This is a genomic window from Stenotrophomonas sp. WZN-1, assembly GCF_002192255.1.
Taxonomy (GTDB): domain Bacteria; phylum Pseudomonadota; class Gammaproteobacteria; order Xanthomonadales; family Xanthomonadaceae; genus Stenotrophomonas.
Genome location: NZ_CP021768.1, coordinates 56,421 through 170,596 on the forward strand (window position 1 = coordinate 56,421; position 114,176 = coordinate 170,596).

Genomic DNA, 114,176 nt, shown 5'->3' on the forward strand with positions numbered 1-114,176 from the left:
ACTTCGGTGTGCAGTACCTGCGCCATCAGAAGGGCTACACACCCGGCCAGCAGGCCCATTACATCGCCCTGGTGGAAACCCTTGCCGTTTGGGCGCAGGGTGCGCCGATCAGTGACCGCGCCCGTGCACGCAGCACCATCGCCGCGCTGGTCGGCGCGGCCGGCAAGGTCGGTTTCGATGACGAGGCTGGCCTGCAGGCCGCGGGCATGGAAGGCAGCCTGCAGCAGCTGGCGCCGTTCATCCATACCCTCAAGGCGGTGCTGGGCAGCTACGGGCTGGGCGTGGACGATGCGCTGCGCAGCGTGCGCGGTGAACTGCTCTCGGTGGAGGGCGACAATGCGCTGGTGCGCCTGCACTACGACCTGGCGGGGCGTGAGATGACCCTGCAGCTGCCGCTGAGCCGCCGCGAGGGCCACTGGTACCTGACCCGCACCCTGGCCGACACCGACGCGCTGCTGCGCAAGGCCGACGCGGCCCGCGCGGCTACGTCGCCTGCACCGGCTGAAGACCCCGCCGAGGGTGGGGAAGCGGCAACGCCGCCGCCTAAGCCATAATGGCGCCGATGTCGAAACAGAACCCGCTGCCGTTCCCCGGCGAAGAATCCCAGTCGACGCCCGCCGATACGGTGCCGGCGTCCCCCTCGACCGGTACCGGCCCGAACCCGGTACCGCCGCCCGCGCACGCGCGTCCGGCGGGCCGCCGCCCGCTGTGGGCTCGCCTGCTCGGCCGCCTGGTCGAGCCGTGGCTGTCGCTGAAGATCGAACCGGAAGACCCGGGCCAGTACAACGATGGCCGCCCCGTCATGTACGTGCTGGAGGACTACGGCCTGTCCAATGCGCTGATCCTGGACAAGGCCTGCCGCCAGGCCGGCCTGCCGTCGCCGCTGGTGCCGCTGGCCGGTGACCCGACCGGCCGCAAGCGTGCCTACCTGGCGCTGTCGCGGCGCAGCTCCAGCAACTCGCTGATTCCCGAGCAGCGCGGCGCCAAGACCCACTCCGATTCGCTGGCCAAGGTGCTGCAGGCCCATCGCGTGCGCGATGACCTGGACGTGCACCTGGTGCCGGTGTCGATCTTCGTCGGCCGCGCCCCGGACAAGCAGAGCGGCTGGTTCGCGGTACTGTTCTCGGAAAACTGGGCGCTGGTCGGCCGCTTCCGCCGCCTGCTGGCGGTGCTGCTCAACGGCCGCAGCACCATCGTCCGCTTCGCCCCGCCGATCTCGCTGCGCAGCACCGTGGACGAAGGCCTGGAGCCGGAGCGCACGGTGCGCAAGCTGCAGCGCGTGCTGCGTACCCATTTCCGCCGCATCCGTGAATCGGTGATCGGCCCCGACCTGTCGACGCGGCGCCTGCTGGTGGACCAGGTGTTGGCCGCCGAACCGGTGCGCGAAGCGATCGCCGCACAGGCCAAGCGCGACAATTCGAAGCCGGCCGATGCCTGGAAGAAGGCACACGCCTACGCCTGGGAAATCGCCGCGGATTACTCCAGCCCGGTGGTGCGCTCGGCCAGCTTCATGCTCAGCCACGTGTGGAACCGCATCTATGCGGGCGTGCTGGTGCACCACCTGGACAAGTTCAAGGCCGCCGCGCCGGGCCACGAAGTGGTCTACGTGCCCAGCCACCGCAGCCACATGGACTACCTGCTGCTGTCGTACCTGCTGTACGACCGTGGCATCGTGCCGCCGCACATCGTGGCCGGCATCAACCTGAACCTGCCGGTGGTCGGCACCCTGCTGCGCAAGGGCGGTGCGTTCTTCATCCGCCGCTCGATCCGTGGCAACGCGTTGTATTCGGCGGTGCTCAGCGAATACGTCGCGCAGCTGGTGGCCGGTGGGTATTCTCTGGAGTACTTCGTCGAAGGTGGCCGCTCGCGTACCGGCCGCCTGCTGCAGCCCAAGGGCGGCATGATCTCGATGACGCTGCGCGCGTTCCTGCGCCAGCCGCGCAAGCCGGTGCTGTTCCAGCCCATCTACATCGGCTACGAGAAGCTGATGGAAGGCGGCAGCTACCTGGACGAACTGTCCGGCCGGCCGAAGGAAAAGGAATCGATCTGGTCGCTGTTGTGGGGCATCCCCAAGGTGCTCAAGCAGAACTACGGCCAGGTGGTGGTGAACTTCGGTGAGCCGATCGCGCTGAACGACGTGCTGGCCGAGAAGGCGCCGGAGTGGGGCGGCGAAGCGGTGCCGGAGGACGAGAAGCCGTCGTGGCTGTCGACCACCGTCGATACGCTGGCCGAGCGCATCCAGGTACGCGTCAACGGTGCCGCCGACGTCAATCCGATCAACCTGCTGGCGCTGGCCCTGCTGTCCACGCCGAAGCACGCGATGGGCGAGGCCGACCTGATCGCGCAGATCGAACTGTGCAAGACCCTGCTGGTCGAGATGCCGTACTCGGACCGGGTGACGGTGACCCCGCACTCGCCGGAGCGGATCATCGCCCACGCCGAGGAAATCAACGTCCTCACCCGCATCAAGCACCCGCTGGGCGATGTGCTCAGCGTCAGCGGCGACACCGCGGTGCTGCTCAGCTACTTCCGCAACAATGTGGTGCACCTGTTCACCGCATCGTCGTGGGTGGCCTGCTGCTTCCAGAACAACCGCCGCATGAGCCGTACCGGCCTGGTCCAGCTGGGCCGCACGGTGTATCCGTTCCTGCAGGCCGAACTTTTCCTGCCGTGGAGCGAGGACGAGTTCGCCCAGCGCATCGACCAGACCATCGACGTGTTCGTGCGCGAAGGGCTGCTGCAGAACGTCAACGAAGACGACGGCGGCATCCTCGCGCGCAATACGGGGCAGACCGACGAGGTGTTCCGCCTGCGTGCGATCGGCCATTCGCTGCAGCAGGCCTTCGAGCGCTATTACATCGCCATCTCGGTGCTGGTGAAGAACGGCCCCGGCGTGCTCGGTACCGCCGAACTGGAAAGCCTGTGCCAGCAGGCCGCGCAGCGGCTGAGCCTGCTCTACGCACCGGCCGCGCCGGAGTTCTTCGACAAGTCGCTGTTCCGGGGCTTCATCCAGAAGCTGCGCGAGCTGCGCCTGGTGTGGCCGGACGAGAACAGCAAGCTGCTGTTCGACGATCGCCTGGATGCGTGGGCCAAGGATGCCAAGTTCATCCTCGGCCGTGAACTGCGCCACACCATCGAACGGGTCAGCCCGGAAGCGGCACGCCCGGACGAGCCTGCGCCGCAGGATTGAGGGTAGCGCCGGGCCCTGCCCGGCGAACGGCATGCAAACCAAGGTTGGCATCTACCTGGTCCACACCTGCCAGCCGTGCCGACCACGGTTGGCCCCCACCCGAATCCGGCGTCAGGCCGGCTCGTCGGGAATCTGCAGGCTTTCCAGCCTGGCGATGCAGTCCTTCAGCTGCAGCTTGCGCCGCTTCAGGCGCTTGGACTCCAGCTCGTCCTCGCCGTTGGCGGCCATGCGGGTGATCTGTTCATCCAGCAGGCGGTGCTCGGCGCGCAGGGCGGCGAGGTGCTCGACGATCTCGGCGGGGCTGTAGGTGTCCACAGCCTCCGAGCATACACAGCGATGATGACCGCCGGGAGAGGGGGCCCCGACACCGGGTCCAGGCTGCCGCAAGCCGTTAGAATGGGCCGATGACCGCCGTGATTTCCCTTCCCGATCCCCCGCAGCGCGCGTTGCGTGGTCCGCGCGTGCCCGGGCCCGGGCAGGACAGGCTGGGCAAGCGGCTGCGTCGCCAGGTCGGCCAGGCCATCGCCGACTTCGGCATGATCGAAGCAGGCGACAAGGTCATGGTGTGCCTGTCCGGTGGCAAGGACAGCTACACCCTGCTGGACCTGCTGCTGCAGCTGCAGAAAAAGGCGCCGGTGCCGTTCGAACTGGTCGCGGTGAACCTTGACCAGAAGCAGCCCGGCTTCCCCGGGCATGTCCTGCCGGAGTACCTGGCCGCGCTGGGCGTGCCGTACCAGATCATCGAGCAGGATACCTACTCGGTGGTCAGCCGGGTCATCCCGGAAGGCCGGACGATGTGTTCGCTGTGCTCGCGCCTGCGCCGCGGTGCGCTGTACAACCACGCCAAGGCGCATGGCTTCACCCGGATCGCGCTGGGCCATCATTGCGACGACATGGTGGCTACGTTGTTCATGAACCTGTTCCACCATGCCAAGCTGGCGGCCATGCCACCGAAGCTGCTCAGCGACGATGGCCAGCACGTGGTGATCCGACCGCTGGCCTACGTGCGCGAGCACGACATCGCCGAGTATGCGCAGGCCCGCCGTTTCCCGATCATTCCCTGCACCCTGTGTGGCAGCCAGGAAAACCTGCAGCGTCGGCAGGTCGGCCTGATGCTCAAGCAGTGGGACCAGGACCATCCGGGCCGTATCGAACAGATCGCACGCGCCATGGCCGATGTACGGCCCGCACAACTGGCCGATGCCACCCTGTTCGATTTCAGGGCCCTGGGCCACAGCGGGCATGCAGCGCATGCCGATGCCTGGCTGGCCGACGCAGTCCCCGAGACGCCTGCCGATTAAGGTCGGGCGCCCTTCTCCTTCAGACACCGGAATTCCATGTTCTTTCGCAACCTGACGTTCTTCCGTTTCCCGACCACCACCGATTTTTCCGAAGTCGACACCCTGCTGCCGCACGCCCTGCTGAAGCCGGTCGGCGCGCTGGAAATGAACTCGCGCGGCTTCATCTCGCCGTTCGGCCGCGAGGAGAAGGAACTGCTGTCCCACCGCATCGCCGAGCACCTGTGGCTGACCGTGGGCGGCGAGGACAAGATCCTGCCGGCGGCGGTGGTCAACGACCTGCTCGAACGCAAGCTGGAGGAGATCGAGGAGAAGGAAGGCCGTCGCCCGGGTGGCCGCGAGCGCAAGCGCATGAAGGACGACCTGCTGCATGAACTGCTGCCGCGCGCCTTCGTGAAGTCCTCGCGCAACGACGCCTTCATCGACCTGCAGCACGGCTACGTCGCGGTGGATACCTCCAGCCGCAAGACCGGCGAGTACTTCATGTCCGACATCCGCGGGCTGCTCGGCAGCTTCCCGGCGATGCCGTTGAACGCCGAAGTCGCGCCGCGCTCGATCCTGACCGGCTGGATCGCCGGCGAGCCGCTGCCGACCGGGCTGAGCCTGGGCGAAGAGTGCGAGATGAAGGATCCGGTGGAAGGCGGCGCCGTGGTCAAGTGCCAGCACCAGGAACTGCGCTGCGACGAGATCGACAAGCACCTGGACGCCGGCAAGCAGGTGACCAAGCTGGCGCTGATCTTCGAGGACAACCTGTCGTTCGTGATCGGCGACGACCTGATCGTGCGCAAGCTGAAGTTCCTCGATGGTGCCCTGGACCAGCTGGAGCATGCCGACGAAGACGGCCGCCGCGCCGAGTTCGACGCCCGCTTCGCCCTGCAGAGCGCCGAGATCCGCCGCCTGTTCCTGTTGCTGGAAGAAGCCTTCAAGCTCAGCAAGGCTGACTGAACAGGCAGCCCGACGGCCGCCGGTCATCCGGCGGCCCGAAGCGGCGCTATGCTGGGCGCATGAGCCGTCTGCTGCGCCGCCTGATCAGCCCGACCCCGCCCGCCACCGTACAGCGCGACACCGTTCGCCTGCGCCTGGAGGATGCCGAGATCGAGGTGCTGCGCGTGCGCGATCCACGTGCGCGCCGCATCAAGCTGAGCGTGGACGAGCGCGGCGCACGATTGACCCTGCCGCCGCGGGCCAGCCTGGTGATGGGCGAGCGTTTCCTGGAACAGCACCGCGACTGGTTGGCGCTGCAGCTGCGCCAGTACCAGAGCCAGGGCCTGCCCGCCCCATTGCAGCCAGGCGAGGACGGCGTGCTGCCACTGCGCGGCGAACTGTTGCCGCTGCGCTGGCAGGAAGGCCGCTATGCGCGGCTGGAGATCGACGCACACGGCGCCTGCGTGCAGTGGCCGACCCGTGCCGGCGATGCCACCCTGCGCCGCCTGCTGCGCGAGTTCTACGAAGCACAGACCCGCGCCGATGTCGGCCGCTGGCTGCCGAAGTACCTGCCTACCCTGCCACGTGCACCCAGCCGCCTGCGGCTGAAGGTGATGTCCTCGCAGTGGGGCTCGTTGGCTCCCGACGGCAGCATGGCACTGGACCTGGCACTGGTGCTGGGGCGCCCTGAAGCATTCGAGTACGTGCTGGTGCACGAACTCTGCCACCTGATCCAGCCGAATCATTCGCCCGCGTTCTGGAATGAAGTGGAACAGCGCTTCCCCGCGTGGCGCGAACAGCGCGACTACTTCCAGCTGGAAGGGCGCCGCTTGAAAGCTATGCTCCGGCAACTGCTGTAGCGCCAGCGCTACAGCAGTTGCCCACGCATTGTTCCTCTACCCCCGCCTTCGGCGCGCCCCTTCAACAGAAGGGGCTTCACTCCAGAGCGTGTGCTGAGCAGTCGAGCAAGCCCGATGCTGCGCAAAGAATGGGCATTCCCCGCCATGGCAACGAGCCATGGTGCGCGCGCAGCGCGCGACCCGCTCCTGCTCTTCCTTCTTTCTTCCGTGGTGGGCACACCGGAAACTGTCCGTGGCCGGGCGGGGTGGGTTGCGCAGGGGCGTGAGCCGCATGGATGCGGCGACCGAGCTTACAGGGGTGAAGGCGCTTTGCTTGCGAAGCACTGCTTCGCAAGCGCCTGAACGCACAGCCGCCAGCGGCTGGGCCGGGCCCCGGAGGGGGACTTGCAGCGACCCCTGCGCAATCCACCCCGCCCGGCCGAGCACGGCTTCTGATTTGAACGACCCACCACGAGGGGCTCAGCCGTTGGCCGAAACCCTCACCCCGCCCGCAACGCCGCCGCCGTTGCCCAGCGTGCCGCCACCCGCGGCGCCGTGATGCACACCGCCTGGTCGGTCACCGTCGTCACCGCGCGCTCCAGCAGCTGGATATCCGCCTCGTGCTGGCGTGCCACATGCGGGTCCTCGAAGAAGATCGCGCGCTGGCAACGCCCCTCCAGCACCCGGTCGGCAATCTGCGCATCACCGCCCATCGGGCCGCTCTGGTAGCGCGTCACCCACGGCGTATCACGCGGCCAGCCCCGGCTCCAGGCCAGCTCGTTCAAACGCTGGCCGGTGGTGCCGGTCGCCACCCGCTCGCCGAACCGGGCCAGTACATCGAAGTGCTCATCGGCGAAGGCCAGCATCGCCGGCTTCATCGCATCGTGCGCGATCAGTGCCAGCGTCTGGCTTTCGAACGCATGCAGGTCGTCGGCACCGGTATCGGCCGCCAGCCCGGCGTGGATGCGCTCGACCTCGATCCAGTCGCGTGCAGTGGCCACGGTTGAAATGAACGGCTTGCCGTGGATCACGCACTGCCGTTTGAGCGCGGTTGCTTCCGGAAACACCGAGGACGGATCGACCGGGTCGATCAGGTAGATCGCACCGTCCAGCGTCCGCTCCGGCCCCATGCCGACCACCTCGGCCACCAGCTTCATCAGGCCACCCTCGCGCCCGTAGGGGTACCGGCGCAGGCCGCCGTAGCCGGTCAGGAATCCCTGCCGTTCGATCGCATCGTGCGTGCGCCCGACCGCATGCAGCGACACCCCCAGTTCACGCAGGCCAGCCTCGCTGGCACGCAGCCAACGGAACAGCGCGGCGCGCGCATCGTGGTGATGGAGACGGTTGGCGGCCAGGCCGATACGCATCGAGCGCTCCGTAGGGACGGGTAGAAGCGGCAGTGTATGTCGGCATTCGCCGATGCGGATGCTTTTCCAATTTTTCTCATTGTCGCGGAAGCCTGCCTCGCTAGCGTGGCTGCAGCGGTACCGCTGCGCGGCCGTGGTTCCTGCCCGCGAAATGAGGACGTCCATCGTGAATGTCGCCGGCCGCCGCGCCGTCGCCGCTGTCATGGCATCGCTGTTGCTGCCCGGTATCGCCGCTGCATCCGGGTGTGCGAGCCCCCTGCAGGTGGCATGGCGCTCCGACCGGCCGCCACTGTCATACAGCCAACAGGGCGAGGTTACGGGACTGGCCGCGGACTACCTGCCGCTGCTGGGCACGCAGGCGGTGCAGCATGCGAAGCCGTTGCCTGCGGCGGTGCTTACCGAGGGATCACTGCCGGCCGGCACCCAGGTGCTGCTGGGCTGGCCGCGCGCACAGCTGCCGACCGGCTGGGTGGCCAGCAGCCCCTACCTGGAAGTGCCACAGGTGATCGTGCGGCGCGAGGGCGCCGCTGCGGTGCTGGGACTGGAGGGCCTGCGTGGCCGCAGCGTGGCCAGCCCGGACCGGCTGCCGCTGGAGGCACTGCTGGCCGAGCAGGCCCCGGGGGCGCAGCTGCTGGCACCTGCGCCGCTGGACCACGCGCTGTCACTGCTGCGCGCCGGCCTGGTCGACGCCGTGGTCGCCAATCTCGCTGAAGTGGAAGCCGCGCTCCGCGCGGAGCCGGGCGACGCCGTGGTGATCGCGGCGCCAGCGGGCTTCGGCGATGCACTGGTACTCGCAGCCGCGCCGGCCTGTGCCGACGTGGTCGCCGCTTTCGACCAGCGGCTGATGCGGGAGGGCGATGCACGTCGCGCGTCGAACCGCAGCGCCTGGCTGCCGGATCGGCCACGCGCGCAGCTCTCCGGTTCGGCACTGCGCTGGCTGGTGCCGGCGTCGCTGATCCTGCTCGCGCTCGCGCTGCTGCATGCGTTCGGCTACTGGCGCGTGCATCGCGAGAGCGTGCGTCGTCGCGTGCTGGAGCAGCGGTTGCACGATGTCACCGCGAACCTGCCGGCGGTGGTCTACCAGGCCCGCCGTTCGGCAACCGGCCACTACAGCCTGGCGCAGATCGCCGGCGATGTGCAGGCGCTGTTCGGGGTAAGCGTGGAGACCGCGCGGATTGACCATCTGCAGCTGCTGGCCGCAGTACATGCCGACGACCGCAGCCGGGTGATGGCGTGCATTGAAGCGGCCGCGCTGGTGCGCGGTCCCATCGATGTGACCTTCCGCACGCGGTCGGCGCAGGGCTGGCGCTGGGTCCGTTCGCAGGGACGGCCGCTGCAATGCGATGACAGCAGCGTGGAGTGGAGCGGCTACTGGTTGGATGTCAGCGAAGCACAGGCGCGTGCCGTAGCGCTGGCCGAGGCGCGCCACGCGGCCGAGCAGGCGGCGCAGGCCAAGAGCCATTTCCTGGCGACCATGAGCCACCAGATCCGCACGCCGATGAGTACCCTGCTGGGCATGCTGGAGCGGCTGGCGGGCAGTGACCTGGATGCGGGCCAGCGGCAGGTGCTGACCACCGTGGGTGACGCCGCGCAGATGCTGCGGCAGATCCTCGACGATGTGCTGCACAGCCAGCGCCTGCAGCCAGCGCCACTGCAGCTGCGGCCGACCGACCTTGCGGCGCTGGTGCGCGCGGTGCAGCAGCTGTTGATGCCCGTTGCGGCCAGCCGCGGCCTGCACCTGCACAGCGAGATCGACCCCGCGTTGCAGCGGTGGTCGCTGGCCGATGGGCTGCGCCTGCGCCAGGTCCTGTTCAACCTGGCCGGCAATGCACTCAAGTTCACCCTGCAGGGAAGCGTGGTGTTGCAGGTCCACGTGCTGCAGCGGCGCGACGGCGGGCAGCGGTTGCGCCTGCAGGTGACCGATACCGGCGTGGGCATCAGCGTGGAGCGGCAGCAGGCGGTGTTCGCTGCCTACGAGCAGGCCGAGACCTCGACCACGCGCCGCTTTGGTGGCAGTGGGCTGGGCCTGTCGATCTGCCGCGAGCTGGCGGCATCAATGGGCGGGCAGCTGCACCTGCGCAGCGCGCCCGGCAAAGGCACCACCGTATGGCTGGAACTGGCTCTGGCGGCCTGTGCGGCACCGACGGCGGTAGCGGTGCTCACGGCGGCCGCGCAACGGCCGCTGCCGCCGGCGCGGGTACTGGTTGTCGAAGACCATCCGACCAACCTGCAGTTGCTGGAGCAGCGCCTGCGCGAACTGGGGCTGCAGGTGCATGCCTGCGACGACGGGTTGCAGGCATGGGAGGCCTGGCAGGCACAGTCGTTCGACCTGGTGATCACCGACTGCCATATGCCGCACATGGATGGCTTCGCGCTGGCACGGGCGATCCGTGGCGATACCTGCGCCATCCGCGCGCAGGTGCCGATCATCGCGCTGACCGCCAGTGTGCTGGAGCGCACGCGTGAGGCCTGCCGTGATGCGGGCATCGACCATTTCCTGGCCAAGCCGGTGGAGCCGTGCGAACTGCGCGCGCTGCTGGAAGTGCTGCTGTTGCCGGACTCAGTGCGCCAGTAGGCGGACGATGCTGGCAGCGGCATCGCGGCCTTCGGCCACGGCGGTCACCACCAGGTCTGCACCGCGTACCGCGTCGCCACCGGCGAACAGGCGTGGATGCGCGGTCTGGAACGGCAGGCGGTCCTTGCCCCCGGCGACGATGCGGCCGTTGGACTGGCCTTCCACGCCCAGCTCGGCCAGCCACGCCGGCACGCTCGGCGAGAAGCCGAATGCGATGATCACCACGTCCGCTTCCAGCAGCGATTCACTGCCTTCGATCGGCACGGCGTTCTGGCGGCCATTGGCATCGGGCTCGCCCAGGCGGGTTTCGACCACGGTCACGCCGATCACTTCGTCGTCGGCACCGGCTTCGATCGACAGCGGCTGGCGGTTGAACAGGAAGCGCACGCCTTCTTCGCGCGCATTGGCCACTTCGCGCGCGCTGCCGGGCATGTTGGCTTCGTCGCGGCGGTAGGCGCAGGTGACCTTGGCCGCGCCCAGGCGCACGGCACTGCGCACGCAGTCCATGCCGGTATCGCCACCACCGAGCACCACCACGCGCTTGCCGTTGAGGTCGGGCAGGGCGATGGTGTCTTCCCAGCCGGCAATCGGCCGGCCCTTCGGATCATCACCCCCGACGATGCGGCTGTTCTGCACCAGGAACGGCAGTGCCGGCAGCACGCCCTTCAGGTCCTGGCCGTCGAGGCCACCGTCGGTGTAGCGGTAGGCGCCGGTGCCGACGAACACCGCATCATGGGTATCCAGCAGCTGCTGCACGCTGAGGTCGCGTCCGATCTCCACGCCGAGGCGGAACTGCACGCCCATGCCCTCCAGCACTTCGCGGCGGCGATGGATCACGTCCTTGTCCAGCTTGAAGCTGGGAATGCCGAACTGCAGCAGGCCGCCGATCTGCTCGTAGCGGTCATAGACCACGGCGGCAATGCCGGCGCGGGCGAGGCGATCGGCGCAGGCCAGGCCGGCCGGACCAGCGCCGATCACCGCCACGCTGTGGCCGGTCGGCTGTACCGCACCCAGGTCTGGGCGCCAGCCACTGGCCAGTGCGGTATCGACGATGTACTTCTCCACCGCACCGATGGTGACCGCACCGAACTCTTCCAGCGTGCAGCTGCCCTCGCACAGGCGATCCTGCGGGCAGACCCGGCCGCACACCTCCGGCAGCGGGTTGGTGCTGTGGCACAGCGTGGCCGCTTCGTGGATGCGGTTCTCCTGCACCAGTTGCAGCCACTGCGGAATGGCGTTGTGCACCGGGCACTTCCAACTGCAGTACGGGTTGCCGCAATCCAGGCAGCGACCGGCCTGGTACTGGGCATCTTCCTTGCCGAACTTTCCGTACAGCTCGCCCCAATCGCCGGACGTGCGCAGTTCCACCGGGATGCGCTGCGGCATGGTGCGGGGCAGGTCGAGGAACTGGAAGGCGTGCTTGCGGCTCATGGCGGGCTCTGGAATGCGAGGGGGAACGTTGCCGGCCAGCGGCCGGCACAACCGGAAAACATCACGCAGCGCGGCGCAGGGTTTCGGTCAGCGACTCGATGCTGGCGGCCTTGGGTTTGACCAGCCAGAACCTGCCGATGTAATCGCGGAACTCGTCCAGGATCTGCTGCGCCCAGATGCTGCCGGTCAGTTCGCGATGGCGGCCGATCAGGCGGTGCAGGTGCTGGCGGTAGTTCTCGAAGCCTTCGGCGGACACGCGATGGATGTCGATCAGCTCGTGGTTGTAGCGGTCGACGAAATCGCGGTCCACGTCCAGCACGTAGGCCAGGCCGCCGGTGAAACCGGCGCCGAAGTTCAGGCCGACCTTGCCCAGCACCAGTACCACGCCATCGGTCATGTACTCGCAGCAGTGATCACCGGCACCTTCCACCACCGCCAGCGCGCCGGAATTGCGCACCGCGAAGCGCTCGCCGGCACGACCGGCAGCGAACAGTTCACCACCGGTGGCACCGTACAGGCAGGTGTTGCCGATGATCGCGGTGCTGCGCGCCTCGAAGCGGGCACCACGCGGCGGGCGCACCACCAGCCGGCCGCCGGCCATGCCCTTGCCGACGTAATCGTTGGCTTCGCCTTCCACTTCCAGGTGCAGGCCGCCGACGTTGAAGGCGCCGAAGCTCTGCCCGGCGCTGCCACGGAAGCGCAGTTCCAGCGGCGCCTCGGCCATGCCCTGGTTGCCGTGCGCGCGCGCCACAGCACCGGCCAGGCGGGTGCCGATGCTGCGGTCGGTGTTGTGGATCAGGAAGCGATGCTCGCCACCACGCTTGTGCTCGATGGCCGGCGCCAGCAGGCCATCCATCTGCGTGGCCAGGCTGTCCGGCGATTCGTACAGGCGCTGCGCGGCGCAGTGGCTGCCCTCGTAGCGGCTGTCGGCCAGCAGGCGTGACAGGTCCACGCGAACGCCATCGCGCGGCGCGGCGTCGATCTGCCGCAGCAGGTCGGTACGGCCGACGATCTCTTCCAGCGAACGCGCGCCCAAGTACGACAGCCAGCCACGCACTTCCTCGGCCAGCAGGCGGAAGAAGTTCTCCACGCGCTCGGGCTGGCCGGTGAAGTGGTTCTCGCGCAGGCGGTCATCCTGGGTGGCCACGCCGGTGGCGCAGTTGTTGAGGTGGCAGATGCGCAGGTACTTGCAGCCCAGCACGATCATCGGTGCGGTGCCGAAGCCGAAGCTGTCCGCGCCCAGCAACGCCGCCTTGACCACGTCCAGGCCGGTCTTCAGGCCGCCATCGGTCTGCAGCAGGGTACGCCCGCGCAGGTCGTTGGCCAGCAGCGCCTGGTGCGCCTCGGCCACGCCCAGCTCCCACGGCACGCCGGCATAGCGGATCGAGCTGACCGGCGACGCACCGGTGCCGCCGTCATGGCCGGAGATGGTGATCAGGTCCGCACCGGCCTTGACCACGCCGGCGGCAATCGTGCCGACGCCGGCATGGCTGACCAGCTTCACCGACACCAGCGCGGTCGGATTGACCTGCTTCAGGTCGTAGATCAGCTGCGCCAAGTCTTCAATCGAATAGATGTCGTGGTGCGGCGGCGGCGAGATCAGGCCGATGCCCGGGCGCGCGTAGCGCAGCCGCGCGATCAGCTCGTTGACCTTGTGCCCGGGCAGCTGGCCGCCTTCGCCGGGCTTGGCGCCCTGCGCGACCTTGATCTGCAGCACCTCGGCATTGACCAGGTATTCGGCGGTGACGCCGAAGCGGCCCGAGGCCACCTGCTTGATCTTGCTGCGCTTGGCGGTGCCATAGCGGGCGGGGTCTTCGCCGCCTTCGCCGGAATTGCTTCGGCCACCCAGGCGATTCATCGCAATCGCCAGCGCCTCGTGCGCCTCCGGCGACAGCGCACCGAGGCTGATCGCAGCGGTGTCAAAACGCGGGAACAGTTCGCTGGCCGGGGCCACCTCGTCCAGCGGTACCGGCGTAGCGGCCGGCACCAGTTCCAGCAGGTCGCGCAGTGCCGACGGCGGACGCGCGTGCACCGCATCGCAGTACTGCTGCCACGCACGCGGGTCGCCGCTGCGCGCCGCGCGCTGCAGGGTGGTGACCACGTCCGGGTTGTACATGTGGTACTCGCCGCCGTGCACGTACTTCAGCAGGCCGCCGACATCGACGTCCTGCTGCGCGTCCCAGGCCTGCGCGCACAGCTCGCGTGCGTCGGTATCCAGGCGCGCGAAACCTGCGCCACCGATGCGCGAGGCGGTATCCGGGAAGCACAGGTCCACGACCTCCGGTTGCAGGCCGATGATCTCGAACAGCTGCGCGCCGCGGTAGCTGGCGACGGTACAGATGCCCATCTTCGAGATGATCTTCGACAGTCCCTTGTAGACGCCCTTGCGGTAGCGGCGACCGATCTGCGACTGCTCACCGCCCTTGCTGAGCTTGAGAATGCCGCGGCGGCCAAGGTCGAACAGGGTCTGGTAGGCCAGGTACGGATACACCGCCGTGGCGCCGAAGCCGAGCAGGCAGGCCATGTGGTGCGGGTCGCGCGCGGTGCCGGTTTCCACGATCAGGTTGACGTCGCAGCGCAGGCCCAGCCGCGAGAGGTGGTGGTGGATGGCGCTGGTGGCCAGCAGCGCATGCACCATCGGCCGCCCGGCCACCGGGTAGCGGTCGGACAGCAGCAGCATCACCATGCCCTCGCGCGCGGCCTGTTCGGCTTCGGCGCAGATGCGCTCGATGCCGGCGCGCAGGCCCTCGTCTTCGCTGTAGGACAGGTCGAGCAGGCGGTTGGCCTGCACGTACTGGTCCATCTTCAGCAGCTGGCGCAGCTTGCGCTGGCTGAGCACCGGCGAGTTGAGGATGACGTGGTTCACCGTCTCCGGACCGGCATGGAAGATATTGGTCTCCTTGCCGAGCTGGGTGGACAGGGACATCGCGCAGTCTTCGCGCAGCGGGTCGATCGGCGGGTTGGTGACCTGCGCGAAGGCCTGGCGGAAATAGTCGTACAGCGGACGGCTGCGCTGGCTCAGCACCGCCATCGGCGTGTCGTCGCCCATCGAGCCGGTGGCTTCCTGTTCGGTCTCGGCCAGCGGCCGCAGCACCTGTTCCACTTCCTCGCTGCTGAGCTGGTACAGCTTGTGGTAGCTGCGCAGGGTGCCTTCGTCGAACGGCTCTTCCACCAGCGAAGGGTCGATCAGTTCGGTCTGAAGGTAGGTCACGCCCTGCTGCAGCCACTGCTTGTACGGTGCGCGGCCGCGGTTGATGCGGTCCACCGCATCGGAGTCGAGCAGGTCGCCGCGCTTGAGGTCGATGGCCACCATTTCGCCGGGGCCGAGCTTGCCCTTGCGCACCACGCGCTCGGTCGGCACTTCCCACACACCGGCTTCGGAGGCGACCAGGAAGTGGCGGTCGGCGGTCAGCATCCAGCGCGCCGGGCGCAGGCCATTGCGGTCGAGGGTACATACGGCGTAGCGGCTGTCGCAGGCGACGATGCCGGCCGGGCCATCCCACGGCTCGCTGTTGAGGCCATGGAATTCGTAGAACGCGGCCAGGTCCGGATCCTTGAACTCCAGCGACTGGGTGGCCGGCGGCACCAGGATGCGCAGCGCCTGGATCAACTCCATGCCGCCGGCGACCATCAGCTCCAGCATGTTGTCCAGGCTCTGCGAATCCGAACCGTGCATGGAGATCACCGGGTCGAACTCGGCGATGTCGAAGCGCGGCGTCTTCCACACCTTGCTGCGCGCCTGCGCCCAGCGACGGTTGCCTTCGATGGTGTTGATCTCGCCGTTGTGGGCAAGCATGCGGAACGGGTGGGCCAGCGGCCAGCGCGGCAGCGTGTTGGTGGAGAAGCGCTGGTGGAACACGATCGCGCTGGAGGCCAGCTCGCGCCGCTGCAGGTCCGGATAGAAGCGGCTGAGCTTGTCCGGCAGCACCATGCCCTTGTAGCTGATCGCATCCGGGGTGAGGGTGGTGACGTAGAAGTCGGCGTGTTCGCGCAGCTGCTGTTCGCTGCGGCGGCGGGCCAGGAACAGCGCCAGCGCGAAGCCGGCATCATCCTGGCCGACGCCGGCATCGACGAATACCTGTTCGATGCGCGGCAGGGTATCGCGCGCCAGCTGGCCGCAGACGCTGTCGTCGGTGGGTACCTCGCGCCAGCCGGCGACCTTGCAGCCGACCGCTTCCACCTGCGCCTGCAGCTGCGTGCGGCAGGCGTCGGCGGCGTCGGCGTCGTGCGGCAGGAACACCAGGCCGGCAGCGAAGCGCGCGGCGGTGGTGATGCCGGCTTCGCCGGCCAGCAGTTTCAGGAAGGCATCGGGGCGGCGCAGCAGCAGGCCGCAGCCATCGCCGGTCAGGCCATCGGCGGCGACACCGCCACGGTGGGTCATGCGCGAAAGCGCGGCGATGGCGGTATCCACCAACAGGCGCGAAGGTTGATCGTCGAGCTGGGCGACCATGCCAAATCCACAGGCATCGCGCTCGGAGCGCGGGTCGTAAAGCCCTTGGCGGTTGCGGGGGGCCATCTCTACCTCGATGCGTATAGGGTTGGCGGCGACACTCGTCCCCGCCCAATCCCTGGAGCGCATCGTGAGGCCACCGGATGCCTCGACTAGATCACAGGTTGCTGCAGCGCCGCAATACACGGTTGCAGGTGCAACAGAACGCGCCGGCAACCCAGTGCCGGCGCGGGGTCGAACTCAGCCGCAGCGCACGCCGCTGACCAGGCCCTTGTCGTCCACTTCGATGTTCAGGCGGTCGCCGAGGAACTCCATCGTGGCCACGTCATTGGGCTTCATGACGCGCAGCTGGTGGGCACCGGCATCTTCCTGCGCCTGCTTGCCCAGCGCGTCGGCGTAGGCCTGGCCGACCAGGCTCTGCACCTGGCTGGCATCGCAGGTGCCGACCGGCGGTGCCTCGGTGGCCTTGCCGGCTTCGTCGGCCGGCGCCTTGGCGGCTTCGGCAGCCTGCTGGGCATGGGCCGTGGCCGAATCCTGTTCATCCAGCGCCGGTGCCTGGCAGGCGGTCAGGGCCAGCACGGCCGGCAGCAGCAGGGCGGAGAGCGAACGGGCGCGAATCGGGAACGACATCATGACTCCGGAAGGGATTGTGAAACCCCGAGCATAGCGGCGAACCGATCCTCACGTGTTTGTCTTGTGTTATCGACAGGATCGCGGCAGCACAGCAGCGACACTGCGCGCATGCCAACCCCCTCCACCCCCGAACGACAGGCCGCACGTGCTGCCGGCCTGCGCTATGTCGATGACACCCAGCCGGGCATCAGCCGGCGCCGCGCCGGCAAGGGTTTCAGCTACCGCGATGCTGATGGCCACGCGATACGCGACGCCACCACCCTGCAGCGGATCCGCGCGCTGGCGATTCCGCCGGCCTATACCGCCGTGTGGATCTGCGCCCACGCCAACGGCCACCTGCAGGCCACCGGCCGCGATGCCCGCGGGCGCAAGCAGTACCGCTACCACGCCGACTGGGCGAAGGAGCGCGACGCCGGCAAGTTCGACCGCATCATTGCGTTTGGCGAGGCCCTGCCTACGTTGCGGCGGCGGTTGTCACGGGATCTCAAACGACCCGGGTTTCCGCAGGAGAAGGTGCTGGCCATGGTGGTCGCGCTGCTGGCGGACACGCTGGTGCGGGTGGGCAATGAAACCTACGCCCAGCAGAACCGTTCGTTCGGGTTGACCACACTGCGCAACCGTCACCTGGAACTGCTGCGCGGTGGCCGGGTACGCATGCGCTTCCGCGGCAAGTCCGGGCAGCTGCAGGAGGTGACCGTAGGCGATCGCAGGCTGGGGATGCTGGTGCGGCGCCTGCAGCAGCTGCCCGGGCAGGCGCTGTTCCAGTACCGCGATGACGACGGTGCGCTGCAGCCGGTCGACTCCGGCGCGGTGAACGACTACCTGCGCGGGGTGATGGGCGAGGACTTCACCGCCAAGGACTTCCGCACCTGGGGCGGGACCGTGGCGGCGGTGCAGGCGTTCGCGGCTACCGAGCTGCCGGAACCGGCCAGCCAGCGCGCGTTGGCCCAGGCGCAGCGCGCGGTGGTGTGCGAGGTGGCGTCGCTGTTGGGAAATACCCCGGCGGTGTGCCGCAAGGCCTACATCGACCCGTGCGTGTTCGCCGGCTGGGAGCGCGGCGAACTGGCGAAGCTGGCCGGCCTGCGCGGGCCGCGGCAGTGGGAACAGGCCACCCTGCGCGTGCTGCGCAGGGCGCGCAGGCTCAGCCGAAGAGGTCAGCCGCAGTAGATCGCGGTGATGTTGTTGGTGCGGCCTTTTTCGATGGTCAGGCGGTCACCGCCTTCGCTGGCCGGCGGCACCCGCGGGCCGTCGTGACGCAGCACCCGTACGTGCAGGCTGTCGCTGTCCACGCGTGCGCGGGCCACGGTGGCGTCCGAGGCGGCCAGGCCGACTGCGCCGCGCACCATGTCGCTGTGGCACTGGCCGGAGATCACGCCGTCGATCGGCTGCACCTGGGCCATCGGCGTGCTGCTGCAGGCGGCGAGGACGAGACAGACGGCGGCGGTGGCGATGGCATGTTTCATGGAGGCGTTCCTTGTGTGGTTGGGTGCAGCGTGCGACGGCGCACGTGGTGGCGGAATGAATACCGTGCACATCGTGGACACGGTGCGCTCACCGCCGCCGACAGCCTGGGTGGAGACACTGAAGGCGCGGCGGATGCCGCCCCCGGTAGTGCCGGCCGCTGGCCGGCAGCCCCTTTCCCTCCCGAGGAGACCTGCATGGCCACCAGCAAGACGACCCCCGCCCGCCGCAAGGCCTCGCCCAAGGTGCGCAAAGGCAGCACCGCGGCGAAGACCGCTGCCGACTCCGCTCGCCCGCGTGTGGTGAAGACCGCAACCCGCAAGGCGGCGGCCAGCGATCCCCGCGCTGCCCGCGTTGCGGCCCGGCAGCGGCGCCTGCAGGACCAGGAGAAAGCCAAGGACGTGCGCGCAGCGAAAAAGGCCACAAGGAAGACCGCTACCCAGGCCGGTGCACGCCGGCAACCGGAAGCGATGCCGGCGCAGCAGCTGGCCAAGCCCGGGCATGAACACGAACTGGAGCTGGCGCCGCGTTTCCTTGCACCGGACTACGCCGGCAGCGGCAAGCTGCAGGGCATGCGCGCGATCGTCACCGGTGGCGATTCCGGCATTGGCCGTGCGGTGGCGGTGCTGTTCGCACGCGAAGGCGCCGATGTGGCAGTGCTGCACCTGGACGAGGCCGAAGATGCGGACATCACCCGCCAGCACGTGGAGCGCGAAGGCGGCCGCTGCGTGGTGATCGCTGGTGATGTGCGCGATCCGCGCTTCTGCAACAAGGCGGTCAAGCAGGTGGCCAAGGCGTTCGGCGGCATCGACATCCTGGTCAACAACGCCGCGTTCCAACTGCATTGCGATCGGCTGGAAGACCTGGAAGACGCGCATCTGCAGGAAACCCTGCAGACCAACATCGGCGGCTACATCCAGATGGCGCGCGCGGTACTGCCGCATCTGGGCGAGGGCGCCAGCATCATCAACACCGGTTCGGAAACCGGCATCTTCGGCAGCAAGGCACTGATCGATTACTCGGCCACCAAGGGCGCGATCCATGCATTCACCAAGGCGTTGGCCAGCCAGCTGCTGCCGCGGGGCATCCGGGTCAACTGCGTGGCGCCGGGGCCAGTGTGGACGCCGCTGAACCCGGCCGACAAGCAGGCCGAGGACGTCGCCGAGTTCGGCAGGGACAGCGACATGGGCCGGCCTGCACAGCCCGAAGAGCTGTCACCGGCGTATGTGTTCCTGGCCTCGCCGGTCTGTGCCAGTTACATCAGCGGGGTGATCCTGCCGGTGATGGGCGGGCCGCGGGGCTGAGCGATGGCGTGATCTGCCTGAATGCGGCGTGGCGGCGAAGGTGTGCGATGTGTCAAAAGCCCCAGCACGCGGCTGGGGTAGGCTGACCCCGTACTGATCACGTCCAAGGAACGACCATGCCCGAGATGGATATCGATGCGGCGGCCAACGAGGTCGTCGCCCTGCTGCGGCAGAACGACGCGCGCGCTGCCGCCACCCGCCTGGAGGCCCTGTACGACGGCCAGAGCGCCGTGGTGCAGGAATCGCTGGATCGCTACATCTCGGCGCGTGCCGCCACCGAGCTCGAGGCGTTGCGCCGGAATGGTGGTGTTGCCGCAGTGGATGCGGCCGCGGTGAACCCGATGCTGGATCGCCTGGCCGAGGCGACGCGGCCACCGCGGATGCCCGATGCGGCAGAGACCGCAGCCCTGAGCCAGGCCCAGCAGTACGATGTGTATGGCAGCATCGTGGCCCAGCGCGGCAACACTGCGGCGAATGACGCCATGGCAACACAGGACCGCGTGGTGCTGGGGTTGCGCGACGAAAACCGCACCACCGAGGCACGTGGGCGTGGCGTCTATGACGATCGCATCGTAGTGCTGTGGAAGGATGCGCAGGGCCATGGTCATGTGCGCGAGTTCAACCAGGCCACGACCGAGCCCACCGCGCAGTACGACGGTCATGCCAAGACCACGCCGCGCAGCCCGGGGTTCGGCGACGTGGCGCCGCGCACCAAGACCGAGGGTGAGGATGTCAACGGCGACCGCGTCAAGGACCTCGGGCGCCTGGGCGAGGGCACCACCGAGATGCGCGCAACGACCCATCCGCGCAATGGCCATCCCGATGAGTTTGCGCTGCGCCCCTCGCAGGACGCGATCACCGCAGGCGCCGGCCGGCTGGAGCGTGACAGCAATGGCGACGGCTGGTTCGATGCGCGCGATACCCAGGGCGTGCAGGACCTCAACGACACCTTCAAGATCCATCGTGGCAGCCGCTCCAACACCGATTCGGCGGGCTGCCAGACCATCGGCGGCGGTGAGTACGATGACTTCGTGTCGGCGGTGCGCGGCACGCCTGGGCAGAACCGTTGGCAGTACGTGCTGACCTCGGTTGCACCTGGCCAGGCGCGCGAGCTGGGGCAGGACGTGCCGCTCGCGGCCAATGACGATCCCCGTCAGCCGCAGCATCGCGATCATGCCCTGCAGCAGCAGATCAGCACGCGCCTGCAGGCCCTGGGCGGACGCTACGCCGAGCATGCCGATGACTACAGTCTGGTGATGCTGCGCGAAGCGAAGGCCGCGGGCATCACCCGGGTCGACCAGATCGTGGCCAGCAATCCCAGTGCTGGACGTGCGGCGGGCGAGACACTGTTCCTGGTGCAGGGTAGTCCGGGCGATCCTGCGGCGCTGCGCGCAGGGGTCAATGCAGCCGAGGTGCGTGACACTGCGGTGGAATCCAGCCTGCGCCAGCTGCAGCAGCAATCGCGCGAACAGGCGGCACCCACGCCCGCGCCTGCACAACTGCAGGAAGCGCCGGCGATGGGAGGGCGTTGAGCGATGATCCGATCACACCCGATGCCGGGCGTATCGTTGTTGCTGTTGCTGTTGCTGTTGCTGGCCTGCAGCGCCTGCGCACCCGCTGGAGAGCGCGTCGCGCCGGTTGCGCCCGCCGCCAGCCCGGCGGCGAAACCGGAGGCCGTGCCTGCGCAGGCAAGGCCCACTGATCGCGGATTGCCCGCACTGCCGGAAGCCTCCGGCAGCGCCCACCCCGGCGGCCGCTACGAAGCACTGCCGGAACCGGCCAGGCAGGTGCTGGTGCAGTTGAAGTGCAATGTGGAGGGTGCCAGCAAGGTACAGGTGCTTTCCATTCCCGTGCAGGGTGGCCAGAAGGATTTCATGGTCACCGACAGCAGCGGGCCGCGTTTCCGCTACTGGATGCGGTCGTTCTCCGGCCGTGGCGGTACCACCGGGTATCTGGTGCAGCTGCAGGGCTGCCCGGCAACCACCACGGGCATGCGCGCCTACATCGCACAGGGAGCGGCACCGCTGCAGGATGTCACCGCGTCGTTGCTGGCGCAGGCCGAGCTGCCCGGCGCGGCGGCGATGGCGGCCTATCAGGGCAAGGGCGCGGGCGATCTGTTCGCCTTCATCGGGCAGCTGGACAAGGTGCCGGTGCTGCGCTGGGTGGCCGAAGCCGACCCCGAACAGCCACTGGCCGCCGATGCGCGCAGCTTCGACGATGGCAATGCCATCCACGGCGGTTTCCTGCGCTGGAACCAGGATCACTTCGAAGTGGCCAGGACCGTGCCGGCCGGGCTATGGCCCTGCGATGGCAGCCCGCTGCTGCCGTGCAAGGGCGACCCGTTCGTGACGGGGCGTTGAGGAATCGCGTGCATAGCAGTCGGCGATGCGTGGAATGAACTGCTGCGGATTGGCACCGACAAGATTGGTCAGCACCACCACCGCCACGCCGCGCTCGGGATAGACCACGAAGGCCGAGCGTGCACCGCCGATACCGGCCACCTGCAGGTCGGGCGATGCGCGCAGTACCGGCCAGCCACCCGCCCACGGGCCGGCACGGCCATCGGGCAGACGCTCTGCCGACCACATGCGTGCGCGCGCGGCGTCGCCCAGCAGGCGGCCCTCGGTCAGCGCGACCAGCCAGTGCGCGGTGTCGTCGGCGGTGGTGAGGATGCCGCCACCGGCCCACAGCAAAGGCGGTATGTCGTAGAACCAATGCGACAGGCGGGACGGTGCATCCGCAGCGTCGGTGGCACGCGGGGCCAGGCTGTACATCGTCGCCACATCCGGAACCAGGTCATAGCTGTCGCCGAAGGTGGTGCGGGCCATGCGCGCGCTGCTGAACTGGCCGGTGGCGAGGAAGCGTTCGTAGGACATGCCGGATTGCTGCGCGATGATCCGTGCCAGCAGCACATAGTTGGTCTGGTTGTAGGCGAAGCGCTGCCCGGGCGCCGCTTCAAGCGGCCGAGCTGTGACTGCCGTCCATGCCTGTGCTTCGGAGCCACCGCCCAGCAGTCCGTTCGCATCAAGGATGTCCGGAAGGCCTGAGGTGTGGGCCAGCAGCTGGCGCACGCGCACCTCGCGCCATGCCGCCGGAAGATCGTCCAGGTAGCGCGAGGCGGATGCATCCAGATCCAGTCGCCCCTGCTCTGCCAGCTGTGCGATGGCGACCCCGGTGAAGGCCTTGGTGGCCGAGTTGAGCGGGAAGCGGGTATCACGCGATGCACGCACGCCGTTTTCGACATTGGCCAGGCCGTAGGCCTCGGACAGCACGATCTGCCCGTCCTTGACCACCGTGATCTGTAATCCAGGGATGCGCAGCTCCTGCATGATCTGGCGGATCAGGCGGCGCGCCTGTTCGTTGGCTGGCGCCTGGCTGGCAGAGGCGGCGGCGAAGGGCAGGGCACCGATGAGCATGATCATGGCTCGAAGCAATGGGCGGAACATGCGGAATTCCAGCGGGGCGTTGGGAATCGGATGCAGACGGCGCGTCAAAGGTTTAAGTGCTCGGTGGTGACTACCGTTCGTCGGCCCATGACTTCCGGGGGGTTGACTACAACTGTCGTCACGCAGACAGTGGCGACACGTGTAGTCAAGGGAGTGGTGTCATGCGTGGCAAGACGATCGGGGACCAGGAACTGGCCCTGCTGCAGTACATCGATGAACATGCGCCGGCCACGGTCGGCGAGGTCGCCAGTGGCTATGGGGAGGCCCGTGGCCTGGCCCGCTCCACCGTGCTGACGATGATGGAGCGGCTGCGGGCGAAGGGGTATCTTCAGCGCCAGCAGCAGGACGGTGTCTACCGCTACCAGGCCACCCGTGGCCCGGAGAGCGTGCTGCAGGGCGCGGTGGCGCAGTTCGTCGACAACACCCTGCAGGGCTCGGTGTCGCCGTTCGTGGCCTACCTGTCGAAGCGCCAGCAGGTCAGCGACAACGAACTGGCCGAGCTGGAAGCGCTGGTCGCCCAGCTCCAATCGCGCCGCCACGAGGGCTGAGCCATGGACACCACGATGCTGATCCCGATGTTGGAACGCCTGGGCTGGACCAGCCTGCAGACCGTGCTGCTGGTGGCCCTGGTGTACGGCGTGTGCCGCGCACTGCCGTCGTTGTCGGCGGCGACCCGCTGCCGCCTGTGGTGGCTGGTGTCGCTGCAGGCCGTGCTCGGCCTGTTCTGGAGCCAGCCGCTGCAGCTGGCCTGGCTGCCGGCGCCGCAGGCGGTGGCGATGAGCGCGACCGATGTGGCCGCCGATATGGTCTACCCGCTGGCCCCGGAGGCCTCGGCACAGCTGCTGGCGGCAATGCCGATGCCGGCGCCGGACGTGCCGGCGGTGGCATGGTGGGCCGTCGCACTGGCCGCGCTGTGGGCATCCGGCGTGTTGCTGATGGCCCTGCGCACCTTCAGTGAGTGGCGTCGCTGCCGTGCGCTGCTGGCAGCGGCCTATCCCTGTGAGGACCAGGCGCTGGTGCAGGCCCTGCAGCTGGCTTCCGATGCACATGGCGTGCGTCCTGCGCCGCGGTTGTGGATGAGCACGCAGGTGGACGCACCGCAGCTGGTCGGTCCGTTCCGCCCGGTGCTGCTGCTGCCGGCCGGCGACAACGCCCTGCAGGGCGATGCGCTGGATCTGGCCCTGACCCATGAACTGCAGCACCTGCAGCGGCGTGACCTGCAGTGGGGCCTGCTGCCGGCGCTGGCCCAGCATCTGTTCTTCTTCCACCCACTGCTGCGCCTGTCGGTGCGCGAATACGCACAGGCCCGCGAAGAAGCGGTGGATGCAGCGGTGGTTGGCCAGCACGGTGCCAGCCGCCAGGCCTATGGCCGCCTGCTGCTGCAGCTGGGTGTGGCACCGCAGCCACACCTGGGCGTGGCCAGTGCTGCACCGGATACCACCAGCCTCAAGCGCCGCCTGCTTTCGTTGCAGCCACGCCGGGCCTGCCCGCGCATCCTGGCGATGGCATTGACCGCTGTGGTGCTGGTGGTGGGCGTGGCGCCGATGCGGCTGGTTGCTGCGCCGGTGCCGCCGGCCCCGCCCGCGCCTCCTGCGGCGCCGAAGGCTGTTGTGCCGCCGCCGCCGAAGGCTCCGAAAGCACCGCCCGCACCGCCGTCGTCCGCGCGCGTTCCGGCCGTGCCGGTGGCGCCCGCGCCGCCTGCCGAGCCGGCTGATGTCGAGGCGTTGTCAGGTCCGGACGATGCGGATGTGGCGGTCGACGTGGATGCGGATGTCGATGTCGATACCGGCATGCACAGTCAACATTCGACCTCCCGCACTACCTCCATCACCACCTACGGCCGCCTGGACCTGGGCAAATCGCCGCCGGAGGCCTTCGTGCTGGTCGATGGCGATTCGACCTTCGCCAATGGCGGCATGGACGACGTGACGGTCGCCCGCAGGCAGCTCGGCAAGGGCCCGGCGCTGTGGTTCCGCACGGGCGACAAGCGCTACGTGGTGCGAGACCCGATGATGATCCAGGCCCTGCAGCGTGCCTACAGCGGCGCGGCGGATCTGGGCCGCCAGCAGAGCGAACTGGGCCGCCAGCAGAGTGCGCTGGGTCGCCAGCAGGGCGAACTCGGCAAGCAGATGGGCGAGATGGGCCGCCTGCAGGGCGAGGAGGCGCGCCGCATGGCACTGGCTGCCGCCGAGGCCGCGCGCAGCGCGATGGCCGCGCATGACATCAACCGCGAAGCGGCGGCGGAAGCGGCGAAGGTGGCGCGGGGCGCGACCAACGATGCGGCCGTTGCACGTGAGGCCGCACGTGAGGCCGCTGCAGAGGCCCGTCGTGCGATGCAGGAAGTGGACAACGAAACCGCGCGGGCCACTCACACCCGCGACATGCAGCGCCTGGCCAGCCAGCAGTCTGAACTGGCCCGCCGCCAGGCGTCGCTGGGCAGCCAGCAGGCCGCGTTGGGCGAGCGCCAGGCACGCGTGCATGAGCAGGCGTCGCGGCAGGCGCAGCAGGTGATCGCGCGCGCATTGGCCAGCGGCAAGGCCGAGCGGCTCTGATCGGTAGTGCCGGCCGTTGGCCGGCAATGTGGGGTGCCGGCCAGCGGCCGGCACTACCCTGGGGCAATCAGTGCTGCAGCCAGCGTATCGGGAACGCGTCAGCCATCGCTGCATAGCCGGCATCACTGGGATGCAGATGATCCCCGCTGTCATAGCTGGGACGCAGATGGGTCGGGCGTTGTGGATCGCGCATGATGCGATCGAAGTCGATGACACCATCGACGCCCTGTGCGGACCTGATCCAGTCGTTCACGGCTTGCCGCTTGGCTTCTCCGGCGGCGTCGAAGTAGCCTGATCCTCCGTAGGGCAGCAACGTTCCAAGCATCACCCTGATCCCACGTTGCCGGGCTCGCTGAACCGAGATGCGCAGGGCGTCGATCAGCTGTGCGGCAGACACCGCCTGTGGCGGATGCAGCTGGCCGATACCGATATCGTTGATGCCCAGCAGCAGCACGGCATGGCTTGCACCGGACACCGCCAGCACATCGTGCCCGAAGCGCGACACGCCTGCTGGCCCGACACCATCATGCAGCCAGCGATTGCCGGCAATGCCGGCATTGACCACGCTGACCCTGCGCAGGCCTGCACTGCGGACACGGTCATCGAGCAGGTTGGGCCAGCGGAAATTGCGATCCACTGTAGAGCCGGCACCATCGGTGATCGAGTCACCGAAGGCGACCATGACCACAGGCTTGCCGCCAGCTGCTGGTACCGCCGGTGGCAGGTTTCCGGCGACGTCAATGGCATCCAGCCAATAATAGGCCCGCATGGGGTCGGCGGAGCGCAGCAGGGCCGCGCCGACCTGGTTGCCGGGCGCGCGGTAGTTGGTCTGCAGGCCGACCGAATGGGTGGTGACCACCGGCGTCGGTGCCATGACGTACAGGCTGACGGACAGTTCGGTCTGGTCAGCCACACGCAGGTTGATCCGATCACTCCAGCGTTCTTCGCCGGGGGCGAGCGTCAAGCGCGCTGCACCACTGAAACGCAATGAACGCTGCTTGTGAAGGACGACACCATCGGCGCCCATGCTTGGCGCAATACGGAGGTGTTCCAAAGTGACCGGGGCCTTGCCGAAGCGGTTGGAGAAGCGAACGCGCAGTGTTTCCCCGCCGCGCGAAAGGCGTACGGTCATGCGCACGGTCTGGTCGGCCAGGGTGATGGGTGGAGGCGGGGAAACGATGTTGTCCGGAAAGGTGACGCCGTAGTCCTGCTGGGCGGCGAACCAGGTGGCGGACCATGGGTGCCGGCCTTCATGCGCCGCCAGCGGGAAGCTGGTTGCCAGGCACAGCAGCGTGGCGAACAGACAGCCCAACCACCGTCGATGCGGTGTCCTGTTGTGGAATCCCGACATGCAGCACTCCTTGGCAGTGTGGCCGGAAACCTGTCCCGCTGGCGCAGGTGGATGCCTGGCGCCAGCGGGACCGATAGGGAACATCAACCGCAGCTGGCGCGTTCGATCCGGTTCTGCGCATCCACCTGCACGGTCACGCGGTCCTGGCGGAAGTCCATGGTTACCGCCATGCCCGGCTTGACCACGCGCGCGTTGCGGGCGCCGCTGTCGGCCACCAGCTTCCTGATCGTGGCCTCGTCGGCGATCTTGCCGGTGAAGGCTTCCAGCGCCTCCGGCCTGCATTCGTGCGTGGCGTCGGCCACGGGCGCTGGCGCGGCATCGTGGGTGGTGCTGCTGCCGGCGTGGCTGCAGGCGGCCAAGGGCAGGATGGCGAGCAGGGCAAGGGGATTGAGGTGCATCGTCGGGCTCCAGGCATGGATGGTGGCGGCAGTGTCACCGCTGCCACCGTCAGGCCGCGTCAACGCCTACTGCCCGACCAGCGCCAGGGATTCGCGTTCGCGTCGTTCTTCCCGTACCAGCCGCTGCAGCAGCAGGGCCAGGGTCACCACGTCCTGGTGGTTGTGGTCGGCCACCCGGCGCAGGTTCACCGCGTCGCCTCCGCGCAGGAAGCGCAGCCAGGCGCCCGGGGCTTCGGAGCCAGGCAGGTCGTCCTCGCGCACCACGCGCAGCAGCTGGCGTTCGATGGTGGACAGCTTGCAGTTCTCCCACGTGCCGCGATAGCGACGGCGGGTCGGATAGAGCAGGTCGACATGATCCAGCGCGGTGATCGGGTCCGGCTGCCGGGCCAGCCGGTAGCGTGCCTTCAGTAGTGGCGCATCGTAGCTGCGGCCGTTGTAGCTGCAGAACACGGTGGACGGCTGCAGCCAGCGGGCGAAGGTGGCCAGCATCGCGTCCTCGGCGGCCATCGTCGACATCAGCAACTGGCGGATGCGCAGGCCCTCGCCGTGTTGCGGGCACACATGCCAGTCGGCGGCACCGATCATGAAGGCACGGGTGCCGGTGCCGCCGGCCAGGCCGGTGGTCTCGGTATCGAAGAACAGCAGGTCGCGCGCGGCGACGTGCTCGTGCTCGCGCTTGGCAAAAGCCAGGGAAAGCGGTTCTGCGGGAATCGGCTGCGGCAGCAGCGATTCGATCAGGAACAGGCCCGGTGCGATTTCCTCGCCGGGAAGCTGGCGATCCTGCGCACTGGCGCGTGCCGGTGCGGCTCCACCCCGCGAGCGCAGGCCGAGCAGGCGGTGCAGGCTGCCCACTTCCGGTCGACGCAACGGTGCGGGGGCCGCCAAAGGCGCGGCAGCGCCGGTCGGCTTGTGGCGGATTTCCTGTTCGACCCAGGCGAACACCGATCGCTCCGCTGGTGGCTGCTGTGCATCGTTGGCGGCTACCGGGGCAGGCGCCGCGGTCGGCGGCTCCGGTGCCGCCGGCGTGACTGCTTTCGGGTCGCCGGCCTGCTTCCGCAGCAGGCGCAGCTTGTCCAGGCTCAGGCTCACGGGGCCAGCAGCTCCATCGGGTCGCGCGCGGTCACCACCACGTCGGGTACGTGCTGGCAGGCCTCGGCATCGAACAGGTCCAGTACACGCAGCGCCAGCGCGCGCGGCGAGGTCTCATCCTCTTCCTGTGCGGCCAGCACCGGGCCGACACAGGCCGGGCAACCGGCCTTGCAGTCGCAGCGCTGCACCAGTTCGCGCGCGCGCTGCACCAGCTCGGCCTGGCGCTGCCACAACGGCTCGCTCAGGCCGACGCCGCCAGGGAAGTTGTCGTACAGATAGACGGTCGGCACGAACTCCTGCAGCAGCTCCACCACGCCGGGGTCGCCATTGCTGCCACGCAGCTGGCCACGACCGCTCTGGTCGGCGATCGCGAACCAGGCACCATCGCCGTTGCCGACCGATTTCTGCAGGTCGCGCGCATCGGCCATCACCGCCACGGTGGCGACGATGTGCAGCGCATACGCCGCGCCGAGGAAACCATCGAGTGCATCCTGCCTGCTGGCGAACGCGCGCAGCAACAGCGCCTGCGGCAACTGCCACCACACCGCAGTGGTGTGCAGTTCCTGGTCGGGCAGGTTCACTGGCCCATAGCCGATGTTCTCGTGAGTGTAGTAGCGGATCTTCTTGTAGCCGGCCACGCGCCGCACCACGTGCACTTCGCCATGGTGCGAATCGCCGCGGCCGGCCACGCCGCCATCGAAGCGGTCCAGCACCTTGAGCTTGGTGAAGTCGATGCTGTCGGTGTAGTAATCCACATGCGTGCGGGTGACGTAGGCCTTGCGGCCGTCCCAATCGAGCGTTTCCACCTGGTACGGGGTGGACTGCACCATGTGGATGGCACCCTCGTACAGGGTCAGCGCGGCGGCGGAATAGTCGACCTCGGCGATGATCTGCTGGCGGCCGTCGCTGCGGTCGACCACCACGAAGTTGCCATCGGCCACGGCACGCAGGCTGACCGCGTTGGCCGGATAGCTGTCGGCAATCCATTCCCAGCGCTCGCCTTCGCGATGGATCACCTCGGTTTCGGCCAGCGCTTCCAGGAACACTTCCGGGTCGATCGGGCCGAAGCCATCACCGACCCGGAACGGCAGCTCGAACGCCGCGCAGCGGATATGGTCGAACAGGATCAACGGCTGGTCCGGCGCAATGCGCGCGTGTTCGGGCGAGGCCTCGGCAAAGAAATCCGGATGCCGGACCACGTACTGGTCCAGCGGTTGCGAGCTGGCCACCATCACCCCCAGCGCCGGTTGCTGGCGGCGGCCGGCGCGGCCGAAGCGCTGCCAGGTGGCGGCCACGCTGCCGGGGTAGCCGTTGAGGATGACCACGTCCAGGCTGCCGATATCCACGCCCAGTTCCAGCGCCGAGGTGCTGACGATGCCGTCGATGTTGCCGGCACGCATTGCACGCTCGGTCTCGCGGCGTTCGGTGGGCAGGTAACCGCCGCGGTAGGCGCGGATGCGCGGCGGTTTGCGCGGGTCGTGGTCGAAGATGTCCTTCAGGTACTTGGTCAGCACCTCGACCATCAAGCGGGTCTGCGCGAACACCAGGGTCTTCAGCCCGGACTTGATCGCGATGCGCGCAATGCGGTTGCTCTGCGAGCGCGCCGAGGCGCGCAGGCCCAGGTCTGGATTGATCACCGGTGGGTTCCACAGCAGCACCTGTTTCGGTCCGCTGGGCGCGCCGGATTCAGTGATGGCGGTGACCGGTGCCTCGATCAGCGCTTCGGCATGCGCCTGCGGGTTGCCGATGGTGGCCGAGCACAGGATGAACTGCGGTTGCACGCCGTAGAACGCGCAGATGCGCTTGAGCCGGCGCAGCACGTTGGTGACGTGGCTGCCGAACACGCCGCGGTAGGTGTGCACTTCGTCGATGACGATGTAGCGCAGGTTCTCGAAGAACTGTGCCCATTTGGTGTGATGCGGCAGGATGGCCTGGTGCAGCATGTCCGGGTTGGACACCACGATGTCGCCATGCAGGCGGATGGCCTGCCGCGCGTCGCCGGGGGTGTCGCCGTCAAAGGTGAAGGCCTTTACGCCGAGGTCGCCGGCACGGTTGAGCTCCAGCAGTTCGGCCACCTGGTCCTGGGCCAGCGCCTTGGTCGGGAACAGGTACAGCGCCTTGGCCTTGTCCTGCATCGCCGCGCTGACCACCGGCAGGGTGTAGCACAGCGACTTGCCGCTGGCGGTGGGGGTGACGATGGCCACGTGCTTGCCGCGCTGGCTGGCCTCCCAGGCCTCGGCCTGGTGGCTGTAGAGCTGCTCGATGCCACGTGCCTTCAGGGCGGCGGCCAGGGCCGGCGGAACCGAATCGGGAATGGGCGCATAGCGGCCTTCGCGGCCGGGAATGGCGAAGCTGCCGGTGATGCGGTCCTGGTAGCGGCGCTGCAGTCGCGCGCTGAGCAGGGCGCCGTCGCGGGCGGGCAGGCCATCGCGGGTGGCGAGCTTCTGCTCGGCATCGGCGGTGCGCTTGGCGAGTTCGTAGGCCATGGAAGAGGGAGCCGGGACGGATTGCGAGGGGTCACATGGCACCACATCCACGTCTCAGGATGTGAGACATCGGCATGGGACGGAGTGAACCGTTCAGAGCCCCTGCCCCGCAGCATTGCCGAATCTCCCCCGGCTGAACAGCCGCCGGTGCAGCAACGAAATCTGAAGCCGGCATCCGTATCCTTGATCGCTGGACGCAACCAACAGGGTGGATGGCTGTGGCACGACGTGGAACGCAGGGAGCACTCCTGGCCGGCTTGCTGCTGGCGGGTCTCGCGCAGGCGCAGCAGGCCGCACCGGTAGCGGCGCCTGATCCAGCGCCCACTCCCCCGGTGGATGCGCCAGCTGCAAGCACCACGCCGATCCCCGCGGCTCCGCCGCAGGACAACGTCACCACCCTCGGCGAAGTGCGTGCACTCAAGCCCGATGACGAACCGCTGGACCTGTATCGCTTCAAGAACCCGGTGAAGTTCGGCGACAACCGCTTCAGCCGCGACTGGAGCGAGCCACCGTCACCGGAGCAGGTCAGCATGGGCGGCGGCTACATCATGATGGGCGTGGTCAAGGGCGTGTTGGCGGCGGGCCGGGGCCTGAACAAGCTCACCGGCGGCCCCGACCAGATCCAGTCCGCCATTGCCCGGCCACCGCCGGAGCTCAGTGCCGAACAGCAGCAGCGTGCGCTGCGTTTCTGCCAGCAGCAGGATGGCTGTGATCCGCCGGCGGTGAAGTAGGCCGGTATATCCTGCCGGTTCCTCAACCGGTGGCGCTGCCATGTCTCTGCGTTCGTTCTGCCTGCTGGCTGCATTGCTGCCCGCGTCCGCCTTTGCTTCCGGCATCGCCGGTGATGGCGCCTGCCGCAATGGCGCGTTCCCCTCTGAACAAAGCCGGTTCGCGCTGGCACGCGTGGTCGATGCGCCGCGCCTGTACCTGCTCGGCGACATGGACGGCTGCCCCGCCAAGGGTGAACCGGCCTGCCGCCAGCGCAGCTACGTGGTCACCGGCGATACGGTGGTGACCGGTCGCGACCTGGGCCGCTACCGCTGCGCGTTCTTCCCGAACAAGGTGGGCGGCAGCGCCGGCTGGGTCGACCGCAGCAAGCTGCAGCCGTTGCCGGCGGCCGCGCCAACGCTGCAGGACTGGGCGGGCGATTGGAAGGATGGCGACAACGGCCTGCGCATCACCGTGCAGGGTGGACAACTGCATGTGGATGGCGACGCCTACTGGCCCTCTGCCAACCCCACGCCGGCACAGCGCCCGTATGGGCCGAACCTGGGCCAGGTGGAAGCACGCGCGACGCCGCGTGGCGCTGATGTCGAGTTCGTCGAGGACACGTGCCGGGTGCGCGTGCACTCGCTGGGCGACGTGCTGATCGTGGCGGACAACAGCGAATGCGGCGGCATGAACGTGCGCTTCAATGGCGTGTACCGGCGCGCTGGCACGCGTTGACCCCGTGCAAAGGCGCCAACCAAGGTTGGCATCTACCCGGGCAACCGGCCAGTAGATCCACGCCACGCGTGGATGCCTTCTGCGATCCAATCGGTGGGGTCAGCGCCGCCGCTCCAGCCACCACAGCAGCGATGCGCAGAGCACGAACGCCAGCCACCACGGCCAGCGCGAGCCCGGCACGGGTTTCATCACCGACGTGTTTGCCGGCGTGCTGGATGCCAGCGTACGCGTGGTCGCATCGATCATCGCCTGCCAATGCAGTGCAGGTGCGTCTTTCGGGTCGAACACATAGCGCCAGACCGCGATGTCGCCGTGCTGCAGGCGCTGCCAGCCCGCCTCGCGCGGCCACCAGCCGGCGCAGCGCAGGGCCGACGTCGCGCCGTCGACAATCAGGGGCACGCTGTCGCCGCGCGCGTTGAACACCTGCAGTGGCGCCTGCACGCCGCACAGCGCCTGCCGTTCGCCCGCCCAGCTGAGCGTCTGCGGCGACCACAGCGCATCACCGCTGCCCTGCGCGCGCGCCAGCGTGGCGACCACGCTGCTCCAGAGTTCACCGTGGCGGTCATCGCGCCCGGCCAGCACCCAGCGCCAGCTGTCGGTGATGGGCAGCAGGCCGATGCGGCCCTTGCCGGCAGTGCGCCAGCCGCCGACAGCCTTGCCCGTGACATCCTGCAGCAGGGCGTTGCTGCCCGGCGCCTGCAGTGCGAGTGCTTCCAGCGCAGGCAGGGGAGCATTGTGCGAACTGCGGTCAGCCTCCTCGCCGTAGCCGGTCGGCAGCGTACTCGCGGCGAGCGGGCCACGCCGTGCGGCGAGGACTGCGCTGTCGCCGTCGCCGGGAAGTTCGAGGGCGTGGCTGCTGCCGTCGCCTTGCACCGGTAGACCCAGATCCTGCAGGCGCTGGCGCGCGCTGGCTGCAGGTGTGCCCGCACTACGCACCAGAACGCCGAGGCCGTCGCGCAACGCCTGCCGCACGGCAGCCAGCTGGCCGGCACTCAACGCGGCCAGGCTGCGCTCGTCCAGCAGCAGTAGATCGCTGCGCGCGAGTGACGCTGCCTCCAGCGTGACCGCGCCATCTCCCACGCTGACGCCTGCCCCGGTATCGGCCTGCACCTGCACGCGGATGCCGGTATCGGCCGCCCAGCGGCGCAGGTACTTCAGCTCCGGGCCCGGTGCACTGGCACGCACCAGCACGCGCAGCGGTGCCGCTGGCAGGGTCTGCTGCGGTACCGGCGTGCTGTCCACCACATGACCCTCGGCATCGAGCAGGCGCAGCTGGAACACGCTGCGCCCTTCAGCACGGGCGATGCCGCTGAGCTGCACGCGACCGTCCTCGGCAACGTCCGCGCGATCCACCACACTGTCCGCGGGGTCAAGCAGTTCCGCCCTGGCCTTGGCGACGCCGCGCGCCTGTGCATGCACGTCGAAGCGTGCGCCGGGCGCGGTGTCGGCCGGTGGCTGCAGTGCGATCCACCCGCGCGGCGGTGCTGCCAGTTGCCAACGCACGTCGCGTGGCAGTACCGCGTCGCGGTCGCGCGCAACCAGACCGGCACCGACCAGCGTCAGCGTGGACGCCGGATGCTGGCGCAGCGCTGTGGCCAGATCCGGCACGCGCTGGCCACCGGGCATATCGGCAGCTTCCGGCAACAGCAGCAGCGGGCCTGCGCTGGCCGGCAGCGCGCCGGCCTTGCCGGCATCGATTCCCAGCACGACCAGGCCGACCGCGGGTTGCTGGCGGGTTGGGGGGGCCAGGCAGAAGTACAGCAGTGCGGCGGCGATCAGCTGCAGCGCGATCACGATCCACTGGCGGCCACGACGGGTGGCATTGCCACGCAGCTGGCGCACGCTGGCGATGACCACGATCAGGGCGAGGGCCAGCGCGATCCACAGGGTCACGGCCGAGGCGTTCATGGCTGCGCCTCCAGCGCGTCGAGGTAGCGCTGGCCCATCGCATCGTCGGCACTGCGCCGCATCGCCTGCGGCAGGGGTCGCTGCAGTGCCCGCCACAGCTGCGCGCGCAGGCGCTGGCGGCAGTCGCGGCAACCGGGCTCGATGCGTAGCTGCTCGATGGCGGCAGCCAGATCGAGTGCGTCGGGCAGGTAGGCGGCGTTGCGCTGCTGCCAGCTGGCGAGTGCATCGAGATCGGGCGTTGCCGTGCCATCGCCGAGGCGTTGCCAGGCTTCGACGATGGCTGGATCGGGTGGCGTGCGAGCGGCCAACGGCAGTTCGCGGCTGGCCAGCCCGGCGCGATCGCCGCCCAGCCGGCGGCCTTCATCGATCGGTGGCAGCTCCGGCCCGACCCGGGCCAGGTAGATGCGTTCGGCCTGCTGCACCTGCTTGATGAAACCCAGCGCCTTGTAGGCGAACGGCAGCGCCTGCTCCGGACGGCCCTGGCGCAGCTCGCCTTCGGCCGACCACATCTGGTCCAGCGCGGCCTTCAGCGTGGCACGGGTCTGCGGGTCGAGCAGGGTCGCGGCCTCGGCGTGGTCATGGGTGTGGCCGTATTCGGATAGCACATCGGTGGCGCTGCCGAATACCGGCGGTGTATCGGCATCGGCCGCCTTGCCGCCGTGATCGTGGCCATGCGCGTCGTGCGCGCCGGCCTCGGCGCCATGGTCGTGATCGTCGTCATGGTGGTGGTCGTCTGCGGCGGGCGTATCGCTGGTGGGCAGGTCGCTGGTCGGCGGTGGTTTCGGCGCACCTTCGCTTTCCTCACCCAGGAACTGGCCATAGCGCAGGCGCAGGATGCGCTGGTCGACGCCGATCGCATCGCTGCGCTTCACGAAGTCCTCGGCGGCGAGGCTGCGTCGCTGCCGGATCAGTGCTTCGGCATCGATGATGATCTGGCGCTGGCTGCGGAAGTAGGCCGGCAGGGTCTTCTTGATGCGGCCTTCCAGTTCGGCACCGAGTGCAACCTCGGCACTGGGCAGGCGCAGGATCACGCTGCTGCTGCGCCCGGTCTGCGGTATTGGCGCGTGGTTGTCGCGCACTTCCAGCTGGGCGATGACATCGTTGCCGGGCTGCGCGCCCAGCGCGGCCAGGTCGAGCGTATGCGCGAAACGACGTGCAGTTGGTTCGCCGCTGCCGGCGAGGCTGACGCTGCGCTTCACAAAGGTGATGTTCTCGCCACTGCCCTGCGTGGTGGTGATCGACAACGTCGCCTGCGCGGCCACGCCGTAGTCGTCACTGGCTTCGAAGCGCAGCGACCACTGGCGCTGCCCGGGCGTGCCCAGCACCAGGCTGGCGGCAGGCTCCAGCACGCGTACGCTGGGCGCGCGGTCGGCCACCACATCCAGCCGATGCAGGCGGGTTCCGGCCAATGCCGGTTCGCTCACCACGCGGTACAGCACCGGCATGCGCGCCACGTCCTGCGCCTGCCACTGGCCATCGTGTTCGCTCAGCGCCAGCCGCCGACCATCGTGGAACTGCAGCCATGCCTTGTCCGGTGTGCGATCGAAACGCAACGACCACGACAGCCGGCTGTCGGCGGCGACCTTGGCATCCAGTGCGTTCTGGGTGAGCGTGGCCTGGCCGGTATAGGCTGGCGCGTCGATGCGCAGGCGGGTGGACTGCAAGTGTAGTAGGCCCGCGACAGCCGTGCTGCCAGGCGTCGTCGTACGGGGCGGCGCGGAGCCGGGGCTGGAGCGCGGCCAGCCGAATGCCAGCGCGGCGATCGCCAGGCCTGCGACCCAGCTCAGGGCCAACGGCCTGCGCGGCCAGCGCGGACGCAGGTCCGGGGCCGCGCGCTCCAGCGTGGCCAGCACATGCGCGCGCTGGCGCTGCTGCAGCGGATTGAGCGTTGCGATATCGGCGAACAGCAGGTCGGCACTGTCCTCGCTGGCACCGCCGGCATCGAGCTGGCGCTGCACCCACTGCGGATCCAGCTGGCGGGAACGCGCCGTGGCGAGCGCTGCGCAGGCGAGCAGGCTGACCGTGCCGACCACGCAGGCGATATCGAAGCCCGCCAGGCGCAGCGCCAGCACCGTTGCGGCCAGCGCCCACGGCAGGCCCAGCAGCAGGGTAATGAGTGCACGGCGGCGGCGCGCGCGTTGCCAGGCGTGCTGCAGGGTGTTCATGCGGCCGCCCTGCGTCGGCTACTGCTGGCCATCCAGCGCTCCAGCGCGAACAGCAGCACGATGGCCAGCAGCAACCACGGGGTGAGCTCGCGCAGCGGCGGCGTTGCCGCAGGCAGGGCTGCCTGGCGGGGTGCCTGATCCTGGGCATCGCCGAGGCGTGGCGGCGGAGGCGGCTGCAGGGCCAGCAGCAGGGCACGCGGCAAATGCGGATCGCGCAGCGCGGCGTTGCCTGAGGCATCCCAGTCGCCGGGCAGAGACAGCAGGACACCGTGGCCGATGCGTTGCTGCCACAGCAGCGGGGTGCCCTCGGCGTTGCGCAGCAGGATGTTGGCCTCGGCGGCAGGCTTGCCCGCAGTCACTACACGACCGCCGGCGCGCAGCCACGCCTGCCAGTTCGCTGGCGGTGCGTCGTCGCGGCTCCATACGCCGATCTCGCCGCGTTCGGGCAGGGCATCGGCCAACAGAGGAGCGAGCGGCGCCTGCATGCCCCACGCGCGCTGCAATGCATTCAACCAATGCTGGGCGGAGGCCGAAGCATCGCTGTGCACGCGCAGGCGCGGCGACGTTGCGGCACTCGGTTGCGCAGTGACCGGCATCGGCTGCGGGCGCCACTGCACCTCGCGCGACAGCTGCAGCCGTGCGCCCTCCAGGCCGGGCAGGGGATCGGGAACGTGCACGGTCACTGCGGTGCCGGCGGGCAGCTGTGCGTCCAGTTCGCGCAGCAGGCTGGGCAGGGAGGCCGTGGACGCAGGTGGCACTTGATCAATGGCCGGGAAGCCGGGCGCCAGCCAATGCCAGTTACCCGCTTCGGCGGCGCCGCGTAGTGCGGTCGCGTCCAGCCCTGGAGCAACGACCGTCCACGCAGTGGGGGCTGGCGCAGGTCCGGTCAATGCCGGTCGTGCCAGCAGCAGGGCCAGCGCGGCAAGCAACAGCAGGCGCACCAGCAGCAATGGCCAGTCATCGAAGCGGATGCGCTGGCGCGGCCGGATCTGCGCACGCAGCCAGCGCAGGGCGGCGAAATCCAGCGGTGTGTACGGATGGCGGCGGGCGAGGTGGATCAGCAGCGGCAGCAACCCTGCAGCGAGCGCGGCCAGGCCCAACGGGAACAGCAGGTTCATGCGCCGCCCCCACGGCCGAACAGGGCCTGCAGTGCCTGGTCCAGCGGCTGGTCGAGCCAGCCGGTGGCACTGGCGATGCCACTGGCCTGCAGGCGCGCCTGCAATGCGTTGCGTGCGTCGGCGAAGCGCTGCAGGTAGTCGGTGCGGATCGCCGCCCCATCGCCCAGGAGTTCCTCGCCGGTCTCCGGATCGCGGAAGCGATGGCCGGCGTCGAACGGGAAGTCGCGCTCGTCGGCGGTGAGGATCTGCAGAAGTGCCACTTCACGGCGCGCGCTGGCCAGTTGCTCCAGCAGCACGATGCCGGCCTCGTCGAAGCCATCACCGATCGCCAGCAGCAGGTCACCCGGGCGCACGCGCTCCCACAGAGGACGCAGGCGATCGGCCGCAGGCCAGCCGCCGCGCGCCCGCAGGGCATGCAGTTGCAGATGCACGCGGTCACGCTGGCGTGCGCCGTTCGCTGCGGGCACCAGTTGCAGTCCATCGCCATCGATGGCCAGCAGACCGAAACGGTCGCCCTGCTGCAGGGCAAGTTCCACCACGCAGGCGGCAACGCCGCGCATGTGGTCCAGGCGCGTGCGCTGTGGTGCCGCGCGATCAGCCTGGCCGGCCGAGGCGGTGGCATCGAGCAGCAGCCAGACCGTGATCGGGCTTTCGCGTTCGGATTCGCGCACGAAGAAGCGGTCCGAGCGGGCATACAGCTTCCAGTCGATCTGGCGCAGCTCGTCGCCCGGTTCGTAGGCCCGGTACTGGGCGAATTCGAGGCCGGCACCGCGGCTGCGGCTGGCGTGCTGGCCGATGCCACTGGCACCGCTGGCCAGGCGCGGCCGCAGCCGCAGCATGCGCAGGCGCGCACGCAGTTCCGGTGGCAACGTCAGCGGGGCACCTGCGTTCACGCGTGGCTCAACCCGGGAACGGCACGGCCTGCAGCAGGGCGGCGACCACGTCGTCGGCACGCTTCTGCTCGGCCTCGGCGGCGAACGACAGCAGCAGGCGATGACGCATCACCGGCGCGGCCAGTGCCTGCACATCCTCGCGGGTGGCGGCAAAGCGGCCCTGCAACAATGCACGTGCCTTCGCCGCCAGCACCAGCGACTGCCCGGCGCGCGGGCCGGCGCCCCACTTCACCCACTGGTTGATCGCCGCCGATGCGCCTTCGCCGGGACGGCTGGCGCGCACCAGGCGGGTGATCCAGGCCAGCACATCAGGGCTGACATGCACCTGGCGCACCGCGGCCTGCAGGGCGATCACCGCTTCGGCATCCATCACCTTCGGTACCACGTCGGTGGCACCGCCGGTGGTCTGTTCCAGGATCTGCCGTTCCTCGTCCTCGCTGGGGTAATCCACCAGCACGTGCAGCAGGAAGCGGTCCAGCTGTGCTTCCGGCAGCGGGTAGGTACCGGCCTGCTCGATCGGGTTCTGCGTGGCCAGCACGAAGAACGGCGCGGGCAATGCGTAGGTGGTGCCGGCATAGCTGACCGTGCGCTCCTGCATCGCTTCCAGCAGCGCGGCCTGGGTCTTGGGCGGGGTGCGGTTGAGTTCGTCGGCCAGCAACAGGTGGGTGAAGATCGGGCCCTGCTGGAAGCGGAAATGGCGATGGCCGGTGCCGTGGTCCTCCTCCAGCAGCTCGGTGCCGAGGATGTCGCTGGGCATCAGGTCGGGGGTGAACTGCACGCGCCGGAACTGCAGCTCCAGTGCCTGCCCGAGCGAGCGCACCAGCAGGGTCTTGCCGAGCCCGGGCGCGCCTTCCAGCAGGCAATGGCCGCCGGCCAGCAGGCCGATCAGCAGCTGCTCGACCACGGTGTGCTGGCCCACCACGGCGCGTGCAAGCGCGGCGCGCAGCGCATCCAGGCGCGGCAACAGGGAGTCGAGGTCGGGGGAAGTCATGAGCGTGCAGGTCCTATCAATTGTTCAACGCGTACATCACGATGTTGACGCCGAAGCGGGTGTTGTCTTCGGCCAGGAAACGCTTGTTGCGCCAGTCGTAGTCCCACTCGCAGCCGTAGTCCTTGTTGCTGTACAGCAGGCCGAGGCGGCCATCGACCTCGATGCCCTTCAGGTAGTCGTGCACCAGGTCGTCGCCCCAGCCGTTGAGTTCGAAGCTGGTGGCGGGTGGGCCATCCGGGAAGCGGAAGAAACTGCGGTACAGCGCGTGGCTGTTGGGCAGCTTCTGCAATGCCTTCGGGCCGAACAGGCGGCCCATCTGCGCCTCGAACGAGGTGGCGAACAGGCCGTCGATGTCATGGTTGCAGTCGTCGACGAAGACGAAGCCGCCATTGCGCACGTAGCGCACGAAGTTCTGCCGTTCGGCGGCGTTGAACTCCACCAGTGTGTGCCCGGCCAGGTAGCAGAACGGTGCTTCCAGCATGCGCGGGTCGGCCAGCGCCACCACGTGTTCCTGCGGGTCCACGCGCAGCGAGGTGTAGTCGATCAATGAGGTGATCAGGTTGGACGGCATGCGCGCGTCCACGTCCCAGTCACCGGAGTCGTATTGCAGCCGGGTGAACCAGAAGTCGTAGCGCGAACTGCGCGGGCCTGACTGCGCCCAGGCTGGCAGCGCCGCCGCCGAAGCGGCAGCGGCCAACCAGCGCAGGCAGGCCCGGCGATCCATCAGACGGCGTCGGACAGCGAGGTGAAGGTGAAATCGCGCAGCTTCATCGGCGGGATCATCATCACGTAGCTGGATTCATCACCGGCCACGCGCACCGGCTTGCCCAGCTCTTCGATGTTGTTGAGCATGATCACCGGCGACTCGTTGAAGCGGAAGTTCTTCACCGGGTGCTTGATCTGGCCGTTCTCGATGTAGAAGGTGCCGTCGCGGGTGAGGCCGGTCAGCAGCACGGTCTGCGGATCGACCATGCGGATGTACCAGGTACGCGTGACCAGGATGCCCTTCTGGGTGCCACGCACCAGCTCGGCGGTGCTCTTGTCGCCACCGCTCATCAGCAGGTTGCCTGGCGAGGCCTTGGCGGTCTTGCCCTGCTTCTGTGCCCAGAAGCGCGAGTAGTCCAGGTTGGCGATCTTGCCGTTCTCGATGATGGCCATGCGCTCGCGCGGCATGCCTTCGTTGTCCCACGGCAGCACCGGTGCGTCCGGGTGCCAGGGGTCGGCGATCATGGTCACGCGCGGATCGTAGACCTGCTCGCCCAGCTTGTTGCCACCACCCTTCTTCGACAGGAAGCTGCGGCCTTCATCGGCCGAGCGTGCGCTGAAGAAGTTCATCATGAAGCTGATCAGGCCCGCGGCCGCAGCCGGTTCCAGAATCACCGTGTACTTGCCCGGTTCCAGCGCCTTGGCTTCGGCCGATTCGGTGGCCTTGCGCATGGCGATGCGGATGTCCTGGTCGGCCTTGAAGTCGGCGGCATCCTTCAGGTTGCGGCCGACCCAGCCCGAACCGCGGCCATCTTCGGTGCGCACGGTGCAGGTGTAATCGAAGTTGGTGGTGCGCTGGTAGGCGAAGTTGCCGTTGCTGTTGGCGGTGGCCTGGAAACCCTGGCCGTCCTCGAGGAAGCCGGCGGCGATCAGGCCGTGGCCACGGCACGGGGCGATCGAATCGGCGGCGACCTTGGCACGGAACGCCGGATCGATCGCAGCGGTGGATTCGCTGAAGGTCGGGCTGGCACGGTAGCTCTGCTTGCCGATGGCCGGCATGAACTCCGGGTTCTCCGGGGCCAGGCGGGCCAGGTCTTCGGCACGGCGCACCACGCGTTCCAGCGCGGCATCGTCGAACTCGTTGATCGAGGCCGTGCCGACGCGCTTGCCGAAGGCGACGGTGACCGCCAGCTCGGTGTTGTCGACGATGCCGCTGGTGGAGACATTGTTCAGTGCGAAACGGATGTTGCCGCTGATCGCGCCGGCCAGCACGGCGGTGCACTCGTCGGCCTTGGACAGGGCGATGACCTTGTCGAGGATGGCCTTGGCCTGGGCTTCGGTGAAGATACTCATGGTGTAAGGGCTCCTGACCGGTCAGCCGAGGCTGCGTGCGGTGTTGATGACATTGATGCCGTTGAAGCGCGCGGTCGACGAACCGTGCGAGACCGCCGAGACCTGGCCGGGCTGGCCCTTGCCGTCGAAGAACGAACCGCCCAGGCGGTAGTCGCGCTCGTCGGCCACGGCGGTGCAGGCGTTCCAGAACTCCGGCGTGCGGATCTGGTAGGCCACGTCTTCCAGCATGCGGGTGATCTGGCCGTTCTTGATCTCGTAGAACAGCTGGCCGCCGAACTGCGCGTTGTAGCGCTGCTGGTCGATCGAGAACGAACCATCACCGATGATGTAGATGCCGTTCTCCACGTCCTTGATCAGGTCCGGCACGCTCAGCGGCTTCTTGCCCGGTGCCATCGACACGTTGGCCATGCGCTGGAACTGCACGCTGGACCACGAGTCGGCATAGCAGCAGCCGTCGGACTCGGTCTTGCCGAGGATGTGGGCCTGGTCGCGGATGGTCTGGTAGTCCACCAGCTTGCCATTGCTGATCAGGTCCCAGCGCTTGCACTTCACGCCTTCATCGTCGTACGCCACCGCACCGAGGCTGCCCGGCTGGGTCTTGTCGGCGAAGATGTTGACCAGCTCGCTGCCGTACTGGAAATGCTGTTCGCGCTTGTCCAGGGTGGCGAAGCTGGTGCCGGCGTAGTTGGCTTCGTAGCCGAGCACGCGGTCCAGTTCCAGCGGGTGGCCGATCGATTCGTGGATCGTCAGCCAGGTGTGCGACGGATCGAGCACCAGGTCGTACTTGCCCGGCTTCACCGACGGTGCCTTCAGCTTTTCCTGCGCCTGCTTGGCGGCGGCGATGGCGTCTTCCTTCATGTCGTAGGACGAGCTGTAGTTGACTACGCCGTTGGGGCTGACCACCTTGCCGGCGGCGGCACCATCGAGGTACTCGTAGCCCAGGCCCATCGGCGAGGACAGGCCCGAGCGGGTGCGGAACTTGCCGCTGGTCTTGTCGATGGCGGTGACCGTCATCGGTGCCCAGATGCGGTGCACGTCCTGGTCGATGTAGGAACCATCGGTGGAGGCGAAGTACTTCTGCTCGTTGACCAGGAACAGCATCGAATTGACGAAGCTGGCACCGGCACCCATCGCGGCGGCGTTGACGTCCAGCAGCAGGCCGACCTTGTCCTTGATCGGCACTTCCATCGCATTCTTGCGGATCGGCGTGCGCCAGCTCACTTCACCCACGCCCGGCGCCTTGGCCAGCTGCACGGGGGCGGTCTGCACGCCGGCATTGGCCTTGGCGATCGCCGCGGCCTGCTGCGCGGCCTTGGCGACGTCGGCGGTGCCCAGCGCATTGGTGGCGGCGAAGCCCCAGGCACCGTTGACGATCACGCGGATGCCCACGCCGGTGGACTCGGTGTTCACCACGTTCTGCACCTTGTCCTCGCGGGTGATCACGAACTGCCGCAGGTAGCGGCCGATGCGCACGTCGCAGTAGGTGGCACCGGCGCTGCGCGCAGCCTGCAGGGCGGCGTCGGCCAGGCGCTTCTTCAGCGCCGGGTCGAGGCTGGACTGCAGCTGTTCAGCGGCGATCACCTTGCCGAAGAAGGAGGGCACGATCAGCCCGCCCGCGGTAAGCCCGGTCAGGGCCAGGAAGTCACGTCTTTGCAAGGCTGCTCTCCATGTCGAAGGATGGGTGGCTTAAGCGCCGAGACTGCGCGCGGTGTTGATGATGTTGATGCCGTTGAAGCGGGTGGTGGACGATCCGTGCGATACCGCCGAGACCTGGCCGGGCTGGCCCTTGCCGTCGAAGAACGAACCGCCCAGGCGGAAGTCGCGTTCATCGCAGATGGCGGTGCAGGCATTCCAGAATTCCGGCGTGCGGATCTGGTAGGCCGCATCCTCGACCATGCCGGCGATCTTGCCGTCCTTGATCTGGTAGTACAGCTGGCCGCCGAACTGCGCGTTGTAGCGCTGCTGGTCGATCGAATACGAACCGCGACCGTGGATGTAGATGCCGTTCTCCACGTCCTTGATCATGTCCTCGACGCTGAGCGGCTGCTTGCCCGGCGCCAGCGAGACATTGGCCATGCGCTGGAACTGCACGCTGGACCAGGAATCGGCATAACTGCAGCCATGCGAGGCATCGCGGCCGAGGATGTGGGCTTCATCACGGGTGGCCTGGTAGTCGACCAGGATGCCGTCGCGCACCAGGTCCCAGCGCTGGGTCTTCACGCCTTCGTCGTCGTAGCCGACCGCACCGAGGCTGCCGGGCTGGGTCTTGTCGGCGAAGAAGGTGACGATGTCGCTGCCCCAGCGGAAACCCGCATCGCGCTTGTCCAGCGTGGCGAAGCTGGTGCCGGCGTAGTTGGCTTCGTAGCCGAGCACGCGGTCCAGTTCCAGCGGGTGGCCGACGTTCTCGTGGATGGTCAGGAACAGGTTGGACGGGTCCAACACCAGGTCGTACTTGCCCGGCTTCACCGACGGCGCCTTCAGTTTCTCGCGCGCGTGGCGGGCGGCCGCAATCGCGTCCTCGACCGGGTCGTAGGAATCGCGGTAGGCGGTGATGCCAGCGGGCAGGTGCACCTTGCCGCGCGCATCGCCATCAAGGAACTCATAGCCCATGCCCATCGGCGACGACAGGCCGGCGCGGGTGCGGAACCTGCCGCTGGCCTTGTCGATGGCGGTGGCGGTGAACGGCAGCCAGATGCGATGGATGTCCTGGTCGATGAACGAGCCATCGCTGGACGCGAAGTACTTCTGTTCGTTGACCAGGAACAGAGTGGAATTGATGTAGTCGGCACCCGCATTCAGCGCGGCGGCGTTGAGCGCCAGCAGCAGCTCGACCTTGTCCTGGATCGGCACCGCCATCGCGTTCCTGCGGAGCGGGGTCTGCCAGCGCACCTCACCCACCGAGGGCGTCGGCGCCAGCTGCACCGGCCGGGTCTGGATGCTGGCGTTGGCGCGCGCGATTGCCGCGGCCTGCTCGACCGCCGCGCGCACGGCGGCCTCGGTCTGCTGATGGGTAGCAGCGAAGCCCCAGGCACCGTTGACGATCACCCGCACGCCCACGCCGGACGATTCGCGGTTGGTCACATTGCCGACCTGGTGCTCGCGGGTGATGACCGACTGGTTGAGGTAGCGGCCGATGCGCACATCGCAGTAGCTGGCCTTGGCCGTGCGTGCAGTGGCCAGCGCCACGTCCGCCAGGCGCCTGCGCTGGAGGGTGTCGACCGGGGCGAGCAGTTGCTCGGCGGCGATGGCACGGGAATGCGGCAGCAGCAGGCCCGCCAGGCCCAGACCGGAAAAAGCCAGGAACTCACGTCGTTGCACAGCGTTTCTCTCTCTCGCTTGCGTGCGGCCGGCAACAGGCCGAGCCGATCACGTCAACCACTCGACTTTCGCCAGCGCAGCGCGTCCGGGCAAGTGACTGCAGTCATGGTTGGGGAGGGTTTCGGCAGGGCTTGCAGCCCTGCACCAGCTCAATGCAACGGCAACGGCCAAAGCCAGAGCCAGAGCCAAAGCCAGAGCCAAAGCCAGAGCCAGAGCCAGAGCCAGAGCGGCATTCCGTGGGTTGGCGGGGCGGTGTCGGATTGCGGGGACGCCGTGAACCCGTCCATGGGGGCTTGGCCGCGGCATCCATGCCGCGGACACCCCGCAATCCGACACCGCCCCACCTCTGACAGATCTCCGCGGCTGTTGGTAGGTGTCGACCTTGGTCGGCACATCTGTCAGATATCGAAATGAATCCGGGGTCAGATCCGTTTTCCTACGGAAAACGGATCTGACCCCAAGAGCCGTTCCAACAGACCGCAGAAAACTGTCGAAGGCGGGGTGGGTCCGGTTGCGGGGGCGTGAGCGCCATGGATGGCGCGACCGAGCGTCCATGGACGGATTCACGGCGTCTACCGCAACCGGATCCATCCCGCCATCCCCAGGAAGCCCGCTGTTGCTGTTGCTTTGGTTGTTGCCGTTGCTCCGGCTCCTGCGGGTGCAGGGCGCAGCCCTGCCGAGCAACACCCCCTCGTGCACAATGGGGCCGACCCCGCCTGGACGCCGCCCTGATGTCGAGCAAGCCGTATTCAGAAGCCTGCGAGCGCAACCGCGAACCGATCGCCGCCGCACTCGACCCGTGGATGGGCGACCGCCATCGGCTGCTGGAAATCGGCAGCGGTACCGGCCAGCACGCGGCCTTCTTCGCCGAGCGTTGGCCGTGGTTGCGCTGGCAGCCCAGCGACCATCCGGACCATCTTCCGGGCATCGAGGCCTGGCGCGCCGAGGCGGCGCTGCTGAACCTGCTGCCGCCGATGGCACTGCAGGTGGAGCTGCCGCCAGCGACCGGCCTGAGCCTGCCGGAAGGCAGCATGTTCGACGCCGCATTCAGTGCCAACACACTGCACATCATGAGCTGGGAGCACGTGCAGGCGCTGTTCGCCGCGCTGCCACCGGTGCTGCGGCATGGTGCGCTGCTGGCGGTGTACGGCCCGTTCAACTACGGTGGCCGCTACACCAGCGACAGCAACGCGCAGTTCGATGCCTGGCTGACGGCGCGCGATCCGCGCAGCGGCATCCGCGATAGCGAAGCGGTGCAGGCGCTGGCCGCCGACAGCGGGTTTACCCGCCTGGGGGATCTGGCCATGCCGGCCAACAACCGGTTGCTGCTGTGGCGGCTGGGGTGATCAGGCGTCCGGTGCCATGCTGGAAAGGCGTGCCGCCGCATCACGCAGTCCCTGGAAAATAGGTCCGGACACGTTGGAAGGGAAATCATCCGGGAGCTGACGCGTGACCTGTTCGATGGCAGGTTCTACGGTCTCCAGCAGTGTCTCGATCCATGGTTCTGCGCCATCGCTTACACCGCAGGCGCGAGCTGTTTCGTTCCAATGCCGTCGTCGAATGTCCAGCAGCCTGCGGTGTCGATTCCGTCCATTGATACTCATTGCGAGCTTCGCATCACGAGGCTCCAGTTGGCCGGGGCCGCGGCCGAGAATGGGGTAGACCGAAATCACGTCATAGATAGGAGTCAATCTGAAGCGGCCGCCAGCTTCAATGTGAACGCTGAAGTTCTTGGCATGGCCATCGGTTGCAGCCAACATCCAGAAAAGAATCTGCGTCTTGAAGAAGGTCGCGCGATCCTCGGAATGCTCGGATTGTCGAAGCAGATCCATGATGGCCACGATCCCTGGGCCACCATCGGATTCATATTTCTTGGCAGCGGGCAGACCAAAGACCTGGCACATGTCTTCCTGCGGCAGCCGCAGCCACCATCGGCGGTCCGCAGAAAGACGGCGGTCGAATCGCTCGACAATGAGCGCGCGTTGGTCCTGGAAACGTCCCATCTGCGTCTCTGCAACGGGAATTCCGCAGGCGGAAAGCAGATGCATGCACAGCCACTCGTTCTCGACTGACTGGTGCATGTCTGCCCTCATGTTACCGACCAGGCCTAGGGGCAACTTGAAGATATGAGTAGAGGGCGTGCTGCCGATTGGAATGCACCACTGACCCTCGTGCAGAAGTAGCCCTGTCTTCTCCTGCGCACCGGCGATAGAGATTCGAAACTCGTCACTCGGATGGTGTCTTGATCCTGGCAGGGCGGGTGCAGTAACTCCTCGCAGGATGGCCGCAACTTCGCCCTCATCCAATGGTTGGAATTGGATGCTCTGCAGATCGTTGGGTGTGGCTGCATCGGGTAGCAGCTGCACTGCGCCAACGCAATCCCGACCGATGGCCTCAAGAAGGTCAAAGGTTCCCGCTGAGCGGGTTGAAAAGCGATCACGTAGCCTGCTTCTGATCTCGCTATTGTCAGGAAGAAGGTTGTCGAAGTAGTCGACAACTTTCTGTCCACGGTGACTTTCACCAAGTGGCAGCAATGGGAGTGAGAGGGAAAGAGGGCGTGGCGAACCAGACTCAAGCCAGTTCTGGGTATAGGTAAGGCGCGGAGAGCTGTTCCAGTTCTGCTGCCATTTCGCTACCTCTACACCATTCATCCAGATCGTTAGCTCACTCATCGCTACCATTCCATATCTTGAGTGTTCGAGCGCTCCGCCCCCTGTTGTAGAGTCACCTCGATCCCTAGTACCGCCCACACCTTCATCAGGCGCCCAAACGAAGCTGTTTCTGGTTCGTGCTCGAGAGCTGTCACTGCTTGGCGGCTGATACCAAGTTGTTTGCCAAGTTCTGTTTGCGTCAGGCCCGCCTGCTTGCGAAACGCTTTCATGAGGGAGCCCAACTGTTGGGGAGTTCGGACAACAAACTTGACGGCCACAGAGCTTTCTCCTTCATCGGCGATCCGCTGGTTGGGCGAGCGCGGATGGTATGCGCCCCGATACAAGCCCTTCCGCTGCAAACGAGTCAGTTACCCTGCGCTCGACGATAGCAACCCATAGGTTGCTTTTTTTGTAAGGCAACCTATAGGTTTCTTACTTAAAATGCAACCCATAGGTTTCTTATTTAAAATGCAACCTATAGGTTTCCTATCTGAAATGCAATCTATAGGTTTCTTATTTGAAATGCAACTTATAAGTTGCACTCCCACTTCTTGTGTCCTTTCTCAAGCCACCTGCACGATATGCAGCGCCTTCGGGTTGCGCCACTGCGCCAGCAGGGCGGCTTCGCGCGCCTTGGCCTGCTCGACATGCGCTTCCTTGACGTGGCCGAAGCCGCGGATGTGCTCGGGTACGCTGGCGATTTCCACCGCCAGCGCCAGGCGGTCGTCATCCAGGCCGTCCAGCAGCACCTGCACGGTGGCCTCGTAATCGCCGATCAGCTTGCGCTCCATGCGGCGTTCCGCGGTGCGCCCGAACGCGTCGAAGCGGCCGCCACGCAGGAACTTCAGCCTGGCCAGCAGGCCGAAGGCCTTGAACATCCACGGGCCGTATTCCTTCTTCAGCAGCCGGCCCTGCTCGTCCTTCCTGGCGAACAGCGGCGGCGCCAGGTGGAAGCGCAGCTGGTAATCGCCCTCGAACTGCTGCTGCAGGCGGCGCTGGAAGTCGCCGCTGGTATACAGGCGGGCCACTTCGTACTCGTCCTTGTACGCCATCAGCTTGAACAGGTAACGGGCCACGGTCTCGGTCAGCGCGGTGGAACCGCCGATGCGGTCGGCTTCGGCGGCGCGCACGCGCTCGACCAGGCTGCGGTAGCGGTTGGCGTAGGCAGCGTCCTGGTACTCGACCAGGAAGGCGGCGCGGCGCTCGATCATTTCATCCAGCGAGCGCGACAGGCGGGCGTCGTCCAACGGCAGGAACGCAACATCGCCACCGTGCGAAGGCAGGCCACGCAGTTCGCGTTCGTCGCCGGTGTTGCGCGGCGCCGCAGTGGCGCCCCATTCGTTGCCCTCCCACTCGCCCGGCGGCAGCGGATGCAGCGGGCCCGGGGTGGATTCGGTATCGGTATGGCGGTTGCGCACCAGGCCGGCGGCCTGCTGCACGGCCTGCGGGTCGACCACGGCCAGGCGGCCCCAGGCGAAGGCCTGCTGGTTCATCGCCACGGCGGCGCCGTTGAGCTCGATGGCGCGCATCAGTGAATCGAACGACAGCGGCACCAGGCCCTGCTGCCAGGCGTAGCCGAGGATGAACAGGTTGGCGGCGATCGCATCGCCCAGCAGCGCGGTGGCCAGCTGGGTGGCATCCAGCAGCAGCGGTTCCTGGCCGCCCAGTGCCACGCGCACACCGGCCACGATGTCGGCGGCGGGGAACTGCATGTCCGGGCGGGTGGTGAAGGTGCCGGGCATCGCTTCATAGGTGTTCAGTACCACCTGCGAACGGCCGGCGCGCACCTTCGACAGCGCCCAGTAATCGTTGACCACCACCATGTCGCAGCCCAGCACCAGGTCGGCCTCGCCGGCGGCGATGCGCACGGCGTGGATGTCTTCGGGACGACGGGCAATGCGGATGTGGGTGGTCACCGCGCCGCCCTTCTGTGCCAGGCCGGTCTGGTCGAGCACGGTCGCGCCCTTGCCTTCCAGGTGGCCGGCCATGCCCAGCAGCGCACCGATGGTCACCACGCCGGTACCGCCGACGCCGGTGATCAGGATGTTCCAGGGCTGCTCCAGGGTGCCGCGGAGGGTCGGTGCCGGCAGGTTGTCCAGCAGCGTGGACGCATCGCGCTTGCTGCCCTTGCGCGGCTGTCCACCGTGCACGGTGACGAAGCTCGGGCAGAAGCCGTTCACGCAGGAGTAGTCCTTGTTGCAGTTGGACTGGTCGATCTCGCGCTTGCGCCCGAACTCGGTTTCCTTCGGCAGCACCGACACGCAGAAGCTCTTCTTGCCGCAGTCGCCGCAGCCTTCGCAGACCAGTGAGTTGATCAGCACGCGCTTCTGCGGATCTTCCAGCTTGCCGCGCTTGCGGCGGCGGCGCTTCTCGGTGGCACAGGTCTGTTCGTAGATCAGGATCGAAACACCCTTCACCTCGCGCAGGCGCTTCTGCACCGCATCCAGTTCGCTGCGGTCATGGAACTCGACATCGCTGGGGAAGTGCTCGCGCTGGCCGGTCCACTTGCTGATGTTGTCCGACAGCACCACGATGGTGTGGATGCCCTCGGCACGCATCTGCTTTGCGATATCCGGCACGCTCAGCGGGCCGTCCACCGGCTGGCCGCCGGTCATCGCCACCGCATCGTTGTAGAGGATCTTGTAGGTGATGTTGACACCGGCCGCGACTGCCTGGCGGATCGCCAGCGAACCGCTGTGGAAGTAGGTGCCGTCGCCGAGGTTCTGGAACACGTGCGGGGTATCGGTGAACGGCGCCTGCCCGGCCCAGGTCACGCCTTCGCCGCCCATGTGGGTGAAGGTGTCGGTGCTGCGGTCCATCCAGGTCACCATGTAATGGCAACCGATGCCAGCCAGCGCACGCGAGCCCTCCGGCACGTTGGTGGAGGTGTTGTGCGGGCAGCCGGAGCAGTAGTGCGGCACGCGCGGGAAGCTGGCGCGCGGCAACGCAAGCTCGGCTTCCTTCTCCTGCATCCACTGCAGGCGCTGCTCGATCGATTCGTTGTTGAAGAACTTCTGGATGCGGCGGCCGATCACACCGGCAATGGTGGCCGGGGTCAGTTCGCCGGTGGACGGCAGGATCCACTCGCCGCTCTCGTCGTACTTGCCGACGATCGACGGACGCTGGCCCCAGCTGGCCGGCCAGTTGAAGAACTGTTCCTTCATCTGGCGCTCGATGAAGGCACGCTTCTCCTCCACCACGATGATGTCTTCCAGGCCCTGCGCGAAGCGCGCGATGCCCTGCGGCTCCAGCGGCCAGGTCATGCCGACCTTGTACACGCGGATGCCGATGTCGGCGCACGCCGCTTCATCCAGGCCCAGGTATTCCAGCGCCTGCAGCACGTCCAGGTAGCTCTTGCCGGTGGTGACGATGCCCAGCCGCGCGCGCGGCGCGTCCATCACCACCTTGTCGATGCCGTTGGCGCGGGCGAATGCCTGTGCGGCCTTCACCGCATAGCGGTGCAGGCGCATTTCCTGGTCCAGCGGCGGGTCCGGCCAGCGGATGTTGAGGCCGCCCGAGGGCATTTCGAAGTCTTCCGGCAGCACGATGCGGCGCGCCATCGGGTCGACCTCGACCGAGGCCGACGATTCCACCGTCTCGGCGATGGTCTTGAAGCCGACCCAGCGGCCGGTATAGCGGCTCATTGCCCAGCCCAGCAGGCCCATGTCGAGGATGTCCTGCACGCCGGCCGGATTCAGCACCGGCATCATCGCGCTGACGAACTCGTCCTCGCTGCCATGCGGCAGGGTTGAACTGCGGCAGGCGTGGTCATCGGCGGCCAGCGCCAGCACGCCGCCGTAGCGCGAGGTGCCGGCGGCATTGGCGTGCTTGAACACGTCGCCGCAGCGGTCCACGCCCGGGCCCTTGCCGTACCACATGCCGAACACGCCCTGCACGTTGGCGCCGGGGAACAGGTTGGTCTGCTGGGTGCCCCACACCATGGTGGCGCCCAGGTCCTCGTTCAGGCCGGGGGTGAACTTCACCTTGGCCGCGTCCAGGTGCTTGCGCGCGCGCCACAGTTCCAGATCGAAGCCGCCCAGCGGGCTGCCACGGTAGCCACTGACGAAGCCGGCGCTGTCGATGCCTTCGTGCGCGTCGCGCAGCCGCTGCATCAACGGCAGTTTCACCAGCGCCTGCACGCCACTCAGGTAGATCCGCCCCTCGTTGCGGGTGTACTTGTGGTCGAGCGTGTAGTCACGGTCGATCAGGTCGGCGGAAGAGGGCGAAGTGAGTTGCGCGGTACTGGTCATGGCTGGCCCGGTCAGGATCGGCTGGCACCGGCCGCGTGCGGGCACGCGGCGGGAAAGGCGCGAATTGTAGCAGTGGGGCCCTTCCGCCCCGGCACTCGCGCGGGCGGCCATGCTGCGGTTAGGATCAGGGAGAGAGAGGGAGGCTGCGGTTGCGGCCTGGGGAGAAGGGATGTCAGTTGCAGGAAAGATCCTGGGCAGCATGTTGCTGGTCTCGGGAACGGCCCCGGTGTGGGCCGCGCCGGCGGTGCCGGCACCACAGGAGTTCTACTTCGACAGCGATGCGGCCGCCGTGCCCATGATCGTGGTCCAGTCCGACGGGGATGCGCTGGTGGCGCAGCTGCTCAAGCAGCGCGAGCGCGGCCGGCGTACCGTGGAGGCCACCGTGCAGCTGGCGTCGGTGGCCATTGCCCAGGGCCGCACCGAACTGGGCGAACAGCTGTATCGCGAAGCGCTGAAGGATGCGCCGGTGCAGGGCAGCCTGGGCCGTGGCGTGCGCTGGAACTACGGCTGGGACCTGCTGCGTCAGGGCCAGCCCGAGGCAGCGCTGGAGCAATGGCAGGCCGCCGCCGGCGGTTCGCTGAGCAAGCCGGGCTGGTTGCCACCCACCTATGCGCTGGCGTTGTGGCGGGCCGGGCAGAAGCAGGAGGCGGTGCAGTGGTATGCCGCAGCGGTGCGTACCGAGCCGACGCAATGGAGCGACAGCAGCCGTTATGCGGAATTGTTGCCGTTGTGGCGTGACGACGAGCGGGCCTCGCTGGCGGAAGTGCAGCAGGCCTGGGCGGCCGCCCCGCCGGCCTGGCCCTGAGGGAAGGGGTTCGGCCGGGTTGCACCCGGCACCCGCAGAGGCAACAGCCGAAGCAACAGCCGAAGCAACAGCCGAAGCAACAGCCGAAGCAACAGCAACAGCGGGCAATCCGCGGGATGGCGGGGCGGTGTGGGTTGGCAGGACACGCCGTAAACCCGTCCCTGGGGGCTCGATGGCGCCATCCATGGCGCCAACGGTCCTGCCAACCCACACCGCCCCACTTCTGACGGTTCGACGCTGCTGTTGGTAGGTGTCGACCTTGCTCGACACGGTAGATCCACGCCATGCGTGGATGAATCTGCATCGGAATCGATTTTTCGATATCTGAGCGAAGCGCAGTCGAGCGTGGGCTCGGCTCTACAAAGAGCGGCCAGCCAAGCGCTTTTGCTTTTGCTTCTGCTTTTCTTCTTTCTTTTCCGTGGCGGACGCACTCGGAAATTGTCAGAGGCCGGGCGGGGTGGGTTCGCGGGGGTGTCCGCGGCATGGATGCCGCGGCCAAGCCCCCATGGACGGGTTCACGGCGTCCCCTGCGAATCCACCCCGCCCGGCCAAGCGCGGCGTCTGATGTTCGCGGCCAACCAACAGCCACGAGGGGCTGCGCCGTTCGCTGGAAACCCCTCAATCGTCCGCGGACACCGTGCGCCCCGACGCCCATGCCCGCAGTGCCTCCACCTGCTCGGCCATCAGCACCGACAGCGGCCGCGTCGCACGGATCTCGTTCATCAGCAGCTCGGTATCCAGCGGCCGGCCTTCGGCGTGTGCCGCATACAGCCCGGCCACGATCGCCTGCTCGATCTCGGCGCCGGAAAAACCATTCGCCGCCGCCGCCAGCGCCGGCAGCGCGAAGTCGTCGCCATTGAGCTGGCGTCGCCCCAGGTGCAGCCGCAGCAGTTCCACGCGTACCTCCGGGGTGGGCAGGTCGACGAAGAAGATCTCGTCGAAGCGGCCCTTGCGCAGCAGTTCGGCGGGCAGCTCGTGCACCTGGTTGGCCGTGGCGACGATGAAGACCGGCGCCTTGCGCTCGGCCATCCAGGTCAGCAGGTAGCCGAGCACGCGGCGCGATACGCCACCGTCCTCGCCACCGCTGGCCAGGCCCTTCTCGATCTCGTCCATCCACAACACGCAGGGCGCCAGCTGCTCGGCCGAGGCCAGCGCCTGGCGCAGGTTGGCCTCGGTCTCGCCGTGGTACTTGTTGTACAGCGCGCCCACGTCCAGGCGCAGCAGCGGTACGCCGAAGCCGGCGGCGGTGGCCTTGGCCAGCATCGATTTGCCGCAGCCCTGCACGCCCAGCAGCAGCATGCCGCGCGGCGGGTCCAGGCCGGCCGGTGCCGAGCCGGCGATGAACGCCACCCGGCGCTGGCTGATCCAGCGCTTGAGCCGGTTGGCACCGGCCACGTCGCCGAAGCGCGCACTGTCATGCTCGAAGAACAGGTGGCCGCTGCGGTTGAGCAGCTCGAACTTCAGCCGTGCCAGCTGCGGCAGGTCGTCGTCGCGCAGCGCGCCGTCGGCGTAGATCAGCTGGCGGGCGATGCGGCGGGCATCGACCAGGCTCAGGCCCTGCAGGTTCTTCAGGATCTTCTTCACTGCCTCGCTGTCGACCTCGACGCGGCGGCCGCCGTGTTCGCGCGCATAGGCGTCGGCCTCCTCGCGCAGCATCTTCAGCAGGGCGTTGGCATCGGGCAGGCGCGGGTTGAAGCGCACCGCCAGTGCTTCCAGCTCGGCTGGCAGCTCGACCTTGGCGCCGATCAGCACCAGCACGTGCGGCTCGCTGTGGCGGCGCTGGATCAGGTCGCGCAGCGCGCGCTGGTGGCTGGCGTAGCCCAGGTAGGGGTGGAAATCGAGCAGCAGGTAGACGCCACGCTGGTCGGCCTGGCGGATCATCTGCAGCGCGGCGCTGGCATCGGGCGGGCCGACCGGCGGATCCTCGCGGTCCAGGTCGATGCGACGCAGGCCCTCGGTGATGGACCAGCGGTGCAGGGCCCGCCACACGTGCATCAGCGTCTGCCGGAACAGCTCGACGATGCGACCCTCATCCTGGGTCTCGATCACGATCAGGGGGGTGTTGGCGCGGATCAGTGCGCTCAGGTCCTGCAGTTCGCTCATGCCGGTTCGATCCTTCGGGGGCGCCACGATAGCAAAGGCGATGGCCACTGGTTCAGCACGGCGCTACCTCCCGTCACCACCGCCGGTGTACGCTCGGGGCACGTACCCGGAAGCGAGGCTGGCATGAAGACGATCCTGGTGGCCGGTTCCAAGGGCGGGGTGGGCAAGACCACCGTCGCCACCCACCTGGCCGCGTACGCGGCATTGCAGGGCAAGGCCACGGTGATCGCCGATGCCGACCCGCAGGGTTCCAGCACCCGCTGGGCGCAACGGCGTGCCGGGCTGGAAAGCGCGGTGCTCCCCATCGATGTGTATCGGAAGAAGCAGTGGGCGCAGAAGCTGCCCGACGGTACCGATACCGTCATCATCGATGCACCAGCCGGTGCGCTGGCCGACGATATCCCCCATTTCCTGGACGCAGCCGATGCCGTGGTGGTGCCGGTGCTGCCCTCGGCGCTGGATATCGAAGCCATTGTCGGCTTCCTCAACAGCCTGGCCCAGAACCCGCGCGTGCACAGCCGCAAGCTGCCGGTGGGGCTGGTCCTCAACCGCACCAAACCCTGGACCCAGACCTCGCAGCAGGCGCTGCAGATGCTGGGCGAGTGGCCGTACCCGGTGGTCGCGCAGCTGCGTGACAGCCAGAGCTACGTGGTCATGACCGGCCTGGGCCGCAGCCTGTTCGACTACCGCTCGGCGCAGGTGCGCGAGCACCAGGCCGACTGGGAGCCGCTGCTGTCCTGGTTGAAGCTGTAACGCTGCACGTCTCCACCCTCTTTTCATGGAAAACCGCGATGCGTGAATTGATCCTGCTGCGCCATGCCCATGCCGAACCCGCCGTTTCCGGCCAGGCCGACCTCGACCGGCCGCTGTCGCCGGTAGGGCTCGCCGAGGCCGAAGCCGCCGGCAAGTGGTTGAAGGAAAACAACCTGTTGCCCGACTGCGTGCTGTGCTCGCCGTCGCGACGCACCCGCGAGACCCTGGAAGCGGTGATGACGGCCATCGGCTATGTCGAAAAGCGCCTGGAAGACCGTATCTACGAAGCCACCCCGGGCACCCTGGCGGCGCTGGTGGACGAGCGCCGTGACCTGGACCGGGTGTTGATCGTCGGCCACAACCCGGGGCTGGAGCAGCTGGTGGCCCTGATGACCGACGGCACCAGCAGTGACTATCGCGGCATGCCGCCGGGCGGCGTGGCTGTCCTCGGTTTCCCGCGCGAGTCCTTGATCGAACCGGGCGTGGCCAGCCTGAACGCGTTCTGGTGGCCGTGATCCGATGAGCCTGGCGCGGCGCAGCCGCTTCCTGCTGCCCGCGTTGCTGGCGCTCGGCCCGGCCTGGGCCGCGGCGCCCCCACCGACCCCGTTGCCGCCCGTGTCCGCCGAAGCGCCACGGGTATTGCGCCTGGATACCCAGCGCTCGCGGATCGGCTTCGAGGTGCGCACCCGCTTCGGCCAGCGCATCGAAGGCGTGTTCCCGCACTTCGAGGGGCGCATCGAGATCCTGTCCGATGGTCGCCACCAGGTGCACCTGAAGATGTTCACCCGTTCGGTGGAGATCCCCGGCAAGCCGCGCTATACCGGCTGGATGCGTGGCGAGGAGTTCTTCGATGCCGGGCGCCATCCGGTGGTCGAGTTCGACTCGCTGCCGTACTGGCCGGAGACCGTGGAACAGGGCGGCGACATCAATGGCCGGCTGACCCTGCGCGGCGTCAGCCATCCCGAGTCGCTGCGGGTCGAGAAAGCGGAGTGCGCCCGACCCGGCTATGATTGCGACGTCGTCAGCCGCGGTACCGTGCAGCGAGGCCGGTATGGAATGGACAGCTGGCAGCTTGCCTTGAGTGACCGAGTGACTTTCGTATTGCGTGCGCGCCTGAGCGAGGCGCCGAAACCGTGAACCTCCTGCTGCGTGTACTGGCGCTGGCAACCGTGTTGCTGGGCAGCGGTTGTGCATCGCTCTCGCATGCCGAGCGTGACCGTGCCGAAGCGATCGCCGTGCAGGCGCGCTCGACCGACGTCGACTGCCAGCGCGCCGACCGCTGCGCGCAGGACTCGCCGCTGCGTGCGCTGGCCGGGCGGGCGTTCACCGAATCCACCCCGGAACAGCCGCGCCACTACGCCACCCTGCTCGACGAGGGCGAGGGCGCCCTGGTGGCGCGCCTGAACCTGCTGCGCAGCGCCACCCGCAGCATCGACCTGCAGACCTACATCTTCGACAAGGACGACAGCGCCCGGCTGGTCATCGACGAGCTGCTGGCCGCCTCGCGGCGCGGGGTGAAGGTGCGGGTGCTGATCGACCAGCTCTCGGCGATCTCCGACCTGCAGATCCTCGGCGCGCTGTCCGGCGCGCACCAGAACTTCCAGCTGCGGGTCTACAATCCGACCTTCGGCAAGGCCAGGCTGAACTACTTCGACTACGCCGGCAGCGTGCTGTGCTGCTTCCGCCGCTTCAACCAGCGCATGCACAACAAGCTGCTGGTGATCGACGATGCGATCGGCGTGGTCGGTGGCCGCAACTACCAGGACGACTATTACGACTGGGATCGCGAGTACAACTTCCGCGACCGCGACGTGATGATCGCCGGCCCGGAGGCGCGGGCGATGGCGGCCAACTTCGATGCCTTCTGGCGCGCCAGGCGCAGCGTGCCGGCCGAGCGCCTGAACGATGTCGGCCGCACCCTGCTGCGCGAGGGCGTGCCGACCCTGCCGCCGGCCAGCTTCCGCCGCCCCGAACGGGTGCAGCGGGTCAGTGCCGAAGCCAACGACATGGACTTCGTCAGCCGTTCCTTCGTCGATACCGCGTTGCCGGTGGCCTCGGTGCGCTATGTCGCCGACCTGCCGCGCAAGCACCGGCGCGAGAAGGCCGATGCGCCGCTGGCCGGACAGCACGTGACCGAGCCGCAGCTGGATGCACTGATCGCCGGCGCGCAGAAGGAAGTGATCCTGCAGACGCCATACCTGGTGCTGTCCAAGCCGGCGCAGAAGCTGTTCCGCGAGCTGCGCAAGCGCCCGCAGCCGCCGCGCGTGGTGGTGTCCAGCAACAGCCTGGCGGCTACCGACAACCCGATCGTCTATGCGCTGTCGTACAAGTACAAGCGGCGCAACATGCGCGAACTGGGCTTCAACATCTTCGAATACAAGCCGTTCCCGCTGGATGCACCGGTCGATTACCGCAACCTGCTGCCCGACCCGATCGCCGCGCCCGAAGGCGATGATGACAGCGGGCGTAACCCGCTGATCGGCGGCAGCGCTGCCGGCAGCAATGCCGGCGACGGCCGCGATGAGCCGCCGGCACCCACCGGCAAGCAGGGCCCGGTGAATCCGCGCACCGGCAGCGCCTACCAGAACGCGCGCGAGCGCCGCCGCGCGGCCGGCAGCGAGGTCGAAACGCGCCTGCTGCGCACCGAGACCCGGCCTTCGTTCCTGGGCAGCAAGGCGGTCAACAAGCCGTTGCCGGTCACCCGCAAGGGCGCGCGCATGGGCCTGCACGCCAAGTCGCTGGTGGTCGATCGCCGTATCGGCGTGGTCGGTACCCACAACTTCGATCCGCGCAGCGAGAACTACAACACCGAAGGCGCGGTGATCATCGACGACCCGGCCTTCGCCGAGCAGCTGGCCGAGAGCATCCTGCGCGACACCCATCCGCAGAACTCGTGGACGGTGGCGCCGCGGGCCAAGCCGCCGGTGCTGTCCGGGCTCAACTACAGCGTCGGCAAAGCCTCCGAAGCATTGCCGATCCTCGACTTCTGGCCGTGGCGCTATGCCACCGACTACGAGTTCAAGCCTGGCCCGGACTGCCCGCAGCCGCTGCCACGGCAGGACCCGGGCTTCCACCGCTGCTATGTCGCCGTGGGCGACTTCCCCGAGGTCAATGTCGGCCCGAAGTGGCTGCTGGTACGCATGCTGACCGCATTCGGCGCTGGCCTCGTTCCCATCCTCTGAAGGTGCCCGCATGACCCAGGTGTTCCGCGAAGCCGTTTCCCTCGAGCAGCTCAACACGCTCAGCCGCAACACCGCGATCGAGTCGCTGGGCATCGTCTTCAGCGCGGCCGGTGACGACTGGCTGCAGGCCACCATGCCGGTGGACGAGCGCACCCGCCAGCCCTACGGCATCCTGCATGGCGGCGCGTCGGTGGTGCTGGCCGAGACCCTGGGCAGCAGCGCCGGCAACCTGTGCGTGGATACGGCAAAGCAGATCTGCGTGGGCCTGGAAATCAACGCCAACCACGTGCGTGCGGTGCGTTCGGGCACGGTGACCGGCACCGCCCGCGCGCTGCACGTGGGCCGCAGCACCCAGCTGTGGGAGATCCGCATCGAGGACGAGCAGGGCCGGCTGGTGTGCATCTCGCGGCTGACCCTGGCGGTGGTGGCGGCCGGCCACGGCTGAGCCCCGGACGGACGGCGACGGCAGCGGAACCCAGCGTTCCCCGCCGATTGCCCCGGTCGATGGGTGTTATGGCCTAAATCGGCTGGCAGCGATGACGGCCCTCCGGTATCGTGCGCGGATGACTTCCCCCACTCCGGCCCCCCGCGGCGGCGTGGCGCGTGTGTGCCGTTACCTGTACCGCGTACCGCTGCTGTTGGTCCACATCGTCGTGTTCCTGCCGCTCATCCTGATTGGCATGCTTCGGCCGTGGGGCGAACTGCGCGTGGGCGAAGCGACCTTCGGTGCCAAGGTGGTCAACTGGTGGCAGGGCGGGCTGATGTGGATCTTCGGCTTCCGCCTGGTGCAGATCGGCAGGCCGTTGTCCGGTGCCGTGCTGTTCGTCGCCAACCACGTCAGCTGGGTCGACATCTGCATCCTGCACAGCCAGCGCATGATGGGCTTCGTCGCCAAGCGCGAGATCGCCAGCTGGCCGCTGGTTGGTTGGCTCGCTGCGCGCGGGCAGACCATCTTCCACCAGCGCGGCAACACCGAATCGCTCGGTGGCGTGATGCAGGTGATGGCCGATCGCCTGCGCGAAGGCAAGGCGGTGGGCGTGTTCCCGGAAGGGCGTACCCGCGGAGGCCATGAAGTGGGCCCGTTCCATGCCCGCATCTTCCAGGCCGCGGTTGAAACCGGCGTGCCGGTGCAGCCGGTGGCCCTGGTGTACGGCGTCAAGGGCGATGCGCAGACCATTGTCGCGTTCGGCCCCGGCGAGAGTTTCTTCGCCAATTTCCTGCGCCTGCTCGGTGAGCCGGCGCGGCGTGCGGAAGTGCATTTCCTGGCACCGATCGGTGCACAGGACCTGGAAGGCCGTCGGCGCATCGCGGAGACTTCGCGCGCGCGCATCGTGGCGGCCATGAGCACGCAGTGAGGCTGCGGTGGCCCTGATCCCGCCACCCGTCCCGGACGCCGGCACGCCGACGCTGCATGCGGCTGACTACCAGCCGCCGCGCTGGCTGCGCAATCCGCACCTGCAATCGATGCTCAGCTCCAGCCGCATGCGCCTGCAGCGCGGCCTGCTGCTGCTGGCCGCGACCGGCGCGATCAGTGAAGAACTGATCCTCGACGGCGGCGATGGCGTGCGCCTGCAGGGCTGGCACAGCCACGTCGAAGGCCGCGAACCCAAGGGCATGGCTCTGCTGCTGCACGGCTGGGAAGGCAGCGCCGAATCCAGCTACATGCGCATGGCGGCCGCGCGCATGCTCGAACAGGGTTTCGACGTGGTGCGGCTGAATTTCCGCGACCACGGCAATACCCATCATCTCAACCCCGGCATCTTCCACTCCAACCTGATCGACGAAGTGGTGCATGCCGCAGGCGATATCGCACAGCGCTGGCCGCAGCTGCCGCTGGTGGCGGCCGGTTATTCGCTGGGCGGCAACTTCGTGCTGCGCCTGGCCCTGCGTGCGCCGGCCGCCGGCGTGCCGCTGCTGCGCGTGGCCTCGGTATGCCCGGTGCTGGACCCGGCGCTGACCATGGAAAGCATCGAGAATGGCCCGGCGATGTACGACTGGTACTTCCGCCGCAAGTGGGCCGGTTCGCTGCGGCGCAAGCGTGATCTGTTCCCCGAACTGAGCGACTGCGACGACCGCGTGCTGAAGCTGGATATCCGCGCGTTGACCGCCTGGCTGGTCGAGCGCCACACCAGCTTCGGCTCGTTGCAGGCCTATTTCGATGGCTACTCGATTGCCGGCGATCGCCTGTCCACGCTGCAGGTGCCGGCCGACATCCTGATGGCGCAGGACGATCCGGTGATCCCGTACGCGACTTTCAGCGACTGGCAGCTGCCGCGCCAGGCGCACCTGGAAACCGCCTGCTGGGGTGGCCACTGTGGCTTCCTGGAAAACTGGCGCGGCGACGGCTTCTCCGAGCGCTGGGTGGCGCAGCGCCTGCAGCGCGTGCTGCAAGGCTGAACCGGCACGGGCGCGCAGGCCGCTACAATGCGGGTTTGCCCTTGAACCGGACCGCCATGCAAGACCAGATCATCCAAGCGTTGCGCCAGAACGAGGCCGACCAGGCCGTGCAGCTGGCCCAGGCGTGGACCCGTGATGAACCCGGCCAGGCCGAGGCCCACCGCTGGCTGGCGCTTGCGCTGCAGCAGCAGGGCAACGCCGAGGACGCGATGCAGGCCCTGCAGCAGGCGCTGCAGCTGGCCCCGGACAATGCCCAGCTGCACCTGCAGCACGCCGGCCTGCTACTGGCCCTGCGCCAGTTCGACGGCGCTGGCGAGGCACTGACGCGCACCACCGGGCTGGACCCGAACGCATTCGCCGCCTACCTGATGCAGGCCCACCTGGCGATCGGCCGCAACGATTTCGATGAAGCGCAGCGCCTGTCCACCCTGGCCTCGCGTGTCGAACCGGACCACCCGGAACTGCTGACCATCGACGGCATGATCGCGCTGCGCCGCGATGATCCCGATCGCGCGCTGACGCTGCTGTCGGCCGCCAACCAGGCCCAGCCCAACGACATTCGCGTGCTCTACGCACTGGGTTTCGCCTACCTGGGCAAGAACATGCTGGCCTTCGCCGAGCAGGCGTTCCGCCGCGTGCTGGAGCTGAACCCGACCATTGCCTCGTTGCATGGCCTGGTGGTGCAGCTGGCCATGCGCCAGGGCAACCTGGAAGCCGCCGCCGAAGCGATGCAGATCGCGCTGCAGCAGCAGGGCCTGGATACGCCGTCGATGCGCCGCCTGGCCGGCGAACTGGCACTGCGCAGCGGCCAGCCGCTGCAGGCGCTGGAGCACCTGCTGCCGTTGCTGGAGTCGCTGCCTGACGACCGCGACGTGCTGCAGCTGCTGCTGATGTCCTGGCAGCGCCTGGGCCGCGAAGACGAGGCCCGCGCCCGCCTGGATGCCGCCCTGGAGCAGCACCCGCAGCTGCACGACCTGTGGCTGGCACGCCTGGCGGTGGAAGAGGTCGGCAGTGCCACCGCCGCCGCCACGGTCGAGCGCTGGATGGACGCGATGCCGGGCCACCTGCCGGCGCTGGAAGCGCGCCTGCGCCTGCACGACATGGTGGGCGAACACACCCAGGCCGAAGCGATCGCCGAGCGCATCGTCAGCCTCGAACCGGGCCGCGTCAGCGGCGAAACCCGCCTGGTCGAAGGCCTGCTGCAGCGCGATCCGGCCGCCGCGGTCGCCCGCGTGCAGGCGCTGATCGACATGGCACCGGAAGGCCACCGCGCCGACCTGCGCACCTGGCTGGGTGAGATCCAGGATCGCGCCGGGCAGCACGAAGACGCGCTGCAGACCTGGCTGGCACTGCAGGCCGACCAGGCCTCGCAGCGCCTGCCGCTGCCGCCGCAGGCCAAGGCGCCGCCGAGCTGGCCGGACAAGGGCGAGATCGACGGCGATGCCACCTCCGCGCCGATCTTCCTGTGGGGCGCGCCGGGGTCGGGCGTGGAGCGCGTGGCGACCGGCCTGGCCGCGGCCAGCCCGGTGCTGCGCAGCGACCGCTATACCTCCAACGCACCCGACGACGCCTTCCAGAACTACCACACGCTGCAGGACCTCGCCTCCGGCGTGCTGACCCCGGAGCGGCTGGTGCAGCGCTGGCGCGAACAGCTGCCGTCGCGCGGCGTGCAGGACGACGCGGTCATCGACTGGCTGCTGTGGTGGGACAACGCGCTGTTGTGGGCGCTGCGCCCGCAGCTGCCGCAGGGCCGCCTGCTGGTGGTGCTGCGTGATCCGCGCGACATGCTGCTGGACTGGGTGGCCTACGGTGCTGCCGCGCCGCTGGCGATGACCTCGCTGGCCGAAGCCAGTGAATGGCTGGCACGCGCGCTGGCCCAGGTCGCCGCCCTGCACGAGGACGACCTGTACCCGCAGGTGCTGCTGCGCATTGACCACATCGGCAACGATCCGCAGGCGATGGCCGATCTGCTGGGCCGCCTGTTCGAGCGGCCGATGCCGCCGGCTGCGCAGCTGGGCGCGCCGCGCTTCCCGCCGGGCCACTGGCGCAACTACCGCGACGTGATGAGCGCCGCCTTCGCCAAGCTCACCCCGATCGCGGTGCGCCTGGGTTACCCGGAAGAGTGAGGACACGCCGATGCAACTGAGCAGCCACAGCCTGACCAACGGTGCACCTATTGACCGCGAATTCGCCGCCGGCGATGCCGCGGGCTTCGCACCGGACCGCAATCCGCACCTGGCCTGGAGCGACGTGCCGGAGGGCACCCGTTCGTTCCTGCTGGTGTGCGTCGATCCGGACGTGCCGACCGTGCCGGAAACGGTTGGCCGCACCGACATGAGCGTGCCGCGCGACCAGCCGCGCTGTGATTTCGTGCACTGGGTGATGGCCGATATTCCGGCCTCGGTGCAGGAGATTGCCGCTGGCAGCTGCAGCGATGGCTTCGTGGTGAAGGGCCGGGCCACCCCGGCCGGCCCGGCCGGCAGCCGCCAGGGCCTGAACGACTTCACCGGCTGGTTTGCCGGCAACCCGGACATGGCCGGCGACTACCTGGGCTACGACGGCCCGTACCCGCCGTTCAACGACGAGCGCGTGCACCGCTATTTCTTCCGTGTGTTCGCGCTGGACGTGGCCTCGCTGCGGCTGCCGGCACGCTTCACCGCTGCCGACGCCTACCGCGCCATGCACGGCCACGTGCTGGCCGAAGCCGCGCTGCATGGCACCTACACGTTGAACCCGGCGCTGGGCTGAGGCTGCATAGCGGCCGGCTCTACCCACCATGAAAAGGGCGGCCTTTCGGCCGCCCTTTTCATTCGTCCGTACCGGATACCGGCGCGAACTCCAGCACATCGCCATGCGCGTTGCGCAGCAGCAGGCGGCCACGCGCATCCAGCGCAAGCGTCATCTCTGCGCGCGCATTCACCATCGTGCCGGCGACACGTTCCTGTTCGGCCACCTCGGCCCGGATGCAGGCGGCCGTGGTGATGATGCCGCCCTCCAGAACCAGCCGGTTGCCCTGCAGGTGATAGGTGCTGCTTGACTGGTTGCACAGGTTCAACTGGCTCATGTAGCCGGGTTGAAAGCGCAGCGTGTAGGGCGGTCGACCGCGTACGAACAACGCATCGATGCGCCGGCCCTGCGCGTCGGTGGCGCGCGCCAGTTGCCACCGGTGTGCCTCGAGCTGATCGGTGCTGGGCGTGCTGGCAGCGGCCACATCCGCAGGCATGGCCAGCAGCGCAGCAACGATGAGGGCGAGGACGTGCTTCATGCCGATCTCCCGATGCATGTGGCTGGTGCCGGCCGCTGGCCGGCAACATCCGTGTGTTGGCAGTGCCCCGCAGGGCAGCCGGCCAGCGGCCGGCTCTACCCACAACGAAGAAGGGCGACCTCGCGGCCGCCCTTCAAGAGCCAGCCGACTAACAGTCGGCTCTACATCACTTCTCGATGGCCGACTCGACCACCATGTCCAGCACGTACGCCTGCGACGGCGCATCGGCCGGCGGGTTCTTCACTTCGTAGCGCTTCACGCGCACCACGTTGCGTACGCCGTCTTCGTGGGTGTAGCCCTCGATGTTGCCGTAGAAGTTCTCGAACTTGCCCGGCTCACCCTGCTTCAGGCCCTTGTCGTCGAACTTCACTTCGCGCACCTGCAGGCACTGGTAGTCCGGGATCAGCGGGTGCGAGCACTTCTCGGTCTTGGCGGCCACTTCCAGGAACACGGTTTCGCCGGCGCCGCCGTAGCGGGTTTCAGCGGTCGGCTCCGGGTTGAACACCAGCACGTCGCCCTTGGCGTTGGTCAGGGTCAGCTTGCCATCGGCATCCTGCTCGGCCTTCAGCTCGCCCTGCAGGCGGCTCGACACGGCCTCGTCCAGCGCCATCAGCGCCTTGTCGGTGCAGGCCATCAGGGTCGAGGCCATCGCCGACACGCTCAGCTTGCCGTCGGCCAGCGTGTAGCCGCCACCCATGCGGTTGCAGGTGTTGCTGACCGACAGGCGGCCATCCGCGAAGTCCAGGGTGACCGGCTTGTCTTCGCGGGCGAACAGCGCGTCGATGCGCTTGCCGTCGGCACCGGTGGCCTGCTGCAGCAGCCAGTGCTGGCTCTGCAGGCGCTGCGCATCCAGGTGCGCCAGCGTCTGCTGGTCTGCTGCCTTGGCCGCGGCCGGGGCCACGTCGTCGCCGCCGTTGCCGGCCGGGGCCGGGGTCTGGCTGCAGGCGGCCATCAGGGCCAGCGGGAGGAGCAGGGTGAGCTTGCGGTTCATGGTGATTCTCCTTGGGGAACCGTGGGGGAAACGGGGTGGGGCCGGCAACGGGGTTACCGTGCCCCGGCGCTGTTCAGCTGCCGGAGGGCAACCACAGCAGCAGCGCCGCGCCCAGCGCGATGCGGTAGATCGCGAAGGCGGTGAACCTGTGGGACTTGATGTAGCCCATCAGCCACTTCACTACGACGAAGCCGGTGACGGCCGCGGCAAGGAAGGCCACGCCCACGTCGGTCCAGTTCTCGCTGCCCAGCTGCCCGGCCTTGGCCATTTCCAGGAAGGTGTAGGCGCTGGCGGCGAACATGGTCGGGATGCCGACCAGGAACACAAACTCGGCGGCGGCGGCGCGGCGGCTCAGGCCCAGCAGCATGGCCAGGAAGATCGCCGAGGCCGAGCGCGAGGTGCCGGGGAACACACCGGCCACCACCTGTGCCAGGCCCACGCCGATCGCCACCGTCCAGGTCACCTGGTCGCGGTCGGGCAGGCGCGCGGTGTAGGCCTCCACGAGCAGCATCCAGACGCCGCCGATGATCAGTGCCCAGGCCACCGGGCTGACCGTCTCCGGCAGCGACCAGCCGGCCTTGCGCACTACCAGGCCAACCACCGCGGTGACCAGGAAGGCCGCGCCCAGCTTGAATACGTACTCGCGGTTCTCGCGCTGCCCGAAGCCGGTGGCCAGCTGCAGCAGGCGCTGGCGGAACACCAGTACCACCGCCACGATCGCGCCGGCCTGGATGACGATGTTGAAGAAGTCCGAGCGGGCACCCAGCCAGTGCTGGGCGATGAGCAGGTGGCCGGTGCTGGAGATCGGCAGGAATTCGGTCAAGCCTTCGAGGATGCCCAGCAGCAGGGCGGAGAGCAGGTCGGACATGGACGGTGCGTGCACGCGCGGCAGAAGGAAGAAGGTCGGGAGGATAGACGATCCTCGCTGCACCAAACGGGTGCGTCTGGTGACGGGTGCACCCGTTTGGTGCGCAGGGTTCTGCACCGCCCTGGGGCGCCCTTTTTGAAATCAATGACTTGCGGTCAGCGAAAAGTTGGCACGGTCGTTGCTGTACCTCAGCAGGCATTCATCCCCATCCGAGGTCGTACCGATGTCCGTGGAAAACGTAGAAAAGCTGATCAAGGACAACCAGATCGAGTTCGTCGACCTGCGTTTCGTCGACATGCGTGGTGTCGAGCAGCACGTGACCTTCCCGGTCAGCATCGTCGAGCCGTCGCTGTTTGAAGAAGGCAAGATGTTCGATGGCAGCTCGATCGCCGGCTGGAAGGGCATCGCCGAATCGGACATGGTGCTGCTGCCGGATACCGCCAGCGCCTACGTCGACCCGTTCTACGCCGATCCGACCATCGTGATCAGCTGCGACATCCTCGACCCGGCCACCATGCAGCCGTATGGCCGTTGCCCGCGCGGCATCGCCAAGCGCGCCGAGGCCTACCTGAAGTCCTCCGGCATCGCCGAAACCGCGTTCTTCGGCCCGGAGCCGGAATTCTTCATCTTCGACTCGGTCCGCTTCGCCAATGAAATGGGCCACACCTTCTTCCAGGTCGACTCAGAAGAAGCGGCGTGGAACAGCGGCGCCAAGTACGACGGCGCCAACAGCGGCTACCGTCCGGGCGTGAAGGGTGGTTACTTCCCCGTTCCGCCGACCGACACCCTGCACGACCTGCGCGCCGAGATGTGCAAGACCCTGGAACAGGTCGGCATCGAAGTGGAAGTGCAGCACCACGAAGTGGCCACCGCCGGCCAGTGCGAGATCGGCACCAAGTTCAGCACCCTGGTGCAGAAGGCCGATGAACTGCTGCGCATGAAGTACGTGATCAAGAACGTCGCGCACCGCAACGGCAAGACCGTCACCTTCATGCCCAAGCCGATCGTCGGCGACAACGGCAGCGGCATGCACGTGCACCAGTCGCTGTCCAAGGGCGGCACCAACCTGTTCTCCGGTGACGGCTACGGTGGCCTGAGCCAGCTGGCGCTGTGGTACATCGGCGGCATCTTCAAGCACGCCAAGGCCATCAACGCCTTCGCCAACTCGGGCACCAACAGCTACAAGCGCCTGGTGCCGGGCTACGAAGCACCGGTGATGCTGGCCTACTCGGCCCGTAACCGTTCGGCCTCGTGCCGCATTCCGTGGGTGTCCAACCCGAAGGCGCGCCGCATCGAAATGCGCTTCCCGGATCCGATCCAGTCCGGCTACCTCACCTTCACCGCGCTGATGATGGCCGGCCTGGACGGCATCAAGAACCAGATCGACCCGGGCGCACCGAGCGACAAGGACCTGTACGACCTGCCGCCGGAAGAAGAGAAGCTGATCCCGCAGGTCTGCTCTTCGCTGGACCAGGCGCTGGAAGCGCTGGACAAGGACCGCGAGTTTCTGAAGGCCGGCGGCGTGATGAGCGATGACTTCATCGACGGCTACATCGCGCTGAAGATGCAGGAAGTGACCAAGTTCCGCGCGGCCACCCACCCGCTGGAATACCAGCTGTACTACGCCAGCTGACCGGGGGCGATGGCGGTGGGCATCCCCCTCCCACCCGCCGCCATCGCACCCGTTTCCGCGGCTGGGGAGCCGCAGGGCGGGCCTCGGCCCGCTGCAGTAAAGCGGACTGCTCGTCCGCTGAAACAGGGGCAAGAGAGACCGGATACGCGACCAGGGCCGCCCTCCCTCCCGCGTCGGTCGTGCAAGGAGAGAGGCACGGCCGTCCCGGCCCTGTACGTGTCCGGTGCAACAGCCACGGCCATCACCCTGATGGCCCGTGGTTGCCTGATGCCAACGCGCGCTGGCGCGCTGGCCCCATCCACCCTCGGGACATGCGCATGAAACTGATCTCCGCCATCATCCGACCGTTCAAGCTCGACGAGGTCCGCGAGGCCCTGTCCGACGCAGGCGTGTCGGGCATCACCGTGACCGAAGTGAAAGGCTTCGGTCGCCAGAAGGGCCACACCGAGCTGTATCGCGGCGCCGAGTACGTCGTCGATTTCCTGCCCAAGATCAAGATCGAAACCGTGGTCACCGACGAGCGTGCCGACGCGGTGATCGAAGCGATCCAGTCGTCGGCAGGCACCGGCAAGATCGGTGACGGCAAGATCTTCGTCACCGCCGTCGAACAGGTCATCCGCATCCGCACCGGCGAAATCGGTGCCGACGCGCTGTAACCCCCTTCCGGAGACTCCCCCATGAAGATGCGCCTTCTCACCGGGTGGCAAGCCCGGTTCCATCTGGTGTGCCTGTTGATGCTGCTCAGCGCGCTGGCCGCCGGTGCCTGGCCGGGCAGTGCCCACGCCCAGGTGCAGGTGTCACCGCTGCCCAGCGAAAGTGTGGCGGTCGAGCCGCTGCAGGATCCTGCAGCGGCCGCCGCTGCGCCGGCCGTGGCCGAAGCGGCCGCCGCCTATGACCGCGGCGACGTGGCGTGGATGCTCACCTCCACCCTGCTGGTGCTGTTGATGGTGGTGCCGGGGCTGGCGTTGTTCTACGGCGGCCTGGTGCGTTCGAAGAACGTGCTGTCGGTGCTCAGCCAGATCCTGGTGGTGTTCTCGCTGGTGCTGCTGCTGTGGGTGTCCTATGGCTACAGCGCGGTGTTCAGCGCCGGCAATCCGTTCTTCGGCTCGTTCACCGAATTCGCCTTCCTCAAGGGCTTCACCCCCGACTCGGTCGGCAACACGCCGATCAAGGGCCTGCCGGATTACCTGTTCGTCGCCTTCCAGTCGACTTTCGCCGGCATCACCACTGCGCTGATCGTCGGCGCGTTCGCCGAGCGCATCAAGTTCCGTGCGGTGCTGCTGTTCTCGGCGCTGTGGTTCACTCTCAGCTACATCCCGATGGCGCACATCGTCTGGGGCGGCGGCTATCTGGGTGAACTGGGCGCGATCGATTTCGCCGGTGGCACCGTGGTCCACATCAATGCGGGCGTGGCTGGCCTGGTGGCCGCATGGTTCGTCGGCAAGCGCCTGGGCTATGGCCAGACCGCGCTGAAGCCGCACAACGTGCCGTTCACCTACATCGGCGCGATGCTGCTGTGGGTGGGCTGGTTCGGCTTCAACGCGGGCTCCGCCGCCGCCGCCGATACCGTCGCCTCGCTGGCCTTCCTCAACACCGTGCTGGCCACCGCCGCCGCCGTGCTGGGCTGGACGCTGGTGGAAGCCATCGGCAAGGGCAAGCCGTCGGCACTGGGTGCGGCCTCGGGTGCGGTGGCCGGCCTGGTTGGCATCACCCCGGCCTGCGGCACCGTCGGCCCGCTCGGCGCGATCATCATCGGCTTCGTCGCCGGCGTGGTCTGCGTGTGGGGCGTGACGGGCCTCAAGCGCATGCTGAAGGTGGACGACACCGCCGACGTGTTCGGTGTGCATGGTGTCGGCGGCATCGTCGGCGCGATTCTCACCGGTGTGTTCAGTGCACAGTCGCTGGGCGGTACCAAGCCCGATCTGGATATCGCCCATCAGGTGTGGGTGCAGGTGATCAGCGTCGGCCTGACCGTGGTCTGGTCGGCGGTGGTGACCACGCTGATCCTGCTGGTGGTGCGCAGCGTGGTCGGCCTGCGCGTCACCGAGGAAGCAGAGCGTACTGGCCTGGATGTGACTTCGCACGGCGAGTCCGCCTACGAGGCCTGAAGTAGCGGCGGAGCTACTGCATTGATGGTGTGGGTGCCGACCGTTGGTCGGCACTTCTACTGTTCTGGTGGGTGCCAGGCTTGCCTGGCACTGCTCCTGCTCCGGTGGGTGCCGACCGTTGGTCGGCACAACGGCATGCATCGTCGCGCCTGATCGCGCACAATCGGGCCATGCACCCGACCCGCACCGCCCTGATGCTCTCGGCCTGCCTGCTGCTGGCCGCCTGCGCCTCTACGCCGCAGGAAACCCGCAACCCGCTCGCCACCTGGGTGCCGTCACCCAACCAGAACGCGCGCACGCCGGTCATCATCGTCATTCACCACACCGAGCAGAAATCGGTGCAGCAGAGCCTGCGTACGCTGCGCACCGCCAACAGCGGTGGGCCGGTCAGTGCGCACTACCTGATCGGTGCCGATGGCCATCGCTACCAGCTGGTCGCCGATGAGCGCCGTGCCTGGCACGCCGGCGCCGGGCGCTGGGGCACCATCACCGATCTCAACTCGGCCTCGATCGGCATCGAGCTCGACAACGATGGCCGCAGTCCGTTCAGTGCGGCGCAGATCGAATCGCTGATCGTGCTGCTGCGCGATCTCACCACCCGCCTGAACATTCCGCCGCGCCAGGTGATCGGCCACGCCGACCTGGCGCCGACGCGCAAGCAGGACCCGAGCCGGTTCTTCCCGTGGCAACAGCTGGCCGAGGCCGGTTTCGGCGTCTGGCCGCGCGCGGCCGACGGGGCTGCGCCGGAAGGCTTCGACGCGTGGAATGCGCTGGCCCGCTTCGGCTATCCGCTGGACAACCGCGACGCCACCGTCGCTGCCTTCCACCGCCGTTTCCGTGGCCGCGACGACCTGCCGAAGACGCTGGATGCCGAGGATGCCCGCATCCTGCACTCACTTCTGCTGCAGATGCCCTGAACACTTCTGATTGTCGCGGCTTGCCGCCTGACGACCTGCACGACACCATGGCGGCATGACCGAATCCGCCTTCTTCTCCAAGCACAAGCACTGGGCACTGCTCGCCATCGTTCTGCTCGCCGGCTGCGCCACCACGGGTACTGGTCCCGAAGCGCCGGCTGCAGCCAAGCCGGCTGCCGCTACCTACGCCAAGGTCGACTGGAAAACGCTGCCAGCGGTCTCCGATGCCGATCTGCAGGCCGGTTTCATTGCCTGGCGCAGCAGCTGCACCCGCCTGAAGAACGATGCGGTCTGGGCAAAATCCTGCGCCACCGCCGCAGCGGTGTCAGACAAGGACCCGGCCGCGATCCGCCAGTTCCTGCAGCGCGACCTCGAGGCCTATGCGCTGCGTGCCGGCGGCCACCAGGCCGACGGGCTGATTACCGGCTACTACGAACCGATCTACCCCGGCAGCCTCACCCGCACCGACAAGGCGACGGTGCCGGTCTACGGCACGCCGGATGATCTGGTGGTGGTGCAGCTGGACAGCCTCTACCCGGAACTGAAGGGCAAGCGCCTGCGCGGTCGCGTCGAAGGCAAGGTGCTCAAGCCCTATGACGACGCCGGCACCATCGCGGCCAAGGGCGCCAAGGCCCCGGTGCTGGCCTGGCTGACCGATCCGATGGACCTGCAGCTGCTGCAGATCCAGGGGTCGGGCCGGGTACGCCTGGCAGACGGCACGCAGGTGCGGCTGGCCTATGCCGAGCAGAATGGCCACCCGTACCGTGCCATCGGCCGCTGGCTGGTGGACCAGGGCCAGCTGAAGAAGGAAGACGTCACCATGGACGCGATCCGTGCCTGGGCTCGGGCCAACCCCGCGCGCGTGCCGGAGCTGCTGCGCAGCAACCCCAGCTACGTGTTCTTCGTGCGCAATCCGGACAGCCCGGAGGGTCCGCGCGGTTCACTGAACGTGCCGCTCACCGCCGGCTACAGCGTGGCGGTGGATCGCACCGTGGTGCCGCTGGGCAGCCTGCTGTGGTTGTCGACCACGCGCCCGGACGGCACCCCGGTGGTGCGCCCGGTGGCCGCGCAGGACACCGGCGGCGCCATCGCCGGTGAAGTGCGCGCCGACCTGTACTGGGGCAGCGGCGATGCCGTCGGCAAGCTGGCCGGCGACATGAAGCAGAAGGGCAACATCTGGATGCTGTGGCCGAAAGGCATGGCGTTGCCGAACTGAACCGGCAGGGGGCGGATCCCTTTCCGCAGGAAAGGGCTCTGACCCCGGATGCCTGATAATGGCGCCATTCCGAACTCTCCGGCCGCCGCAGCGGCCAGGACCCCTGCAATGAAGAACATCAAGAACAACAACGCAAAGAAGTACTACAAGCACTGGGCCGAATCGGGCCTGGGCAAGGGCAACGTGCTGATGGAAGCCCGTGGCGAGAAGATCGTGCGCCAGGTGGAGATCTACGGCACCAAGATGGTCTGGGCCGACGAGCATGCCCACAGCGACGACCGTTTCCTGCTGGCCGACCAGCCGGTGTCGTTCCTGGATTTCGACGAAGACGACGAAATCTCCGCGCGCGAATTCGAAAGCGCCTGGAAGAAGGCCCGGGAAGCCACCGGCTACCCGGTGTAACGCTGCCCGGCCGGGGTCAGAGCCCTTTTGATCCCATCACCAAAGTAGGTGCCCACCGGAACCACAAAGTCTGTGCAGCCTGTTAGGGTTTGGACCATGCTTTGCCCCCCGTTGAGTGGCAAAGATTGTGTCGTGCGAGGCAAACGAGCGTAGCCCGCCGCAGCAGACAATGGTCCAGAACCATTGCGACAATGCGAGGCGGCCTAACAGCACTAGGTACTGGCTTAAGAGGGTCTATGCGTCGGAGTCAGGGTGCATCCGAGACGGGCGGCAGGCACCTGCCCAGAAGACAAACAGAACAGGGGGAGAGGGAATATGCTAGTGATAGTTAGGCATGCGCAAAGCATGGCTAATGCGGGATTTGCAACCGCCGATCCCGAATCCATTGCCCTTACTGCCGCAGGGGAGGAGCAGGCTCGCGCATTGGCAATGACCTGGTCGGCTGCGCCTGACCGCATCTTTACCTCACCATTCCTCCGGGCTAGACAGACATCACAACCACTCGCCGAACGCTTCAAGATGGTCGTTGCGCCCCTGGGGGTCCACGAGTTCACTTATCTGTCGCCTGAGCGGTGCGTGGGCACCTCGGCAGCAGACCGCAAGAAGTGGGTAGAGGACTACTGGTCCCGTTGCGATCCAAACTATGTGGATGGACCTGGTGCCGAGTCATTTGCCCAGCTAGTTGCCCGCGCTGCGCGAGCGCTGCGCATTCTTAAATCCTATTCCGCGCATGAGCAGGTGGTCGTGTTTAGCCACGGCCAATTGATGCAGGCGATGCGCTGGATTTGCGGGAGCAAGGCTCCCTCAGTGGTGAACGCTGCAGCGATGGGCGCATTTCGAAAGCTGGATTTGGATCAGCCTATAGCCCATTGCCAGAGGGTATCTTTCGAATAGAAGGCGATCGCGGATACTGCCAACCTCCCGGCCCCGCTCCCCGGCCGCAGATCTTTGGCCTGGTCGGATCAGAAGACTACCCGTTACGCGCGAACAGCAAAGGCTGCTGATGAGGGGCGCACTTTTGGTATCGGTAGGAGATGATTGGGCTCACAGGCTCAGGGATGTGAACGCCACGCCTTTCAGCAGCCCGCCTCATCAAGTAGGAGGGCTCGTGGACGTCGTTTCGGATCTGATCCCAGATCACGTCGTCATTCACGTGAATTGGAAAGCTCGTGTCCGGCAGCAGGCGAAGAAGTTGCTTCGTCTGTGTGATCAACTCATGAGCGTATGGGCGCACTCTGGGATCTCTGCATGCTCCAGATAGTGCTCGTATCATGTGGCTTGCCGCATACCACTGGCGATCAGCCAACCGCTGCAAGTGGAACAGCCGATACGTGCACGTCAGCATGAGAAAGCCATAGATGTCACCTCGTTGGTAAAGGCCATCCAGGTCATATGCCATCACAGGCACGCGGTTCTCATCAGTACTGGTCCTATCGCCCGGGAATGAATAGCGGTCTCCGAGTAGTCCGGCGCTGGACGTAAATAGGCGATTCCAGCCAACAACTGTCCTCATATCCCACTCTCGATGGCTGAGGGCTGCAAAGGGCCACTTAACCACCTCCTCAAGCTGGGGATGCTGCAGGGCAAGGTGTTTGCGCCGCCTGGGTGATAGTGACCGCAATCCCTGCCGATATGCACTGAACTCATCGCTGCGCATCATTAACGGACCATCTAGGCTGTGGCGCCGAAGAACATAGCGTGCCCTCAGCTCTTCCTCACCGCCTTCCACCATAGACCATGTATTCCAGACAATCCTGGAGTGCAGCCTGTCCGATGCATCAGAAGCAGGGCGACCTAAACTGGAGCACTGCATCGCTTGGAGTGCTAGGCAAGCTTCGTGTAACTCCCCCATCGGAAACCTCCAAAAAAACTAGACGTTGGAAGGGCAATTTCTCTGGATGAAAAGGCTACGGTAGAGCGCTAGGGTTACCTGGAACTTAGCATCACTGGAGCTTACGTGAGCCTACCAAGTAAAGAGCCGGATGCATTGTCTGTGGCTTGGGTGGCGCAAACCTATGGCGGGCTGGTGCCGGCCAAAGACCTGTCGCGACTGCTCGGGTTCAATAGCCCGGCAGCACTTAGGCGGGCAAGCGCCACAGGTCGTTTGCCAGTGACGCTGTTTCGTCCACAAGGTCGTCGCGGATGGTTCGCTCACGCCGCCGATGTCAGCGCATACCTTCGATCTCAGGCACCTCAATCTCCGAGGGAGGCAGGCAGCCCATGACCTAGCCCAATCTGAACTTCCCTTGCCGGAAGTTGGAAAGAAAAAACCCGTGAGGTAGGACTCACGGGTTCTCAGATCGGCGACTTTGCAGGTCTTGCCGATACTTTCCCCTTCCCTGACTCCCCTGTCAAGCCTGCGCAGGCCTGCCACGGGCACCTATGTCCGACTCGCCTGGTAAGGCTCGCCCAGGCATTCTGGACGGTGGTCCCGTGGGGTGCGCATGAGGAATCGGCATGTCCACAGACGCTCAATCTGATGGCCTATCGTTTGAAGACCGTCACCAGCTTTACACCCGCATAAAGGCAAGTGAGCTCAGTATCCGGCAGATCGAGAGCATGGTTGCCGGCAGCGGAACAAAGACTGTAGGCAAGGCGGCGCTAAGAAACGTTCGCGTTAGGCATAACTCAATCCGGAACGGTGGTGCGCGAACAGTTGAAAGCCATACGTGCGAGCTGGTCTTTGCCTATGAGCTTGAGCTTGACCCCGAGGTGCTGGGCTACTACGTACAAGTACCATGCCGCCGCGTGCAGCGCACCACGGCGTCCGGGCGCAATCACATCAGCACTGCACATGTGGATTTTCTTGTATTTCGCAGGGACCACGTAGAGCTAGTGGAGTGCAAGCCGCTATCGTGGCTGGAGAGCCAACTGGGGCTTCCGGACTCCCTTTGGGTCAAGCAGGACGCGGTATGGACCTATTTGCCCTACGCCCAATGGGCACAGCAGCATGGCCTGGTGTTCAGAGTCTGGGTACCGCCCACTCCAACCGGTGTGTACCTCCAGAACCTTGAAGCGTGCTACGCGGTAGCCGGTGATGCCCTTCAGCAACATGAAACTACCGCAGTATCCAAGGCAGCTCGGATAATCGCCAAGCGCCCCGTACTGCTGGACAGTCTCCTCACCGAGGTGCCCGGATTCACACCGCGCCTAGCGCTTTGGATGCTGGGAAGATCGGCGGCCTTCGGTCCATTGCAGAGCACTCCCGTGGCTAGGACTGACCGCTTCCATCTGTATGGCACGAAGGAGCAGGCCAAAGAGGCGGACGGGCTACTGTTTGGAGCCATTGTCAAAGGTCAGTCGCAACCAGCTGTGGACGATCCATTGCTGGTCGCAACCGCTACCGACCTCCAGCGGGCACGCCAGCGACTCAGTAGGCTTGCGCTGATTGAGGCCGGAAGTCTGCCCGCAACACGACGGATGGGCGCTCTACAGCGACAGGTTCGAAAGGCTGTTGCCGAAGGAAGATCCGCGCTTTCGGCTTGTCTTACCAAATATGCCTTTAGCGGAAACCGAGCATCGCGCCTGCTTCCGGAACACGAGCAAGCCATAGAGACCGTCATCGCGCTGCACTGGAACACCGGGAGGGTACATAGACCGAAGGACTTGCTCTATGTGTTCGAAGAGGAGTGCCTTCGGTTAGGAGTTGAGCCTTGCGGTAGGGGCCGACTGGATGCCAGACGAAGAAGCGAGAGCCCAACGCGCCATGCCCTATCCACGGGCGGCTTTCGCGCCTACCACGCGACGCGTACACGCACCGATCCTCGCCATCGCTCGCTGCCTCCGATCGGATATGGCCACACACTGCACGTGGATGCGTCGGATCTAGATGTTCGCTGCGCGCCGAACCTGATTCACTGCTTCCCAGCAAGCAAAGCAAAGTTCTACATCGGCATAGATGGAGCAACGGGCTATCCGATGGCTCATGCATTGGTATTTGGCTCAGCAAGAACCGACGCATTGGCATTGCTCATGCGTGAGTACGTCAAAAGACAGGGCTTCCTACCCAAGTTGATCCATCTGGACAGAGGGCCGGAGAACACCTCCCGCTGGCTACAGGACTTCTGCCATGGCGAGATCAGTCTAAGGTTCTCACCAACGGCTGGTAGTGCCTGGAATGGCATTGCCGAGAACGCCATCAAGCAGGTCAACGAACAAGTAGCACAGCGATTCCAAGGAAGCACGCGGCCCGACCAGATGGGACGTAAGGTCGACGGCAAGTTCAAGAGCCGAAACAATGCCAGAACGGACTTTGTCCGCGTACACGAAGAATTCCTGAACTTCGTCTATCACGACCTTCCGATGACGCCGGGCCCGGATGATACAACGCCGATCGAGAGAAGGGCTGACGCGCTTGCAGCCTATGGCGCTCTAGGCACACCGTGCGAATGGAATGACGGATTCCTGATCAGAACTTCGATCAAGGTGGAGATCAAGAAGCGAATCGATCGGCAGCGTGGTGTACGTACCATCGATGGCTGGTTCACCAGCGACGAGCTCCTACAAGAGCTGCGAACTGAGGATGCCAGTGAAGTTCGTAGCGACTGCTGTGACCCAAATGTGATCTACGTGAAGGTTCACGGAAATTGGTTCAAGGCCTTCCACAACAAAGTGCAAAGCGATGCGCTTTTGTCGGATCAGGAGCGATTGTTTCATCTGCTCTGGGCACCCTCGTTGCGCTCACAATCGGCAAAAAGAAAAGAGGAAGTTGCCCGTGCGCGTCATTCACGCCGAGTGCAAGCCCAAGCGGCAAGGCCCGCAACAGAGCACCTTGCCCCGGTTCCAATGACCGGCAGCGATGAGAGGCTAGATATCGAACCAGTGCCACCCGCGATCGCACAGGACATCGTTCCGTTCGATGAACGGGAGGACTACTGATGAAGATGGTTCAGCACCCAGCCTACGAGGGCCCACGCAAGCGATTGCGAATGGCGCTCGACCGTCATAGGCCAGGACATATGGTGTTCATTATTGGGCCATCGGGCGTGGGCAAGACCACGATGAGGCGCTCGGTAATGCAGGAGATGTTTGGCAATCCAGCATGCTGGGATTGTGGGCGGATACCCCTGGTCGAGACATTCGCCACACTTCCTCACGGCGCGTACTTCAGTTCGCGTCAGCTCGCTGTCTCTATTCTGCAAGAGTTGCACGCGCCCACGTTGGCGTGGCTACTGGACGGAAGCTATCTCGGGGAGGATGCAAAACTGCGAATACGACGCGAGCTCGCCGCAGCAACATCGGAGTGGGCGTCCTTAGCGCGAACAAGACAGACAGAAGGCGAGTACTGGGGGATGGTGCAGCGAAGCCTGAGAGCGCGTAGTTGCAAGTACGTATCAATCGATCAGGTCACAGCGCTACTAGTCAACCACAGAGACAAGTCCCCCGCTGACCACACCCTCCATCTGATGGCGATAGCTGAAGCCACAGGCGTGATGTTCGTTATGACTGGGGTGCACAAAGCCACGCAGTTGTGGTCGGTCAACTCCGAGTTGCGACGCCGAGTCACAACTGTTTGGGTGCCTCCATATAGCGATAAGCGTCGGGATGACAAACTGCCGTTCCTTCGTTTGCTCAAGTCATTGGCCACTCGCTACGGGCTATCACAGGATGATCTGCTAATCCGGATGGCCAACGATATCCTTGCCGCTACCGGCGGCGTATTCGCTGAGGTGGTCGAACTACTGGGGCGGGCAGATATTGCTGCGAAGCAGGAGGGATGCAACAGAATTCTCAAGCGACACATCGAGATCTCCTACTACGGAAGTGAGGATCTTAGGAATCTATGGCGGGACATCGACGCCTTTGAGATGAGCATGGTTGCCGGCAGTGTCACTGAGCGATCAGAACATGTGAAGGCGCGCTGGGGATCTCCAACCTGAGGGAAGGAAATGGTGACTACCGACTCAAATCAGTTCCGGTGGGGCGCCGATGCAAGGCGGCGGCGCGACGATCTCGCGCGAAAACTGCACGCCAGGAGGCGGTTCGCGGCTGCATTAATCATTGCGATTGCACTCCTCTCCCACCTGGCAGAGCTGGCGGAATCCACCAGTCACGAGGGCCAAGATATAGGCCCTTCGCAGGAAGGTGTAGAAGCGCTCGACAAAGCGGAGGATTTCTGATGGAACTTCTCCAGCACTCAGCATACAGACGGCCGCGAGATCGACTGAGGGCAGCCCTAGACAATCACAGACCGGGGCATATGGTCTACGTCATCGGTCCGTCCGGTGTAGGGAAGACCACGATGCGTCGGAGCGTTATGCGTGAGATGTTTGGGAATCCAAACCTGTGGGAAAAGGGAAAAGTTCCTGCCATCGAGACGTTTGCGTGCTTGCCAGTTGGAGCATACTTCAGTTCGCGATATCTCGCCCGCGAGTTGTTGCAAGAGCTTAACGCGCCGACTCTGACTTGGGCGCTGGAGGGCAGATCACCTCGGTCAATTCCCCCTTCGGACATTCAAGCCGAAGTGCGCGACAGAGACCTTCAACTTGGACGGTATCAACTCAGGCTCACCGAAGCGGAGTGTTGGTCGTCTGTGACGCGGTCCATGATTGCGCGTGACTGCAAGTATGTCGCTATCGATCAAATATCAGCGCTTCTGGTGAATCACAAAGACAAGTCACCTGCAGACCATGCATTGCACTTGATGACGTTAGCAGAGTCCGCCGGGTCGATGCTGATAATGAGCGGAATCCACAGGGCAGTTCAACTCTGGTCGATCGGATCCGAGCTTCGCCGAAGTGTGACGTCTATATGGGTTCCGCCATATAGCGTTAGAAGAAAGGAGGACCGGGCTCCATTCTTGCGCCTCCTTATGTCGCTAAGCGAAAGGCACAATTTCTCTAAACAGGACCTATTGATTCGAATGGCGGCGGATCTACTGGTCGCGACGGGAGGTGTCTATGGAGAGGTGGCTCAACTTCTGTCGCGAGCTGCGGATGCGGCCAAGCAGGAAGGAAGCGAGCGGATCCTTAAACGTCACATAGAGGCCTCCTACTATTCAGACAACGATCTTGCCAACCTTTGGCGAGATATCGAGGAATTCGAGGATGCAATGGAAGCTGGAAGCGTCACAGCCAGAGCGAAACAGCTCAAGTCTAGTTGGGCCTCCTCTTATGGGGAGGTGTGCCGTGAAGTCTAGCATTCACCGATTTACCTGGTCGTCCTTGCCTCCACTTCAATTGAAGGGTGTGGGAACGTCGCGAGTTGAATCCTTGGAGCACTACGTTCTACGGCAAGCGTGGACAGTCGGCGTGACCATGGCCAATATGATGTCGATAGTCGGTCCAGCTATTGCTGGTGGGCGTAGAGGACAAGTCATGGGCTCGGGCAAGTATTGCGGTCCCAGCCGTGACTTCAGTCACCGTATCAGCACGCTCAAGATGCTGACCGCCCAGGACGACCTGCAGTGCGGCACATTCTGGGTTTTGGAGGACGTACTGGCAACCTACGGAGGAGGCCGAGACACAACGCGCCGCCGCTGGTGCCCAGTGTGCTACCGCGATTGGGACGATGATCTCTCATATGAGCCGCTATCGTGGATCGTCGACATTCAAGCTGAGTGTGACCTGCATAAATGCAAGCTCGAAACCACCTGTTCAAGGTGTGGCGCGGACCAGCCGAGCTCAACAGACTACCAGCGGCGCAGAAGATGCCACAAATGCAAGCAATCGCTTTCCGGTGATGGCGCCGCCGCAGCGATTACTGGCGACGAGGCATGGGGTCAGCAGCAGCTTGCATCCATAATCGAACTTTGCGCGACGCCCTCACAACCCCAGATTCCCTTCGAAAACTACGTTCGATTCGTGAAACTGCTCGTTGACGGCCATCCGATGAGGCGGGCATATCCTAACGCTCTCAAGGCGGAATTCTACCGCGCTACCAAGAACTTGAGCAGGGGTCGGACGACCATTCGTGCCATTGTCAATCTCTGCGCTCTCCAGTCCATCTCAGCACGCGACATCTTGCTAAGCCCGGATGCGGCGGCTTCCGAGCCGCTGTTGGATCTTTGGTTTAGCTATGCAACGTTAAAGCTACCTGTTGGGAGGCATGCGGAGCGGCTCGAGCGATGTGCCAAATGCTTTTCAGATGTTCTGAAAGCATCCGAGAAAGACCACTATGTGCCGCAGATGAAAGTTGTACTTAGACGCTTCAGGCTCAATAGGCAGTTGCTACGAGAGATGCACCTTGACGTCTACGAGGAGTACAAATTGAGATACGAAGAGCAAGGTCCGTACAGTCAAAGAGTTCACTTGAACAGGGCAATGGATCTTGCGCTACAGATGGTTGAAGGAGATGCAGACCAAGCGGGATCCCACCGCAAACTTCAGCAGGCAGCCAAGCAAATCGGCCAGCGATGCAATGTGTCGCTGGATGTGGGATTCTCGGTGATGCTCGGAGCACGAAACGTGCTGAAGGCGCTAAGTGAAAACCGCTTACGAAAACAGCCGTCTGGTGGCCGGCGACGACATAGCGTCGCCTAGCCCTCGCGGCCTCTGTCAATTTTCATTCGTCTCGTGAGCCAGCCCCAACTCGGCGCGAATACGCTTCAAGACCAGATCGCGCAACGGTCTACGGAGCGAACCATCAATGGCTGCGGCATAGATGTCATCATCTCGATCTCCGATGGGCAGGCCCTCCAAGCGTAGCGAAGCCTGAGCTTCAATGATTGCTTGGCGAAGCTGACTTCTACTGGCCATTGCCGCCCCGGAGGTTTAGCTGATTCTAGCGAGAGTTCACATGACGAGGGTTTGCCATGAGGGCTCTAATCCTTCGGATCCGACGCAACTTTGACCTAACGCCGTTGCTTTCGCTGACGCTAGTAGGCTGTACCGCTCGACACCGGCGTCTCTTGGAACCTGGTGAAGTGACCGAGTTGCCTAGGATCGCAGCGGCCCGAAGCTATCCCGGCCGCATTGGCCCTGATCCAGGTCCGCTTCTGGCCAGAAGCGGATACTGCAATCATTGCTGCCTGAGCGCACTCTCCAAAGGCAAGGGGAGCGCCTGCTGTTCGCCCGCTGTCACATCAACTGCGACTAGCTGAAATCTTTGATCGCCAACCTGGCAGGGCATTCCGCGCACCAGCATCCTGTTCGATCTGATGACTAATGATTCTCAGGACTTGCTGCGGTACCGGTGTACGGCTGCCCCGCTATCACTACTTGATCAGGAAGTCATTCAGTGATTTTCCGCTTGCTACCAGCTCGGCTATCCATCGCGGTTGCCGCCCTCGACCGGACCACGTCTGGCCGCGCACTGCAGGATTGCGGTACTTGGGGGCGGTGTTGGGCACTGTCGATTTGGCAGACCTCCGATCACCTCGCTTCTTGGCGGTTTCGGAGGGCACGATCACTGAAGCGCCGTAGAGTTCCTCTATCGTGTATCCATGATCCTTGACGTACTTGTTGATCTTGGCGCGCATCGCTGTGGCCTTAGGGCGTGACAGCACTTTGGACTGCTGCTTCTCCGCCTGAGCAATCAGTGAGCGAAGTTCCTTGGCAGAAAGGCCGCTGATATCAATAGTCATGAATTCTTCCCCGGTGTCGAGGCCCTAGCCTATTCTCAAATGACATTGCGTGTCACTCCACATCCACTATGAGTCGCTCAATCACAGGATCGACTACTAAAAAGTGGATCGTGTTAGCTACTCTCTCACTGCACATGATTTTCACGTGGCGTCGCCAAGAGTTCTTTGAGAACGCCAGTTTGAGGCATTGGATGAATCGACGTTAGACTCAAGTGCTTTCCGTAGCAGATCAGGGAGGCAAGGCGCATAACCGTGAGATCAATTCCCTTCATTGTCGCTGCCGCGTTGGCGGGAACTTCGCTGGCTGCAGATGCTTCTGAGGATAACCTCCATAGAGATCCTTACTTTGATCCAGGAGGCGCCGTCAGGTTCAACTATGGCTGGCTCGACTACGGGCCGACCAGCCGCCTGCAGCTTGAACTGCTGCGCGCAGATCTTGACGCTGGAACCGGACCGTTTTCCTTCTCTGCCCAGTACCGCTGGTACGATGGTTTCGACGCCGTGCATCACGCGTACGCGGGCTGGCAGTTCTCCGATGCTACCCAGCTGAAGGTAGGTATCCAGCAAGTCCCGTTCGGGCTGCTCCCTACCGTTTCGCAGAGTTTCTGGTTCGGCTCCGGCTACTACCTGGGCGTCGAGGATGATTACGATCCGGGCCTTATAGTGATTCACCGCAGCGGCAGCACAACTTGGCATCTTGGCTGGTTCTCCGGAGACGAATACGGGTCCGGGGCTCGCTACGATCGCTACTCCTTTGATGTCGCGCAGACCGAGGCGTTGCCGTATCGCGAGCGGCAACGACTGCATGCACGCGTGGAGAGCGCGCGCGACTGGGGCGGCGGCGAACTGTTGCTGGGCGCATCAGCGTTTGCTGGCAAGGTGCAGAACACTCAGACACGGCGTCACTACGGTCATCAGGGCGCGGCCCTCCATGCACAGTGGCAGCGCGATGGTTGGACCGCGCAGCTGCAGTGGGCGCGGTACCGGTATGACGTGCCCGGAGATCGCATCGCACTGTCGGCGTTCCAATCCCCCTTCCAGGTTGCAGCGCAGGCGGATGTGCCAAGCGCCAACATCGCCTATTCGTTCGGCCAGAAGGGCTGGCTGGATGACATCACCTGCTATAACAACCTCAGCATGACCCGCCCGGTCGGGCACCGCGCGGGGCTTCGTGATTCGTGGCAGAACGTGACCGGTTGCAGCCTGCAGAAAGGCATCATGCTCACCTATGTCGACTGGATCGCTGGCCGCAACATGTGGTTTGCTGGTGGTGATGGTATCGGCATCGACGAAGGAGGCCCTTCCAGCTGGCATTCGCGGCTGAACCTCAATATCGGCTTCTACTTCTGATCGGCCTCGCGCAAGCCGCAGGTTCTTCCACCCAATAACACGGAGGTATCCATGCAGAGCACGGCTCCGCAACATCCCCCCGTTCGCCAGCGGATCCTTCCGCAGGTGTTCATTCCCACGGCAGCCATCGTCATCGCGCTGCTCGCGCTTGCCGCCTTCGCGCCCGAAATGGCCACGCGGTGGTTCACCGCGGCCAAGTCATGGGCCGCCAACGATGCAGGTTGGTTCACCATCCTTGCAGTAGCCGGCTTCCTGGTCTTTGTCGTCGGCGTCGCCATCAGCAGTTACGGCCGCATCAAGCTCGGCCCTGACCACAGTACGCCGGACTACAGCTACGGTTCCTGGTTCGCAATGTTGTTCGCTGCCGGCATGGGCATCGGTCTGATGTTCTTTGGCGTTGCCGAGCCCATCATGCACTACGCCACGCCGCCGGTTGGTTCGCCTGAGTCCGCCGCCGCTGCCCGCCAGGCGATGCGCATCACCTTCTTCCACTGGGGCATCCACGCATGGGCGATCTACGCGGTGGTAGCGCTGTCGCTGGCGTACTTTGCGTACCGACACAATCTCCCGCTGCGTGTCCGCTCCGCGCTGTATCCGCTCATCGGCGACCGTATCCACGGCCCGTTGGGACATGCCGTAGACACGTTTGCCGCGCTGGGTACCATCTTCGGCCTGGCCACCTCGCTGGGACTGGGCGTCATGCAGATCAACGCCGGCCTGAACTACCTGTTCGGCCTGGAGGTCAGTACGCTCGCCCAGGTTGGCTTGATCACCGTCATCACACTGGTGGCCACCGGATCGGTCGTGGCTGGCCTGGACAGCGGCGTACGCAGGTTGTCCGAGCTCAACATGATCCTGGCGGCGGCGCTGCTGGCCTTCGTCCTGGTCTGTGGACCCACCGTGCACCTGATGCAGGCACTGGTGCAGAACACCGGCATGTACGTTTCCCAGCTGTTCTCGATGACTTTCAACCTTTATGCCTACGAACCCACCGGTTGGCTGGGTGGCTGGACGCTGTTCTACTGGGGCTGGTGGATTGCGTGGTCGCCCTTCGTTGGCATGTTCATCGCGCGCATCTCACGTGGACGCACCGTCCGTGAGTTCGTGGTAGGGGTGTTGCTTGTGCCGCTTGGCTTCACATTCCTGTGGATGACCATCTACGGCAACACCGCGTTGCACATGGTGCGGGCAGAGGGCATCCAGCAGTTGGTGCAGGCGGTCTCAACCGACAGCTCGATGGCGCTTTTCGAGTTCCTGGAACACCTGCCCCTGACCATGCTGACCTCTTCGCTTGCTGTCATCCTGGTTGCGCTGTTTTTCGTAACCTCAGCGGACTCCGGCGCCCTGGTAATCGACATGCTCACCTCGAAGGGTGAGGAGGAATCGCCGGTCTGGCAGCGGATCTTCTGGGCGCTGCTGGTCGGCGGCCTGGCAATTGCCCTGTTGGTGGCCGGCGGGCTGGAGTCGTTGCAGGCAGCCACCATTGCCAGCGCGTTGCCATTTACGATCGTCATGATCCTGATGTGCTGGGGACTGCTGAAGGCCATGCATCTCGATGCGACCAAGCGCTCGATCCTGCGGGAGGCACGTATCCTGCCGGGCACCAGCGAGGATTGGCGGGCGCGCCTGCGCCTGCTGGCGCACAACCCGTTGAAGATCGAGGTGACCGGCTTCATCGAGCAGCGCGTCATTCCTGCATTGGAAGAGGTTGCGGCTGAGCTGCGCAAGCAGGATCTTCCGGTCCAGGTCTCCAAGGGGGAGGATGGTCGTGCGTGGCTGCAGGTTGGCCATGGCGAGGAGATGGACTTCTTCTACTCCGTACGGCCCCAGCCCTATGAGCCGCCGACGTTCGCCCTGCAGGATCCCCGTCGACCGGTCAGCGAGGGTACCCGTCATTACCGAGCGGAGGTCTATCTGCGGGAGGGCGGGCAGGACTACGACGTCATGGGGTGGACCAAGGTTCAGCTTATCCACGATGTGCTCGATCAGTACGAGCGCCACCGTCAGTTCCTGGACAAGGTGCGCTCGTAGAATCCGTACACAGATGCCGCCCGGAGGAGCGGCATCTGCCTTGGGCCGGGCGTGACCCTGCGTTGACGTGTCCTCGGCGCCCGACCGTGTTATTGATGGCGCAACTGCCCAGGAAGTTGCCCGTGCTCACCAGATTGAGGCTTGCAGCCAGCAAAGTTACAAAGCGGATGTGGTTCCGCTCGACCCTGTATGGCGCCCTGGGCATCATCACGGCGTTGGCCGGCGCGTTCCTGAAGTTCCTCATTCCCACCGGCCTTGCCGCACGGATCGGCGCCGATTCCGTCGGTAACATTCTTGGCATACTTGCCGCGTCGATGCTGACGGTCACCACCTTCTCGCTGTCCACCATGGTCTCGGCCTACGGGTCCGCGTCGAGCAGCGCCACCCCGCGCGCGGCCCGCCTGCTGATCGAAGACACCCGGGCCCAAGGTGCGCTGGCCACCTTCATTGGTGCCTTCCTGTTCTCGATCGTGGGCCTCATCGCGCTCAGCACCGGCATCTACGGAGACAGCGGCCGGCTTGTGCTGTTCGGGGCAACCATCGCGGTCATCATCGTCATCACAGTGACGTTGCTCAGGGCTATCGAGCAGTTCTCACGCTTTGGCCGCGTTGGCGAAACCATCGATCTGGTGGAGCGGGCGACCAAAGCGGCAATGAAGCGCCGCGCCGAGGAGCCTCGACTCGGCGGAGCCAGTGCGGTCCCGGTAGGGGAGGGGGCGGTACTGCTGGTTGGCGATCAGGTTGCGTACGTTGAACATGTGGACGTCGCCCGGATCGACGGCATTGCACGGGAACATGATCTGCGCGTTCATCTGCTCTGCCAGCCGGGTACGTTCGCGACCCCAGCCCGTCCCTTGATAGCCATCGAAGGGAGCCCGCTTCCGGAAGTGCAGAGTGAAGTGATCTCAGCCATTTCCTTCAGTGACACGCGCTCCATCGAGAATGACCCACGGTTCGGGCTGGTCGTGCTTGCGGAAATTGCCCAGCGAGCCATGTCACCTGCGGTGAACGACCCTGGCACCTGCATCGACGTCATCGGGACCTGTGTCAGGCTGCTCTGTGCATGGGCCAGCCACACCGGGGACGCTGAGACGTGTGATGTGCTCTATCCGCATGTGCACGTGCAGTGCCTCGATGTCCGCGACATGTTCGAGGATGCATTCACACCAATCTCCAGGGATGCGGCCGGCTCGCTGGAGGTCAACATCCGGCTGCAGAAGGCATTCGGGGCGCTAGCACGGTCAGCAGACCCCGCCGTTGTGAACGCGGCAGTAGAGCACGCCCGTACAGCACTGTCCCGAGCTATCCAAGCACTCGAATTCGAACTTGATCGAAGGGCAATTCAAGCCGCGGCGTTGGAGCGATGATCCTGCTGCGAGGTACTCTCAAGCTGGGGACAACCTGTGGCAGCTGGTTGAATTGGGCTTGCTAGCGAGCGTGAGTTGGTACCCGGGCGGTTCAGCCCTTGCTTGCGCGCAACCCTAAGTCCAGGCGCTCAGCGATGCCCTGCGGGCCGATGTCTCCAGCGCGATTGACAAGCACTACGACGGTTCGCCGCAGCGAACGAACGTGTCGGATGTATCCCGTAAAGCCTGCCGTCCCGCCGCCATGCCCCACCACGTCGCCGTCCTCAGCCAACTCCCAGCCAGCGCCCCAGCTGGCTGTGGTACCGTCGGCAAGGCGTGTGCCGCGCCACATCTCACGCAGCAATGTATGGGGCAGCAGATCGCCCCGGTCCAGCGCTACGGCGAAACGTGCCATGTCGTCGATGCTGGCGAGCAGCCCTCCAGCAGCCCAGGCGGAGCCCGGTGCGGTGAGGGGCGGATCGAGCCAATGTCCATCCTGGTAGAGGTGTCCTTGGGCAATGCTGCGGCGGTCGCCGGTGCGACGGGGCCCGGCATCGCGCATGTCCAGCGGCCCCAGGATTTCGTCCTGCAGAAACTGCCAGTAGTCCATGCCCGTCACCCGCTCAATGGCAAGGCCGAGAAGTATGTAGTTCGTATTCGAATAAGCGAATCGTGTTCCTGGGGCGAACTCGAGGGGCGCTTTCCCGACCATTGCCAATAGTTCTCTAGGCGCAGGATCCATCGGCATCAATTCGAGAAAGTTGCGCTCGTTCAGGTAGTTCGGAATGCCGGATGTATGGCTCAGCAGGCGCGACAGTGCAATGGGCTCCCATGCCACTGGTAGTGCATCCAAGTAGCGTCCTATAGGGGCGTCCGTATCAAGCCAGCCCCACTGCCGGAGCCGGAACACCAGCAGGGCAGTGAATACTTTGGTGATAGAGCCGATTTCGAACACGGTATGCCGATCGACCCGCGCGGCGCTGGCATCCCTGCGCAGTCCCGCAGTGCCTGTTTCGGCGACCCGTCCTCGCTCCACGACGACTGCAGCCATTCCCGGCTGGTGCTCAGCCTCAAGCAGGGCCGTCAACGACTGGCGGCTCCCAGACAGTCGCCTGCTTGCTCGGACGCCAGGCACAATCAGCCCAGCACCTGCGGTGAGCAGGGCGGTACAGAGGCGGCGTCGTGTCGGGGCGTTCGGCATCGGCGATGAGTTGTTGGCTCCGTAGGTGGCGATGATATAGGGACAATGACAGCCACGACTATTGACGGACCCTTTCCAACGCGCCGACTTTCCCCGTCTCTACGGATGGCATTCGCTGTGCACGCGATGAGGCGGTCCCACGTCGTCGGGCCGGCTGGGAGCTCAAGATCGGGAGCTTAGCCGCGAGGCCAACCAACCTTGAAAACGCGGATGCAGCTCGACAGTCTCGGATACCGCCACGTCTTCGCGCTTCTGCCGGAATACCGTAACGGCGCCGGAAAGTCCACGCCCAAGCAGTGACAGCTTCAGGCCCCTTCCACGTTGGTGGACGTTTCAGGCCCCTTCCACGTTGGTGGACGTTTCAGGCTCCGGCGTTGCAAGACCGATGAAGCCGAACGGTGCACGGAAGGCGGTCGAGTAGCCCGCAAACAGGGCGATGCCGGGAGCGAGATCGTACGTTGCCCCGAAGTGGGGAGACACATGGCTGAGGGTCTTGCCGTTGGCCACGCCGATATTGCTGTTCTCGACGGACTTCAGCGACGTCCAGCGCAGGGCGCCGGTACCAGCTTGAGCCGGTCGATCGGGTATATCACCGCCTGCACGTACGCACCGCGCGTATCCAGATCGAAGTCCCAGTCGCGCAGGGTAGCCTGGCGCTGGCGCTGGCGCTGGCGCTGCACGGTGCGGTAGCGCTGGACGATGTTGTCCTGCCATTGGCCATCCACACCAGCATTCACCACCAGCTCGGCCAGCGCGGTGTCCGGCCGCCAGGTGGCATTGAGGATCGGGCCGCGCTGGGTTTCATCGTTGAACTGCTCCTGCTGCGCGCCGCCCTCGGTGAAGGTGACCCAACGTAGGCCTTGGCGGGGGCTGGCATACATCCGGTCAGCTCACCTTCCACAGCATGTATGCGGCAGTAATGAAGATCAGTACTGCAAATACCGTGTTCAGGGCTCCACGATAGCTGGCAAGCTTCGTCGAAGTTGCTGCTCCTGCAGTACCGCCAGCCATTCCGGCAACGACGAAGACTGCCGCGAGCTTCCAGTTGATCAGACCTGCATGCGCGTAGTTCAATGCGGTGGTCATGCCAAATGCGGCGACGGCGACGAGCGAGCTTCCGACGGCGGCGATGATCGGCATTCCCGTCGCGGCCACCAGTGCGGGCACGATGAGGAACCCTCCGCCAATTCCAAAGAAGCCGGAAAGCCCGCCGGCGGTGGCGCCCAGCCCAATCAGTGCGGCCGCGTTGCGTCTGCCGAGCCGAGCGTCCGCGAAGCCAAGCGTGTTGCGCCTGCGAAGCATGGCGATGCCGACAATGATCATGACCACAGCAAACAGCGCCAACAGCCTCTTGCCGTCGAACGCCTTGCCCAAGCTGGAACCCAGGTAGGCGCCCGCGATCCCCGCCAGGGCGAAGACCGAGGCACAGGGCCAACGAACATTCCCTCTACGGGCATGTATCACCAGATTCGACACCGCATTGACCGCCACTGCCAGGGCGCTGGTGCCGATAGCCACATGCGGATCTTCCACTCCGACCACGTAGAGCATCAGTGGTACCGCCAGGATGGATCCGCCCCCGCCAACCACCCCGAGGACGAAGCCGACCAGGACGCCAGACAGGCCGCCCAGCACCCACTGCAGCAGAGATAGCGTTTCCATATGTCAGCCGCCGGACGCCGGTCCTTGCTGCAGCCGTGTTGCGATGGAGGAAAGGTCATAGCCTGCGTCCGAAGCAACAGACAGGACGTCGGCAAACGCCGCTCCATTGTGAACGACTTCCGACAGCGCCCAAAGCATCGCAGCACGGGTGCCGGTTCTGCAGTAGGCGGCAACAGGGCGCGGCAGCGCGTCGATCAACTTGGCAAAGGTCTTCACCTGATCATCGGTAATGACGCCAGGCACCACCGGGAGATAGGCAAACTGCATGCCCGCCTGGTGGCAGGCAGCCTGCAGCGCATGGTGACTGGGCTGCTCCGGCTGTTCGTCGTCGGGCCGGTTGCAGATCACGCTCGCAATGCCCTGCTCCTTCAGGGCTTCAATATTCCCTGGCAGGAGCTGGCCGGACACCTTGAGGCTGGCAGATAGTGGCTTGAGGTTCATGGTTGTCCCGTAGTTGTAGTGGGGCGATGAATGAGGCCATGCAGGAGCACACCAGCGATCATTGCCGTGGCGAAGATGATCGCGAAGGGCTGGCCGGTTCCCAGCAACGCAATGGCTGGGCCGGGGCACACGCCAGCCAGTCCCCAACCCAGGCCGAATATCGCCGCACCAATGACCAGGCGCCGATCGATGATGCGAAGGGTGGGAATGTGCAGCGATGCGGCAAGCAGTGGTGTTCCTCGGGCGCGTATCCACAGGTAGGCTGCGCCGGAAGGAATCAGTGCGCCCAGCATGACCAGGGCCAGGGAGGGGTCCCAGGCGTCGCTCACATCCAGGAAAGCAAGCACGCGGGCTGGGTTGGCCATATCGGATACGACCAGGCCCAATCCGAAGAGTGCGCCGCACAGGAACGCGGCAAGACGGATCATGCCGGGCCTCCGGTCGCAATCTGTACCAGGGTTGCCGTGGCCATGCCCACGAGCATGAACACGCAGGTCGCCACCACCGAACGCGGCGATGCCCGGCCTAGTCCGCAGACACCGTGCCCACTGGTACAGCCAGCGCCAAGGCGAGTTCCGTAACCCACCAGCAGTCCGGCAATCACCAATACCACTGCTCCGTTTGCGGAGAGCGCCGGCAGGGGTATGGGCCTGGCCACCATTGCCAAGCCTGACGCCAGGGCAAGTCCCGCCAGGAACAGGGCAGCACTGCTGCGTCCGCCGTCACCCGGCATGCCCAGTGTCCTGGCAAGCAGACCCGAGATGCCAGCAACGCGCCCGAGAAGGAGTAGATAGGCTCCGGCCGCTGTTCCGATCATGGCACCGCCAGCGAGCGGCCAATACCAGGCCAGATGAGAGAGCGTCATAGCAGGTCCACCGGCAGCTTGAGGTAGCGCACGCCGTTTTCTTCGGGTTCGGGCAGATGGCCGGCGCACATGTTGACCTGCACTGACGGCAGGATCAGCCGTGGCATCGGAAGCGTGGCATCACGAGCCTCCCGCAGTTCCACGAACATGGCTTCACTCACGCCCTCGTGCACATGCATGTTTGTTGTCCTTTCGGCACCGATGGTTGTTTCCCATGCGAAATGGTCCCGGCCGGTGGCTTTGTAGTCATGGCACAGGAATACGCGGGCGGCGTCGGGCAGGGACAGCAGGCGCTGGATCGAGCGATACAACTGGCGCGCCGAGCCACCTGGAAAGTCGCATCGGGCGGTGCCGTAGTCCGGCATGAACAGCGTGTCTCCAGGAAATACGGCGTCGCCGATCACGTACGCCAGACAAGCGGGGGTATGGCCTGGCACGTGCAGCGACATCGCCTGCAGATTACCGATGCGGAAGGAGGCACCGTCGGCGAACAGGCGATCGAACTGGCTGCCATCCCGCTTGAATGCAGTGCCGGCGTTGAAGACCTTGCCGAAGGTTTCCTGGACTGCGGTGATGTGTTCGCCAATAGCCAGCGCGCCTCCCACCTGCTCCTGCAGCCATGGAGCCGCGGACAGGTGGTCGGCATGCGCGTGGGTTTCCAGCAACCATTGAACCTGCAGGCGCTCGGCACGTACGTAGTCCACCAACGCCGATGCGGAGGACGTGGACGTGCGGCCTGCGGCCATGTCGAAGTCCAGGACACTGTCGATGATGGCGCACGCTGAAGACGTTGGATCGCGTACGACGTGGCTGGCAGTGAACGTAGCAGGATCGAAGAACGTCTTCACGGAAGGCGAGGGAAGCAGGCCGGCACGCGCATCGCTGACTAGGCGCACAGCCTGCTCCAGGGGGGCGTCTGTCTCTACGGATGGGATCATGACTGGCTCCAGGAGGCTTCGTGGCCTGAGAATTACATAGTTACGTAATATGTGCAACTATTGAAACATGCTAGATTGAACGGGTTACCCATGGTGTTCGCATCACCTCAGCCGCCCAAGTTGCCATTGCCTGTGACCAGCCCCCCATTCAGCCCGTCTGACCTAGCCACGATGAAGGAGCGCGTGCCCGAAGTGGCCGAGTTGCTGCGCTTCATGGCCACCCCCTCGCGCCTGTTGCTGCTATGCCAGCTCGCGCAAGGTGAAATGACGGTGGGCGGACTTGAGGACGCAACTGGCATTCGACAGCCGGCGCTCTCCCAGCAACTGGCCGAACTCCGCCAACGAAAGCTTGTAGCGACCCGGCGGGAATCGCGGTCGATCATCTACCGCATGGCAGACCCGCGCGTTGCAGCACTGCTGGGCGCGATGCATGGGATTTTCTGTGCGGACGATGCATCAACTTGAAGTGGCCTAAGGCGTCCTAGAAGGGACGAGCTAGACTCACTGACCTAGGGGAATTTAGGCCATTGGCGTAGTCTGCCCCAAAACCAATTGACCGCAGCAGGCTCGAGGTCTGCTGCGGCCTAGGGATGTTTATCAGGGATGGGGTGGATGTCTGCTTATGGCCGAAAGCAGACACCCCGAGAGGGGGCTGCGCACTGCATCCTGTGCGATTTATTGCACAGCTTTATGTGCGCCAAAGCTTCTTGCTTTGTTGGGACACCTGCTTATCTTCCTCTCTTGCGCGAGGAGCCACTCATGTACTATTCAGTCGCCAAGCGACTTGCCAACCTAAAAGATTAGAACATGACCGTTGCTAAGGACACGATGTCGCGCATGCAGAGCTTGATCGTGGGCGCGGAATTGATCCACACGAATGCTATCGCTCTGTACTCGGAGGCACAGACTCTTGGGAAAAGCGGTGCCTTCGCCCGCGCCGCTACACTCCACCAAATTTCGATGGAGGAGTGTTCTAAAGTGGACATTTTAGGTGGCGCGGTTGTATCGATCCTCACAGGGAACGACTTCAATGAGGCTCAGCTCACGAGGAGCTTTCGCGACCACAAAGTAAAGAACCACGCAAACGCGTACAACGCAGAGCCAACGGACGAAGAACGATCTGCACGCGAGTGTCGCGACTGGGATGCCGCCCGCGCGGAATTCAAAAAGTTCCAGGACAAATTTCACAAGGAAATGAACGAAATAAAAAACACAGGGTTGTACGTAGACTATAAGGACGGCTCTTTCAGCGATCCAATTAATACTATTAACGAGGAAATTGCCTCTGCATGCATGTACTTAAATGCGGACTTCCTCCGCCGAGGGGAGGGTTTTATTCGCTTACTAAAGCGAATCGAGGCGGATCCAGGGCGATTCGCGATGGTGGCAAGAGCTTTCTTAGACAATACTGAGGCAATGGACTTTAAGGGCCAGTTGAACGATGAGGCCATCATCGAGACCATTGTTGAACAGATGCGCCTGCAGCTTGAAAAACACCCCGAAACTGGGAGCTAGTTCTTAATAGGATGAGTGGCTTCTTTCATCGAGAGGCATGTGCGAAATCGCAACTCACTTCTAGAAGAAGATCATTAGTCTCGCGACGGCATTGCCCGAAACGCATCATCGGCGTCTGCACCTTCGTACTTCCCAAAGCGGATCAAGGCTTCACGCAGCACGTGCCCAGTCAACTGAGAAGCGACACGCCGATCGTCTGCAAATGACTTGAGACGGTCAACATGGTTGCCATGCAGCACTTGAGAGCGTCCATATTCGTAAATGCGCTTGATGAGACCCTCCATAGTCATGCTGAGCGCCCCGGACGTAACGACACTGCCTCGTTCGGCATTGATGAAATTGCATGCCATTTGAATAATGCCTTCCTTCTTACCGACGTACGAGAGGACATCGAGAGCCGTACCGATCTTCGCCAGCGCTACCGCATCGTCAGGCTCTCTGCATCCCTCGGCAAACCAGTTGAGTGCCGTCGCCCATCGTGCAGACAACTTTGGATGCGTTGCAGTGCGTTCGCTCAACAGGCCGTCCACCACCTTTTCAATAGCCCTCCGATGGCTGTTGACCTCCTCTGTCACGAACGAATTTTGGCGTGGTCCCATTTTATGGCGCAGATTCATCTTGCCTGAGATTTCCAGATATCCGTCAACCTCAAACAGCGTACGACTGTCCAATGGACTCAAACGTTCATCGTAAAGACTCTGGCGCTGGAACACCTCGATACTCTGATGCAACAGAGAAACGGCGTCGAGACAGGTCTTGCTGACGATCCTGGCCAACTTGCGGGAGTACTCCATCTCAAAGCCGACCACGGGGACGACGATCACTGCGTCACAGGTGCCGAGCGCCTCCTCGATTTCATGCAATAAATTTGTTGTGCGACTTGCGCTCGGTCGAGGCGCACTACCAAGGAGAGCGTCCTTCCAAGTCGGATCGAGGACTTCATCGTCAATGCCGGAGTATATCTCCACCAACTTCAGCCAGCCTCGAATATCGGTGATGATAAGTGGGCCAAGTGAGAAATACTTATTCGCTACGAAACCCGTCGTCCATGCTGGAAAATAGTGCGTAACGCGTCCTGCTGCAGTTTCGATGCTCGTGTCTAAAATATTCTTCAGTACTCGCTTGCTTGCGCGCAATAACTGCTCGTCGTCGCGACTCAAAAGACCATCAGCGAACGCATTTGCAGTCACGCGCCGCAATTGTTTGGTGAATTCTGGAAGTTCAATTCGTGTGGCCGACGGACTTCTACTTTTATGGAGCAACCTCGCCAATCTGTGCAGGCTTGCGAGCGCTGATCGAGTGAAGTGACACTGCTGACCATTGGTTGTTGTTACAAAGCTCGGGAAGTCGAACTCCTCGCTCCAATCGAAATCGACGCTTCCGCCGTTCGCTCTCTCAAGTTCGGCTAGCAATAGCGCCAGCTCTTCATCAACGGACAATGTACTCATTCGGGAAGCCGCGCACGGTACGGCGCGATCTTAACGAAGCCATCTTGATTCAATCCAACAATCTTGGAAGTCAGCGCGTACTGGTTCAAATAGATCTTAACAGGACGGTCGGTCTCAGCCTTCGCCCATTCGCGGGCGAAACCGTGGGCAACCGCATCCTTTTCCCCATCCGAACGAAATTCAAGGTGGGCATGCCGGTAGTGCAAGCCTAGGACTTCAGCGTCATCGCCCCCCCCGCACGCCAAGATCAGCTCGCGCTCGGCTCCCGTAGTGAGTGATTTGAAGTCTTCCAATGCGAGAGGTGGCAGTTCGTCAAACCACTTGACGCGACGTTGCTCGCGGCTGAGAAGCACCCTATCCGCAACTGCATCCATCACCTGTCGCAACGCGGCGATATCCCTGCCCTGCTGACTTGCCTGATCGCGCAGTTCTCGGATGACCCGCTCCCTGGACGCCACGACATAGAACAGCACCACACTAAGGAGTATAAGAACCAAGATTTCGACTAAGCCAGCCATAGCCCTCCCCTCCATAGACGTGACAAGTCTAGCGGCTTAACCGGCCAACACCACACCACACTGAATTTGACAGGATGCAGTAGACAGGCCCGCCCTCACCGCGTGTCCGCTTCTGGCCGGAAGGGGGCATTTGCCAAAGCTTAGGCTTGGGGAGCAGATATCCAATTCTGGATCTACGGACTCTTATCGGGGGTAACGAAGGCCAGTTTCCGACCCAAAGGGGCATTTAAGCCAACATCTCGCCTAGCCGACGCATCCAACCACGAACTTCGCCATCGGGATCACGCTCTTCCAACATGGCTGCTGTCATGCAAGGGAACGCATGCTGAGCCAACTTTCTCTTGGCGTTGGAGTCTTTAAGCGGACTGCCTACGCCAGCGTGGGCGACAAAAGCCTCCCCGAAGACCTTTGGAACAGCTTTGCCCGCCATGGGGTGATCAGTGACTTCAATCTCAAATCCGAACGCGAGCGCAATTGCGTCCTTGTGCAAGTAGCTCTCAATCTCATGCTTGGTTGTGACGACAGCCCATGACCCGTCCCCACGGTCATTGACCTGCTGCGCGCTTAGGGCATATGCCGGGACATCGCCGTCGTAGATGTGCACCTCCTGCTTGCCTAGGCCCCGCAGGTAGTGGTGATTGACCCAGTGCTCCAGCGTTCCACCGCCTAGGACAACAAATGCAAGTCGCTCATCGGATGAAAGATTTGGCAGGTTGGAGTCGACCTCGTGGAGCGCTTTGGAAAGGGCTTTCAAGGCTAGTACATCGGTTGGACCTTCGACGCACACTAGTACCTGGACCCGGCTGTCAGGCGTTACGCCCAATGCTTCAGCCACCTTACCGAACACGTCGACCCCCGACTCAACCTGCGGCTTCTTCGTGTCGGAGTGGCGAGAGATGTAACGAATGCTCTGCTGGGGTAGCGCCGAGGCAAATCCGGGACTGTGAGTGGTCAATATGACCTGACAGCCGGGGTCTTCTGACAACACCTTGAAGGAGTCGATGAGAATCCGTTGGTTGCTGGGGTGCTGAGCCGTCTCTGGCTCCTCGATCGCGTAGATGATGCTGCGCTTGGTGCTGGTTTTGAGCCGTCGCTCCGCTTCGGCTTTGAAGAAGCTCACCAGCACAAGCCGCCTGACGCCGCTGCCTCGCTTGTTCAACGGTATGCCATCGTCGGTGCTCAAGCCGAGCGAAAACAGTCCCTGCCACTTGGCGGCGGTGGGAGGGCTGAACTCTGGTGTAAGTTCGCTGGCAAGGTTGGGATCGATCGTGCTCAAAGCTCTGTGCGTGTTCTTCGCAATCTCTTCGGCCTTCTCGCGAACCTTTGTTTGGATTCGAGCAATGTCATCTTGGACCTCTGCAATGGCAGCAGCGACGGCTGCCTTCATCGGGCTTTGGACCTCGCTGTCCGAGTCCCGACTGCTCCGATCACTTTGGAAGAGAGCGAACATCGGCAAGTGAGGCTCAATCTGGTCCCAGATACGTTTGACGTCCTCCTTGGACTTGCCGACCGCGATTGCGACCTCTTGAAGCTTGAGGTCGCCAGCGGCCGCCCAAAGTGCGCGGCGCATGCCAGGGTTGCCCTTCAATGCAACCGCCAAGCCAAGATCTTTCACCCTCTTCTGGAGCTCCTTCTCCTTCAATTCCAGCAGGTTGTCGTAATTGGCCGCAGTGGGGTGAAACGCAAGCACCAGCACTTCTGCGGATGGCTTCTTGCTGGTGCAGTCGTAGGTTTTACGAATTTTCAGCCGGCCGTCCAAGGTCAAAAGATACTCATCGGCCAACGTGGTATCTGCCCCCGCGTCTAACGTCAGTGTTGGCGGAAGCTCCGAGAACTCACACGTGATCGAAACGGTCTTGTCTACGCTGTGAACATGAGCATCTCCCTGCTCCATGGCCACCACGTCTGCGTTGAAGAATATTTCTAGCGCTTCCAGAATCGCTGACTTGCCGATGTCATTCCGGCCGACAAAAGTAGTCAAGTCGTCCAGTTCGACCCGGATCTCATCCCCATAGCAACGAAAGTTGGTAATGCTGATTGCTTCCAAGCGCATATCTTCGCTCCCCCTGAGCGCCTTCCATGCAGCCAAGCCAGCCGCCACTAGATAGTGCCTCGAGGCTGCGGAAGCGGCAACCGAGGCAATCTGAGGGCCTGAGCAAGGGCGCTAGCCTTCGGCACCTAAGATGGCCCGCTAGTCTTAACGCTTCATTCTCACGAATGCGTTCTTGGCTGGCCAAACAGGCGTACGCTCTCAGCTGGTTCCGCAGTTCCCTGAACTGTCGAATCTGGGAACCCACCCTGAAACTACAGTTCGGCATAGTTCGTACTCATGCGATTCGCCATAGTTGGTGCCTACAGCACTGACTTTGCCAAAGCGTCCACTTTCCTGACGGAAAGGGATCCGACCCCGGACCCGCGTTTTGCACTACATTGGTGCAATGTCCGACCCCGCACCCCCGCCGTCCCTCGATGCCCTGGGCACGCCGCTGGCCTGGGCCGGGGCCGATGGATGCATCGCCGGCTGCAATCCGGCCTTCGCCCGCTGGCTGGGCGTCAGCGCCCGGCGCCTGCTGGGTCGGCCGCTGGTCGCTCTGGAAGTGCAGGGCGAGGCGCTGGCCCATTTCCTGGCCCGCGATGAGCGCGACAGCCTGCGCCTGAACCGGTTGGCGCTGGCGGTGCCCGGCGAGGCACCGCGCTTCGCCGAGGGCTGGATGAGCCGCCGCGACGATGGTGGCTGGCTGCTGGAGGCACATCCGGTCGATGAATTCCCCGGGCTCGACCCGACCCAGGCGCTGCCCAGCGCGCTCAGCGCGGCGCTGAAGGGGCTGGCCCACGAGCTGCGCAATCCGCTGGCCGGGCTGAAGGGCGCCGCCCAGCTGCTGGCCCGCCGCGCGGCCCAGCACGATGCCAGCGAACGCGAACTGATCGAGCTGATCGGCTCGGAGATCGAACGCCTCAACGGCCTGCTCGACCAGCTGCTGTCGCCGGCTCCGGCCGCACCACATGCCGAACTGAACATCCATGCCGCGCTGGAGCGCGTGCTGCGCCTGGCCGAGAACGAGGCCGGCTGGGCGGTACGCCTGCAGCGCGACTACGACCCCAGCATTCCCGAATTCCACGGCGACGCCGACCGCCTTACCCAGGCGGTGTGGAACCTGGTGCGCAACGCGATCCAGGCCGGCGCCGGCAGCATCACCCTGCGCACCCGCGTGGAGCATGGCGTGCGCATCGCCGAACAGCTGCATACGCTGGCGCTGCGCCTGGAAATCGCCGACGACGGCCGTGGGGTGCCCGAGGAGCTGGCCGAACACCTGTTCCTGCCGCTGGTCAGTGGCCGTGCCGAAGGCACTGGACTGGGCCTGGCACTGGCGCAGCAGGTCGCGCGCGAGCATCGCGGCACGCTGACCTACCGCTCGCGTCCGGGCCATACCGTGTTCACCCTGCTGTTGCCGATCGGCAACGGCGCCGCCATGGCCGAGGAGGCCCCGCGCGATGTCTGAGTCCTCCTCCTCCCCGCAGCGCATCTGGGTGGTCGATGACGATCGTGCCGTGCGCTTCGTGCTGTGCACGGCGCTGCGCGAGGCGGGCTATCAGGTCGTCGATTTCGACAGTGCCGCCCCCGCCCTGCAGGCCCTCAGCGAGGGCCCGCCGCCGGCGCTGCTGTTCACCGATGTGCGCATGCCCGGCGACGATGGCCTCGTGCTGCTGGACAAGCTCAAGGCCGCGCTGCCGCAGCTGCCGGTGGTGGTGATGTCGGCCTATACCGATGTGGCCAGCACGGCCGGTGCGTTCCGCGGTGGCGCGCATGAATTCCTGTCCAAGCCGTTCGATCTGGACGACGCGGTGGCGCTGGCGCAGCGTGTGCTGCCGGCCGTTGCACCGGCACTGGCGGCGCCCACACCTGCGGCGGAAGCGCATAGCGACCAACCACCACAGCTGGTGGGCGACACCCCGCCGATGCGCGCGCTGTTCCGTGCCATCGGCCGCCTGGCACAAGCGCCGCTGGCGGTGCTGATCACCGGCGAGACCGGCACCGGCAAGGAACTGGTGGCCAATGCGCTGCATCGCGAATCGCCGCGTGCGCAGGGTCCGTTCGTCGCGCTCAATACCGCCGCGATTCCGGCCGAACTGCTGGAAAGCGAGTTGTTCGGCCACGAGGCTGGCGCCTTCACTGGTGCGCAGCGCCGCCATATCGGCCGCTTCGAGCAGGCCAATGGCGGCACGCTGTTCCTGGATGAAATCGGCGACATGCCGCTGCCGTTGCAGACGCGGTTGCTGCGCGTGCTGGCGCAGGGCGAGTTCTTCCGCGTGGGTGGCCGCGAACTGATCCGCGTCGATGTGCGCGTGGTGGCCGCCACCCATCAGGATCTGGAAGGCCTGGTCGCGCAGGGGAAGTTCCGCGCCGATCTGCTGCACCGCCTGGACGTGGTGCGCCTGCAGCTGCCGCCGCTGCGCGAGCGCCGCGAGGACATCGCGCAACTGGCCAGCACCTTCCTGGCCGCCGCCGCACGCAAGCTGGATACGCCGCCGAAGCGCCTCACCGCCGCCGCCCTGCAGGCGCTGCGCGAGCATGATTGGCCAGGCAACGTGCGTGAACTGGAGAACGTGTGCTGGCGGATGGCCGCGCTGGCCGCCGCGGACACCATCGGCGTGGCCGATGTCGATACCGCGCTGAACCGCGCGCGGGGCCGCCGCGGCAGCAGCAACAGTGCCGATCCAGGGCAGTGGGAGGCGATGCTGTCGGAATGGGCACGCCGGCAGCTGGGTGAAGGGGTGGAAGGGTTGCACGCGCAGGTGCGCGAGCGGGTCGACCATGCCCTGCTGGAGGCCGCGCTGCAGATCACCCACGGCCGCCGCGCCGAAGCTGCTGCCCGCCTGGGCCTCGGCCGCAATACCCTTACCCGCAAGCTGGGCGCCGGGCGCCGCCGCGGGGGCCATTGAACGGCCCCTGCACGCGATCCTCGCGCCCGCTTGCCGAACCGTTGATCGTTCATGGACGATGCAATGCTTAGTGTCATCTGCAAGGAGTCTTCGATGCGCCTGTCCTTTGCCATCCTGCCGTTGTCCGCCGCCGTGCTGCTGTCTGCCTGTGGCAGTGCGCCGAAGAAGGCCGAGCCCACCCCGCCGCCGCCGACCGTGGTCAGCGCCGCCAAGCAGGCCGAGGCCAATCTGTCGCCGGCCTCGGCCAGCATCGTCAGTGGCCGCATCGCGCTGATGGTGGAGCCCGGTGGCATCCACATCACCGGCCTGATCGGTGGCCTGCAGCCGATGCAGCTGGCCGGCTTCCACATCCACGAGCGCGGCGACTGCAGTGCGGTGGATGCCAGCAGCGCCGGCAATCACTTCAATCCCGGTGGAGCTGCGCATGGCCGCGCCGGTACCGGCAAGCACCACCTGGGCGACATGGACAATCTGCGTGCCGACGCCCAGGGCCGCGCCAACGTCGATATCCACCTCAAGGGCGTTACCCTTGGCGGAGGCGCCGCCACCGATATCGCCGGACGTGCACTGGTCGTGCATGCCAACGCCGACGACTATCGCAGCCAGCCCGCCGGCAATGCCGGCGTCCGCATCGCCTGTGGCGTGATCCGGGTTGTCCGCTGATCACCGCAGGCTTCATCCAGGGAGAGATTCCAATGCGTCTGATCCACACTTCGTTGTTTGCGGCCATCACCGCGCTGGGCCTGGCGGCCTGCGGCCAACAGCCGGCCGCTCCGCAGACTGAAACCCCGCCGGCCGCCCCGGCCGAGGGTGCAACCACCGAACCGGCGGCAACGCCGGAACCGGCCACCGCACCGGCTGCCGATGCTTCGGCAACGGCCGAGCTGGCACCGACCCAGGGCAACGAAACCAAGGGCAGCGTCACCTTCAAGGTGGTCGATGGCAAGGTCCACGTAACCGGCCAGGTCACGGGCCTGAAGCCGGGCAGCGAGCACGGCTTCCACATCCACGAAAAGGGCGACTGCAGCGCGCCGGACGGCATGAGCGCCGGCGGCCACTTCAACCCGGGCAAGCAGGATCACGGCAATGTGGCCACCGATCCGCACCACGGTGGCGACATGCCCAACATCAAGGCCGACGACAAGGGCGTAGCCACCATCGATGGCCCGGTGTCGAGCAACGTCAACATCGGCAAGGGTGATGACTTCGACATCATCGGCCGCGGCCTGATCGTCCACGCCGACGCGGACGACTACAAGACCCAGCCGACCGGCAACGCCGGCGCGCGCCTGGCGTGTGCGGTGATCCAGAAGGCCCCGTAAGGGCGCTTTTGCTGGAAACGGAAAACGCCGGCGCAAGCCGGCGTTTTTCTTGCATCGCTTCCTGTAGAGCCGAGCCCATGCTCGGCTGCTCTTCGCAGGACCTGAGCCGAGCATGGGCTCGGCTCTACAGAGCACTACGCAGGGCGGTCGCACCCCGGCGAAATGCAATTGCACGGTAGCGCCGGGCCATGCCCGGCGGCTGCATCCCGCAGATCAGCGCGCCAGCAGCTCGCGCGCGTCCTGCCCGGCCTCGCAGTGCACGAACAACACCGGCACGCCATGTGCTTCCAGCACGGCGGCCATCTGCCGCTGGCGCATCAGGAACTGCTCGTAGATGCCCTTCAGGCGGTCGCAGTCGTTCTTGCCGTGTTCGTAGTGCGCGCACCAGCCGGCCGGGTCGAACAGCGCCATGCGTGCTTCGCCATGGGTGTAGCGCAGCAGCGGCTCGGGCGCAGCGTTGAGCCATTCGTCCTCGCCCGGGGCCATGATCGCGGTCTCGATCAGCGGCCACAGCGCGGCCAGGCCCTGGTTGTCGTACTGCATCGACATCATCGCGGCCAGATCGTTCACGGTGAAATAGCGCGCGTGCTCGATGCGGGCACCGAAGGTGTTCTGCGCCATCAGCGCGGTGTCGGCATGGGCCATGCCATTGGCCAGCAGCGTTTCTTCCAGCGCCTCGGCCACCGCATTGGTGGTGGCCACATCGCTGCCGGTCAGCAGGAACGGCACCACGCGCAGGCCACCGCCCACCAGGCTGGCATCGGCCTGGAACGGCAGCGGCACGTCACCGTTGGCATCGGTACCGAAGGCCAGCAGGCGCGGCCCCTGGTTACGGCCCGGCGCACGCATCTGCAGTTCTTCCAGGCGGCGATGGATCGGCCAGCCCGGGCGCAGTACTTCGGCCGGGTCGAAATGGGCGGCGGCGAACACCAGGTCCAGCTCGGCCACCTGCGGCACCAGCTTGGACAGGTCACGGCCGACGCGTTCGGCCAGTTCACCGGCCTGTTCAGCGCTGAGCACCGCCTGGCGGGGGATTTCGCCGCCGGCCAGTTCCAGGGCCAGCACGCCAAGGGCATTCATCGCGGGGTCGGGTTTGCTCATGGTTCCACGGTTGGCCCATCACAGGGCGGCAGCTACACTTGGCTCCATTATGCCTGCTCCGTCGTGCAGGCCATGTTGCAGACACCCTCATCCATGCCAGGTATCTCCATGCCCAACGCTCGTCCCGTCGCCATCCTCGGTGGCGTCCGCATCCCGTTCTGCCGGCAGAACACCGCGTACTCGGATGTCGGCAACCTCGGCATGTCGGTCCGTACGCTGGGCGCGCTGGTCGAACGCTTCGGCCTGCATGGCCAACAGCTGGGTGAAGTGGCGATGGGTGCGGTGATCAAGCACTCCAGCGACTGGAACCTGGGCCGCGAAGCCACGCTGTCTTCCGGCCTGTCGCCGCTGACCCCGGGCATCACCCTGCAGCGCGCCTGTGGCACCTCGCTGGACAGCATCATCACCGTCGCCAACAAGATCGCGCTGGGCCAGATCGAATCGGGCATCGGCGGCGGTTCGGACACCACCTCCGACGTTCCGATCGTCTACGGCAAGAAGCTGCGTGCGCGCCTGCTGGCCGCCAACCGTGCCAAGAGCACCGGCGACAAGATCCGTGCGCTCACCGCCGGTTTCAAGTTCTCCGAGCTCAAGCCCGAGTTCCCGGGCGTGGCCGAGCCGCGCACCGGCAAGAGCATGGGCGACCACTGCGAGGACATGGCCAAGGAATGGAACATCTCGCGTGACTCGCAGGACGAGTGGGCGGTGTCGTCGCACAAGAAGCTGGCTGCCGCCTATGAGCGCGGTTTCTTCAACGACCTGATCGCACCGTTCCGTGGCGTCGAGCGTGACAACATCCTGCGCCCGGATACCTCGCTGGAGAAGCTGGCCACGCTGAAGCCGGCGTTCGACAAGGTTTCCGGCCGCGGCACGCTGACCGCCGCCAACTCCACGCCGCTGACCGACGGCGCCGCCGCGGTGCTGCTGGCCAGCGAAGAGTGGGCGCGCGCCCACGGCCATGAGCCGCAGGCCTACCTGCGTGACGCGCACGTCTCGGCGGTGGACTTCGTGCATGGCGAAGGCCTGCTGATGGCGCCGACCGTGGCCGTGCCGGAGATGCTCAAGCGCAACGGCCTGACCCTGCAGGACTTCGACATCTACGAGATCCACGAAGCCTTCGCCGCGCAGGTGCTGTGCACCCTGCGCGCGTGGGAGAGCGAGGATTACTGCCGCAACCGCCTGGGCCTGGACGCGCCGATGGGCCGCATTGATCCGGACAAGATCAACCTGCTGGGCTCGTCGCTGGCCACCGGCCACCCGTTCGCCGCCACCGGCGCACGCGTGATCGCTACCGCAGCCAAGCAGCTGGCCGAGCGCGGCGGTGGCCGCGCGCTGGTGTCGATCTGCACCGCCGGCGGCATGGGCGTGGTGGCGATCGTCGAGCGCTGATCGTTGCGACCGCGCGCCAACCAAGGTTGGCGACTACCGGATTCCCCACATGAAAACGCCGCCCCGTGGGCGGCGTTTTTTCTTGCTCCGGTGGGTGCCGACCGTTGGTCGGCACGCTTCACGGCAGCCGCGGATTACCGAATTCGTCGCGCTCTTCGTTGGCGTCAAACACCGGCGGCTGCACCGAAACCGGCTGCTCCTCCACCGTGGCACGCAGCGGCACTTCGCTGCCGCGCACCAGTTCCACGCTGTCCTCGCCACGCTGCAGGCGCAGCGCATTGGCCAGGCACTGCGCGGCCAGCGCGTGCTCGCCACGCTGCGCAAACAGTTCACCCAGCGCTTCCCATGCCGGTGCACCCGCGCCCGCGGCGATGGCTTCGTGCAGGAACGCATCAGCGGCATCCCACTGCTGCTGGGCCAGCGCCACGCGACCCTGTGCCAGGCGCAACGCGGCCGAGTCGCCATGCACGTTGCGCCAGCGCGCCAGATTGCTCTGGCGCGTGGCCAGGCGCTCGGTCGGCAGGCGACCATACAGCGTCACCAGTTCGTCGTCCCAGCGATGGTCCAGCGCCTGTTCCAGCGCCAGCAGTGCAGGCTCATCCCAATTCAGTGCCACCGCACGACTGGCATAGGCACCCACCACGTCCGGGGTCGGTCGCAGTGCCTTCGGCGTGGCTTCCCATTGCGCGGCCAGCGCATTGACGTCGGCCGCTTCCAGCAGCGCCTGTGCAGCCAGGCGTGCTTCCAGTTCGCTGTTCGCGTCGGCCGGCAGCACCTTGCTCTGGCGCAACGCACCCAGCTGGCCATACGCCTCGTGGGCCCGACCGGCCTGTGCCAGCGCTTCGGTACGCAGCCACAGGCCGCGCGGTGGCAGCGGCTGGATTGCCGCTACGTCCAGGGCATTGATCGCATCCACCGGCAGATCGCGCGCCAGCAGCTGTTCCGCACGCAGCAGCGCCTGCAGGGTGGCATCGCTCTCGCCCAGGCGCTGCAGCAGCGCCTCGCCAGCCGGGCCATCGGCACGTGCCTGCGCGCTGCGCACGGCGTTGGCCAGCGCCACCGCGCTCACTTCCGGGTCCTTGGCGGCGCCGTCCAGCAGCTTCTCGGCACGCTGCCACTGGCCGTGCTCATAGGCCTGCAGGCCGTCGATCAGGCGCACGCGGCCCTGCTTGCGGCGGTAGCGGCCCCAGGCACGGAACGGTGCAGCAATCAGGCTCCACAGCAGCCACAGCACCAGCGCCGCGATCACTGTCAGCAGCGCCACCTTCGGCAGGTTGCTGTGGTAGTCGTAGCCACCGTAGCGCAAGGTCACTTCGCCGAAGCGGTTGAGGTCATCAGCGCCGAGCCATTGCGCGGCCACCACGCCGATGGCCACGGCCAGCAACAGCACGACCAGGGATTGCAGGGGTTTCATGGGGGATTACCTCCGGTCGGTCTGGGTACGCAGCTGCTGCAGGGTGCTGCCAAGAACAGCGTCGCTGGCCTGCAGCGGAAGTTCGCGCAAGGCCTTCAGTTCAGCACGTTGCGCGCGCAGGGCCGGTGAATCCGGCCAGCGCCGCTGTGCCCAGTGCTCCACGCGGTCCAAGGCGGTATTGCGGCCCGCGCGGTCGCCGCGCTCGATGGCGGCACGTGCCAATGTCAGTTCCAGCTGCAGCGCGTCGTCGGCATTGCGCTGTTCGGCGGCGGTCAGCGGGCCGTTCTGGCGGCTCGGGGTGATGTCCACGAACGGCGCCAGCGTTGCCTGCCACCAGGGTTTGGCGGTGCTGCTGCCGGTCGTGCCGGTGATCTGCGAGGGCAGGCCCTGCAGCGCGCGGGCCACGGCATCCAGGCGCTGCAGCGACTGCACGCGTGGGCCGCTGCCGAGCGCATCCAGTGCCTCGCGCTCCTGCACCAGCGCCTGGCGCAGGTTCAGGCCATCACTGTCGGGCAGTTCGGCCAATGCCGTCGCGGCCTGGGCGTACAACCGGCGTGCGCCTTCCACATCGTCGGCATAGTTCAGGCGCTGCGCGGCCTGGGTCAGCAGCAGCTCGGCCTCATCGCGCTGTACCGCCTGGCGGCCCTGGTTGGCGCTGTCGGCCAGCTTGGCCAGGTTCTCTTCCAGCAATGCGCTGCGCTGGGAAAGGCCCAGCATCTCGTCGCGCAGAACGCGGTTGGTGGCGGCCGCATCCTGCAGGCGCTGGCTGCTCGCGCGCTGGTCACGGCGAAGTGAATCCAGCGTGGCCTCCAGGCCCTGCAGCTGCACGGCCGTCGTCTGTGCCTGCGCTGCCTGTTCGTTCTGTTGCTGTTGCCAGACGTACCAGCCGGCATAGCCGCCCACGCCAAGCACGACCACACCGGCCAGCGGCAGCAGCCAGCGCACGGGTCGACGGGGCGGGGAAACGGGCGGAGTGTCGTTCATCGGGCTTCCTTGTCGGCAACGTCGCCGGTCGGGGGCCGGCAGGCCGCGTTGTGCACAGCATCACTGTTGCCGACGACAGCGGCAAGCGTGACCCACGTCCCTGTTCAGGTCGCTGCCGGGGCGGTGAGCGTGGCGTGTGCGGCCGTCACCAGCTGCGCGATGGTGGGGCCGGCCGCGCGCACGACGTGCTGCAGGCCCAGTGCCCGGGCCTGTTCGCCGAGGCGATCACTGGCCACCACGGCGGTCGCGTGTGCCTGCAGGCGTAGCTGCAATGCCGGCGGAAGCTGCTGCCAGAAATGCTGCAGCGCTTCGCCACTGCTCACCGCCAGCATCCACGGCTGCGCTGAATGCGCCAATCGAGCCAGCGCCCGGGGGGGCACGCGCAGCAGGCGACGCTGGTAGACGTCGGCGCGTTCGATCGTGGCGCCCGCCGCCTGCAGCTGCGCGGCAATCAGGCCACGCCCGCCGGGGGCGGTCACCAGGCCGATGCGCAGGCCCTGTACGTCGGCCAGCACCGGCAGCGCCAGCAGGCCTTCGCTGTCCATCCGCTGCGGCGCGTGCACCTCGGTGATGCCGTGTGCCTGCAATGCGCGCGCAGTGCCTTCGCCCACGGTCAGCCAGGGGCTGCGCTTCGCTTCGGCCAGCGGCAGCACGGACGCGGCTGCGGCGACGGCGGCAGGGCTGGTGAACACCACCCGATCGCAGTTCAGCGCGCGTTGCAGCTGGCGCAGCACGGGCGTACCGCGCAAGCGCTGCAACCGCCACGGCGAAAGGGCCAGCACATGCCCGCCCAGCCCAGCAACGGCGCGGCGCAGCGCCGCATGCTGGCCCTGCGGGCGCAGCGAGATCAGGGTCCAGCGCGCGCCGGAACGGCTGGCGCCAGTGGGTATCGTATGGTCGACCATTGCCTGCATTATGCGGGCCCTTCGTTGTCGTGGTCGCTGCTCCGATGTCCGTTGATGCCCTGACTTCCTCGTTGGCCGCCCTGCAGGACGTGCTGGACTGCATGCCGGCGGTGCGCGCCATGCAGATCCAGCTCGATGGCTATGCCGACGGCGTGCTGCGCATCACCGCGCCGCTGGCTGCCAACGTCAACGACAAGGGCAACGCCTTCGGCGGCAGCCTGGCCTCGGTGCTGACCCTGTCCGGCTGGGCGCTGGTCAGCCTGCGCCTGCGCCTGGCCGGCCATGATGCCGAGGTCTATGTGGCCGACAGCAACCTGCGCTACCTGGCGCCGGTCTACGAAGACCTGCACGCCCACGCCGAAGCGGCCGAGGCCACCGGCTGGGATGCCTTCCTGAACACCTTCCGCCAGCGCCGCAAGGCCCGCATCAGCATCATCGCCACCCAGCCCGGTGCCGATGGCAAGCCCGCTGCCGAGTTCAGCGGTCGCTTCGTTGCCTTCGCCAAAGGGTAGGATGGCAGGCTGACGTCCTGGGGAAACCACCGATGCGCCGCCTCATCCAGTTCCTGATCTGTTCCCTGCTGCTGGCCAGCACCGTGGCTTCGGCCGACGACCTGAGCCGCAAGCAGCGCAAGCTGCTGGAAGAGACCCAGATCGCCTACGGGGCGACCATCCGCTGGGGCAGCATGGACGATGCCATCGGCTACCTCGACCCCAAGCTGCGCAAGGAAAAACCGCCCACCGAGTTCGAGCTCAACCGTTACGCGCAGCTGCGCGTGTCGTCCTACCGCGAGCGCAGCAGCGCCTCGCTGGACGGGGGCCTGGTCGAGCGCCGGGTCGAAATCGGGGTGATCAACCAGAACACCCAGGCCGAGCGCACCGTGGTCGTGGTCGAGCGCTGGCGCTGGGACCCGGAAGCCAAGCGCTGGTGGCAGACCGCCGGCCTGCCGGACCTGTGGAAGGGGCAGTGACGGGCCGCGTCCGGCTTGTGCGACAATCGGCGCCCGCTTAATCGACCCGTGACCTGAGTGAATTACGAAGAGTTGCTGGCCTTTGCAGGCCGAAACCCGATGCTGTCTGCGGCCCTGGTCGGCCTGACCGTGGCCATCATCGTCACCGAGATCCGCCGCCTGTTCCGGGGCTTCAAGGGCATCAAGCCCGCCGAACTGACCCAGCTGATCAACGCGGGCGGCACGGTGGTGGTCGATCTGTCGGCCAGCGGTGACTTCGAGAAGGGTCACATTGCCGGCAGCCGCAATGCCCAGGCCAGTGCCTTCGGCCCGGAAAACAAGCTGGTGGCCAATGCCAGGCAGTCGCCGGTGGTGCTGGTGTGCCGCAGCGGCAACGCCTCGGAAACCGCCGCCAAGGCGCTGAAGAAGGCCGGCTTCGAGAAGGTCTACGTGCTCGACGGCGGCATTCCCGCCTGGCAGCAGGCCGAACTGCCGCTGGTCAAGGGCCGCAACTGATTGTCGCAGGTGGCGGATCCGGCCTTGTATGGGCCTGATCCCGCCCCCATCGCAGTAGTTCGACCATCGTTTTCATTGCATTCACCTGGAGTTACTGGAAATGTCCGAAGAGATCACCAACGGCGCCGCTGCGCCGGTCGATGCCGCCACCGGCCCCGCTTTCACCGTCGAGAAGATCTACGTCAAGGACGTCTCCTTCGAGTCGCCGAACGCCCCGACCATTTTCAACGACCAGGTGCAGCCCGAGCTGCAGTTGAACCTGAACCAGCAGGTGCAGCGCCTGGGTGAGAACGCCTTCGAAGTCGTGCTGGCCGTGACCCTGACCTGCCAGGCCGGTGAGCGCACCGCCTACGTGGCCGAAGTGAAGCAGGCCGGCGTGTTCGGCCTGGTCGGTCTGGACCCGCAGTCGATCGACGTGCTGCTCGGCACCCAGTGCCCGAACATCCTGTTCCCGTACGTGCGCCAGCTGATCAGCGACCTGATCCAGGCCGGCGGCTTCCCGCCGTTCTTCCTGCAGCCGATCAACTTCGAAGGCCTGTACGCAGAAACCCTGCGCCAGCGCCAGGAGCAGGGCGACGCACCGTCGCTGGCTGACTCCGAGCCGGCTGGCAACGCCTGATTCCTGCCGCGACGTCACGGATGAGCACTACCGCTGACAAGATCGCCGTGCTGGGCGCCGGTTCCTGGGGAACCGCGCTGGCCAGCCTGCTCGCACGGCACGGTCATCCGACCGTGCTGTGGGGGCGCGACGCTGCCGTGGTCGAGGCCATCGACCAACGCCACGAGAACCCGCGCTACCTGCCGGGCATCCCGCTGCCGGACAGCCTGCGTGCCACCACCGACCTGGCGTTGGCGGTGGAGGGCGCGGCCTGGATCCTGGTGGTGACCCCGTCGCACGCGTTCGGTGAAACCGTGCGCGCGCTGGCGCCGCTGCGTCCGGCCGGTGCCGGCGTGGCCTGGGCCACCAAGGGCTTCGAACCCGGTTCGGGCCGCTTCCTGCACGAAGTAGCGCGCGAAGTGCTGGGCGAGGACGTGCCGCTGGCCGTCGTCACCGGGCCGTCGTTCGCCAAGGAAGTGACCCAGGGCCTGCCGACCGCGATCACCGTGCACGGCGACGTGCCCGAGTTCGCGCAGACGGTGGCCGAGGCGATGCATGGCCCGGCGTTCCGCGCCTACACCGGCGACGACATGGTCGGTGCCGAGCTGGGCGGCGCGATGAAGAACGTGCTGGCCGTGGCCACCGGCGTGGCCGATGGCATGCAGCTGGGCCTCAACGCCCGTGCCGGCCTGATCACCCGTGGCCTCAACGAGATGCTGCGCCTGGCTGCGGCGATCGGCGCCAAGCCGGAAACGCTGATGGGCCTGGCTGGCCTCGGCGACCTGGTGCTGACCTGCACCGGCGACCTGTCGCGCAACCGCCGCCTGGGCCTGGCCCTGGGCCGCGGCCAGACGCTGCAGGATGCCGTGCGCGAAATCGGCCAGGTGGTCGAGTCGGTGCAGACCGCCGACGAGGTGATGCGACAGGCGCGCCGCCATGGCATCGACCTGCCGATCTCCGACCGCGTGCGTGCCGTGCTGCACGGCGAGCAGACGCCGGAAGAAGGCCTGCGCGCCTTGCTGGCGCGCGAACAGAAACCGGAATATCCGGACACGCTGTTCAAGTGAATCGAAAAACCCCGGCCACGTGCCGGGGTTTTTTCATCAGGGAGTACCCCATGCGGGTGCCGGGCGGGAGACAGGCTTTGGTGGGTGCCAAGCTTGCTTGGCACCACGCGCGCTGCATATCCACGCATGGCGTGGATCTACTACGGAACCCGCGGCGGCGCGTTGGTGTTGTCCATGTCCGAGAAGATCAACCACGGTCCATCGCCCACGCGCTTCAGTGTCAGCGTGAACTTGCCGGTGTCCCCGACGTTGTTGCCGTAGCGGTAGGCGCCAATGATGTAGCCCGTGTTCCCGCCCACCGAATATGCCAGGGCACGCAGCCGCAACGGACTGCCGCCCTGGCCGGCGTAGGCGCCTGCAATCGCGTCGCGCCCGCGCACGGGAGGCTGGTTGCTCTGCAGGATGAACCCATCCTCGGCGAACAACCCAGCCAGCGCTTTGGCGTCGCCCGTGTGCCACGCCTGCTCGTAGTCGCGCAGCACGCGATCCAGCGAAGGGGGCAGCGGTACATCCGGCAGCGCAGTGGCAGCCGGTGCCGGGGGCGGGCCATCGGCGGCCAGCAGCGGGCCGGACAGGGCGAGAAGCAGCAGGCAGATACGCATCGACTCAGTCCTTGGGTGCGCCGGTGAGCGCCAGGGCGAGTATCCCCCATCCGCGCCCGACAGGCGGTGGCGCAGACCCCATTGAAAGCGCGTTGCCGCTTCGGCATGCTCGACGTCAACCGGGGGAGGGGACGCATGCATTTTTTCCAGCTGGACCAGTTCGCAGGTCATCTCAACGAAACCTTCAGTGCCGACATCGATAACACCGGTGTTCCGTTCGTGCTGGTGGAAGCCGCGCCGATGCCCGATCAGCAGATTGCAGGCCAGATGCGTGCACCGTTCTCGCTGCTGTTCCGCAATGAATCGGCGGTGCTGTTCCCGCAGCGCACCTACACCATGCGTCACCATGGGCTCGGCGAGTTCGGCATTTTCCTGGTACCGATCGCGCGCGATCGGACCGGCTTCATCTATCAGGCACTGTTCAACTGACCGCCGTCGCCACCCAGCGCATGCGCATGTGGCTGCCGGTATCGCTTTCGGTGTGGAACGCGAGCCGTTCGTAGAGCCGGCGCGCGGCCAGGTTTTCCCATGCGACATGCAGGACGACGCTGTGCAGCGGCACGGCATGCGCCGCGCGTTGTACCCAGCGCACGAGGGCCGAGCCGATGCCGCAGCCACGCACGGCATCCAGCAGGGCGATATCGATGAGGGTGGCTTCGTGCTCGTCGCAATGCAGGTACAAGCGCCCGATCGGCTGTCCGGCCTGCTCGACCAGCAGATAGTGCGCAGGCTGGTAATGCCGGGTGTAGTGCAGGTGCTGCAGCGCGAACTGGTTGTCGAGGAACGCCTGGCGCAGCGAGTCGGGCCACCCGACATGGGCCAGCTCGGCCGCACGCGACTCGGCATAGAGCCGCTGCAGAAACGGCAGGTCGCCATTCTGTGCTTCGCGCACGCTCACTCCTGCGGGAAGATCGTCTCCCGTTGCGGGCAGCCAGGCCGCCCGCAGCGAAGGAAAGGCCAGTGCCACGTTCGCAGTCACGGCCGCTGCGGGAAGACGCCGAACAGGCAGATGCAGAAGTTCACGGTGAGATAGGGCTGCTGATTCGGGTGCGGTGCGGTGCCGCCCGTTATTCCGACCGTGTTGGGCGGAAAGATGCTGTTGGCGGTGGTGGTGGGGGTGAGGATCGACGCCCTTTCCGGCGTGATCAGCGCATCGTTGGCCGCGGGAACACCGCTGCGATGGGCCTTGTTGGGCTGGTTGTAGATGCGGGCTCCGTGCGAGTGCGCCGGCATTTCGGTGGAGAGCAGCGTCACCGTGTCCGACCCGAAGACCTCGCCCATGACGCGTGGCGTCAGGCCAGGTCCGCTGCCCTGTCCGCAGGCGGCATTGCCGGAGAAATCAGGCAGCTGGAAGTTGCTGGTTCCGTTGCCTCCAAACGTTACGCCAAGCAGCGAGAACAGCGCTGTGTTCTGCTGGATGGGAATCAGCTGGCCCTGGCACATGGCCCAGTTGTTGGGAGCGAAATTGAAGCCGAACATCTGGATTTCGCCGGTAAAGGGATCGCTCATGATGGAATCCTTGTAGCCGAACGGAGTAGGTCAGCCCTGCGAGGGGAAAACGCCGGCCCACGCGATGCAGTAGCGCGCGACCAGCGAAGGCATGGTGTTGTCGTGCGGCTGGTTGCCGCCGGCACTGCCCACCGCCGCAGGCGCGAGCAGGCCACCTGCGATGCCGGTGACACTGTCGGTGTATAGCGTCTCGCCACTGACCGCCCCCAACTGCAGGTTGGACGCCGGTGTCGCTGAACTGGCTACCGCATCGACGGCATTGAAGGCGTGCGTATGAGCGGGAAGGTGCGCGCTGGTCAACGTCACCGTCTCAGTGCCTGCGGCCTGCCCCATTACGTAGGTTCCCAACCCAAGGCCGGTGCCCTGGTGGATCGGTACGCGGCCTGAAAGATTGGGCAACTGGAACGTCACCGCGCCATCGCCGCCGTAGGTGGTGCCGATCAAGTTGTACAGCACTTCGTACTCTGAAATCTGCAATGTCTGGCCATTGCAGTCGAGCCATCCCACGGGCGCGAAGTTGTAGGGAAACAAGCGGATCTCGCCAACAAAGGGTTCGGACATGGCACGGGCTCCGGTCAGCTGCGCGAGGGGAATACGCCTTGCAGCGCAATGCAGAAATTGATTGCCAGGTACGGCTGCATATTGGAATGCGCCGCCGATTGGCCTGCAGGGTCGAGCGGTGCGAGTGCTACTGGAGTGCCGCCGGAAGGGCCATAGACATTCTGCGTTCCGGTGGCTCCCAGCAGTACGTTGCCGGCCGGAATCCGGGTACTGGCAGGGCTGGTCGTACCGTTGAAACTGTGGTTGTGCGCAGGCATCTGGGAAATGTTCAACACCACGCTTTCCGCGCCGCCGGGCTGGCCGATATCGCTGCCCGCGTTGCTGCCGACAGGCGTACGGCTACGCAGATCGGGTAACTGGAAATTGGTCGTTCCGTTACCGCCGTAGAACGTGCCCAGCAGCGAAAAAAGTGCCTGGTTCTGCGCGATGGGCATCAGCTGCCCATTGCAGAAGGCAAAGGTTCTTGGCGCGAACGCGAACGCCAAGGGCATTATCTGCCCGAGAAAGGGTTGCGACATACGTTTTCCCCTTGAGATTTAGTGCCGGCACGTGGCCCCCTGCCGGTCGCGGCACTCTTGCGCATTTACCGGGGTCTTGACAAGTGTCTTGTCATTTGTAAGAGAATATTGCGCAGCCGCCCGGAGGGGAGACCCGGGGGGAGCGATCGCCAGGCGCGGCAAGGGATTATCTGGCGGTGAAAACCGGAACCGCGGCCGCTCGTTCGCGAGCCACGGCAGCTTTCTCATCCGCGCCGGCAGGCGCATCGCCCATCGGGAAGATGGGCACCAGGGGGCAGGTCATGTGGCATGCGGAGTCGATGCATCGCGACGCGATGCGCCATGGGCTCGGCCGTGGTGTTTCCGGCCGTCTGGGAGCGTTCCTGCTGATGTGCCTGCTGCTGGTAGCACCAGGCCTCGTTCACGCAGCGTGCACCACCTTTACACCGACCAACGCCAGCGCGGGGTCGCCGATGGCCTCCGGCGGGACGATCACCATCGATGCAAGCACCTGCCAGGGCGCGCCAGGATTCGGTATCGGCAATGTGATCGGGGCCGCCGGCCATGGCACGGCCACCACCACCAATGGGGCTGCGTCTGAGATCACCTACAGCAACAACGGCGACGGCGCGACGACCGACACCTTCACCTTCGATGACGGCACGGGCTCCAACAACGTCAGCGTCACCGTGCACATCCAGGCCGCCACTTCGCCGATCACCATTTCGCCGCCTACCGTTCCCGGTGGAAC

At 65.9% G+C, this 114,176-nt stretch carries 102 protein-coding genes (2 of these 102 cut by a window edge); 54 read left to right on the plus strand and 48 right to left on the minus strand.

Translation table 11 applies throughout. The features are described from left to right. Positions 1-554 carry the 3' portion of a hypothetical protein gene (locus CCR98_RS00260; protein ID WP_087921071.1) on the plus strand. It extends 400 nt beyond the left edge of the window, so 554 of the gene's 954 nt are visible here — the last part of the coding sequence; its start codon lies beyond the left edge, outside the window; it ends in the stop codon at positions 552-554. Further along, entirely contained in the window at positions 554-3,190 is a 2,637-nt protein-coding gene (plsB, locus tag CCR98_RS00265) for a glycerol-3-phosphate 1-O-acyltransferase PlsB (RefSeq protein WP_087921072.1), read from the plus strand. The genes CCR98_RS00260 and plsB overlap by 1 nt, the downstream gene beginning before the upstream one ends. Positions 3,191-3,301: 111 nt before the next feature. Here the strand turns inward: plsB and CCR98_RS00270 are convergent, their stop codons facing one another. Further along, a complete protein-coding gene (locus CCR98_RS00270; protein ID WP_004153435.1) occupies positions 3,302-3,505 on the minus strand; it encodes a YdcH family protein in 204 nt (67 codons plus the stop codon). An 89-nt stretch (positions 3,506-3,594) separates the two neighbouring features. Between CCR98_RS00270 and ttcA the strand changes: the two genes are divergently transcribed. Genes ttcA through CCR98_RS00285 form a run of 3 tightly spaced genes read left to right on the plus strand, consistent with a single transcriptional unit; the run spans position 3,595 to position 6,272 of the window. Beyond that, a complete protein-coding gene (ttcA, locus tag CCR98_RS00275; protein WP_087921073.1) occupies positions 3,595-4,491 on the plus strand; it encodes a tRNA 2-thiocytidine(32) synthetase TtcA in 897 nt (298 codons plus the stop codon). A gap of 36 nt (positions 4,492-4,527) precedes the next feature. Beyond that, positions 4,528-5,433, plus strand: a complete 906-nt coding sequence (locus tag CCR98_RS00280; protein ID WP_005411825.1) for a recombination-associated protein RdgC — start codon at positions 4,528-4,530, stop codon at positions 5,431-5,433. A 59-nt stretch (positions 5,434-5,492) separates the two neighbouring features. Next, complete coding sequence (locus CCR98_RS00285; protein WP_087921074.1) at positions 5,493-6,272, plus strand: SprT family zinc-dependent metalloprotease; 780 nt, start codon at positions 5,493-5,495, stop codon at positions 6,270-6,272. Positions 6,273-6,751: 479 nt separating this feature from the next. Here CCR98_RS00285 and CCR98_RS00290 read toward each other — a convergent pair whose 3' ends face one another. Further along, on the minus strand, positions 6,752-7,618 hold the full coding sequence (locus CCR98_RS00290) for a methylglyoxal synthase (protein WP_087921075.1): 867 nt from the start codon (positions 7,616-7,618) through the stop codon (positions 6,752-6,754). A 166-nt stretch (positions 7,619-7,784) separates the two neighbouring features. On the opposite strand from CCR98_RS00290, the gene CCR98_RS00295 reads away from it, so the two are divergent. Beyond that, a complete protein-coding gene (locus CCR98_RS00295; RefSeq protein WP_087921076.1) occupies positions 7,785-10,193 on the plus strand; it encodes an ATP-binding protein in 2,409 nt (802 codons plus the stop codon). Here the strand turns inward: CCR98_RS00295 and CCR98_RS00300 are convergent. From CCR98_RS00300 to CCR98_RS00310, 3 genes are all read right to left on the minus strand, one after another. Next, on the minus strand, positions 10,179-11,624 hold the full coding sequence (locus CCR98_RS00300) for an FAD-dependent oxidoreductase (protein ID WP_087921077.1): 1,446 nt from the start codon (positions 11,622-11,624) through the stop codon (positions 10,179-10,181). The genes CCR98_RS00295 and CCR98_RS00300 overlap by 15 nt on opposite strands. 61 nt (positions 11,625-11,685) lie before the next feature. Further along, complete coding sequence (gene gltB, locus CCR98_RS00305) at positions 11,686-16,140, minus strand: glutamate synthase large subunit (RefSeq protein WP_087921078.1); 4,455 nt, start codon at positions 16,138-16,140, stop codon at positions 11,686-11,688. A 174-nt stretch (positions 16,141-16,314) separates the two neighbouring features. After that, the gene (locus tag CCR98_RS00310) at positions 16,315-16,704 is read right to left on the minus strand and encodes an I78 family peptidase inhibitor (RefSeq protein WP_014035471.1); all 390 of its coding nucleotides are present in this window, start codon (positions 16,702-16,704) and stop codon (positions 16,315-16,317) included. A gap of 111 nt (positions 16,705-16,815) precedes the next feature. Between CCR98_RS00310 and CCR98_RS00315 the strand changes: the two genes are divergently transcribed. Next, a complete protein-coding gene (locus CCR98_RS00315; protein WP_087921079.1) occupies positions 16,816-17,874 on the plus strand; it encodes a DNA topoisomerase IB in 1,059 nt (352 codons plus the stop codon). On the opposite strand, the gene CCR98_RS00320 is transcribed toward CCR98_RS00315, so the two are convergent. Next, the gene (locus CCR98_RS00320; protein ID WP_087921080.1) at positions 17,862-18,170 is read right to left on the minus strand and encodes a hypothetical protein; all 309 of its coding nucleotides are present in this window, start codon (positions 18,168-18,170) and stop codon (positions 17,862-17,864) included. The genes CCR98_RS00315 and CCR98_RS00320 overlap by 13 nt on opposite strands. A gap of 195 nt (positions 18,171-18,365) precedes the next feature. Between CCR98_RS00320 and CCR98_RS00325 the strand changes: the two genes are divergently transcribed. The 3 genes from CCR98_RS00325 (at position 18,366) to CCR98_RS00335 (ending at position 21,832) form a co-directional block, all read left to right on the plus strand. Further along, positions 18,366-19,472 (plus strand): SDR family oxidoreductase, encoded by a 1,107-nt coding sequence (locus CCR98_RS00325; RefSeq protein WP_087921081.1) that lies wholly within the window; start codon positions 18,366-18,368, stop codon positions 19,470-19,472. 116 nt (positions 19,473-19,588) lie between these two features. After that, positions 19,589-21,004 (plus strand): XVIPCD domain-containing protein, encoded by a 1,416-nt coding sequence (locus CCR98_RS00330; protein ID WP_087921082.1) that lies wholly within the window; start codon positions 19,589-19,591, stop codon positions 21,002-21,004. Between the two features lie 3 nt (positions 21,005-21,007). Then, the gene (locus tag CCR98_RS00335; protein WP_087921083.1) at positions 21,008-21,832 is read left to right on the plus strand and encodes a hypothetical protein; all 825 of its coding nucleotides are present in this window, start codon (positions 21,008-21,010) and stop codon (positions 21,830-21,832) included. Here CCR98_RS00335 and CCR98_RS00340 read toward each other — a convergent pair. After that, positions 21,767-22,888 (minus strand): serine hydrolase domain-containing protein, encoded by a 1,122-nt coding sequence (locus CCR98_RS00340; protein WP_087924108.1) that lies wholly within the window; start codon positions 22,886-22,888, stop codon positions 21,767-21,769. The genes CCR98_RS00335 and CCR98_RS00340 overlap by 66 nt on opposite strands. Positions 22,889-23,079: 191 nt before the next feature. Between CCR98_RS00340 and CCR98_RS00345 the strand changes: the two genes are divergently transcribed. Both CCR98_RS00345 and CCR98_RS00350 read left to right on the plus strand, forming a co-directional pair. Continuing rightward, the gene (locus CCR98_RS00345; RefSeq protein ID WP_087921084.1) at positions 23,080-23,466 is read left to right on the plus strand and encodes a BlaI/MecI/CopY family transcriptional regulator; all 387 of its coding nucleotides are present in this window, start codon (positions 23,080-23,082) and stop codon (positions 23,464-23,466) included. Positions 23,467-23,469: 3 nt separating this feature from the next. After that, positions 23,470-25,470 (plus strand): M56 family metallopeptidase, encoded by a 2,001-nt coding sequence (locus CCR98_RS00350; protein ID WP_087921085.1) that lies wholly within the window; start codon positions 23,470-23,472, stop codon positions 25,468-25,470. Positions 25,471-25,537: 67 nt separating this feature from the next. Here the strand turns inward: CCR98_RS00350 and CCR98_RS00355 are convergent, their stop codons facing one another. The 4 genes from CCR98_RS00355 to CCR98_RS00370 all read right to left on the minus strand — a co-directional run bounded on the left by CCR98_RS00355 (position 25,538) and on the right by CCR98_RS00370 (position 30,794). Continuing rightward, a complete protein-coding gene (locus CCR98_RS00355; protein WP_232463063.1) occupies positions 25,538-26,821 on the minus strand; it encodes an SGNH/GDSL hydrolase family protein in 1,284 nt (427 codons plus the stop codon). Between the two features lie 83 nt (positions 26,822-26,904). Beyond that, entirely contained in the window at positions 26,905-27,219 is a 315-nt protein-coding gene (locus CCR98_RS00360) for an I78 family peptidase inhibitor (protein WP_087921087.1), read from the minus strand. Positions 27,220-27,285: 66 nt separating this feature from the next. Next, positions 27,286-28,308, minus strand: a complete 1,023-nt coding sequence (locus CCR98_RS00365) for a ribonuclease H-like domain-containing protein (RefSeq protein ID WP_087921088.1) — start codon at positions 28,306-28,308, stop codon at positions 27,286-27,288. Beyond that, positions 28,305-30,794, minus strand: coding sequence for a DEAD/DEAH box helicase (locus CCR98_RS00370; protein WP_087921089.1), 2,490 nt, complete (start codon positions 30,792-30,794; stop codon positions 28,305-28,307). The genes CCR98_RS00365 and CCR98_RS00370 overlap by 4 nt, the downstream gene beginning before the upstream one ends. Before the next feature lie 212 nt (positions 30,795-31,006). Between CCR98_RS00370 and CCR98_RS00375 the strand changes: the two genes are divergently transcribed. Then, complete coding sequence (locus CCR98_RS00375) at positions 31,007-31,525, plus strand: hypothetical protein (RefSeq protein ID WP_087921090.1); 519 nt, start codon at positions 31,007-31,009, stop codon at positions 31,523-31,525. A gap of 40 nt (positions 31,526-31,565) precedes the next feature. After that, positions 31,566-32,240: a hypothetical protein gene (locus CCR98_RS00380; protein WP_087921091.1), complete on the plus strand. Its 675-nt coding sequence runs from the start codon at positions 31,566-31,568 to the stop codon at positions 32,238-32,240. 99 nt (positions 32,241-32,339) lie between these two features. On the opposite strand, the gene CCR98_RS00385 is transcribed toward CCR98_RS00380, so the two are convergent. From CCR98_RS00385 to CCR98_RS00425, 9 genes are read right to left on the minus strand one after another with little or no spacing between them, the layout of a single operon-like run. After that, the gene (locus tag CCR98_RS00385; protein WP_087921092.1) at positions 32,340-34,148 is read right to left on the minus strand and encodes a hypothetical protein; all 1,809 of its coding nucleotides are present in this window, start codon (positions 34,146-34,148) and stop codon (positions 32,340-32,342) included. Continuing rightward, positions 34,145-36,313, minus strand: coding sequence for a hypothetical protein (locus CCR98_RS00390; protein WP_087921093.1), 2,169 nt, complete (start codon positions 36,311-36,313; stop codon positions 34,145-34,147). Before CCR98_RS00390 ends, CCR98_RS00385 begins: the two co-directional genes overlap by 4 nt. Continuing rightward, positions 36,310-37,431 carry a BatA domain-containing protein gene (locus CCR98_RS00395; protein WP_087921094.1) on the minus strand — a complete coding sequence of 374 codons (1,122 nt, stop codon included), beginning with the start codon at positions 37,429-37,431 and terminating at the stop codon, positions 36,310-36,312. The genes CCR98_RS00390 and CCR98_RS00395 overlap by 4 nt, the downstream gene beginning before the upstream one ends. Next, complete coding sequence (locus CCR98_RS00400) at positions 37,428-38,324, minus strand: DUF58 domain-containing protein (RefSeq protein WP_087921095.1); 897 nt, start codon at positions 38,322-38,324, stop codon at positions 37,428-37,430. The genes CCR98_RS00395 and CCR98_RS00400 overlap by 4 nt, the downstream gene beginning before the upstream one ends. Before the next feature lie 7 nt (positions 38,325-38,331). After that, positions 38,332-39,315 carry a MoxR family ATPase gene (locus CCR98_RS00405; protein WP_087921096.1) on the minus strand — a complete coding sequence of 328 codons (984 nt, stop codon included), beginning with the start codon at positions 39,313-39,315 and terminating at the stop codon, positions 38,332-38,334. 16 nt (positions 39,316-39,331) lie between these two features. Beyond that, positions 39,332-40,039 (minus strand): DUF4159 domain-containing protein, encoded by a 708-nt coding sequence (locus CCR98_RS00410; protein ID WP_014035491.1) that lies wholly within the window; start codon positions 40,037-40,039, stop codon positions 39,332-39,334. After that, positions 40,039-41,373 carry a TldD/PmbA family protein gene (locus CCR98_RS00415; RefSeq protein ID WP_087921097.1) on the minus strand — a complete coding sequence of 445 codons (1,335 nt, stop codon included), beginning with the start codon at positions 41,371-41,373 and terminating at the stop codon, positions 40,039-40,041. Before CCR98_RS00415 ends, CCR98_RS00410 begins: the two co-directional genes overlap by 1 nt. Before the next feature lie 21 nt (positions 41,374-41,394). Next, complete coding sequence (locus tag CCR98_RS00420; RefSeq protein WP_087921098.1) at positions 41,395-43,029, minus strand: TldD/PmbA family protein; 1,635 nt, start codon at positions 43,027-43,029, stop codon at positions 41,395-41,397. 30 nt (positions 43,030-43,059) lie between these two features. After that, complete coding sequence (locus tag CCR98_RS00425) at positions 43,060-44,691, minus strand: TldD/PmbA family protein (protein WP_198361046.1); 1,632 nt, start codon at positions 44,689-44,691, stop codon at positions 43,060-43,062. Between the two features lie 731 nt (positions 44,692-45,422). Here CCR98_RS00425 and CCR98_RS00430 point away from each other — a divergent pair. Next, a complete protein-coding gene (locus CCR98_RS00430) occupies positions 45,423-46,037 on the plus strand; it encodes a DUF938 domain-containing protein (RefSeq protein WP_087921099.1) in 615 nt (204 codons plus the stop codon). On the opposite strand, the gene CCR98_RS00435 is transcribed toward CCR98_RS00430, so the two are convergent. The 3 genes from CCR98_RS00435 to CCR98_RS00445 form a co-directional block, all read right to left on the minus strand. Continuing rightward, the gene (locus tag CCR98_RS00435; protein WP_087921100.1) at positions 46,038-47,363 is read right to left on the minus strand and encodes a type II toxin-antitoxin system HipA family toxin; all 1,326 of its coding nucleotides are present in this window, start codon (positions 47,361-47,363) and stop codon (positions 46,038-46,040) included. A gap of 2 nt (positions 47,364-47,365) precedes the next feature. Then, positions 47,366-47,620: a helix-turn-helix domain-containing protein gene (locus tag CCR98_RS00440; protein WP_232463064.1), complete on the minus strand. Its 255-nt coding sequence runs from the start codon at positions 47,618-47,620 to the stop codon at positions 47,366-47,368. A gap of 285 nt (positions 47,621-47,905) precedes the next feature. Next, complete coding sequence (locus CCR98_RS00445) at positions 47,906-51,592, minus strand: indolepyruvate ferredoxin oxidoreductase family protein (RefSeq protein ID WP_087921101.1); 3,687 nt, start codon at positions 51,590-51,592, stop codon at positions 47,906-47,908. A gap of 169 nt (positions 51,593-51,761) precedes the next feature. Between CCR98_RS00445 and CCR98_RS00450 the strand changes: the two genes are divergently transcribed. Beyond that, a complete protein-coding gene (locus tag CCR98_RS00450; RefSeq protein ID WP_087921102.1) occupies positions 51,762-52,397 on the plus strand; it encodes a tetratricopeptide repeat protein in 636 nt (211 codons plus the stop codon). 618 nt (positions 52,398-53,015) lie between these two features. On the opposite strand, the gene CCR98_RS00455 is transcribed toward CCR98_RS00450, so the two are convergent. Beyond that, entirely contained in the window at positions 53,016-54,500 is a 1,485-nt protein-coding gene (locus CCR98_RS00455; protein ID WP_005420987.1) for an AAA family ATPase, read from the minus strand. A 123-nt stretch (positions 54,501-54,623) separates the two neighbouring features. On the opposite strand from CCR98_RS00455, the gene CCR98_RS00460 reads away from it, so the two are divergent. From CCR98_RS00460 to CCR98_RS00500, 9 genes are all read left to right on the plus strand, one after another. Next, positions 54,624-55,253 (plus strand): ParA family protein, encoded by a 630-nt coding sequence (locus tag CCR98_RS00460; protein ID WP_010487235.1) that lies wholly within the window; start codon positions 54,624-54,626, stop codon positions 55,251-55,253. Between the two features lie 38 nt (positions 55,254-55,291). Continuing rightward, the gene (locus tag CCR98_RS00465; protein ID WP_087921103.1) at positions 55,292-55,768 is read left to right on the plus strand and encodes a histidine phosphatase family protein; all 477 of its coding nucleotides are present in this window, start codon (positions 55,292-55,294) and stop codon (positions 55,766-55,768) included. Positions 55,769-55,772: 4 nt separating this feature from the next. After that, positions 55,773-56,390, plus strand: a complete 618-nt coding sequence (locus tag CCR98_RS00470; RefSeq protein WP_087921104.1) for a YceI family protein — start codon at positions 55,773-55,775, stop codon at positions 56,388-56,390. After that, positions 56,387-58,435, plus strand: coding sequence for a phospholipase D family protein (locus CCR98_RS00475; RefSeq protein ID WP_087921105.1), 2,049 nt, complete (start codon positions 56,387-56,389; stop codon positions 58,433-58,435). The genes CCR98_RS00470 and CCR98_RS00475 overlap by 4 nt, the downstream gene beginning before the upstream one ends. Before the next feature lie 10 nt (positions 58,436-58,445). Further along, entirely contained in the window at positions 58,446-58,880 is a 435-nt protein-coding gene (locus tag CCR98_RS00480; protein ID WP_075675718.1) for a hotdog fold thioesterase, read from the plus strand. A 118-nt stretch (positions 58,881-58,998) separates the two neighbouring features. Continuing rightward, positions 58,999-59,790, plus strand: coding sequence for a lysophospholipid acyltransferase family protein (locus CCR98_RS00485; protein ID WP_087921106.1), 792 nt, complete (start codon positions 58,999-59,001; stop codon positions 59,788-59,790). Positions 59,791-59,842: 52 nt separating this feature from the next. After that, on the plus strand, positions 59,843-60,832 hold the full coding sequence (locus CCR98_RS00490) for an alpha/beta fold hydrolase (protein WP_042359058.1): 990 nt from the start codon (positions 59,843-59,845) through the stop codon (positions 60,830-60,832). A gap of 56 nt (positions 60,833-60,888) precedes the next feature. Beyond that, positions 60,889-62,958: a tetratricopeptide repeat protein gene (locus tag CCR98_RS00495; RefSeq protein WP_087921108.1), complete on the plus strand. Its 2,070-nt coding sequence runs from the start codon at positions 60,889-60,891 to the stop codon at positions 62,956-62,958. 10 nt (positions 62,959-62,968) lie between these two features. Beyond that, on the plus strand, positions 62,969-63,580 hold the full coding sequence (locus CCR98_RS00500; RefSeq protein ID WP_087921109.1) for a YbhB/YbcL family Raf kinase inhibitor-like protein: 612 nt from the start codon (positions 62,969-62,971) through the stop codon (positions 63,578-63,580). Between the two features lie 58 nt (positions 63,581-63,638). Here CCR98_RS00500 and CCR98_RS00505 read toward each other — a convergent pair whose 3' ends face one another. From CCR98_RS00505 to CCR98_RS00515, 3 genes are all read right to left on the minus strand, one after another. Then, positions 63,639-64,097: an META domain-containing protein gene (locus CCR98_RS00505; RefSeq protein WP_087924111.1), complete on the minus strand. Its 459-nt coding sequence runs from the start codon at positions 64,095-64,097 to the stop codon at positions 63,639-63,641. Positions 64,098-64,263: 166 nt separating this feature from the next. Then, positions 64,264-65,088, minus strand: coding sequence for an META and DUF4377 domain-containing protein (locus CCR98_RS00510; protein WP_087921110.1), 825 nt, complete (start codon positions 65,086-65,088; stop codon positions 64,264-64,266). 73 nt (positions 65,089-65,161) lie between these two features. Further along, positions 65,162-65,956, minus strand: a complete 795-nt coding sequence (locus CCR98_RS00515) for an undecaprenyl-diphosphate phosphatase (protein WP_087921111.1) — start codon at positions 65,954-65,956, stop codon at positions 65,162-65,164. 223 nt (positions 65,957-66,179) lie between these two features. Between CCR98_RS00515 and glnA the strand changes: the two genes are divergently transcribed. The 12 genes from glnA to CCR98_RS20970 all read left to right on the plus strand — a co-directional run bounded on the left by glnA (position 66,180) and on the right by CCR98_RS20970 (position 80,712). Then, positions 66,180-67,589 (plus strand): type I glutamate--ammonia ligase, encoded by a 1,410-nt coding sequence (gene glnA / locus CCR98_RS00520; RefSeq protein ID WP_004153533.1) that lies wholly within the window; start codon positions 66,180-66,182, stop codon positions 67,587-67,589. Between the two features lie 317 nt (positions 67,590-67,906). Next, positions 67,907-68,245, plus strand: coding sequence for a P-II family nitrogen regulator (locus CCR98_RS00525; RefSeq protein WP_004134334.1), 339 nt, complete (start codon positions 67,907-67,909; stop codon positions 68,243-68,245). 21 nt (positions 68,246-68,266) lie between these two features. After that, positions 68,267-69,697: an ammonium transporter gene (gene amt, locus CCR98_RS00530; protein WP_087921112.1), complete on the plus strand. Its 1,431-nt coding sequence runs from the start codon at positions 68,267-68,269 to the stop codon at positions 69,695-69,697. 170 nt (positions 69,698-69,867) lie between these two features. Continuing rightward, complete coding sequence (locus CCR98_RS00535) at positions 69,868-70,614, plus strand: N-acetylmuramoyl-L-alanine amidase (RefSeq protein ID WP_087924112.1); 747 nt, start codon at positions 69,868-69,870, stop codon at positions 70,612-70,614. Positions 70,615-70,669: 55 nt separating this feature from the next. Beyond that, complete coding sequence (locus CCR98_RS00540) at positions 70,670-71,830, plus strand: MltA domain-containing protein (protein WP_087921113.1); 1,161 nt, start codon at positions 70,670-70,672, stop codon at positions 71,828-71,830. Positions 71,831-71,938: 108 nt separating this feature from the next. Then, positions 71,939-72,232, plus strand: coding sequence for a hypothetical protein (locus CCR98_RS00545; protein WP_014035514.1), 294 nt, complete (start codon positions 71,939-71,941; stop codon positions 72,230-72,232). A 315-nt stretch (positions 72,233-72,547) separates the two neighbouring features. Continuing rightward, positions 72,548-73,126, plus strand: coding sequence for a histidine phosphatase family protein (locus tag CCR98_RS00550; RefSeq protein WP_087921114.1), 579 nt, complete (start codon positions 72,548-72,550; stop codon positions 73,124-73,126). A 1,563-nt stretch (positions 73,127-74,689) separates the two neighbouring features. Continuing rightward, a complete protein-coding gene (locus CCR98_RS00560; protein WP_087921116.1) occupies positions 74,690-77,110 on the plus strand; it encodes a DDE-type integrase/transposase/recombinase in 2,421 nt (806 codons plus the stop codon). Continuing rightward, positions 77,110-78,111 carry an AAA family ATPase gene (locus tag CCR98_RS00565; protein WP_049441968.1) on the plus strand — a complete coding sequence of 334 codons (1,002 nt, stop codon included), beginning with the start codon at positions 77,110-77,112 and terminating at the stop codon, positions 78,109-78,111. Before CCR98_RS00560 ends, CCR98_RS00565 begins: the two co-directional genes overlap by 1 nt. A gap of 12 nt (positions 78,112-78,123) precedes the next feature. Further along, the gene (locus tag CCR98_RS00570) at positions 78,124-78,351 is read left to right on the plus strand and encodes a hypothetical protein (protein WP_155760248.1); all 228 of its coding nucleotides are present in this window, start codon (positions 78,124-78,126) and stop codon (positions 78,349-78,351) included. 80 nt (positions 78,352-78,431) lie between these two features. Further along, positions 78,432-79,370, plus strand: a complete 939-nt coding sequence (locus CCR98_RS00575; RefSeq protein WP_269767696.1) for an AAA family ATPase — start codon at positions 78,432-78,434, stop codon at positions 79,368-79,370. Between the two features lie 112 nt (positions 79,371-79,482). Further along, complete coding sequence (locus CCR98_RS20970; RefSeq protein ID WP_139319639.1) at positions 79,483-80,712, plus strand: hypothetical protein; 1,230 nt, start codon at positions 79,483-79,485, stop codon at positions 80,710-80,712. 674 nt (positions 80,713-81,386) lie between these two features. Here the strand turns inward: CCR98_RS20970 and CCR98_RS00580 are convergent. After that, positions 81,387-81,755 carry an H-NS histone family protein gene (locus tag CCR98_RS00580; protein ID WP_075675701.1) on the minus strand — a complete coding sequence of 123 codons (369 nt, stop codon included), beginning with the start codon at positions 81,753-81,755 and terminating at the stop codon, positions 81,387-81,389. A gap of 252 nt (positions 81,756-82,007) precedes the next feature. On the opposite strand from CCR98_RS00580, the gene CCR98_RS00585 reads away from it, so the two are divergent. The 3 genes from CCR98_RS00585 (at position 82,008) to CCR98_RS00595 (ending at position 86,503) form a co-directional block, all read left to right on the plus strand. Further along, positions 82,008-83,105, plus strand: a complete 1,098-nt coding sequence (locus tag CCR98_RS00585) for a hypothetical protein (protein ID WP_075675700.1) — start codon at positions 82,008-82,010, stop codon at positions 83,103-83,105. Between the two features lie 51 nt (positions 83,106-83,156). Further along, entirely contained in the window at positions 83,157-85,136 is a 1,980-nt protein-coding gene (betT, locus tag CCR98_RS00590; protein WP_049468424.1) for a choline BCCT transporter BetT, read from the plus strand. Positions 85,137-85,231: 95 nt separating this feature from the next. Continuing rightward, positions 85,232-86,503: a DUF2254 domain-containing protein gene (locus tag CCR98_RS00595; RefSeq protein ID WP_232463065.1), complete on the plus strand. Its 1,272-nt coding sequence runs from the start codon at positions 85,232-85,234 to the stop codon at positions 86,501-86,503. A gap of 91 nt (positions 86,504-86,594) precedes the next feature. Here the strand turns inward: CCR98_RS00595 and CCR98_RS00600 are convergent, their stop codons facing one another. The 8 genes from CCR98_RS00600 to CCR98_RS00630 all read right to left on the minus strand — a co-directional run bounded on the left by CCR98_RS00600 (position 86,595) and on the right by CCR98_RS00630 (position 91,589). Beyond that, positions 86,595-87,617, minus strand: a complete 1,023-nt coding sequence (locus CCR98_RS00600) for a serine hydrolase domain-containing protein (protein WP_269767708.1) — start codon at positions 87,615-87,617, stop codon at positions 86,595-86,597. 399 nt (positions 87,618-88,016) lie between these two features. Continuing rightward, the gene (locus CCR98_RS21245; RefSeq protein WP_232463067.1) at positions 88,017-88,190 is read right to left on the minus strand and encodes a TonB-dependent receptor; all 174 of its coding nucleotides are present in this window, start codon (positions 88,188-88,190) and stop codon (positions 88,017-88,019) included. A 26-nt stretch (positions 88,191-88,216) separates the two neighbouring features. After that, the gene (locus tag CCR98_RS21250) at positions 88,217-88,564 is read right to left on the minus strand and encodes a hypothetical protein (protein ID WP_232463068.1); all 348 of its coding nucleotides are present in this window, start codon (positions 88,562-88,564) and stop codon (positions 88,217-88,219) included. 4 nt (positions 88,565-88,568) lie between these two features. Next, entirely contained in the window at positions 88,569-89,330 is a 762-nt protein-coding gene (locus tag CCR98_RS00610) for a sulfite exporter TauE/SafE family protein (protein ID WP_083663114.1), read from the minus strand. A gap of 18 nt (positions 89,331-89,348) precedes the next feature. Then, positions 89,349-89,786 (minus strand): TIGR01244 family sulfur transferase, encoded by a 438-nt coding sequence (locus CCR98_RS00615; protein ID WP_075675697.1) that lies wholly within the window; start codon positions 89,784-89,786, stop codon positions 89,349-89,351. Beyond that, positions 89,783-90,214, minus strand: a complete 432-nt coding sequence (locus tag CCR98_RS00620) for a DUF6691 family protein (RefSeq protein ID WP_087921119.1) — start codon at positions 90,212-90,214, stop codon at positions 89,783-89,785. Before CCR98_RS00620 ends, CCR98_RS00615 begins: the two co-directional genes overlap by 4 nt. Continuing rightward, a complete protein-coding gene (locus tag CCR98_RS00625) occupies positions 90,211-90,651 on the minus strand; it encodes a hypothetical protein (protein ID WP_005420838.1) in 441 nt (146 codons plus the stop codon). Before CCR98_RS00625 ends, CCR98_RS00620 begins: the two co-directional genes overlap by 4 nt. Further along, complete coding sequence (locus CCR98_RS00630) at positions 90,648-91,589, minus strand: MBL fold metallo-hydrolase (protein WP_232463132.1); 942 nt, start codon at positions 91,587-91,589, stop codon at positions 90,648-90,650. Before CCR98_RS00630 ends, CCR98_RS00625 begins: the two co-directional genes overlap by 4 nt. A 171-nt stretch (positions 91,590-91,760) precedes the next feature. On the opposite strand from CCR98_RS00630, the gene CCR98_RS00635 reads away from it, so the two are divergent. Continuing rightward, positions 91,761-92,054, plus strand: coding sequence for a metalloregulator ArsR/SmtB family transcription factor (locus CCR98_RS00635; protein ID WP_049441866.1), 294 nt, complete (start codon positions 91,761-91,763; stop codon positions 92,052-92,054). 342 nt (positions 92,055-92,396) lie between these two features. Continuing rightward, complete coding sequence (locus CCR98_RS00640; RefSeq protein ID WP_087921120.1) at positions 92,397-93,104, plus strand: AbiV family abortive infection protein; 708 nt, start codon at positions 92,397-92,399, stop codon at positions 93,102-93,104. Positions 93,105-93,178: 74 nt separating this feature from the next. Here CCR98_RS00640 and CCR98_RS20980 read toward each other — a convergent pair whose 3' ends face one another. The 3 genes from CCR98_RS20980 to CCR98_RS00655 form a co-directional block, all read right to left on the minus strand. Then, on the minus strand, positions 93,179-94,552 hold the full coding sequence (locus CCR98_RS20980) for a hypothetical protein (RefSeq protein ID WP_139319637.1): 1,374 nt from the start codon (positions 94,550-94,552) through the stop codon (positions 93,179-93,181). Beyond that, a complete protein-coding gene (locus tag CCR98_RS00650; protein ID WP_075675693.1) occupies positions 94,549-95,070 on the minus strand; it encodes a hypothetical protein in 522 nt (173 codons plus the stop codon). The genes CCR98_RS20980 and CCR98_RS00650 overlap by 4 nt, the downstream gene beginning before the upstream one ends. A gap of 226 nt (positions 95,071-95,296) precedes the next feature. Beyond that, positions 95,297-97,123: an ATP-binding protein gene (locus tag CCR98_RS00655; protein ID WP_087921121.1), complete on the minus strand. Its 1,827-nt coding sequence runs from the start codon at positions 97,121-97,123 to the stop codon at positions 95,297-95,299. 385 nt (positions 97,124-97,508) lie between these two features. Between CCR98_RS00655 and CCR98_RS00660 the strand changes: the two genes are divergently transcribed. The 4 genes from CCR98_RS00660 to CCR98_RS00675 all read left to right on the plus strand — a co-directional run bounded on the left by CCR98_RS00660 (position 97,509) and on the right by CCR98_RS00675 (position 101,333). After that, positions 97,509-98,570, plus strand: a complete 1,062-nt coding sequence (locus CCR98_RS00660; RefSeq protein ID WP_087921122.1) for an ATP-binding protein — start codon at positions 97,509-97,511, stop codon at positions 98,568-98,570. Continuing rightward, positions 98,563-100,011 carry a nitrogen regulation protein NR(I) gene (gene ntrC / locus CCR98_RS00665; RefSeq protein WP_087921123.1) on the plus strand — a complete coding sequence of 483 codons (1,449 nt, stop codon included), beginning with the start codon at positions 98,563-98,565 and terminating at the stop codon, positions 100,009-100,011. The genes CCR98_RS00660 and ntrC overlap by 8 nt, the downstream gene beginning before the upstream one ends. A gap of 93 nt (positions 100,012-100,104) precedes the next feature. After that, the gene (locus tag CCR98_RS00670) at positions 100,105-100,674 is read left to right on the plus strand and encodes a superoxide dismutase family protein (protein WP_087921124.1); all 570 of its coding nucleotides are present in this window, start codon (positions 100,105-100,107) and stop codon (positions 100,672-100,674) included. A 32-nt stretch (positions 100,675-100,706) separates the two neighbouring features. Then, the gene (locus CCR98_RS00675; RefSeq protein WP_087921125.1) at positions 100,707-101,333 is read left to right on the plus strand and encodes a superoxide dismutase family protein; all 627 of its coding nucleotides are present in this window, start codon (positions 100,707-100,709) and stop codon (positions 101,331-101,333) included. Between the two features lie 213 nt (positions 101,334-101,546). On the opposite strand, the gene CCR98_RS00680 is transcribed toward CCR98_RS00675, so the two are convergent. Next, on the minus strand, positions 101,547-102,434 hold the full coding sequence (locus CCR98_RS00680; protein WP_087921126.1) for a hypothetical protein: 888 nt from the start codon (positions 102,432-102,434) through the stop codon (positions 101,547-101,549). A 93-nt stretch (positions 102,435-102,527) separates the two neighbouring features. Between CCR98_RS00680 and CCR98_RS00685 the strand changes: the two genes are divergently transcribed. Beyond that, complete coding sequence (locus CCR98_RS00685) at positions 102,528-103,823, plus strand: acetyl-CoA C-acetyltransferase (RefSeq protein ID WP_029550824.1); 1,296 nt, start codon at positions 102,528-102,530, stop codon at positions 103,821-103,823. 118 nt (positions 103,824-103,941) lie between these two features. Here CCR98_RS00685 and CCR98_RS00690 read toward each other — a convergent pair whose 3' ends face one another. From CCR98_RS00690 to CCR98_RS00700, 3 genes are all read right to left on the minus strand, one after another. Beyond that, complete coding sequence (locus CCR98_RS00690) at positions 103,942-105,237, minus strand: heme biosynthesis HemY N-terminal domain-containing protein (protein ID WP_087921127.1); 1,296 nt, start codon at positions 105,235-105,237, stop codon at positions 103,942-103,944. A gap of 6 nt (positions 105,238-105,243) precedes the next feature. Next, positions 105,244-106,221, minus strand: coding sequence for a uroporphyrinogen-III C-methyltransferase (locus CCR98_RS00695; protein ID WP_087921128.1), 978 nt, complete (start codon positions 106,219-106,221; stop codon positions 105,244-105,246). A 104-nt stretch (positions 106,222-106,325) separates the two neighbouring features. Beyond that, positions 106,326-107,135 carry a uroporphyrinogen-III synthase gene (locus tag CCR98_RS00700; RefSeq protein ID WP_087921129.1) on the minus strand — a complete coding sequence of 270 codons (810 nt, stop codon included), beginning with the start codon at positions 107,133-107,135 and terminating at the stop codon, positions 106,326-106,328. Between the two features lie 35 nt (positions 107,136-107,170). Between CCR98_RS00700 and CCR98_RS00705 the strand changes: the two genes are divergently transcribed. The 5 genes from CCR98_RS00705 (at position 107,171) to CCR98_RS00725 (ending at position 110,256) form a co-directional block, all read left to right on the plus strand. Beyond that, the gene (locus CCR98_RS00705; protein ID WP_005407593.1) at positions 107,171-107,638 is read left to right on the plus strand and encodes a YiiD C-terminal domain-containing protein; all 468 of its coding nucleotides are present in this window, start codon (positions 107,171-107,173) and stop codon (positions 107,636-107,638) included. Positions 107,639-107,670: 32 nt separating this feature from the next. Further along, entirely contained in the window at positions 107,671-108,096 is a 426-nt protein-coding gene (locus tag CCR98_RS00710; protein ID WP_087921130.1) for a hypothetical protein, read from the plus strand. A 57-nt stretch (positions 108,097-108,153) separates the two neighbouring features. Continuing rightward, entirely contained in the window at positions 108,154-108,591 is a 438-nt protein-coding gene (locus CCR98_RS00715; protein WP_087921131.1) for a rhodanese-like domain-containing protein, read from the plus strand. 100 nt (positions 108,592-108,691) lie between these two features. Then, entirely contained in the window at positions 108,692-109,210 is a 519-nt protein-coding gene (secB, locus tag CCR98_RS00720) for a protein-export chaperone SecB (protein ID WP_005407596.1), read from the plus strand. Positions 109,211-109,230: 20 nt separating this feature from the next. Beyond that, a complete protein-coding gene (locus CCR98_RS00725) occupies positions 109,231-110,256 on the plus strand; it encodes an NAD(P)H-dependent glycerol-3-phosphate dehydrogenase (RefSeq protein ID WP_087921132.1) in 1,026 nt (341 codons plus the stop codon). A 140-nt stretch (positions 110,257-110,396) separates the two neighbouring features. Here the strand turns inward: CCR98_RS00725 and CCR98_RS00730 are convergent, their stop codons facing one another. Beyond that, positions 110,397-110,858: a nuclear transport factor 2 family protein gene (locus CCR98_RS00730; RefSeq protein ID WP_087921133.1), complete on the minus strand. Its 462-nt coding sequence runs from the start codon at positions 110,856-110,858 to the stop codon at positions 110,397-110,399. 135 nt (positions 110,859-110,993) lie between these two features. On the opposite strand from CCR98_RS00730, the gene CCR98_RS00735 reads away from it, so the two are divergent. After that, complete coding sequence (locus CCR98_RS00735; protein WP_087921134.1) at positions 110,994-111,287, plus strand: hypothetical protein; 294 nt, start codon at positions 110,994-110,996, stop codon at positions 111,285-111,287. On the opposite strand, the gene CCR98_RS00740 is transcribed toward CCR98_RS00735, so the two are convergent. From CCR98_RS00740 to CCR98_RS00755, 4 genes are all read right to left on the minus strand, one after another. Beyond that, the gene (locus CCR98_RS00740; RefSeq protein WP_232463069.1) at positions 111,280-111,750 is read right to left on the minus strand and encodes a GNAT family N-acetyltransferase; all 471 of its coding nucleotides are present in this window, start codon (positions 111,748-111,750) and stop codon (positions 111,280-111,282) included. The genes CCR98_RS00735 and CCR98_RS00740 overlap by 8 nt on opposite strands. Before the next feature lie 83 nt (positions 111,751-111,833). Further along, positions 111,834-112,367 (minus strand): tail fiber protein, encoded by a 534-nt coding sequence (locus CCR98_RS00745; RefSeq protein WP_087921135.1) that lies wholly within the window; start codon positions 112,365-112,367, stop codon positions 111,834-111,836. 30 nt (positions 112,368-112,397) lie between these two features. Continuing rightward, entirely contained in the window at positions 112,398-112,928 is a 531-nt protein-coding gene (locus tag CCR98_RS00750) for a tail fiber protein (protein ID WP_087921136.1), read from the minus strand. A 14-nt stretch (positions 112,929-112,942) separates the two neighbouring features. After that, positions 112,943-113,446: a tail fiber protein gene (locus CCR98_RS00755; RefSeq protein WP_087921137.1), complete on the minus strand. Its 504-nt coding sequence runs from the start codon at positions 113,444-113,446 to the stop codon at positions 112,943-112,945. A gap of 299 nt (positions 113,447-113,745) precedes the next feature. Here CCR98_RS00755 and CCR98_RS00760 point away from each other — a divergent pair, with 299 nt between their 5' ends. After that, positions 113,746-114,176, plus strand: the start of a protein-coding gene (locus CCR98_RS00760; RefSeq protein WP_232463070.1) for a putative Ig domain-containing protein. The gene runs 5,143 nt beyond the window's last position; the window shows 431 of its 5,574 coding nt (coding positions 1-431); it begins with the start codon at positions 113,746-113,748; its stop codon lies off the right edge, out of view.

What these genes read in the sequence shown, in the direction of transcription:
- plsB (WP_087921072.1), top strand. Translation starts at nt 554, where the DNA reads ATGGCGCCGATGTCGAAACAGAACCCGCTGCCGTTCCCCGGCGAAGAA.
- ttcA (WP_087921073.1), top strand. Translation starts at nt 3,595, where the DNA reads ATGACCGCCGTGATTTCCCTTCCCGATCCCCCGCAGCGCGCGTTGCGT.
- CCR98_RS00280 (WP_005411825.1), top strand. Translation starts at nt 4,528, where the DNA reads ATGTTCTTTCGCAACCTGACGTTCTTCCGTTTCCCGACCACCACCGAT.
- CCR98_RS00285 (WP_087921074.1), top strand. Translation starts at nt 5,493, where the DNA reads ATGAGCCGTCTGCTGCGCCGCCTGATCAGCCCGACCCCGCCCGCCACC.
- CCR98_RS00290 (WP_087921075.1), bottom strand. Translation starts at nt 7,618, where the DNA reads ATGCGTATCGGCCTGGCCGCCAACCGTCTCCATCACCACGATGCGCGC.
- CCR98_RS00300 (WP_087921077.1), bottom strand. Translation starts at nt 11,624, where the DNA reads ATGAGCCGCAAGCACGCCTTCCAGTTCCTCGACCTGCCCCGCACCATG.
- gltB (WP_087921078.1), bottom strand. Translation starts at nt 16,140, where the DNA reads ATGGCCCCCCGCAACCGCCAAGGGCTTTACGACCCGCGCTCCGAGCGC.
- CCR98_RS00310 (WP_014035471.1), bottom strand. Translation starts at nt 16,704, where the DNA reads ATGTCGTTCCCGATTCGCGCCCGTTCGCTCTCCGCCCTGCTGCTGCCG.
- CCR98_RS00315 (WP_087921079.1), top strand. Translation starts at nt 16,816, where the DNA reads ATGCCAACCCCCTCCACCCCCGAACGACAGGCCGCACGTGCTGCCGGC.
- CCR98_RS00320 (WP_087921080.1), bottom strand. Translation starts at nt 18,170, where the DNA reads ATGAAACATGCCATCGCCACCGCCGCCGTCTGTCTCGTCCTCGCCGCC.
- CCR98_RS00325 (WP_087921081.1), top strand. Translation starts at nt 18,366, where the DNA reads ATGGCCACCAGCAAGACGACCCCCGCCCGCCGCAAGGCCTCGCCCAAG.
- CCR98_RS00330 (WP_087921082.1), top strand. Translation starts at nt 19,589, where the DNA reads ATGCCCGAGATGGATATCGATGCGGCGGCCAACGAGGTCGTCGCCCTG.
- CCR98_RS00335 (WP_087921083.1), top strand. Translation starts at nt 21,008, where the DNA reads ATGATCCGATCACACCCGATGCCGGGCGTATCGTTGTTGCTGTTGCTG.
- CCR98_RS00340 (WP_087924108.1), bottom strand. Translation starts at nt 22,888, where the DNA reads ATGCTCATCGGTGCCCTGCCCTTCGCCGCCGCCTCTGCCAGCCAGGCG.
- CCR98_RS00345 (WP_087921084.1), top strand. Translation starts at nt 23,080, where the DNA reads ATGCGTGGCAAGACGATCGGGGACCAGGAACTGGCCCTGCTGCAGTAC.
- CCR98_RS00350 (WP_087921085.1), top strand. Translation starts at nt 23,470, where the DNA reads ATGGACACCACGATGCTGATCCCGATGTTGGAACGCCTGGGCTGGACC.
- CCR98_RS00355 (WP_232463063.1), bottom strand. Translation starts at nt 26,821, where the DNA reads ATGTCGGGATTCCACAACAGGACACCGCATCGACGGTGGTTGGGCTGT.
- CCR98_RS00360 (WP_087921087.1), bottom strand. Translation starts at nt 27,219, where the DNA reads ATGCACCTCAATCCCCTTGCCCTGCTCGCCATCCTGCCCTTGGCCGCC.
- CCR98_RS00370 (WP_087921089.1), bottom strand. Translation starts at nt 30,794, where the DNA reads ATGGCCTACGAACTCGCCAAGCGCACCGCCGATGCCGAGCAGAAGCTC.
- CCR98_RS00375 (WP_087921090.1), top strand. Translation starts at nt 31,007, where the DNA reads ATGGCTGTGGCACGACGTGGAACGCAGGGAGCACTCCTGGCCGGCTTG.
- CCR98_RS00380 (WP_087921091.1), top strand. Translation starts at nt 31,566, where the DNA reads ATGTCTCTGCGTTCGTTCTGCCTGCTGGCTGCATTGCTGCCCGCGTCC.
- CCR98_RS00385 (WP_087921092.1), bottom strand. Translation starts at nt 34,148, where the DNA reads ATGAACGCCTCGGCCGTGACCCTGTGGATCGCGCTGGCCCTCGCCCTG.
- CCR98_RS00390 (WP_087921093.1), bottom strand. Translation starts at nt 36,313, where the DNA reads ATGAACACCCTGCAGCACGCCTGGCAACGCGCGCGCCGCCGCCGTGCA.
- CCR98_RS00395 (WP_087921094.1), bottom strand. Translation starts at nt 37,431, where the DNA reads ATGAACCTGCTGTTCCCGTTGGGCCTGGCCGCGCTCGCTGCAGGGTTG.
- CCR98_RS00405 (WP_087921096.1), bottom strand. Translation starts at nt 39,315, where the DNA reads ATGACTTCCCCCGACCTCGACTCCCTGTTGCCGCGCCTGGATGCGCTG.
- CCR98_RS00410 (WP_014035491.1), bottom strand. Translation starts at nt 40,039, where the DNA reads ATGGATCGCCGGGCCTGCCTGCGCTGGTTGGCCGCTGCCGCTTCGGCG.
- CCR98_RS00415 (WP_087921097.1), bottom strand. Translation starts at nt 41,373, where the DNA reads ATGAGTATCTTCACCGAAGCCCAGGCCAAGGCCATCCTCGACAAGGTC.
- CCR98_RS00430 (WP_087921099.1), top strand. Translation starts at nt 45,423, where the DNA reads ATGTCGAGCAAGCCGTATTCAGAAGCCTGCGAGCGCAACCGCGAACCG.
- CCR98_RS00435 (WP_087921100.1), bottom strand. Translation starts at nt 47,363, where the DNA reads ATGAGTGAGCTAACGATCTGGATGAATGGTGTAGAGGTAGCGAAATGG.
- CCR98_RS00445 (WP_087921101.1), bottom strand. Translation starts at nt 51,592, where the DNA reads ATGACCAGTACCGCGCAACTCACTTCGCCCTCTTCCGCCGACCTGATC.
- CCR98_RS00450 (WP_087921102.1), top strand. Translation starts at nt 51,762, where the DNA reads ATGTCAGTTGCAGGAAAGATCCTGGGCAGCATGTTGCTGGTCTCGGGA.
- CCR98_RS00455 (WP_005420987.1), bottom strand. Translation starts at nt 54,500, where the DNA reads ATGAGCGAACTGCAGGACCTGAGCGCACTGATCCGCGCCAACACCCCC.
- CCR98_RS00460 (WP_010487235.1), top strand. Translation starts at nt 54,624, where the DNA reads ATGAAGACGATCCTGGTGGCCGGTTCCAAGGGCGGGGTGGGCAAGACC.
- CCR98_RS00465 (WP_087921103.1), top strand. Translation starts at nt 55,292, where the DNA reads ATGCGTGAATTGATCCTGCTGCGCCATGCCCATGCCGAACCCGCCGTT.
- CCR98_RS00470 (WP_087921104.1), top strand. Translation starts at nt 55,773, where the DNA reads ATGAGCCTGGCGCGGCGCAGCCGCTTCCTGCTGCCCGCGTTGCTGGCG.
- CCR98_RS00480 (WP_075675718.1), top strand. Translation starts at nt 58,446, where the DNA reads ATGACCCAGGTGTTCCGCGAAGCCGTTTCCCTCGAGCAGCTCAACACG.
- CCR98_RS00485 (WP_087921106.1), top strand. Translation starts at nt 58,999, where the DNA reads ATGACTTCCCCCACTCCGGCCCCCCGCGGCGGCGTGGCGCGTGTGTGC.
- CCR98_RS00495 (WP_087921108.1), top strand. Translation starts at nt 60,889, where the DNA reads ATGCAAGACCAGATCATCCAAGCGTTGCGCCAGAACGAGGCCGACCAG.
- CCR98_RS00500 (WP_087921109.1), top strand. Translation starts at nt 62,969, where the DNA reads ATGCAACTGAGCAGCCACAGCCTGACCAACGGTGCACCTATTGACCGC.
- CCR98_RS00505 (WP_087924111.1), bottom strand. Translation starts at nt 64,097, where the DNA reads ATGAAGCACGTCCTCGCCCTCATCGTTGCTGCGCTGCTGGCCATGCCT.
- CCR98_RS00510 (WP_087921110.1), bottom strand. Translation starts at nt 65,088, where the DNA reads ATGAACCGCAAGCTCACCCTGCTCCTCCCGCTGGCCCTGATGGCCGCC.
- CCR98_RS00515 (WP_087921111.1), bottom strand. Translation starts at nt 65,956, where the DNA reads ATGTCCGACCTGCTCTCCGCCCTGCTGCTGGGCATCCTCGAAGGCTTG.
- glnA (WP_004153533.1), top strand. Translation starts at nt 66,180, where the DNA reads ATGTCCGTGGAAAACGTAGAAAAGCTGATCAAGGACAACCAGATCGAG.
- CCR98_RS00525 (WP_004134334.1), top strand. Translation starts at nt 67,907, where the DNA reads ATGAAACTGATCTCCGCCATCATCCGACCGTTCAAGCTCGACGAGGTC.
- amt (WP_087921112.1), top strand. Translation starts at nt 68,267, where the DNA reads ATGAAGATGCGCCTTCTCACCGGGTGGCAAGCCCGGTTCCATCTGGTG.
- CCR98_RS00535 (WP_087924112.1), top strand. Translation starts at nt 69,868, where the DNA reads ATGCACCCGACCCGCACCGCCCTGATGCTCTCGGCCTGCCTGCTGCTG.
- CCR98_RS00540 (WP_087921113.1), top strand. Translation starts at nt 70,670, where the DNA reads ATGACCGAATCCGCCTTCTTCTCCAAGCACAAGCACTGGGCACTGCTC.
- CCR98_RS00545 (WP_014035514.1), top strand. Translation starts at nt 71,939, where the DNA reads ATGAAGAACATCAAGAACAACAACGCAAAGAAGTACTACAAGCACTGG.
- CCR98_RS00550 (WP_087921114.1), top strand. Translation starts at nt 72,548, where the DNA reads ATGCTAGTGATAGTTAGGCATGCGCAAAGCATGGCTAATGCGGGATTT.
- CCR98_RS00560 (WP_087921116.1), top strand. Translation starts at nt 74,690, where the DNA reads ATGTCCACAGACGCTCAATCTGATGGCCTATCGTTTGAAGACCGTCAC.
- CCR98_RS00565 (WP_049441968.1), top strand. Translation starts at nt 77,110, where the DNA reads ATGAAGATGGTTCAGCACCCAGCCTACGAGGGCCCACGCAAGCGATTG.
- CCR98_RS00575 (WP_269767696.1), top strand. Translation starts at nt 78,432, where the DNA reads ATGGTCTACGTCATCGGTCCGTCCGGTGTAGGGAAGACCACGATGCGT.
- CCR98_RS00580 (WP_075675701.1), bottom strand. Translation starts at nt 81,755, where the DNA reads ATGACTATTGATATCAGCGGCCTTTCTGCCAAGGAACTTCGCTCACTG.
- betT (WP_049468424.1), top strand. Translation starts at nt 83,157, where the DNA reads ATGCAGAGCACGGCTCCGCAACATCCCCCCGTTCGCCAGCGGATCCTT.
- CCR98_RS00595 (WP_232463065.1), top strand. Translation starts at nt 85,232, where the DNA reads ATGGCGCAACTGCCCAGGAAGTTGCCCGTGCTCACCAGATTGAGGCTT.
- CCR98_RS21250 (WP_232463068.1), bottom strand. Translation starts at nt 88,564, where the DNA reads ATGTATGCCAGCCCCCGCCAAGGCCTACGTTGGGTCACCTTCACCGAG.
- CCR98_RS00615 (WP_075675697.1), bottom strand. Translation starts at nt 89,786, where the DNA reads ATGAACCTCAAGCCACTATCTGCCAGCCTCAAGGTGTCCGGCCAGCTC.
- CCR98_RS00620 (WP_087921119.1), bottom strand. Translation starts at nt 90,214, where the DNA reads ATGATCCGTCTTGCCGCGTTCCTGTGCGGCGCACTCTTCGGATTGGGC.
- CCR98_RS00625 (WP_005420838.1), bottom strand. Translation starts at nt 90,651, where the DNA reads ATGACGCTCTCTCATCTGGCCTGGTATTGGCCGCTCGCTGGCGGTGCC.
- CCR98_RS00630 (WP_232463132.1), bottom strand. Translation starts at nt 91,589, where the DNA reads ATGATCCCATCCGTAGAGACAGACGCCCCCCTGGAGCAGGCTGTGCGC.
- CCR98_RS00635 (WP_049441866.1), top strand. Translation starts at nt 91,761, where the DNA reads ATGAAGGAGCGCGTGCCCGAAGTGGCCGAGTTGCTGCGCTTCATGGCC.
- CCR98_RS00640 (WP_087921120.1), top strand. Translation starts at nt 92,397, where the DNA reads ATGACCGTTGCTAAGGACACGATGTCGCGCATGCAGAGCTTGATCGTG.
- CCR98_RS20980 (WP_139319637.1), bottom strand. Translation starts at nt 94,552, where the DNA reads ATGAGTACATTGTCCGTTGATGAAGAGCTGGCGCTATTGCTAGCCGAA.
- CCR98_RS00650 (WP_075675693.1), bottom strand. Translation starts at nt 95,070, where the DNA reads ATGGCTGGCTTAGTCGAAATCTTGGTTCTTATACTCCTTAGTGTGGTG.
- CCR98_RS00655 (WP_087921121.1), bottom strand. Translation starts at nt 97,123, where the DNA reads ATGCGCTTGGAAGCAATCAGCATTACCAACTTTCGTTGCTATGGGGAT.
- CCR98_RS00660 (WP_087921122.1), top strand. Translation starts at nt 97,509, where the DNA reads ATGTCCGACCCCGCACCCCCGCCGTCCCTCGATGCCCTGGGCACGCCG.
- ntrC (WP_087921123.1), top strand. Translation starts at nt 98,563, where the DNA reads ATGTCTGAGTCCTCCTCCTCCCCGCAGCGCATCTGGGTGGTCGATGAC.
- CCR98_RS00670 (WP_087921124.1), top strand. Translation starts at nt 100,105, where the DNA reads ATGCGCCTGTCCTTTGCCATCCTGCCGTTGTCCGCCGCCGTGCTGCTG.
- CCR98_RS00675 (WP_087921125.1), top strand. Translation starts at nt 100,707, where the DNA reads ATGCGTCTGATCCACACTTCGTTGTTTGCGGCCATCACCGCGCTGGGC.
- CCR98_RS00680 (WP_087921126.1), bottom strand. Translation starts at nt 102,434, where the DNA reads ATGAGCAAACCCGACCCCGCGATGAATGCCCTTGGCGTGCTGGCCCTG.
- CCR98_RS00685 (WP_029550824.1), top strand. Translation starts at nt 102,528, where the DNA reads ATGCCAGGTATCTCCATGCCCAACGCTCGTCCCGTCGCCATCCTCGGT.
- CCR98_RS00690 (WP_087921127.1), bottom strand. Translation starts at nt 105,237, where the DNA reads ATGAAACCCCTGCAATCCCTGGTCGTGCTGTTGCTGGCCGTGGCCATC.
- CCR98_RS00695 (WP_087921128.1), bottom strand. Translation starts at nt 106,221, where the DNA reads ATGAACGACACTCCGCCCGTTTCCCCGCCCCGTCGACCCGTGCGCTGG.
- CCR98_RS00700 (WP_087921129.1), bottom strand. Translation starts at nt 107,135, where the DNA reads ATGCAGGCAATGGTCGACCATACGATACCCACTGGCGCCAGCCGTTCC.
- CCR98_RS00705 (WP_005407593.1), top strand. Translation starts at nt 107,171, where the DNA reads ATGTCCGTTGATGCCCTGACTTCCTCGTTGGCCGCCCTGCAGGACGTG.
- CCR98_RS00710 (WP_087921130.1), top strand. Translation starts at nt 107,671, where the DNA reads ATGCGCCGCCTCATCCAGTTCCTGATCTGTTCCCTGCTGCTGGCCAGC.
- secB (WP_005407596.1), top strand. Translation starts at nt 108,692, where the DNA reads ATGTCCGAAGAGATCACCAACGGCGCCGCTGCGCCGGTCGATGCCGCC.
- CCR98_RS00725 (WP_087921132.1), top strand. Translation starts at nt 109,231, where the DNA reads ATGAGCACTACCGCTGACAAGATCGCCGTGCTGGGCGCCGGTTCCTGG.
- CCR98_RS00730 (WP_087921133.1), bottom strand. Translation starts at nt 110,858, where the DNA reads ATGCGTATCTGCCTGCTGCTTCTCGCCCTGTCCGGCCCGCTGCTGGCC.
- CCR98_RS00735 (WP_087921134.1), top strand. Translation starts at nt 110,994, where the DNA reads ATGCATTTTTTCCAGCTGGACCAGTTCGCAGGTCATCTCAACGAAACC.
- CCR98_RS00745 (WP_087921135.1), bottom strand. Translation starts at nt 112,367, where the DNA reads ATGAGCGATCCCTTTACCGGCGAAATCCAGATGTTCGGCTTCAATTTC.
- CCR98_RS00750 (WP_087921136.1), bottom strand. Translation starts at nt 112,928, where the DNA reads ATGTCCGAACCCTTTGTTGGCGAGATCCGCTTGTTTCCCTACAACTTC.
- CCR98_RS00755 (WP_087921137.1), bottom strand. Translation starts at nt 113,446, where the DNA reads ATGTCGCAACCCTTTCTCGGGCAGATAATGCCCTTGGCGTTCGCGTTC.